General features: G+C 42.8%; 96 protein-coding genes and 1 riboswitch (2 of these 97 cut by a window edge). Of the genes, 69 read left to right on the top strand and 27 right to left on the bottom strand.

What is annotated here, in order from left to right; translation table 11 throughout:
* The 6 genes from carB to L1271_RS08500 all read left to right on the top strand — a co-directional run.
* Positions 1-1,016, top strand: the end of a protein-coding gene (carB, locus tag L1271_RS08525) for a carbamoyl-phosphate synthase large subunit (RefSeq protein ID WP_039495519.1). It extends 2,203 nt beyond the left edge of the window; the window shows 1,016 of its 3,219 coding nt (coding positions 2,204-3,219); the start codon falls outside the window, past its left edge; it ends in the stop codon at positions 1,014-1,016.
* Between the two features lie 46 nt (positions 1,017-1,062).
* Positions 1,063-1,539 carry a transcription elongation factor GreA gene (gene greA / locus L1271_RS08520; protein WP_010377973.1) on the top strand — a complete coding sequence of 159 codons (477 nt, stop codon included), beginning with the start codon at positions 1,063-1,065 and terminating at the stop codon, positions 1,537-1,539.
* 156 nt (positions 1,540-1,695) lie between these two features.
* On the top strand, positions 1,696-2,292 hold the full coding sequence (locus tag L1271_RS08515) for a hypothetical protein (RefSeq protein ID WP_235367568.1): 597 nt from the start codon (positions 1,696-1,698) through the stop codon (positions 2,290-2,292).
* 358 nt (positions 2,293-2,650) lie between these two features.
* Positions 2,651-2,926, top strand: a complete 276-nt coding sequence (locus L1271_RS08510; RefSeq protein ID WP_010604031.1) for a hypothetical protein — start codon at positions 2,651-2,653, stop codon at positions 2,924-2,926.
* A gap of 251 nt (positions 2,927-3,177) precedes the next feature.
* On the top strand, positions 3,178-5,976 hold the full coding sequence (locus tag L1271_RS08505; RefSeq protein WP_235367567.1) for a collagenase: 2,799 nt from the start codon (positions 3,178-3,180) through the stop codon (positions 5,974-5,976).
* A gap of 225 nt (positions 5,977-6,201) precedes the next feature.
* A complete protein-coding gene (locus L1271_RS08500) occupies positions 6,202-6,954 on the top strand; it encodes a substrate-binding periplasmic protein (protein WP_235367566.1) in 753 nt (250 codons plus the stop codon).
* Between the two features lie 80 nt (positions 6,955-7,034).
* Here the strand turns inward: L1271_RS08500 and L1271_RS08495 are convergent, their stop codons facing one another.
* Positions 7,035-7,475: a VOC family protein gene (locus L1271_RS08495; RefSeq protein ID WP_010604034.1), complete on the bottom strand. Its 441-nt coding sequence runs from the start codon at positions 7,473-7,475 to the stop codon at positions 7,035-7,037.
* A 182-nt stretch (positions 7,476-7,657) separates the two neighbouring features.
* On the opposite strand from L1271_RS08495, the gene L1271_RS08490 reads away from it, so the two are divergent.
* The 7 genes from L1271_RS08490 (at position 7,658) to L1271_RS08460 (ending at position 16,206) form a co-directional block, all read left to right on the top strand.
* Positions 7,658-8,827, top strand: coding sequence for a sensor domain-containing diguanylate cyclase (locus L1271_RS08490; protein ID WP_227387206.1), 1,170 nt, complete (start codon positions 7,658-7,660; stop codon positions 8,825-8,827).
* 123 nt (positions 8,828-8,950) lie between these two features.
* Positions 8,951-10,012, top strand: a complete 1,062-nt coding sequence (locus tag L1271_RS08485) for a DUF2066 domain-containing protein (RefSeq protein ID WP_102056595.1) — start codon at positions 8,951-8,953, stop codon at positions 10,010-10,012.
* 1 nt (position 10,013) lies between these two features.
* Positions 10,014-10,718: a DnaA inactivator Hda gene (hda, locus tag L1271_RS08480; RefSeq protein ID WP_010604037.1), complete on the top strand. Its 705-nt coding sequence runs from the start codon at positions 10,014-10,016 to the stop codon at positions 10,716-10,718.
* A gap of 83 nt (positions 10,719-10,801) precedes the next feature.
* Positions 10,802-11,782 carry a phenylalanine--tRNA ligase subunit alpha gene (gene pheS, locus L1271_RS08475; RefSeq protein ID WP_010604038.1) on the top strand — a complete coding sequence of 327 codons (981 nt, stop codon included), beginning with the start codon at positions 10,802-10,804 and terminating at the stop codon, positions 11,780-11,782.
* Positions 11,783-11,795: 13 nt separating this feature from the next.
* Positions 11,796-14,183, top strand: coding sequence for a phenylalanine--tRNA ligase subunit beta (gene pheT / locus L1271_RS08470; protein WP_102056596.1), 2,388 nt, complete (start codon positions 11,796-11,798; stop codon positions 14,181-14,183).
* A gap of 2 nt (positions 14,184-14,185) precedes the next feature.
* Positions 14,186-14,485 (top strand): integration host factor subunit alpha, encoded by a 300-nt coding sequence (gene ihfA, locus L1271_RS08465; protein ID WP_010377997.1) that lies wholly within the window; start codon positions 14,186-14,188, stop codon positions 14,483-14,485.
* 110 nt (positions 14,486-14,595) lie between these two features.
* Positions 14,596-16,206, top strand: coding sequence for an EAL domain-containing protein (locus L1271_RS08460; RefSeq protein ID WP_010604040.1), 1,611 nt, complete (start codon positions 14,596-14,598; stop codon positions 16,204-16,206).
* A 40-nt stretch (positions 16,207-16,246) separates the two neighbouring features.
* Here L1271_RS08460 and L1271_RS08455 read toward each other — a convergent pair whose 3' ends face one another.
* Entirely contained in the window at positions 16,247-17,866 is a 1,620-nt protein-coding gene (locus L1271_RS08455) for an alpha-glucosidase family protein (RefSeq protein ID WP_235367565.1), read from the bottom strand.
* A gap of 635 nt (positions 17,867-18,501) precedes the next feature.
* Between L1271_RS08455 and L1271_RS08450 the strand changes: the two genes are divergently transcribed.
* The 5 genes from L1271_RS08450 (at position 18,502) to L1271_RS08430 (ending at position 28,937) form a co-directional block, all read left to right on the top strand.
* Positions 18,502-21,360 carry a TonB-dependent receptor gene (locus L1271_RS08450; protein ID WP_010604042.1) on the top strand — a complete coding sequence of 953 codons (2,859 nt, stop codon included), beginning with the start codon at positions 18,502-18,504 and terminating at the stop codon, positions 21,358-21,360.
* A gap of 158 nt (positions 21,361-21,518) precedes the next feature.
* Positions 21,519-23,033, top strand: a complete 1,515-nt coding sequence (locus L1271_RS08445; RefSeq protein ID WP_235367564.1) for a tryptophan halogenase family protein — start codon at positions 21,519-21,521, stop codon at positions 23,031-23,033.
* A gap of 119 nt (positions 23,034-23,152) precedes the next feature.
* A complete protein-coding gene (locus L1271_RS08440; RefSeq protein WP_235367563.1) occupies positions 23,153-25,027 on the top strand; it encodes an alpha-amylase family glycosyl hydrolase in 1,875 nt (624 codons plus the stop codon).
* A gap of 3 nt (positions 25,028-25,030) precedes the next feature.
* Positions 25,031-26,530, top strand: a complete 1,500-nt coding sequence (locus tag L1271_RS08435) for an MFS transporter (RefSeq protein ID WP_102056600.1) — start codon at positions 25,031-25,033, stop codon at positions 26,528-26,530.
* A 10-nt stretch (positions 26,531-26,540) separates the two neighbouring features.
* Entirely contained in the window at positions 26,541-28,937 is a 2,397-nt protein-coding gene (locus L1271_RS08430) for a glycoside hydrolase family 15 protein (RefSeq protein ID WP_235367562.1), read from the top strand.
* A 61-nt stretch (positions 28,938-28,998) separates the two neighbouring features.
* Here the strand turns inward: L1271_RS08430 and L1271_RS08425 are convergent, their stop codons facing one another.
* Complete coding sequence (locus L1271_RS08425) at positions 28,999-30,018, bottom strand: LacI family DNA-binding transcriptional regulator (protein ID WP_039495539.1); 1,020 nt, start codon at positions 30,016-30,018, stop codon at positions 28,999-29,001.
* Between the two features lie 317 nt (positions 30,019-30,335).
* Here L1271_RS08425 and glk point away from each other — a divergent pair, with 317 nt between their 5' ends.
* The 7 genes from glk (at position 30,336) to L1271_RS08390 (ending at position 37,655) form a co-directional block, all read left to right on the top strand.
* Complete coding sequence (gene glk / locus L1271_RS08420; protein WP_235367561.1) at positions 30,336-31,337, top strand: glucokinase; 1,002 nt, start codon at positions 30,336-30,338, stop codon at positions 31,335-31,337.
* 10 nt (positions 31,338-31,347) lie between these two features.
* Positions 31,348-32,367: a LacI family DNA-binding transcriptional regulator gene (locus tag L1271_RS08415; protein WP_010604049.1), complete on the top strand. Its 1,020-nt coding sequence runs from the start codon at positions 31,348-31,350 to the stop codon at positions 32,365-32,367.
* A 523-nt stretch (positions 32,368-32,890) separates the two neighbouring features.
* A complete protein-coding gene (gene edd, locus L1271_RS08410) occupies positions 32,891-34,744 on the top strand; it encodes a phosphogluconate dehydratase (RefSeq protein WP_010604050.1) in 1,854 nt (617 codons plus the stop codon).
* A gap of 23 nt (positions 34,745-34,767) precedes the next feature.
* Positions 34,768-35,388, top strand: coding sequence for a bifunctional 4-hydroxy-2-oxoglutarate aldolase/2-dehydro-3-deoxy-phosphogluconate aldolase (locus L1271_RS08405; protein ID WP_010378022.1), 621 nt, complete (start codon positions 34,768-34,770; stop codon positions 35,386-35,388).
* A gap of 17 nt (positions 35,389-35,405) precedes the next feature.
* Positions 35,406-36,410 (top strand): type I glyceraldehyde-3-phosphate dehydrogenase, encoded by a 1,005-nt coding sequence (gene gap / locus L1271_RS08400; RefSeq protein WP_010604051.1) that lies wholly within the window; start codon positions 35,406-35,408, stop codon positions 36,408-36,410.
* A 168-nt stretch (positions 36,411-36,578) separates the two neighbouring features.
* A complete protein-coding gene (gene adk / locus L1271_RS08395; RefSeq protein ID WP_010378026.1) occupies positions 36,579-37,223 on the top strand; it encodes an adenylate kinase in 645 nt (214 codons plus the stop codon).
* A 240-nt stretch (positions 37,224-37,463) separates the two neighbouring features.
* Entirely contained in the window at positions 37,464-37,655 is a 192-nt protein-coding gene (locus tag L1271_RS08390) for a hypothetical protein (protein WP_102056604.1), read from the top strand.
* Positions 37,656-37,719: 64 nt separating this feature from the next.
* Here L1271_RS08390 and cmoB read toward each other — a convergent pair whose 3' ends face one another.
* Together cmoB and cmoA are read right to left on the bottom strand one after the other, a co-directional pair.
* Positions 37,720-38,688, bottom strand: coding sequence for a tRNA 5-methoxyuridine(34)/uridine 5-oxyacetic acid(34) synthase CmoB (gene cmoB, locus L1271_RS08385; RefSeq protein WP_102056605.1), 969 nt, complete (start codon positions 38,686-38,688; stop codon positions 37,720-37,722).
* Positions 38,689-38,696: 8 nt separating this feature from the next.
* Positions 38,697-39,422 carry a carboxy-S-adenosyl-L-methionine synthase CmoA gene (cmoA, locus tag L1271_RS08380; protein ID WP_102056606.1) on the bottom strand — a complete coding sequence of 242 codons (726 nt, stop codon included), beginning with the start codon at positions 39,420-39,422 and terminating at the stop codon, positions 38,697-38,699.
* 115 nt (positions 39,423-39,537) lie between these two features.
* On the opposite strand from cmoA, the gene L1271_RS08375 reads away from it, so the two are divergent.
* Positions 39,538-40,212, top strand: coding sequence for a DUF3334 family protein (locus L1271_RS08375; protein WP_010378035.1), 675 nt, complete (start codon positions 39,538-39,540; stop codon positions 40,210-40,212).
* Between the two features lie 99 nt (positions 40,213-40,311).
* Here the strand turns inward: L1271_RS08375 and L1271_RS08370 are convergent, their stop codons facing one another.
* Complete coding sequence (locus tag L1271_RS08370) at positions 40,312-44,043, bottom strand: response regulator (protein WP_235367560.1); 3,732 nt, start codon at positions 44,041-44,043, stop codon at positions 40,312-40,314.
* Positions 44,044-44,148: 105 nt separating this feature from the next.
* Here L1271_RS08370 and L1271_RS08365 point away from each other — a divergent pair, with 105 nt between their 5' ends.
* The 12 genes from L1271_RS08365 to tnpC all read left to right on the top strand — a co-directional run bounded on the left by L1271_RS08365 (position 44,149) and on the right by tnpC (position 56,424).
* On the top strand, positions 44,149-45,270 hold the full coding sequence (locus L1271_RS08365) for a hybrid sensor histidine kinase/response regulator (RefSeq protein ID WP_102056608.1): 1,122 nt from the start codon (positions 44,149-44,151) through the stop codon (positions 45,268-45,270).
* A 386-nt stretch (positions 45,271-45,656) separates the two neighbouring features.
* Positions 45,657-46,499, top strand: a complete 843-nt coding sequence (locus L1271_RS08360; RefSeq protein WP_010604058.1) for an isopenicillin N synthase family dioxygenase — start codon at positions 45,657-45,659, stop codon at positions 46,497-46,499.
* Positions 46,500-46,809: 310 nt separating this feature from the next.
* Entirely contained in the window at positions 46,810-47,721 is a 912-nt protein-coding gene (gene nagK, locus L1271_RS08355; RefSeq protein WP_010604059.1) for an N-acetylglucosamine kinase, read from the top strand.
* On the top strand, positions 47,721-48,845 hold the full coding sequence (gene nagA, locus L1271_RS08350) for an N-acetylglucosamine-6-phosphate deacetylase (protein ID WP_235367559.1): 1,125 nt from the start codon (positions 47,721-47,723) through the stop codon (positions 48,843-48,845). The genes nagK and nagA overlap by 1 nt, the downstream gene beginning before the upstream one ends.
* Before the next feature lie 259 nt (positions 48,846-49,104).
* Positions 49,105-50,238, top strand: a complete 1,134-nt coding sequence (gene nagX / locus L1271_RS08345; RefSeq protein ID WP_235367558.1) for a transmembrane glucosamine N-acetyltransferase NagX — start codon at positions 49,105-49,107, stop codon at positions 50,236-50,238.
* Positions 50,239-50,500: 262 nt separating this feature from the next.
* Positions 50,501-51,295: a glucosamine-6-phosphate deaminase gene (gene nagB / locus L1271_RS08340; protein ID WP_010604062.1), complete on the top strand. Its 795-nt coding sequence runs from the start codon at positions 50,501-50,503 to the stop codon at positions 51,293-51,295.
* A 147-nt stretch (positions 51,296-51,442) separates the two neighbouring features.
* Positions 51,443-52,345 carry an NAD(+) diphosphatase gene (gene nudC, locus L1271_RS08335; RefSeq protein ID WP_010604063.1) on the top strand — a complete coding sequence of 301 codons (903 nt, stop codon included), beginning with the start codon at positions 51,443-51,445 and terminating at the stop codon, positions 52,343-52,345.
* Between the two features lie 2 nt (positions 52,346-52,347).
* Positions 52,348-53,526, top strand: coding sequence for a cystathionine beta-lyase (locus L1271_RS08330; protein ID WP_235367557.1), 1,179 nt, complete (start codon positions 52,348-52,350; stop codon positions 53,524-53,526).
* 206 nt (positions 53,527-53,732) lie between these two features.
* Positions 53,733-54,020: a hypothetical protein gene (locus L1271_RS08325; RefSeq protein ID WP_095727881.1), complete on the top strand. Its 288-nt coding sequence runs from the start codon at positions 53,733-53,735 to the stop codon at positions 54,018-54,020.
* 195 nt (positions 54,021-54,215) lie between these two features.
* The gene (gene tnpA / locus L1271_RS08320) at positions 54,216-54,518 is read left to right on the top strand and encodes an IS66 family insertion sequence element accessory protein TnpA (RefSeq protein WP_235367556.1); all 303 of its coding nucleotides are present in this window, start codon (positions 54,216-54,218) and stop codon (positions 54,516-54,518) included.
* Entirely contained in the window at positions 54,515-54,859 is a 345-nt protein-coding gene (gene tnpB, locus L1271_RS08315; protein WP_235367555.1) for an IS66 family insertion sequence element accessory protein TnpB, read from the top strand. Before tnpA ends, tnpB begins: the two co-directional genes overlap by 4 nt.
* An 89-nt stretch (positions 54,860-54,948) precedes the next feature.
* Positions 54,949-56,424, top strand: a complete 1,476-nt coding sequence (gene tnpC / locus L1271_RS08310; protein ID WP_235367577.1) for an IS66 family transposase — start codon at positions 54,949-54,951, stop codon at positions 56,422-56,424.
* Between the two features lie 307 nt (positions 56,425-56,731).
* Here tnpC and L1271_RS08305 read toward each other — a convergent pair whose 3' ends face one another.
* The 12 genes from L1271_RS08305 to L1271_RS08250 all read right to left on the bottom strand — a co-directional run bounded on the left by L1271_RS08305 (position 56,732) and on the right by L1271_RS08250 (position 72,459).
* The gene (locus L1271_RS08305) at positions 56,732-58,243 is read right to left on the bottom strand and encodes an NAD(P)-binding domain-containing protein (protein ID WP_235367554.1); all 1,512 of its coding nucleotides are present in this window, start codon (positions 58,241-58,243) and stop codon (positions 56,732-56,734) included.
* A gap of 2 nt (positions 58,244-58,245) precedes the next feature.
* A complete protein-coding gene (locus L1271_RS08300; protein ID WP_010604502.1) occupies positions 58,246-59,982 on the bottom strand; it encodes an ABC transporter ATP-binding protein in 1,737 nt (578 codons plus the stop codon).
* Positions 59,983-59,985: 3 nt separating this feature from the next.
* Positions 59,986-61,278, bottom strand: a complete 1,293-nt coding sequence (darE, locus tag L1271_RS08295; RefSeq protein WP_010604503.1) for a darobactin maturation radical SAM/SPASM protein DarE — start codon at positions 61,276-61,278, stop codon at positions 59,986-59,988.
* 12 nt (positions 61,279-61,290) lie between these two features.
* Positions 61,291-61,965 carry an ABC transporter ATP-binding protein gene (locus L1271_RS08290; protein WP_102056618.1) on the bottom strand — a complete coding sequence of 225 codons (675 nt, stop codon included), beginning with the start codon at positions 61,963-61,965 and terminating at the stop codon, positions 61,291-61,293.
* Positions 61,958-63,196 (bottom strand): HlyD family efflux transporter periplasmic adaptor subunit, encoded by a 1,239-nt coding sequence (locus L1271_RS08285; RefSeq protein WP_010604505.1) that lies wholly within the window; start codon positions 63,194-63,196, stop codon positions 61,958-61,960. Before L1271_RS08285 ends, L1271_RS08290 begins: the two co-directional genes overlap by 8 nt.
* Before the next feature lie 8 nt (positions 63,197-63,204).
* Positions 63,205-65,508, bottom strand: coding sequence for a darobactin export ABC transporter permease subunit (darB, locus tag L1271_RS08280; protein WP_235367553.1), 2,304 nt, complete (start codon positions 65,506-65,508; stop codon positions 63,205-63,207).
* A gap of 1 nt (position 65,509) precedes the next feature.
* The gene (locus L1271_RS08275; RefSeq protein ID WP_235367552.1) at positions 65,510-66,586 is read right to left on the bottom strand and encodes a hypothetical protein; all 1,077 of its coding nucleotides are present in this window, start codon (positions 66,584-66,586) and stop codon (positions 65,510-65,512) included.
* 65 nt (positions 66,587-66,651) lie between these two features.
* Positions 66,652-66,828 carry a darobactin family peptide antibiotic gene (gene darA / locus L1271_RS08270; protein WP_235367551.1) on the bottom strand — a complete coding sequence of 59 codons (177 nt, stop codon included), beginning with the start codon at positions 66,826-66,828 and terminating at the stop codon, positions 66,652-66,654.
* 400 nt (positions 66,829-67,228) lie between these two features.
* The gene (locus L1271_RS08265) at positions 67,229-67,780 is read right to left on the bottom strand and encodes a DUF4136 domain-containing protein (RefSeq protein WP_235367550.1); all 552 of its coding nucleotides are present in this window, start codon (positions 67,778-67,780) and stop codon (positions 67,229-67,231) included.
* Positions 67,781-67,887: 107 nt separating this feature from the next.
* The gene (locus L1271_RS08260) at positions 67,888-70,665 is read right to left on the bottom strand and encodes an ATPase (RefSeq protein WP_235367549.1); all 2,778 of its coding nucleotides are present in this window, start codon (positions 70,663-70,665) and stop codon (positions 67,888-67,890) included.
* On the bottom strand, positions 70,662-71,210 hold the full coding sequence (locus L1271_RS08255; RefSeq protein ID WP_235367548.1) for a condensin complex protein MksE: 549 nt from the start codon (positions 71,208-71,210) through the stop codon (positions 70,662-70,664). Before L1271_RS08255 ends, L1271_RS08260 begins: the two co-directional genes overlap by 4 nt.
* A 4-nt stretch (positions 71,211-71,214) precedes the next feature.
* The gene (locus L1271_RS08250; protein WP_010604512.1) at positions 71,215-72,459 is read right to left on the bottom strand and encodes a hypothetical protein; all 1,245 of its coding nucleotides are present in this window, start codon (positions 72,457-72,459) and stop codon (positions 71,215-71,217) included.
* A 156-nt stretch (positions 72,460-72,615) separates the two neighbouring features.
* On the opposite strand from L1271_RS08250, the gene nhaD reads away from it, so the two are divergent.
* The 4 genes from nhaD (at position 72,616) to L1271_RS08230 (ending at position 77,672) form a co-directional block, all read left to right on the top strand.
* The gene (nhaD, locus tag L1271_RS08245; protein ID WP_235367547.1) at positions 72,616-73,863 is read left to right on the top strand and encodes a sodium:proton antiporter NhaD; all 1,248 of its coding nucleotides are present in this window, start codon (positions 72,616-72,618) and stop codon (positions 73,861-73,863) included.
* A gap of 145 nt (positions 73,864-74,008) precedes the next feature.
* Positions 74,009-74,179: riboswitch (Lysine riboswitch) on the top strand.
* An 88-nt stretch (positions 74,180-74,267) separates the two neighbouring features.
* On the top strand, positions 74,268-75,614 hold the full coding sequence (gene lysC, locus L1271_RS08240; protein ID WP_102056625.1) for a lysine-sensitive aspartokinase 3: 1,347 nt from the start codon (positions 74,268-74,270) through the stop codon (positions 75,612-75,614).
* Between the two features lie 122 nt (positions 75,615-75,736).
* The gene (locus L1271_RS08235; protein ID WP_206472745.1) at positions 75,737-76,267 is read left to right on the top strand and encodes a DUF924 family protein; all 531 of its coding nucleotides are present in this window, start codon (positions 75,737-75,739) and stop codon (positions 76,265-76,267) included.
* Positions 76,268-76,346: 79 nt separating this feature from the next.
* The gene (locus L1271_RS08230; RefSeq protein ID WP_193521803.1) at positions 76,347-77,672 is read left to right on the top strand and encodes a sodium-dependent transporter; all 1,326 of its coding nucleotides are present in this window, start codon (positions 76,347-76,349) and stop codon (positions 77,670-77,672) included.
* 61 nt (positions 77,673-77,733) lie between these two features.
* Here the strand turns inward: L1271_RS08230 and L1271_RS08225 are convergent, their stop codons facing one another.
* A complete protein-coding gene (locus L1271_RS08225) occupies positions 77,734-78,534 on the bottom strand; it encodes a DUF2989 domain-containing protein (RefSeq protein WP_095727874.1) in 801 nt (266 codons plus the stop codon).
* Positions 78,535-78,722: 188 nt separating this feature from the next.
* On the opposite strand from L1271_RS08225, the gene L1271_RS08220 reads away from it, so the two are divergent.
* The 7 genes from L1271_RS08220 to L1271_RS08190 all read left to right on the top strand — a co-directional run bounded on the left by L1271_RS08220 (position 78,723) and on the right by L1271_RS08190 (position 87,531).
* A complete protein-coding gene (locus L1271_RS08220) occupies positions 78,723-80,168 on the top strand; it encodes a glyceraldehyde-3-phosphate dehydrogenase (RefSeq protein WP_010604517.1) in 1,446 nt (481 codons plus the stop codon).
* Between the two features lie 245 nt (positions 80,169-80,413).
* Positions 80,414-81,541, top strand: coding sequence for a M14 family metallopeptidase (locus tag L1271_RS08215; protein WP_010604518.1), 1,128 nt, complete (start codon positions 80,414-80,416; stop codon positions 81,539-81,541).
* A gap of 135 nt (positions 81,542-81,676) precedes the next feature.
* Positions 81,677-83,347, top strand: a complete 1,671-nt coding sequence (locus L1271_RS08210; RefSeq protein ID WP_102056628.1) for an alanine/glycine:cation symporter family protein — start codon at positions 81,677-81,679, stop codon at positions 83,345-83,347.
* 108 nt (positions 83,348-83,455) lie between these two features.
* Positions 83,456-83,782 carry a hypothetical protein gene (locus L1271_RS08205; protein ID WP_010604520.1) on the top strand — a complete coding sequence of 109 codons (327 nt, stop codon included), beginning with the start codon at positions 83,456-83,458 and terminating at the stop codon, positions 83,780-83,782.
* A gap of 2 nt (positions 83,783-83,784) precedes the next feature.
* Positions 83,785-84,066 (top strand): YeaC family protein, encoded by a 282-nt coding sequence (locus L1271_RS08200; protein ID WP_010604521.1) that lies wholly within the window; start codon positions 83,785-83,787, stop codon positions 84,064-84,066.
* Positions 84,056-86,740: a DUF349 domain-containing protein gene (locus L1271_RS08195; RefSeq protein ID WP_235367546.1), complete on the top strand. Its 2,685-nt coding sequence runs from the start codon at positions 84,056-84,058 to the stop codon at positions 86,738-86,740. Before L1271_RS08200 ends, L1271_RS08195 begins: the two co-directional genes overlap by 11 nt.
* A 191-nt stretch (positions 86,741-86,931) precedes the next feature.
* Positions 86,932-87,531, top strand: coding sequence for a polymer-forming cytoskeletal protein (locus tag L1271_RS08190; RefSeq protein ID WP_102056630.1), 600 nt, complete (start codon positions 86,932-86,934; stop codon positions 87,529-87,531).
* A gap of 43 nt (positions 87,532-87,574) precedes the next feature.
* Here the strand turns inward: L1271_RS08190 and L1271_RS08185 are convergent, their stop codons facing one another.
* Positions 87,575-88,237: an FMN-dependent NADH-azoreductase gene (locus L1271_RS08185; protein ID WP_235367545.1), complete on the bottom strand. Its 663-nt coding sequence runs from the start codon at positions 88,235-88,237 to the stop codon at positions 87,575-87,577.
* Between the two features lie 107 nt (positions 88,238-88,344).
* Here L1271_RS08185 and L1271_RS08180 point away from each other — a divergent pair, with 107 nt between their 5' ends.
* The 5 genes from L1271_RS08180 to L1271_RS08160 all read left to right on the top strand — a co-directional run bounded on the left by L1271_RS08180 (position 88,345) and on the right by L1271_RS08160 (position 95,127).
* Positions 88,345-89,232, top strand: a complete 888-nt coding sequence (locus tag L1271_RS08180) for a LysR family transcriptional regulator (RefSeq protein ID WP_235367544.1) — start codon at positions 88,345-88,347, stop codon at positions 89,230-89,232.
* A 111-nt stretch (positions 89,233-89,343) separates the two neighbouring features.
* Positions 89,344-90,147, top strand: coding sequence for a phosphate/phosphite/phosphonate ABC transporter substrate-binding protein (locus tag L1271_RS08175; RefSeq protein WP_102056633.1), 804 nt, complete (start codon positions 89,344-89,346; stop codon positions 90,145-90,147).
* Between the two features lie 31 nt (positions 90,148-90,178).
* Positions 90,179-91,792 carry a sensor histidine kinase gene (locus L1271_RS08170; RefSeq protein ID WP_010604527.1) on the top strand — a complete coding sequence of 538 codons (1,614 nt, stop codon included), beginning with the start codon at positions 90,179-90,181 and terminating at the stop codon, positions 91,790-91,792.
* A gap of 243 nt (positions 91,793-92,035) precedes the next feature.
* Positions 92,036-92,533 (top strand): RNA polymerase sigma factor, encoded by a 498-nt coding sequence (locus L1271_RS08165; RefSeq protein WP_235367543.1) that lies wholly within the window; start codon positions 92,036-92,038, stop codon positions 92,531-92,533.
* A gap of 272 nt (positions 92,534-92,805) precedes the next feature.
* Complete coding sequence (locus tag L1271_RS08160; protein WP_235367542.1) at positions 92,806-95,127, top strand: TonB-dependent siderophore receptor; 2,322 nt, start codon at positions 92,806-92,808, stop codon at positions 95,125-95,127.
* A gap of 49 nt (positions 95,128-95,176) precedes the next feature.
* Here L1271_RS08160 and L1271_RS08155 read toward each other — a convergent pair whose 3' ends face one another.
* Complete coding sequence (locus tag L1271_RS08155; RefSeq protein WP_227387189.1) at positions 95,177-95,551, bottom strand: VOC family protein; 375 nt, start codon at positions 95,549-95,551, stop codon at positions 95,177-95,179.
* A 227-nt stretch (positions 95,552-95,778) separates the two neighbouring features.
* On the opposite strand from L1271_RS08155, the gene L1271_RS08150 reads away from it, so the two are divergent.
* Together L1271_RS08150 and L1271_RS08145 are read left to right on the top strand one after the other, a co-directional pair.
* Positions 95,779-96,084, top strand: a complete 306-nt coding sequence (locus L1271_RS08150) for an NIPSNAP family protein (RefSeq protein WP_010604531.1) — start codon at positions 95,779-95,781, stop codon at positions 96,082-96,084.
* Between the two features lie 27 nt (positions 96,085-96,111).
* A complete protein-coding gene (locus L1271_RS08145) occupies positions 96,112-96,627 on the top strand; it encodes a GNAT family N-acetyltransferase (protein ID WP_102056636.1) in 516 nt (171 codons plus the stop codon).
* 49 nt (positions 96,628-96,676) lie between these two features.
* Here L1271_RS08145 and L1271_RS08140 read toward each other — a convergent pair whose 3' ends face one another.
* The gene (locus L1271_RS08140; RefSeq protein WP_235367541.1) at positions 96,677-97,576 is read right to left on the bottom strand and encodes a DMT family transporter; all 900 of its coding nucleotides are present in this window, start codon (positions 97,574-97,576) and stop codon (positions 96,677-96,679) included.
* Positions 97,577-97,692: 116 nt separating this feature from the next.
* Here L1271_RS08140 and L1271_RS08135 point away from each other — a divergent pair, with 116 nt between their 5' ends.
* On the top strand, positions 97,693-98,175 hold the full coding sequence (locus L1271_RS08135) for a MarR family winged helix-turn-helix transcriptional regulator (protein WP_235367540.1): 483 nt from the start codon (positions 97,693-97,695) through the stop codon (positions 98,173-98,175).
* Positions 98,176-98,839: 664 nt separating this feature from the next.
* On the opposite strand, the gene speB is transcribed toward L1271_RS08135, so the two are convergent.
* Together speB and speA are read right to left on the bottom strand one after the other, a co-directional pair.
* On the bottom strand, positions 98,840-99,760 hold the full coding sequence (gene speB, locus L1271_RS08130; RefSeq protein ID WP_010604538.1) for an agmatinase: 921 nt from the start codon (positions 99,758-99,760) through the stop codon (positions 98,840-98,842).
* Positions 99,761-99,763: 3 nt separating this feature from the next.
* Positions 99,764-101,677 carry a biosynthetic arginine decarboxylase gene (speA, locus tag L1271_RS08125; RefSeq protein ID WP_235367539.1) on the bottom strand — a complete coding sequence of 638 codons (1,914 nt, stop codon included), beginning with the start codon at positions 101,675-101,677 and terminating at the stop codon, positions 99,764-99,766.
* Between the two features lie 269 nt (positions 101,678-101,946).
* Here speA and L1271_RS24720 point away from each other — a divergent pair, with 269 nt between their 5' ends.
* From L1271_RS24720 to L1271_RS08090, 8 genes are all read left to right on the top strand, one after another.
* The gene (locus L1271_RS24720; protein WP_266068412.1) at positions 101,947-102,078 is read left to right on the top strand and encodes a hypothetical protein; all 132 of its coding nucleotides are present in this window, start codon (positions 101,947-101,949) and stop codon (positions 102,076-102,078) included.
* A 90-nt stretch (positions 102,079-102,168) separates the two neighbouring features.
* Positions 102,169-103,011, top strand: a complete 843-nt coding sequence (locus L1271_RS08120) for an alpha/beta fold hydrolase (protein WP_235367538.1) — start codon at positions 102,169-102,171, stop codon at positions 103,009-103,011.
* Positions 103,012-103,073: 62 nt separating this feature from the next.
* Positions 103,074-103,463, top strand: coding sequence for a hypothetical protein (locus L1271_RS08115; protein ID WP_235367537.1), 390 nt, complete (start codon positions 103,074-103,076; stop codon positions 103,461-103,463).
* Positions 103,464-103,466: 3 nt separating this feature from the next.
* Positions 103,467-104,111: a DUF6058 family natural product biosynthesis protein gene (locus L1271_RS08110; protein ID WP_235367536.1), complete on the top strand. Its 645-nt coding sequence runs from the start codon at positions 103,467-103,469 to the stop codon at positions 104,109-104,111.
* A 157-nt stretch (positions 104,112-104,268) separates the two neighbouring features.
* A complete protein-coding gene (locus L1271_RS08105; RefSeq protein ID WP_235367535.1) occupies positions 104,269-105,399 on the top strand; it encodes a type 1 glutamine amidotransferase domain-containing protein in 1,131 nt (376 codons plus the stop codon).
* A gap of 19 nt (positions 105,400-105,418) precedes the next feature.
* Positions 105,419-106,303, top strand: coding sequence for a dienelactone hydrolase family protein (locus L1271_RS08100; protein WP_235367534.1), 885 nt, complete (start codon positions 105,419-105,421; stop codon positions 106,301-106,303).
* Complete coding sequence (locus tag L1271_RS08095) at positions 106,303-107,004, top strand: response regulator transcription factor (RefSeq protein WP_235367533.1); 702 nt, start codon at positions 106,303-106,305, stop codon at positions 107,002-107,004. Before L1271_RS08100 ends, L1271_RS08095 begins: the two co-directional genes overlap by 1 nt.
* Before the next feature lie 21 nt (positions 107,005-107,025).
* The gene (locus tag L1271_RS08090) at positions 107,026-108,288 is read left to right on the top strand and encodes a sensor histidine kinase (protein ID WP_235367532.1); all 1,263 of its coding nucleotides are present in this window, start codon (positions 107,026-107,028) and stop codon (positions 108,286-108,288) included.
* 81 nt (positions 108,289-108,369) lie between these two features.
* On the opposite strand, the gene L1271_RS08085 is transcribed toward L1271_RS08090, so the two are convergent.
* Positions 108,370-109,065, bottom strand: coding sequence for a hypothetical protein (locus L1271_RS08085; protein ID WP_102056649.1), 696 nt, complete (start codon positions 109,063-109,065; stop codon positions 108,370-108,372).
* 241 nt (positions 109,066-109,306) lie between these two features.
* On the opposite strand from L1271_RS08085, the gene L1271_RS08080 reads away from it, so the two are divergent.
* Positions 109,307-110,158 carry a GNAT family N-acetyltransferase gene (locus L1271_RS08080; RefSeq protein WP_235367531.1) on the top strand — a complete coding sequence of 284 codons (852 nt, stop codon included), beginning with the start codon at positions 109,307-109,309 and terminating at the stop codon, positions 110,156-110,158.
* Positions 110,159-110,164: 6 nt separating this feature from the next.
* Here the strand turns inward: L1271_RS08080 and L1271_RS08075 are convergent, their stop codons facing one another.
* Entirely contained in the window at positions 110,165-111,061 is an 897-nt protein-coding gene (locus L1271_RS08075) for a LysR family transcriptional regulator (RefSeq protein ID WP_102056651.1), read from the bottom strand.
* Positions 111,062-111,170: 109 nt separating this feature from the next.
* On the opposite strand from L1271_RS08075, the gene L1271_RS08070 reads away from it, so the two are divergent.
* Positions 111,171-111,926 (top strand): SDR family oxidoreductase, encoded by a 756-nt coding sequence (locus tag L1271_RS08070; protein WP_102056652.1) that lies wholly within the window; start codon positions 111,171-111,173, stop codon positions 111,924-111,926.
* Between the two features lie 24 nt (positions 111,927-111,950).
* Here L1271_RS08070 and L1271_RS24840 read toward each other — a convergent pair whose 3' ends face one another.
* Positions 111,951-113,510 (bottom strand): sensor histidine kinase, encoded by a 1,560-nt coding sequence (locus L1271_RS24840; RefSeq protein ID WP_102056653.1) that lies wholly within the window; start codon positions 113,508-113,510, stop codon positions 111,951-111,953.
* A gap of 158 nt (positions 113,511-113,668) precedes the next feature.
* On the opposite strand from L1271_RS24840, the gene L1271_RS08060 reads away from it, so the two are divergent.
* Both L1271_RS08060 and L1271_RS08055 read left to right on the top strand, forming a co-directional pair.
* Entirely contained in the window at positions 113,669-114,049 is a 381-nt protein-coding gene (locus L1271_RS08060; protein ID WP_010371797.1) for a BlaI/MecI/CopY family transcriptional regulator, read from the top strand.
* 3 nt (positions 114,050-114,052) lie between these two features.
* A protein-coding gene (locus tag L1271_RS08055) for a M23/M56 family metallopeptidase (RefSeq protein WP_211868743.1) crosses the window boundary here: on the top strand, positions 114,053-115,343 show its 5' portion. Its footprint extends 38 nt past the window's final position; the window shows 1,291 of its 1,329 coding nt (coding positions 1-1,291); it begins with the start codon at positions 114,053-114,055; its stop codon lies beyond the right edge, outside the window.

Raw genomic sequence — 115,343 nt, 5'->3', positions numbered from 1 at the left:
GTTACATGACAGAAGCGGTGTCTGTTTCTAATGAAGCACCAGTACTACTTGACCGTTTCTTAGATGATGCAATTGAAGTAGATGTTGATGCTATCTGTGACGGTGAGAACGTTATCATCGGCGGTATTATGGAGCACATTGAGCAAGCAGGTGTTCACTCGGGTGACTCGGCTTGTTCATTGCCTGCACACACGCTGCCGCAAGATATTCAAGATGTGATGCGTAAGCAAGTCCGTGACATGGCGCTGGAGCTAGGTGTTGTTGGTCTGATGAATACCCAGTTCGCGGTGAAAGACGGTCAAGTTTACCTGATTGAAGTTAACCCGCGCGCTGCTCGTACAGTACCATTTGTTTCAAAAGCAACAGGCGTTGCACTTGCAAAGGTTGCTGCACGTTGTATGGTTGGCCAGTCTCTTGAAAGCCAAGGTGTAACGAAGGAAGTTATCCCTCCATATTACAGTGTAAAAGAAGTGGTATTGCCATTCGCTAAGTTCCCAGGTGTTGACCCAATGCGTGGTCCAGAGATGCGCTCGACGGGTGAAGTGATGGGGGTTGGTGAAAACTTCGCCGAAGCATTCGCAAAAGCCCAATTAGGTGCATCAAACACTTTACCACGTGGCGGCCGCGCGCTACTATCTGTGCGCAATGGTGATAAGGCACGCGTAGTTGAACTAGCTAAGACAATGAAAGCAATTGGTTTTGAGTTAGATGCAACGAATGGTACGGCGAAAGCGCTTGAAGAAGCGGGTATTGAAGTACGTCGTGTAAACAAAGTATTCGAAGGCCGTCCTCATATTCTTGACCGTATCAAGAATGGTGAGTACAGCTATATCGTTAATACTACCGAAGGTCGCCAAGCTATTGAGGACTCGAAGGTGTTACGTCGTGGTGCACTTCAGCATAAGACTAACTACACCACTACGCTAAATGCAGCGTTTGCAAACTGTACAGCGAATGAAGCTGACGACAGAAGTTCTGTAAACTCTGTTCAAGAACTACACCAGCGTTTGAACTAAAAAGAACAAGGCCAGAGCGTCAGCTCTGGCAATGAGTGAGATACTTATGCAATCAATTCCGATGACAGTACGAGGCGAAGAATTGCTTCGTGATGAACTGAATCATTTAAAAAAAGTTGTTCGCCCGAAAATCGTTGCAGATATTGCAGAAGCGCGTGAACACGGTGATTTGAAAGAAAATGCTGAATACCATGCTGCACGTGAGCAGCAAGGTTTTTGTGAAGGCCGAATTCAAGAAATTGAAGCTAAGCTTTCGACAGCACAAATCATCGACGTGACTAAAATGCAGAACAACGGCAAGGTTATTTTTGGTAGTACTGTGACTATTGTGAATGTAGATACAGACAAAGAAGTAACTTATCGTATCGTTGGTGACGACGAGGCCGATCTTAAGAACAACTTGATTTCTGTTAATTCACCGATTGCGCGTGGGTTAATCGGTAAAGAACTAGATGATACAGTGAATATTCAAACGCCGAATGGCGCTGTTGAATATGAAATCATTGAAGTTGAATACAAGTAATCCTTTCTTTTAAAGCCTGCATCCGCGGGCTTTTTACTATAACAATCATTTCTACTTTTGCTGCTGTAATGCCGTGTAATTGCCATTTCTCTATATTCTTATAGCTTTGTTTGATGCCTGTATATTTTTTGGTACAAACAATTTTAGGAGAAAAGGATGTCATTTGAAGTCGATCAATTCAAAACAGAAGGGTTTGAATTGTTTATATCGAGTTGGAAATCTAAGTTGGCAGGCGCTGGCGCGCGGGACCTCTTCCTGAATCAACATTGTTTTTGGCGTACCATGCGTAGTCGCTGTGCGATTGACCTTAGTAAGCAGAGTGAGCTTTTGCAAGGGGTGAGCTTAGCGAGATACGATACCTACCTTATTCTTACTGCTTTGTTGTATACCAACAGCTTATACGCAAGCTCTGATTTAATCATTGGTTATAACCTGCCAGGCCACTTTTTTACCAGTGAAAGCTCAGAAGCTCGACACAGTTTTTCTCGTGAGTTACTTGATTCGCTCAAGCTCACTCAGCCCTTGTTTTTGGTTGATGAATATTTTGAAAATTTTGAGTTCAATACGATTGCTTATGACAAGCTTAATGAGGCTAATCCCGTTTGGCATGATATAAGCAGCGAATTAGGCACTTTACCCAGTTTAGTAAATACCACCCGCTCAGAGCACCAGCTGTCCTTGAACCTATTACACTTTGTACCGAAGCTTTTCTCTGGTAAGCAAATTGCCGAGCAACTAAATTATTTAATCTGAGCTTCGAATAATTAATGCCTTTCTAGCAGCTAGTTTTAGCGCTAGCTGCGTTGAATTCACTGCCAATAGCTAGCTATTGGTGCGTAAATTCGTCTGGTTATCCCTAAAACTCTCTGGCTAGATTAGGAAATAATTTGATGTAGTTAAAAAACAATGAGTTGGCTCATTCCTTATCCAAACCTCAGGTTATTTAGCTGAGATAGCGTAGGGGTCATACACATCTGACATAGTTTGAAACGAATTTGATTTAGACTTTTAGTGCGAGCTTGTTACACTCGGATTGTTCCCAAAACCAATCAGGCACCGGTTCATAAATGATATGTGCGTATGAGCCGGTATCTTTATCAGGAGAATAACCATGAGTTTATTAAAAAGCGCATTGTTTAAGACGTTGAAAAATAAGTCTACTCAGCAAGTCGCTTCAGTGGTATTGGATAAGGCCATGAAGCAGGGAAAAGAATACCTAGATTCAAGAAACACCAGCTGTGGTAACGATACAGATGAGTTGCTGTTAGGGTTACAGCATTTATTAGCACAAAAACCAAATGACGGTGTTTATTCAATCACGCTATCCACTTATCGAGTGAGAGTAAAAATCACTTCTGGCGCTATTTCCCATATTGATAAGATCTAATTTATTCCACTCACTATAAATTTTTATTCCTTCTTTTCGTCAATTGGTTGGACTTTTAATCATAAAGATCAACCAATTGGGTGTATGTATAAGCTACGACCTTCCCTTTGGATATCCGTTTTTAAGATTATGATGGCTTTTCCGTCGAGCCACTATTCCATAAAGTTATATAAAATATATTGTATACATTGTAATTTTAGTGTTAAAAACCTATAACCCAATCGGGTTTGGATACACAACAGGAAAGGTAAATGATGAAAATTACAAAACTCACTTTGGCGTTATCAGCGCTTACAGCGATAAATTCAGCCAACGCACACCAAGAATCACAGCGACTCTTTAAGCCGCTCGATGCATCGGTTCAAGTGGAAACGAACATTTCCCATGGCCATGAGCACAAAGATTTGCATGATAGAGCACCCGTTGCACAAACACCAACAAGGAGTATGCCGCTATTATCTGCTAAACACACGCCATTATTGCAAGCGCTGGCAGTGGGCCAAAGTGAAGCGATTGCTGCATGTGATTTAAATAGCTTAGCAAGTGCGAGCAGTAGCCAAATTGTTACTGAAATAAAGCAACAGGGTACGAGCTGTATCAATGCTTTGTTCTCCGCTGACAGCAGCATCCAAACACAAGTATTCACTTCAGATAAAATGTACGCTGCGGCGCAAAATGCCAAGTCGCTTTCGCAAAGCTATTCAGGCAACGGCAGTGCCGACCTCGAAGCGCTTTATTTATTTATTCGCGCTGGCTTTTATGTTGAGTTTTACAATGATCAGGTGACTTTCGCTACTTGGGTTAAGCCTGCGGTGAAAGATGCATTGGATGCTTTTGTTAGTAATAGCCATTTCTACGACGACAATGATGCTCATGGTAAAGTACTCGGTGAGGCTATTACTACAATGGATTCATCGGAACTACAAGGGCACTATCTGCCAGTTGTAAAAGCATGGCTATCTAAATGGAATGAAAGCTACGCTCAAAAGTGGAATATGCGCAGTGCGGTAAATGGCATTTTCACTATCTTATATCGTGGTCAGTGGAATGATAACTTTGTCGCTTTGATTAAAAACGATCAACAATTGGTGAGTTTACTAGGGAGTTTCACCGCACAAACTTGGATGGTAAATTCAGACTCTGAATATCTAATCATCAATGCTGCTAGCGAATTGGCTCGACTTAAATTATACAGTGGTGCAGCTATTCAAGAGTCAGTCGACACGCAATTAACCGCTTTATTCTCGCGTTATAACAGTTATGGTTTTGGCGATGGTGTCTGGTTAGCTGCGGCTGATGTCGCGACCTATTATGCTGATTGTGGCCAGTTTGGTATTTGTAATTTTGATAAAGAACTTGAGACCAAAGTACTTTCTCAACAACATAGTTGTAGCGATACAATAAAGATTAGAGCACAAGCGCTCACCGCTCAGCAATTGACTTCAGCGTGTCAAACCATGGAAGCGGAAGAAGGACGATTCCACACCATGCTGGAAACTGGCCGCTTACCGGTTGCCGATGATAACAATGATTTTCTACAAGTGAATATCTTTAATAGCAGTGCAGACTATAAAAAATATGCCAAAGCCATTTTTAAAATCAGCACCGACAACGGTGGTATGTATTTAGAGGGTAATCCTAGCGATGTGAATAACGTTGCTAATTTTGTTGCATACGAGGCCAGTTATGCAAAGCCGGATCATTACATCTGGAACTTAGAGCATGAATACGTACATTATCTTGATGGGCGTTTTGATCTTTATGGTGACTTTAATGCTCCGACTAAGCCTATCGTCTGGTGGAGTGAAGGGGTGGCTGAGTACATTGCAAACCTCAATGATAATCAAGCCGCAATAGATACAATCAAAGATGGCTCAGTATATACGCTAGCCGAAATATTCAGCACGACGTATGACGGTTTTGATCAAGATAGAATTTACCGTTGGGGTTATTTAGGGGTGAGATTCCTGTATGAAAAACACTTTGATGAAGTGCTCGCAATGCGACAGGAAACGCGACAAGCAAATTGGAATGCGTACCAAGCCCGTATGGACCGCCTCGCATCACAGTATCAATCAGAGTTTGTTCAATGGTGCAACGAGCTTGCCGCTGGTGGTCAGAATAACGCACCAACTTCAGTGATTAATGGCCCATACTCTGGTGACGTTAATCAAGCGATACTATTTTCAAGCCAAGGTAGTATCGATCCTGATGGTGATGCACTCACTTACCTGTGGCGTTTTGGTGATGGCAGTCAAAGTAATGAAGCCAACCCTACGCACAGTTATGTGCAAGCAGGCGAGTATCAAATTAGCTTAACGGTGAGCGATTCTAGCGGTTTGAATCACACTAGTAATACAGTGGCTACTGTAAGCTCAACGACTTCAAACAAACTACAGTCTGGCGTACCTGTCACGGTTGCGGGCGAGCAAGATGAACAAGTTGCATTTTCAATCGATGTCGCTGCTGGCACTGATAAATTAGTCATCAGCACGTCTGGAGGTACAGGTGATGCCGATCTTTACGTTAAGTTAGGCTCGGCGCCAACGTTCAGCGAGTATGATTGCAGGCCATACCAATCCGGTAACGAAGAGGTATGTGAAATCACTACACCTACCGCTGGCACCTATTACATTATGCTACATGGTTATAATCGCTTTGAAAGTGTGCAGTTGTTAGGGGAAATCGTAACAAATTCAACAATAGAGGACGTATGTCAGTCGCAGGGTAGTGTCTCTAATGGTAGATTAGCAGCGGATGAAACAATTTGCCTTGGAAGCCAAGAGCCGATGTGGTTTAGCCTTGAGAATGTAAGTGGTCAACAATCGGTGGTGATCAAAACAGCCCATGGTAGTGGTGATCTTGGGCTTGAATACAGCAATGCAGGATGGCCAAACGGCACTAATGTGGACGCAAGCTCGTTCAATCAAGGTAACCAAGAGTGCATTGAGATAAGTGCGCAATCTGAATATTGGGGATACTTGAAAGTGTCAGGCGCACCAACGGGGGCAGCGCTGAAGGTGTCTTATAATAAAGATGGTTGTCAGTAATTGCCTAATACTAAGGCAGAAATAATGGAAAGTAATTAAACGGGTGATACAGATCACAGTTATTACTTGTTCATAATTTTTTTTGTTATATTTTTGTAAAATAAGGGGCCTTTGGTCCCTTTGCTCATTTAAAAACATGCAAAAGGAATTAACTGATGTGCCGAGAAGGAGCTAGGCTGTAGTTTTAGACTGTATTAAAAGTTTAGGTTAGACACGAGGCACTCAGTGTTAAAAAAGTACTTTATTGCCATTTCCACTTGGTTAATGGTAGCCTTTTCAGTGACAGCCGCTGAAACCCAAATTCTTTACGTATATCATCATAAGCCGCCCTATATTATTGATCTAGAAGCGCAAAAAGGTCTTTATTTTGATTTAGCCAAACTGATTAATGCCGTGCAAAAAGAGCTGCAGGTAGAAGTACGTTTTGTACCACGTAAACGCTTAGATAAGCAGCTCGAACAGCAAACGCTCAAAGGTTTTATTTTAGGGGTAAACCCAGCTTGGTTTGATGACCGCAAAAAACAAAAGTATTTGTGGAGCGGCCCGTTAATGTATGACACGGACGAATTTGTCTCGCATGTAGAGCAGCCGTTTGAATATTATCACCCTAGCTCATTGTCCGGTAATCAAGTTGGCGCCATTGCTGGGTACTACTACCGCCACTTAGATCAAGGAGTGGAGCAAGCCAATATCCAGCGGGTGAACGTAAATTCCGAAGAAGCTCTATTGGAGATGATCCTCAAAAGGCGGGTGAGTATTGCGATCGTCAGTCGCTCTACGACAGAATATCTTGTTGCTAAAAATGGTTGGAAGCGAGTGTTTCACTTTTCTCAAAATCCTCATGAAACCTATTTTAGAGCAATATTGGCGCCTAAAAATTCAGCATCGGATTTTGAGGCGCTACAACAGGTGTTAGATTCCAAGCCTTTCAAAAAGCAACTGGTGAAATTGCTTAAAAGCTACCATCTTGCTTATTGAAGTAAGGGGGAAGGAGCGGTAGTTATTCTGATTTCAGGTTAGATACATCGCTCCGGTGCTTTAGCGATTACCAGCAATTATTACCAACTACCCGTGTTTTCCATTGACTGCCAAGGCTCGGCTGGAGGCAATGCATCACCTTGTTGGAGTAACTCGATAGAAATGCCATCTGGAGATTTAACAAATGCCATGTGACCACAGCGCGGTGGTCGGTTGATCACCACACCGGCATCTTGCAGCTTTTGGCAAAGTGCATAAATGTTTTCTACGGCAAAGGCCAAGTGGCCAAAATTACGACCACCAGTGTATTCTTCCGGATCCCAGTTATAGGTAAGTTCGATAGTAGGAGAAAAGCTTTGCTGCGCCTGCTCAACTTGATCAGGGGCGGCGAGATAAATTAAACTAAAACGGCCTTGTTCACTGTCATAACGTTTCACTTCAACGAGACCCAAGAGGTCGCAATAAAACTTCATGGATTCATCAAGATCGCGTACACGTACCATAGTATGTAAGTATTTCATTATGTATTCCGTTTAGACTCTAGTCAGCAAATTTTAAAGTGTTACACATCAGATTGAAAGGTCAACAGACCTCAGGCATCCCGATAAGCGGATAAAAAAGTAATTGATTTCTGGTAATTTTTAGCACTGCTAGTTAAGCTTTTGTGAGATTGAGAATTAACGATTCAAAAGGGCGCTCAACGATGGCAGAACTTCCTGAAGTAATAGATAGCATGACAGATATCGTTTCGTGCTTAAACACCAGCGAATCTTTGGAGCACTTCTTGTTGAATGTGCACTGTATTGTGCAAAAAATTACTTACGCGGACAATTTCTATGTGGTTTTGCAAAGACAAGATGGCGAGTTTGAGTTTCCCTATTTCCATGATGTCAAAGACAGTATTTCGCTCGAGGAATTAAATAGCCTAACTAGCACAGAAATAGACAAAACGCTTACTAGTTATGCGCTGCGCTCTGACAGTGTAAAGAACTATTCTGAGCATGCTTTGATGGCACTGACCGAGAAAGGGGTTATTGAAATGTTAGGCAGTTTCCCCAAGCAATGGCTGTGCTTTCCGCTAATCAATCGCGACAAGCATTTAGGCGCGTTTGTGATCCAATCCTACCGTCGTAGCGATGAATATTCAGAAGCCATGGTGGATTTGTTGTATACCGTCAGTCATGTTATTGCCTCTGCGATGGATGCATTTGCAAACCAGCAAGCACTCATTGAAGCGAATACAGCGCTTAAAACACATGAGCTTGAATTGGAAGCAATGGTAGAAAAACGCACCCATGAACTTAGTGTGAGTTTAGAAGAATTAAGAACAGAGGTCGAAAAGCGCAAATCACTTCAAGAAAAGCTAGAGTTTGACGCCTACCACGATAACCTTACGCAATTGGCGAATCGAAAATACCTATTTAACGAGCTGAATAAAATGTCTGCTCGCTCGATGCGACAGCCAGTAAATGTGTATTTAGGGTATCTCGATTTAGATAACTTCAAGCCGATTAATGATAATCACGGCCATCATAGTGGTGACGAGGTTTTGGTACATGTAGCAAGACGTCTACAAGAAGCGTTACGAGAGTATGATTTTGTTTGTCGTATTGGTGGAGATGAGTTTGTCTTTGTGATTAATGAAAAAATTGCCAGAGACTTGCTTGAAAGCTTAGCAAATCGCCTTTTGAGTGTGATAAATGAAGATATCTTGCTTACCAATGGTGAGTTGGTAAATGTCGGATGCAGCATCGGTATGGCGGTTTCTGAGGGCGTGGAATTCAGTGCGGAATCGTTATTAAAAGTTGCTGATCAAGCGCTTTATGAGTCGAAAGGAAAGGGTAAGAATCAGGTCTCATTTAGCTTCAAATAACACTGAATATAAGATTAATATTTTGTTATTTATCATGTTTTTATAAAATTTCATGATATTGTTCGTTGTCCTTTGCTTTAAGCAGATGATTGATTTAGGATCAGGCTTTATAGTCAGAAAAACATGGACATTATGATCATCAGGCTGATCCTTATTGCACTGTTTTGTTTTGCTATGACGGCAAAAGCAGTAGAAGTTCAAAATTTATATGAAGCCTCGCTGAGTGTTAGCGACAAATCTCGCGCAACGCGAGCGCAAGCGAGCCAACAGGCATTATTAAAAGTGTTGCAAAAGCTCACAGGTAAAGCCGATGATTTTTCTCACCCTTCTATCCAAGCGAGCCTTAAGCGCATCTCAGATTACATGCTGAGATATGAATATTATGATCGACAAGGCGTAACCAAAATAAAGGTGGAGTTTGAGCCTGGTAAGGTCGAAGATCTAGTCAGAGAAGCTGGCTTACCGCTTTGGGGCAACCGCCGTCCTATGGTCGCGATTTGGATGGTGATCGAAGATAACTTCCGCCGAGAGTTTGTTACGCAAGAAAGCTACCCTCAACTCGAACGCTTGATTTATGACACTGCGGACGAGTGGGGCGTGCCGGTCGTTGTTCCTCTGATGGATCTTGAAGATCGCAGTAATGTGAGTATCGCAGAGGTGTGGGGAAACTTTTCTAACGAAGTAGAAGATGCGTCATTGCGTTATGAGGCGGAGCGCGTTATCACCGCCCGTTTGTTCCAGCCGCCCCATACAAATTCTTGGCAGCTAGACTGGCGCTACACTGACGCTGAATATTTTGAGCCTGAGCAATATGTCGGTGACAAACAGCAAGTTATTATTGATATGGTGAATCAGCTATCTAGCACTTTAGCTCAGAAATATGTTATTGACCCTAATCTCACTTTTGAAGCCCATCGAACTGAAATTGTGGTTGAGCAATTACAGTCATTTAGGGATGTAGAAATGGCGAAGCGTCGTTTGCTATCTATGAGTACCGTGGTGGATGTTGATGTGATCTACCGTGCGAAAACAGCAGTGAAGTTTGCGATTGAACATACCTCAAGCGTATCAGACTTGCGTAAAACGATCGCATTGGAGCAAAGCTTTAAGGCGTACGAAGACCCAAGAGCCTATTATCAAATCGCAGACGAAAACAACCTTAAATACAATTGGGTGGATAAATAGGATGGAATCGCCACGTCAAATGGCGTTGCCAGTGACGCTGCCTGATGACGAAACCTTTGCCTCTTATTTTGGCGGTGAAGCGTCATTGGAAGTAAGCCACTTAAAAAATGGCCTTGCCCGTCGTTTAATCGGTTTTCAGTACACTTACCTGTGTGGGTTGGCAGATTCTGGCAAGTCGCACTTGCTTTATGCCACGTGCATTGAAGCGCAAGAACTTGGACTCTCGACTATTTTATTGTCAATGCGAGAAGTGTTGGATTTTGGCCCGTTAGTGTTAGATGGGCTCGATGCACTGGATGTAGTTTGTATAGACGATGTGCATTTGGTTGCAGGAGATGAAGCGTGGGAAAAAGCCTTATTTAACTTTTTCAATCGTTTTAATGAAAAAGGCAAATGCCTAGTGGTCACTGCCGATCTGTTACCCAACATGTTGAATTTGTCACTACCAGACTTAGAATCGCGCCTAACCTGGGGGACGACTTTTCAGATCCGCTCGATGAGTGACGATGATAAAGCCGAAGCTCTAGTAAAAAGAGCGCATATGCGAGGCCTTGAGCTCTCTGATGAATGTGCACGATTTTTGCTCACGAGATTGAGTCGTGATATGCGTGCGTTACTTGATGTATTGGATAAACTCGATCACGCATCCATGGCTGCGCAAAGAAAGTTAACAATTCCTTTTATAAAAGCCACTTTAAAGCTGTAACAGGGCTAGAATATCGCCTTGCAATTCAGTTATCATAAGAGATTAAATAACAGCAAATTACCTCAGCAAAGATCAGGTAGACAATGAATTTAGAAAATATTTTAGCGCAAGCGCTTGAAGCCGTTGAGCAGGCAAGCGAAATTGCGCACCTTGAGGAAGTTAGAGTTAACTACCTTGGTAAAAAAGGTGAGATCACAGGTCTTCTTAAAACGCTAGGCAAACTAGCACCAGAAGAGCGTAAAGACGCAGGTCAGGTGATTAACCAAGCGAAGACCCAAGTACAAGATGCGATTACGGTAAAACGTGAAGCGTTAGCCAATGCAGCACTTGAGCAGAAGCTAGCAGCTGAGACGATTGATGTGACGTTGCCGGGTCGTACAATGCCAGCCGGTGGCCTTCACCCAGTTACTCGCACCATTGAGCGTATTGAGCAGTTTTTTGGTGAGCTAGGATTTGCTGTTAAATCTGGCCCAGAGGTTGAAGATGACTTTCATAACTTTGACGCGCTAAATATTCCAGAGCACCACCCAGCGCGTGCCGATCATGATACTTTCTATTTCAATCCTAAATTGGTACTACGTACACAAACCAGTGGCGTTCAGATCCGTACTATGGAAGCTGAGCAGCCGCCTTTGCGAATTATCTCGCCAGGTCGTGTATACCGTAACGATTACGATCAAACACATACGCCAATGTTCCACCAAGTTGAAGGCTTGATGGTCGACACTAACGTGAGCTTTACAGAACTTAAAGGAATTTTGCACGATTTCCTACGCAACTTCTTTGAAGAAGATATGGAAATTCGCTTCCGTCCTTCATACTTCCCGTTTACAGAACCTTCAGCTGAGGTGGACGTAAAAGGTAAAAATGGTAAATGGCTTGAAGTACTAGGCTGCGGCATGGTGCACCCGAACGTACTGCGCTCGGTAGGCATTGACCCTGAAAAATACACTGGTTTCGCCTTTGGTATGGGGGTTGAGCGTTTGACGATGTTACGTTATGGCGTAACTGACTTAAGAGCTTTCTTCGAAAACGACTTAAAATTCCTAAACCAATTCAGATAAGAGCGACAAAAGTATGAAATTCAGTGAAAAGTGGTTACGCGAGTGGGTCAATCCAGCAATTGATACTGATGCGCTATCTGAGCAATTATCAATGGCGGGTTTAGAAGTTGATGGTGTAGACCCAGTTGCCGGTGACTTCCAAGGTGTGGTTATCGGTGAAGTGGTTGAATGTGGTCAACACCCAGATGCTGACAAACTTAGAGTAACAAAAGTAAATGTAGGCGAAGACGAACTACTAGATATTGTCTGTGGTGCCGCTAACTGCCGTGCCGGTTTAAAAGTGGCGGTTGCTAAAGTGGGCGCAACGCTTCCAGGCGATTTCAAAATTAAGAAAGCTAAACTTCGCGGTCAACCGTCTCATGGTATGCTGTGTGCGTTTGAAGAGCTTGGCATGGCGGAAAGTTCAGACGGTATTTTAGAACTCCCTATGGATGCGCCAATCGGTCAAGATATTCGTGAATACTTCGGCTTGAACGATGTAACTATTGATGTCGATTTAACGGCTAACCGTAGCGATTGTTTAGGGATCAAAGGTCTTGCTCGTGAAGTTGGGGTACTAAACAGCATCGACGTAACAGAAGTTGATATCACGCCAGTTACGCCAACGATTGATGATAAAATCTCTATTGAATTGGTAAACAGTGAAGCATGTCCACGCTACTTAGGTCGTGTGATCAAGGGTGTTAATGTTAAAGCAGAAACCCCGTTTTGGATGGTAGAGAAACTACGCCGCTGCGGTGTACGCTCAATTGACCCAGTTGTTGATGTTACGAACTACGTATTACTTGAGCTAGGTCACCCTATGCACGCGTTCGATTTAAGCCAAATCGAAGGTGGAATTAAAGTACGTAATGCCTTTGAGAATGAAGAGCTAGTATTGTTAGACGGCAACACGGCGAAGCTTAATCCATCAACACTTCTGATTGCTGATGATAATAAAGCACTTGCGATGGCAGGTATCTTCGGTGGTGAACAGTCAGGTGTTAGTGACGAGACAAAAGACATCTTGTTAGAAAGCGCGTTCTTTGCACCGCTTGCGATTGCAGGTCAGGCACGTAGCTACGGTTTGCATACCGATGCATCGCACCGTTATGAGCGTGGTGTAGACCCGGTACTGCAGCGTGATGCGATGGAAAGAGCAACAGGCTTGCTACTTGAAATCGTTGGCGGTGAAGCCGGACCGATTGTTGAAGCTGTGTCAGAAGCGGATTTACCAAAAGAGCGTCAAGTGACTTTACGCCGTGAGCGTTTAGACCGCGTGATCGGTTATCATATCGAAGATGCTAAAGTATCAGACATCTTGGCGCGTCTGGGCTTAGCAGTAACATTTGCAGGCGGCCAGTGGCAAGCTCAAGTACCAAGCTATCGCTTCGACATTAGTATCGAAGAAGACTTAATTGAAGAAGTTGCGCGCGTATTCGGTTACAACAATATTCCAAATGTGGCACCAACTGCTGCGTTAAAGATGACAGATCATCAAGAAGCACGTTTGCCTGTAGCGCGCTTTAGAGATGAGTTAGTAAGCCGTGGTTATCAAGAAGCCATCACATATAGCTTCGTTGATCCAAAAGCACAACAGCAGCTACACCCAGAAGCAGATGCATTAATTCTTCCGCACCCAATTTCGGTTGAAATGTCTGCAATGCGTGTAAGCCTGATGACAGGCTTGATCAATGCGGTTTCTTATAATCAAAATCGTCAACAATCGCGTATTCGCTTATTCGAAACGGGCCTTAAGTTCATCAAAGACGACAACGCGGAAAACGGCGTACGTCAAACCGCTGTGATCGGTGGTATCGCGTATGGTAATACGCATAACGAACATTGGTCAGTGCCTTCACGTAAAGTGGATTTCTTTGATGTGAAAGGCGATGTAGAAGCATTACTAGCGCTTTGTAACGATAAAGCACGCTTTAGCTTTAAAGCGGAAGTGAGCGATGGTTTGCACCCTGGTCAATCTGCTGCAATTTATGCAGACGGTAAAAAGGTTGGTTTCATCGGTGCAGTACACCCTCAGTTATTAAAGCCGTTAGAGCTTAAAGATACGCCATATGTATTTGAAATCGACATGGCTGCTTTAGAAAATCGCCTGCTTCCAGAAGCGGTTAGTATCTCGAAATTCCCATCAAATAGAAGAGATATTGCTATTTTAGTTGCAGATGACGTAAAAATAGGCGATATTTTAGAGTGCATTGAGAAAGTTGGCGGAAATCAATTAGTTGACCTAAACTTATTCGATGTGTACAAAGGGCAAGGGGTTGAACCTGATCATAAGAGTTTAGCCATTGCTCTAACATTACAAGCGGTTGATAGAACGCTCGAAGAGAAAGACATCAACGCGGTTGTAGAAAACGTGGTGGCCGAACTGGCCAAACAATTCAATGCATCGTTGAGGGACTAGATATGGCGCTTACTAAAGCCGACATAGCTGAACACCTATTTGAAAAACTGGGGATCAATAAGAAAGATGCCAAAGACTTAGTTGAAGCGTTTTTTGAAGAAATCCGCTCAGCGCTAGAAAACGGCGAGCAAGTAAAGCTCTCTGGGTTTGGTAACTTTGACCTTCGCGACAAGAAGGAACGCCCAGGTAGGAACCCAAAAACTGGGGAAGATATTCCTATCTCTGCGCGACGCGTGGTAACTTTTAGGCCTGGCCAAAAGTTAAAAACTCGTGTTGAGGTCGGCACAAGCAAAAACTTGTAATATAAGAAAGCCTTGGTGGTGATACCAAGGCTTTTTTTATATTGAAATAGTTTTGTCACATATTCAAGCTACACTCTGCGCCTGTTTGCGTTCCGTGGAGTGAGGAGCTTATGCGAGGAGCACACTCCTTAAGCAAGTTGTTTAAGAATATCTTTATTGCTTGGTTGTCTTGCACCTTTGTATTTTCAATTGTGGCCGCTTTCACTTATGTGCATCAGAAAGAGACCGCTAAATCCAATCTTGTCACCGTAGCGAGTCGAATCGTATCTGACATCAACAAAGAGTTTGTCGTTGTAGACGATACCTTAAAACATGCTATCCATCTTTCTCCAAATTGCGACCCTGAGGGTCTACACTACATGCGTAGATTGGTTTTTGAAAACCCAGGCATGAGCGAGATAGGGATCGTAGATAGTAAAGGGAAATTGGTCTGCAATTCTTTTGGGCAACTCACTCCACCTGTGAATACCAGCGCCCCAATAAAAAAGCCCGGGCTTAGATACTATGGCCCAATCATTACCGACTATTTAGAACTTCCTGCTTTTGTTTTAGCGCGCACGAGAGACGATGGTTATGAGGTAAATGTGTTGATGCCGGATCATTGGCTAAAGAGTATGCTTGATATCTCAGCTCATCATAATACCGATTTTGCTGCTTTGGTCGACAATAGCACTGGTGTGCCGGTTTTTTTAAATGGTAAATACGCTTTGCCAATCCGCCAAAAACTATTTCCAGTGGCTAATAGCCGCGCAGTAGAGGGGCTCTTTGATGATGCAAAGGTAAAGTTTGCGTATGTTGCAGCTATTCCAAGTTTGCCGCAGATGAGCTTAATTATTGCAAAAAATGATGAGCAACTAGTGAGTCTAGGGTGGTTGTGGCTAGTACTTTGGAGTGTGTTGTATTGTGCCTCTTGGGTTGGCCTCACGTTGTTATTAATCAGTTATGACAAGCGCCAGCTAAGCAGTAAAACACAAATATTAAGAGCATTGGCAAATGATGAGTTATTTAATGTGTATCAACCTCTCGTTAATGCACAGATACCATCGATAGTGGGCGTGGAAGTACTCATTCGTTGGCGTCACCCACTTGAAGGAGTGCTCGGCCCCGCTTACTTTGTGCCTGAAGCTGAGCGTGATGGTACTATTTTAGATATCTCGATAGCACAAGTCGAAAACGCTGTGCGTGATTTGACGGACATCTTAGTCGCTCAGCCAGACTTTAAGGTGTCTTTTAACGTTAATGGTTTACTTTTGGGTTCTAAACGCTATATCGATGCCTTACTTGCTGCAAAAAACCAAATATCTTCATTAACTATTGAATTAACTGAACGTGATGTGCTGACGCAGGCTCAAACGAAAACGGTACTAACCGAGCTCAAACGTGCTGGAATAGAAATCGCGATTGATGATTTTGGTACGGGGTATAGTGGCTTACAGTACTTGCAAAGTTTTCCGATCGACCTGTTGAAAATAGATCAGAGCTTTGTAGCATCAATTGGCCTAGATACTTTGCAATCCCCGGTTTTATCGGCAGTGATTGATATGGCGGAAAAGCTGGATAAGAAACTGATTGCTGAAGGGGTAGAGACTCAAGCTCAAGCTAGTTATCTCAAAAGTAGAGGGGTGAATATTCATCAAGGTTGGCTTTATTTCAAAGCACTAGAGCTGCCGCAATTACAGCGTGAGATAGATAAAGTGTTAGATAACAAAAGAGCGGCTTAACCGCTCTTATTTAACCAAAGCTCAGAAAAAGACCTAACTATTATAAAACCTCAGCGAAGTAGCAACCAAATGCATCAAGTATTAGTGCATTTGCGCTCGCCGTTCCGCTTAGGTGCTTCAGGTCGCACTGCGTTAATGCAACTTCAGGAAGTGTCACGCTTTGTTGAGTAGCTGCTAAGTTGAATGCGCACAGCAATGTTTGGGTTTGGGTTCTACGGTAAAAAGCTAATACTGGCTCTGGAGTGTCAATAAACTCAATGTCACCTGTTTTTAGTGCAGGTTGCGCATTTCGCCACTGTAAAAATGCTTGATAGTAGCTGAGCGTTGAATTGCTATCTACTGCTTGTTTGTCTACAGCTCGTAGGGCATGCGCTTCAGAAACTGGTAACCAAGGCTTAGACTCTGAGAAGCCAGCATTAGTTTTTGCCTGTGTCCACGGGATCGGCGTTCTACAGCCATCACGGCCTTTAAAGTTTGGCCAAAAGGTAATGCCATATGGGTCCTGCAGCTCTTCGAAGGCAACGGCGGCTTCGCCAAGCCCTAGTTCTTCGCCTTGGTACATACAGACGCTACCCCGCAATGAACCGAGAAGGGCTGTGAGCATTTTGACCTGTGCATCGTTTACCTTGCCATCTATACTCCAGCGACTTGCTACCCGTTCTACATCGTGATTTGCAAACGCCCAACACGGCCAACCTTCGGTCATGATTGACTCTAGGCGAGAAACCGTTTCTCTGATGTACTTTGCACTATAGTCGTTAGTAAGGAGCTCAAAGCTATAACCCATATGAAGTTTATTACCATCGGCTGTGTACTCTGCCATTGTTTGCAAAGAGTCTTCTGAACTGATCTCACCTAAGCTAACGGTACCTGGATATCTATTTAATAAGGCACGGATCTCTTCCATAAACGCTAAGTTTTCTGGTTGCGTATTATTATAATAATGGTATTGGAAAGCGTAAGGGTTGTCTTCGCTAAAGCCACGACCTTGACGAAGTTCAATGGGTTTAGCTGGATTATCCCTAAGCTGCTTATCGTGAAAACAGAAGTTGATGGCATCTAGTCTAAAGCCATCAACGCCTTTTTTAAGCCAAAATTCGACGTTATCTAGTACGGCTTTACGTACTTCAGGGTGATGAAAGTTGAGATCCGGCTGTTCAGTTAGAAAGTTGTGCAGGTAATATTGGCAACGTCTAGGCTCCCACTGCCAGGCAACACCACCAAAAATGGATAGCCAATTGTTTGGTGGACTGCCGTCTGGATTGGCATCGGCCCATACATACCAATCTGCTTTATCATTTGTGTTGTCTTCACGACTTTCGACAAACCACGGGTGTTGATTTGAGGTATGACTAAGTACCTGATCAATAATGATCTTAATATCACGTTTATGTGCTTCACTAATAAGCGTATCAAAATCGTCGAGTGTACCAAACATAGGATCGATATCGCGATAGTCGCTAATATCATAGCCAAAGTCTTTCATTGGCGATTTAAAAAATGGTGAAATCCATACTGCATCAACACCAAGCGATTTAATGTAGTCTAGTCGCTGAATAATACCCTGTAAGTCGCCAATACCGTCTGCATTACTGTCTTGAAAGCTACGCGGATATATTTGATAGATAACCGCGCCTTTCCACCATTCATTATTTGCCATGCACTTTCTCCAGGCTATGTGCGTGTTTATTCTGTGGCAGTGCTGAGTATCAAGTAAATACTATGCTGGGCACTTTCACCACTAATTTTGCCAAAGAATACGTCATGCTCGGTGGGGTGTAAAAAACCTGCATACGTATGCAGGTTTTGTGAGGTGAATTTATGATAACTCATTCACATAATTTTATTTTATAAAATAAATTTACCAATATTGACCTTTAACAGGGAATAACTAGACAAATAAAGCTTTGTAAGAGTGAATTTTTGGTAAGACCAATTTAACTTAAGTATAGCTATAGATTACATGTTGAGGATATTTTGGTGTTCAGTCGACAATAATAGCCCGTGAAAGTTAAGATTTAGTGAAATTAAAGCTGGTAAATAAATGTGGTCGGCCTTTTGACCTTACCCAATAAAACTATATATATATCATTGAGTTGAGTTTTATTCCTGTAAAAAACCTGTAAATTTCGTTGAAATGCACTAGCTTTGAATACGTATGCATAAAGTTGTTTACAAATTTAATCAGCCGCTAGTATTTGACTGACAACAACTGTGCTCGTTTGTTTTTTCATTAGTTTGCACGCCAGATGAACAAATCGCACAATATAATATGGTTAATTGGGATAAAACATTATGTCTAAGTTCAAACCGAGTATGCTAACGCTTGCGCTGATTGCTGCAGGTGTGAGCCATGCTGCTCCTGTTGAAGATAACACTGCTAATAATGAAGAAAAAAACGTTGAGGTGATCGAAGTTCGAGGTATCTCGCGCAGTATCATCGCCTCAATCGATAAAAAAAGATTTAGCGACACCATTGCAGAAGTAGTTGATGCTGGAGACTTAGCTTCCTTACCTGACGTATCAATCGCTGACTCGTTGAGCCGTCTACCTGGGATCACCGCGGTAAGAGCAAGTGGGCAATCTTCGCAACTTAATATTCGCGGGATGAACGGCGACTTTATTCAAACCACATTAAACGGACGTGAGCAGGCGAGTACCAGTGGATATACTGCAGGTAGTCGCTGGATTTCATTCGACCAATATCCGTCAGAATTAATTAATCAAGCCGCAGTGTATAAATCACCAAAAGCGTCGCTGATTGAAGGCGGTGTTGCGGCTACGGTTGAACTTAAAACGGCAAACCCTCTCGATGCTGAAAAAGAGCATAATTTTAATTCTTCGGTAAGATATTCCTACAATGATGCTGCATCAGATGTGGGCGCGGATTCAACAGGCGAACGTATTAGTTTTTCATACCGAGGTAAATTCCTAAATGAGACACTTGGTTTTGCTATTGGTGGGGCGTATCTAAACCAACCAAATAACGCAATTGATATCTCAGCGCATGCTCCTACACGCTCTCAAGATTTTGATGGTGATGGTACAGAAGAGCGTTCGGTCAATGGCTTTCAATATCGTTCAGCCAAAGGCAGCGATGAAAGACTTGGCCTGTTAAGCACTTTGGTGTATCAGCCAACAGACGCATTCAAAGTCCAATTTGATTATTTCCATTCTAAGTTTGAATCGGAAGATAAAAAGAGCGGCTTAAATATTGAAGGATTCTCAAAAGATATTAACTCGTTGTATTCGGTTGATAATGCAGTTGTTAAAGACGGTTTTCTAGTTGCTGGGGATGTGACTATTACTGATCCCAATGGCCCATGGGTTGAGATGCGCTCTGAAGACCAATCAACGGATTCAACCACCGACAGCTTTGGCTTAAACTTGCAATACACGACAGATTCGTGGGAATTAAAGTTCGACTGGGCTCATAGTGAAGGGGAAAAAACGCGTAGAGATATGATTGCTTCAATGCATGCATATGAATACGGTACTTCTACACTGGAAGATGGAACGTTAGTTAACACTTGGCAAGAATTAAGAAATCAAACCTTTTCTTTCGAACAAAGAGAGAAAGACTCACCACTGTTAACACTTGGCAATGGGTATACCGACCTATCTAATATGCGACTGGGTGATTGGGAACAATTTCCTCACAAGTACACAGACGAGTTAGATAGCGTTAAGGTTGATTTTAAGTATTTTATTGAGAACAGCTTTATTTCTTCGATTGAAGTTGGTGCGCGTTGGTCTGACCGTGAATTTACGGATCAACGCTCGACATTTAGATGGGGCGCACGCGAAGGCCAAAATGGTTACCAGTTACCGGATGGCACCATCGTCACGAACAAAGGCTGTGAATTTAATGATCAGAACCACCCGTGTATTCCTCACGATTTGACGGGATATGTTTCGGTTAGAGATACTCGAGGTTTCCAATACTTGGAACTAGACCTTGAAGGTATCGCTAACGAAGTATTTGGTCCGGGCAATTATGAGGCACAGCAAACTTGGGGTCACAATTGGACGCTCATTGAAAGTGGCGCTGTTCGAGAAGAAGTATTAGCCGGTTATATTATGGCAAATATAGATACCGAAATTGCCGACATACCAGTGACGGGTAATTTTGGCGTTCGAGTAGTAAAAACTGATACGAAATCAATAGGCATTCAACAGATCCAAGGCGATGAAGTTGGTGACTCAATCATCGATGATAATGGCGTTGAAAGAACCGATTATCGCCATGTTAATTACGGCCCTGAGTATACGGACACATTGCCTTCACTAAACCTCAATTTCAGAGTGAGTGACACGGACCAAATTAGGTTTGCAGCTGCAGAAGTTATTGGCCGTCCACCTGTCTACCAGCTTAGAGGTGGTGCAGGGTCTTGGGCTGACACCGCAAATGATGGTACTAGTCCTCGTTATAATGTGTGGTCAAAAGGTAACCCAAATTTAGACCCGTTTAGAGCGACTCAAATTGATTTATCTTATGAGCGTTACTTTGAAGATGGTGGTGCTTTTGTTGCCGCGATATTCTGGAAAGATATTGAATCTTTGATTGAAAGTATTACTTATCAAGAAGGTGAGGTTGACTGGGCTGATATTGGCCTAGAGGTACCAGATGGGTTTGTTGCAGGTCAATACCAAACGACTCAGAACAATGATCAAGGTGGATACATAAGAGGTATTGAGCTGGCTTATACCACGATGTTTGATAATTTACCGGGTGTCTTTTCGGGCTTAGGTTTTAACGCTAACTATTCATATACCGAGAGCGAAACAACGGTAGATGGCGGTGGTAACTTCCCTGATCAGCAACTGCCACTCCCTGGTCTATCAAAAAATGTATGGAGTGCTACGGTATTTTGGAACATAGATTCGTTCACAACGCACCTGAATATCCGTTACCGTGATGAGTATGTATATGAAGGGGCTTCACCAGGAGGCTCTTCTCTAGCTTGGGCTGATGAATATACTGTTGTTGATTGGCAGGCATCGTACAACTTTGAGAATGGTTTGGAAGCCGTCTTACAGGTTAATAACCTAACTGATGAGCCAAATACTACTAATTATGGTACTGCACTTGCCACTGGTGAGTACAAAGAGTTTGGTCGCCAGTATTATTTAGGGTTCAACTATAGCTTCTAATTATTAGCAAGCATTCATGGCCACCAAAGTAACACCTGCTTTGGTGGCTTTTTTATAGTCGCTCACTGTGTAATGAGTGGTTATCATCAATTATCTAAATTGATATGTTTGTTTCACTTTCAATACGTGGTTTTTAATAGGTTTAAGGTGCGAAGGCGATGAAAAATCAGAAAATAGTGATTTTAGGTGGTGGAACTGCAGGTTGGATGGCCGCGAATATGATGGCAAAAAGCTGGGCAGATAAAGCGATAGAAATCACTGTGGTTGAATCTTCTAGCATCGGAACTATTGGTGTTGGTGAAGGGTCTACTCCGCAGTTCAAAGGATTTATGGACTATTTAGGTATCTCGGAAGCCGAGTGGATGCCGGCTTGTAATGCGACCTATAAAAATGGCATTCGGTTTATAGATTGGTCGACAAAACCTGGGTTTTCTAGCTATTTTCACCCATTTCCTGCACAACCTGATGACTACAGTGCACCGGCTTTTTTTCATAACAGCTTTGTTCGGCGTAAGGCGATTGACGTAGAGGGCCACCCAGACCACTTTTTTTTAGCAACTCACTTGGCTGATTTAAATAAATCCCCAATTGCTGCAGAAAGCTTCCCATTCGAAATTAATTATGGTTATCACTTTGACTCAGCTTTGCTTGGCCAGTTGTTGGCTCGCAAAGCGGCTGAGTTTAATGTAAAACACATTGATGCCACAATTACCGACGTTCGAAAACACGTTGATGGTGATATTGCGGCACTGATAAGGTCTGATGGTACGGAAATCGCTGGTGATATTTTTATTGACTGCTCGGGCTTCAAAAGTTTACTGCTACAACACACTTTAGGCGTGGGGTTCGAGTCATTCGAGTCCAATTTATTTAACGACGCTGCGGTCGTTATACCTACCAAGCAACTTGACACTATCCGCTCCGAAACACAATCTGTTGCGCGTCAATTTGGGTGGTCTTGGCACATTCCATTAACGAATCGTATCGGTAACGGTTATGTTTATAGTCAGCGTTACTGTAATGCGGATCAAGCCGAAACCGAGCTAAGGGCTGCTTTGGGTTTGTTGGACTCTGATGTAGAAGCTCGGCATATAAAAATGAAAGTCGGGCAAGTTAAAGCGCACTGGAGCAAAAACTGTATAGCGATTGGTTTATCTCAAGGATTCATAGAGCCTTTAGAAGCAACCGCTTTGCATATAGTCCAAGAAACCGTTCAGAGCTTTATTGAATGCTACCAAGATGCGGGCTTTACCGATGGTAACAGAGATAAACACAACCGCGCTTTGAGCGAACGGTATCAGGCTATTCGAGACTATATCGTCGCTCATTATCGTGTGAATAGTCGTACTGACACCAACTACTGGCTTGATAATGCCAACAATAACCACTTATCGCGGTCACTCTATCAAATTTTACAGACTTGGGTTTCTGGTAACAACTTATCGGATGAATTAGTTCGCCAAAACGTTGATCAATATTACCCTTCAGTCAGCTGGCATTGTTTATTGGCAGGTTATGGTATCTACCCAGAACAAGCTCAGCTTAAGTCAGGCAATGCCCTAGCAAACCAACATAGCATCGAAAAAGTGAATGACTTCATCAGACGATGTGGATTGAATTTTAAAGATCACCGAATGGAGCTAGAAAGCTTTGCGGCAAATGTTCACAAGTAACTTGGTATTAATCGTTATAAATAAAATCTAATTAAGGGTCTCTCTGAATACATATGTGATGGGTTCAGTACGTTCGTTTACGCAAGTAGACTCTTTTAAAACAGCATTATGACAACACTATGAAAAATAAATCTCTACTATTGGCTGTGTCAGCGCTTTTGGGTGGTGCAGTGAGTTTAAGCGGCTGTGGCCCCAAGCCAGTTGATAAAAAAACCGAACAAATGACATTGCAATCGGAAGTGGCGCCAGTGAGCAAACCTGTTGTTTATCAAGTATTCACAAGGCTCTTTGGCAACACCAAAGCGGTGAACAAACCTTGGGGAACAATAGAGGAAAACGGCGTAGGCAAGTTTTCTGATTTTACTCCTACCGCATTACAACAAATTAAGGCTATGGGTGTGACCCATGTTTGGTATACCGGCGTGCTCCATCACGCAGTAGTGACGGATTATAGTAAGTATGGGATCAGCCAAGATGATCCTGATGTTGTAAAAGGCAGAGCGGGTTCACCTTATGCAATAAAAGATTACTATAACGTTAACCCTGATCTTGCGAACGATCCTTCTGCGCGACTGGCTGAATTTGAAGCCTTAATTGAACGTACACATGACGCCGGCTTGAAAGTGATCATCGATATTGTGCCAAACCATGTCGCTCGTAACTATGAGTCACTCGGTGCGCCTAAAGGAACTGTCGATTTTGGCGCGAATGACGACACGCAAGTTGCATATGCTAGGGACAATAACTTTTATTACGTGGTTGGTGAGGAATTTACAGTACCAACGAGTGAAGGCTATCAGGTGTTAGGTGGTGGATCTCATCCATTGGCGGATGGCAAATTTGCAGAAAATCCAGCAAAGTGGACCGGTAACGGTGCTCGTGCGGCAAAGCCTGATATTAATGATTGGTATGAAACCGTCAAAGTGAATTACGGGGTGAAGCCTGACGGTAGCTACGATTTCGAACGCCTGCCTGACGATTATGCTCAGCAGGATTACCGTGCACATTTTGAATTTTGGCAACACAAGCAATTGCCAGATAGTTGGTACAAATTTCAAGCCATTACGCACTTTTGGTTAGAAAAGGGCGTAGACGGTTTCCGTTACGATATGGCGGAAATGGTGCCAGTAGAGTTTTGGAGCTTCCTAAACTCTTCGATTAAAACAAAAAATCCTGAAGCTTTCTTGCTCGCAGAAGTCTATAACCCCACTTTATATCGCCCGTATATCAAGCAAGGGAAGATGGATTACCTCTACGACAAAGTGGGTTTCTACGACACGTTAAAGGTGTTAATGCAAGGCAAAGGTAGTGCCCAAGCCGTATTGGATAGTCATCTATCGGTAGCCGATATTGCCCCACATATGTTGCACTTTTTAGAAAACCATGATGAGCAGCGTATCGCAAGCCCTGAATTTGTAGGCGATCCGCTAAAAGGTAAACCCGCTATGGTGGTTAGTCACCTGATAAGCACAGCGCCATCGATGATCTATTTTGGACAAACATTAGGGGAGGATGGCTCTGAGCAGGCGGGGTTCGGCAGCCCAAGCAGAACCAGTATCTTTGACTATATTGGTGTACCCGAACATCAGAAATGGATGAATGACGGGAAGTTTGATGGCGCGCTTCTTTCAAATGAGCAGAAGGCGCTTCGTAATTACTACGTCAAATTACTCAATCTTGCAAAACAGCCGGCGATTGCGGCTGGTGAATACCAGCAAGTCACCCTGAGTGCTGAGATGCCAAGCAATGCTGAAACAGTTATGGCATTTGGCCGTAAATTAGGTCAACAAAAGTTGTTGGTCGTGAGCAACTTTAATGCGGAACAAGAACAAATAGTCACCGTAAATCTGCCTAAAGACTGGCATGGTGCTTATAACGATATTTTAGAGTCACACCCGACTTTACAATTACAACCAACGACTGATGGCGAGCGCGTCAACGCAACGATTGCGCTAGCGCCGCTTGCCAGCGCGGTTTATCAAGTAGAGAAGTAAGCTATGCAACAAGAACAACAAAAACCACAACTCAGTTTTTGGCAGATATGGAATATGTGCTTTGGGTTTCTTGGGATCCAATTTGGTTTTGCACTGCAAAACGGCAATGTGAGTCGTATTTTTCAAACCCTCGGTGCCAAGGTCGATGACATCCCTATATTGTGGGTTGCAGCGCCCTTAACGGGTTTAATCGTGCAGCCAATTATCGGCTACTGGAGTGATAGAACATGGGGAAAACTTGGGCGTAGAAGGCCATTTTTCTTGTGGGGGGCTATTCTCACCACGCTATCGCTTTTCATTATGCCCAATTCTCCAACGCTTTGGATTGCGGCGGGTATGCTGTGGATCATGGATGCGTCGATCAACGTCACGATGGAGCCGTTTAGAGCATTAGTAGGTGATAATCTGAATGAAAAGCAACGTGCTACAGGTTATGCGATGCAGAGCTTTTTCATTGGTGTCGGTGCCGTGGTCGCGTCTGCGCTGCCTTGGATGATGACTAATTGGTTTGAGGTGAGTAACACAGCTCCTGCAGGACAAATCCCTGACTCGGTAAAATACGCATTTTACTGGGGGGGAGCTATCTTGTTCATCTCCGTATTGTGGACGATTCTAAAAACGAAAGAATATAGCCCTGAGCAACTCGCAGCCTTTGAACAAGCGCAAACGAATACGCAGAGCGCAACTCAATCAGACTTACCTGTGAACTTTTTAAAAGGCAGTGCGGTGAGCGGTTTCATTGGCGTTATTGTACTGCTTGCCGTTGCACTTCTTGGCCTTGAAAAAGAGCTTTATTTGCTTAGCGGGCTGCTCATCGCTTTTGCAATTGTATTTGTCATTGCGCATGTGATGCAGCAAAAGCAGCGCGTAAGTAATGGTTTTTATCATGTTATTTTTGACTTATTTACGATGCCAAAGACCATGCAGCAGCTTGCTGTGGTGCAGTTTTTTAGCTGGTTTTCGCTATTTGCCATGTGGATCTACACCACCTCAGCGGTGACGAGCCATCACTATGGTACGTCAGATGTAACGAGCAAGCTTTATAACGACGGTGCTGATTGGGTCGGGGTGTTATTTGCAGCCTACAATGGTTTTGCTGCTATTGCTGCGATGGTGATCCCATTCATGGTTAAGCGCATCGGTCTCAAAGGGGCACATGCAGCTAACTTGTTTTTTGGCGCAGTGTCTTTAATTAGCTTCAAATTTATCGGTGACCCCACATTACTTTGGTTGCCAATGGTGGGCATTGGCTTTGCTTGGGCATCTATTTTGTCATTACCTTACGCGATGTTAAGTAACGCTTTGCCAAGCAACAAAATGGGTGTATTTATGGGGATCTTTAACTTTTTTATCGTGATCCCACAATTACTCGCCGCCAGTATTCTAGGTCTAATTCTGCGTCATGGTTTTGATAACCAACCGATATTCGCACTCGTCATCGGAGGCGTGTCATTTTTACTCGCTGCATTAGCTGTTTCAAGAGTCACGATAAAGGCTCAATAAGGAGAACGAGATGATTAAACTATCAACAATCGCACTTGCCTTGGTAAGTGCTGGCCTCATGGGTTGCGGATCACAGCAATCTGGCAATGAAACCCTGACGGCACCAGGTGCACCTGGCGTTAAACCTTATTGGTCATACTCTGGAAAAACGGGGATTGGTACGTCGTACGAAGCGTACCAAGACGGCAAGTACAGCGATTCTACGGCTACTAAAGCAGTTTCAAAGGTATGGTTTTCTGTTGCAAAAGGGATGATCACAGAGACCATGTTTGGACTTATTCACCAAGCGCAGATCAAAGACATGCAATTTATCATCGTGGGTGACGGCTTTGCAGTGAAAGAATCTGATACTGACGCTCTAGATGTCACGATTGACTACCTTTATAAAGATGCCAGTGGGCGCCCGTTATCGCTGGCTTACAAAATATTAAGCAAGGATAAGCAAGGCCGTTTTACTCTTGAAAAGCATATTTTTACCGACCCTGATGGACAAACCTTGTTTGTTCGAGCAAAAGTAGATACTGAATTCAAAAATGTACAGGCTTTTGTGAACGTTAATCCATACGTGAATAACAATGGCTTAAACGATTTTGCAAAAGTGACAGAGCAAGGTTTGTTAGCATGGGAAGGTAAGAACTATCTCTCATTGCAGAGCAAAACCGGCTTTGTTGAAGCATCTGTCGGTTTTACTGGCACCAGCGATAATTTAGCGGCACTTGAGACTACAGGACATATAGCTCTGGCTTATGCATCTACAGGCAAAGAGAGTGGCAACGTTAACTGGTTGGCAAACTTAGGAGAAGTAAAGGGCAGCAGCACCTTTGACCTTACCTTGAGTTTTGGTCATTCTCAGCAGCAAAGCTTTGCTGAGGGGGCAGCCACATTAGCCAAAGGTTACGATAAAGTACTGGCTGATTATAATGGTCAAGGCACAGCGGTGGGCTGGCAAGATTATCTCGAAAGTTTAGCGCCACTAGAGTCCATGACGGCAAATACCGCAGACAACGGCAAGTTACTTTACACCAGTGCGCTAGTGCTTAAGGCGCAAGAAGATAAAACCCATGCCGGTGCGCTGATAGCATCGTTGTCGAATCCGTGGGGTGACACAGTACCAGCAGAGCAAGGCCATACCGGTTATAAAGCAGTATGGGTGCGTGATTTTTATCAAGTAGCGATGGCATTTTTGGCGATGGGAGATACACAAACAGCACTCACTGCTTTTGAGTATCTAGAAAAAGTGCAAGTTACGGATAAAACACCGGGTAACCATGGTGATACCGGCTGGTTCTTACAAAAAACGCATGTAGATGGCGAGCTTGAGTGGGTTGGAGTACAGCTTGACCAAACAGCAATGCCGATTATGCTGGCATGGAAATTGTGGCAAGCGGGTGTGCTAAGCGATGATAGACTGGTTTATTGGTACAATAAGATGTTAAAGCCCGCGGCTAACTTTTTAGTTGAAGGAGGGCTGGCTAAAATATTGTGGAATGACACGCAAATCATACCGCCTGCGACGCAACAAGAGCGTTGGGAAGAGCAAAATGGTTATTCACCATCGACTACCGCGGCAATCATTGCAGGCCTTGTGACGGCGAGCGACATTGCTAAATTGGCCGGTGATAAAGCGGGACAAGAGAAATTCCTTGCGACGGCGCAGCAGTACAATCGTGATGTTGAGTCATTCATGTTCACAACCAAAGGTAATCTGCAAAGCAAACACAGTGACGGTCAATATTTCTTCCGTATTGGACAAGACGAAAACCCTAATTCCAGTACGACCTTAAATGCCAATAATGGCCGCAGCGGAATGGATAAGAAGCAAATCATCGACGGTGGCTTTTTAGAACTTGTGCGTTACGGGGTTAGAGGGGCTGATGCCCCAAGCATCGTGGCTACCATGCCTGAATATGATGATGAGTCGATAGCTGAAAACTTAAGAGTAAAATATAGCTTTAAATTTGATGGCGATGTTAATAGTTATCCGGGGTATCGCCGTTACGGTAACGACGGTTATGGTGAAGACGAGAAGCGCGGTATTAATTATGCCGAAAATGGTCAGAATACCGATGGCCAACGCGGTCGAGTGTGGCCTTTCTTTACCGGAGAGCGTGGTCACTATGATATTGCGCTGGCGCTGCTCGATGGTGAGTTAAGTGCGGATGAACAGAGCAAAATACAAAATACCTACGTGAAGGGGATGGAGCACTTTGCTAATGAAGGCATGATGTTACCTGAGCAAGTATGGGATGGTGTGGGTAAAAATACCTTTGGCTATCAACTTGGCGAAGGAACCAACTCAGCGACGCCTTTGGCTTGGACACATGCTGAATACGTAAAGTTAGTGCGCTCTCTTAATGAAAAACAAGTGTGGGATCACTACCCAATCGTAGAAAGTAAACTGAAATAACAAACAGTAAGTAAACCCATAAAAAATGCCGAAGATGAGTTCGGCATTTTTATCGCTATTGCTACCGTGAAGACTGCCTAACAATCAATTTCGGTGGCAAGAGAGTAGAGGCTACCGCTTCACCTCGGATAAGTGTAAGTAAGTTATCGACCAGCATTTGTCCTGCCAATGTGGTGTTTTGCTGCACAGTAGTTAAAGAGGGAGAAACATAACCCGCAGCGGCAATGTTATCAAAGCCAACGACATGTACATCATGAGGGACGCGAACGCCTGCTTCTTGAAGCGCCTTAATCGCGCCAATAGCAATGAGATCGCTAGCAGCGAAAAGCGCGTTAAATTTAACATTGTTGGCGATTAAGGAGCGAGTTGCATGATACCCAGAGTCTTCTGTGGAAATCGCATTTGCCATCTTACGGTCGCTCACCTCAATACCTTTTGCTTTAAGGGTGTCTCTAAAGCCTTTAAAGCGCGCAAAAAATTCTGGGCTGTGATCCGAAGCATCGCCAATAAATGCACAATCTGTTCTGACCATGTCGATTAAATGCTTTGCAGCTAATACACCACCACCGTAATTATCGCAGCTCACCGTTAAGTCTGGACGGTTATCAACCGTTGCCCCCCAACAAACAAACTTTGTGTGGTTGTCGAGTAGAGTTTGTAGCTTTGACTGGTAATCGATGTAATCACCATAGCCTAGTAAAATTAACCCGTCAGCACGGTGACTATCCTCGTAATCGGCATGCCAATCACTGCTCGTCGATTGGAACGATACTAAAAGGTCATAGCCTTCTTTTGCACACGCTCGGGTAATACTGCCAAGCATACTCAAAAAGAAAGGATTAATTTGCGACTCGTCTTCTGTGGGATCTTCAAATAGCAGCAAAGCCAATGTACTGCTTTGCTGCGTGCGCAGATTACTCGCGTTTTTATCGACCTTATAGTTAAGCTTTTTAGCAATCTCATGAACGCGACGACGAGTTTCTTCGTTAACCAAAGGGCTATTTCTTAGGGCACGCGACACCGTAGATTGCGAAACGCCAGCATAATGGGCGATATCAAATGAAGTTGCTTTACCTTTCATGTTCTTCTCAACGCTTAAGACAGTGACATTGTCAGCCATTCAATTTTTTTTTCAACCAATTTCACCGAATTTGCAAATTTTTATTGATACAGTCTGACACCGGTGTCATAATGTCGATGTTTTATCATTTTGTTGTCAAAACGTATTTGGCTGCCCTATGCCAAGGGCAGCATTTTTTACCAAATTAACAGAATAACAGGTAAGAACAAAAGCCAAGGCGTGCAAATTTTGGCGAGTTGAGACAATAAATTGCAGGACGTGTGCTGGCAGCCCTGATGTTAGCCCAAGCATAATCGCAGTGATAAAGAGATAATAATATGAGCCAGACAACAAGCCATTCATCCGTGCCGTTTGAGCCGATTGTCGTTGCCGACATCGGGGGAACAAACGCCAGATTTGCAATCGTGTCAGATTTTGATACACGAACTAACCATTTTGTAATTACGCATCAAGCCACTTTTCCTAGTGCTGAATTCCAGTCTTTTGAATCCGCTATCCAAAAATATTTAACTGAGCTACCTGTAGCGCAGCCAAGCCGAGCCTGTCTCGCGGTTGCCGGTCCTATCAAATCTCAGCAAGTTCATTTAACTAATTTAGGTTGGCATTTTAATTCCGAAGACATCAAAGCCCAGTTCGATTTTACCGAACTTGCCGTGATCAACGACTTTGCCGCTTTTGCCTATGCGGCGCCCTACTTAGCACTAGAAAAAAACCTAGTGATTAAGCAAGGCCAGCCTGAGCTAGGTGCAAATATCGGTGTAATGGGTCCTGGCACTGGATTTGGTGCGGCTTGTCTTGCTAGAGATATTAATGGCAGCGCGGTGATGAGCTGTGAAGCGGGACATATCTCACTTGCACCGGTTACCGCCTTAGATAAAGAGCTGTTAACGGTACTGCGCGCAAGTATTCAACATGTTTCAGTCGAGACGGTGTTTTCAGGCCCGGGTATTGCGAGACTCTACAAAGCCATGGCAGAAGTACGTGGTGAGCAAGCTAAAGATCTGAATGCAGCGCAGATCAGTGCGCTTGCGAAAGAGTGCAAAGTGTGCGATGCGACATTGAGTCATTTCTGTGACTGGGTGGGGAGTGTGGCCGGCGATTTAGCGCTGACTTTTGGTGCCTTAGGTGGTGTTTATATAGGTGGTGGGATCTTGCCGCGGATGAAAGCGCGATTACAAGCAAGTAGCTTTGTTGAACGCTTTACCGAAAAAGGCATGATGTCACAGTACACGAGCCAAATTCCAGTTACTTTGGTGGTACAAGATAATATCCCACTGATTGGCGCAGCAGCATGTATTCATGAGCGACGCCGGGCTTAAGGGAAAATCGATGAAAAAAGTAACTATTAATAGCGTTGCCGAATATGCCGGAGTGTCTAAAAAGACAGTATCTCGGGTATTAAATAACGAGCCAAATGTTAGTCCAGCAACGCGGGAAAAAGTCCTGAAGGTCTTTGAAGAGCTGAATTATAAGCCTAATCCTATTGCACGCGGTTTGGCACAAAATCGTAGCTTTATCATCGGTTGTTTATACGACAACCCATCAAAAAGCTATATCACGCGAGTGCAAAGTGGTGCGCTGGAAGCGTGTCAGAAGCATAGTTACAATTTATTGATACACCCTTGTGAGCTGCGCGGCCAAGACCTTATCGACAATGTTGATCAGCTGCTTACCACATCGAGGCTTGATGGTATTGTGCTTACTCCGCCGTTTTCAGACTCCAACGAGCTTATTGCTTTTTTAAAGCAGCGTAATATTCCCTATGCACGCGTTGCTTCAGCCATTGAAGGCGATGATTCGATTTCAATTCGCAGTAACGACGAGCAGGGCGCTTTTGAGTTAACTGAGCATCTGATCAATTTAGGTCATATCGAAATTGCCTTTATTAAAGGTCACCCTGATCACAGTGCCACGGAAAATCGTTTCTCTGGTTACCAAAAAGCACTAGCGAAGCATGGTATTGAATATCGAGAGCGGTTAGTTGCAGAAGGTAACTTTAGTTATCATTCAGGTGCAGACAGTGCAAAAGCCATATTGGACTTAGAGCCAAGGCCAACGGCTGTATTTGCATCAAACGACTATATGGCTGCGGCCGTGTTAAAACTTGCTACGCAGCGAGAAATCAAAGTGCCCGAGCAGTTATCTATTGCTGGGTTTGATAACGCACCTATCGCAAGGCATATTTGGCCGGGTCTGACGACGATAGCACAACCTGTGGAGGAAATGACTCGGATAGCGGTAGAAGAGCTGATTAAGCATATATCTCAGCCGCAAGAAGCACCGTTTCAGCAAGTTTTAGAAGCTAAACTCATCACTCGAGAGTCGACGAAAGCGCGCTCGAATTCATAACTTTTTCAATTTTTATACTTGCCCCAAAGCCCAACGCTTAGCCGTTGGGCTTTTTATTTTCGCAGCTACTAGGGAAAATGTTGCGGACTAAATAAATGCGCAGATTTATGTCACGATAATCAGGCTCGCTGACCCTTAGATTAAAGGTCATGTTGCCAAGTTAAGGCTCATTGATAACTTCGCTATCAAATAATGATTTCGCTCAATCATTAATATTATTCTTTTTGTCATAATAATTACTAATAAAATCAGCTAGGTAATGATTTTAAGACTACAGATATCGGCAAAGTTTTAAGTGGTTATAATTTGGTCATTTTAAAAAGTTAGACTAAATTTATAAGAAGGGTTGACACCGGTGTCAGCTTTATGCGTAAATATAGTGACACCGGTGTCAGGTTGGGGTGAGAGACAACCTGATAGCGTACCTTTGAACGGGTAAATCAAAGCAGCTCTGTACAAGGATTACCACGAATGCTGGTAATCGTGCAGAGCCTTTTTCCTCTAACACTAGAGAGTCAGTAATATGTTGCATCCACGAATTCAGGAAGTCACCGAACGCGTCATTGAGCGAAGCAAAGCAACACGTCAAGCCTATTTAGCTCGAATCCAACAAGCAAAAAAACAAACGCGCGTACGAGCAGGACTGGGCTGTGGAAACCTAGCACACGTAATGGCTGCTTGCTCAAGCAGTGATAAGACTCGTCTAAAAGAAGACGAGCAACCGAATCTAGCAATTATCAATTCGTACAATGACATGTTGTCTGCGCACGAACCTTATAAAGAATATCCAGATTTAATTAAAGCAGTGGCAAACAAGTTTGACGCGACTGCACAAGTAGCGGGTGGTGTACCTGCTATGTGTGACGGGGTTACCCAAGGTCGCGATGGCATGGAACTGTCTTTGTTCTCTCGTGACGTAATTGCCATGTCAACAGCGGTGGCGTTATCACACGATGTCTTCGATGGGGTTTTCTGTCTTGGTGTATGTGACAAAATCGTCCCAGGACTATTAATCGGTGCTTTGTCTTTTGGTCATTTGCCCATTTTCTTTTTACCAGCAGGCCCAATGCAATCTGGGATCCCGAACAAAGAAAAGGCGCGCATTCGTCAAAAGTTTGCACAGGGCTTAGTCAGCCGCGAAGAGTTACTTGAAGCTGAGAGTGCTTCATATCACAGTGCAGGTACTTGTACTTTCTACGGTACGGCAAACTCGAATCAGATGCTAATGGAGATCATGGGTCTTCATTTACCTGGTAGCTCGTTTATCAATCCATACACAGAATTAAGAGATGGCTTAACGGCGAGTGCGGTTGAGACCATGCTAACTCAGCTACTTGACGGTAAAAGCGGCAATGCACTTGCGGATATCGTGAGTGAAAAAACCGTGATTAATGGCTTGGTCGGGCTGTTGTCTACTGGTGGCTCTACCAACCATGCCATTCACTTAGTCGCAATGGCAAAAGCGGCTGGTGTTCAAATCACTTGGAAAGACATGGCGGATTTGTCTGAAGTAGTGCCTTTGTTAACACGTATCTATCCAAATGGTCATGCCGACGTAAATCACTTCCAAGCGGCTGGTGGCATGGGTTTCTTAATGCGTGAATTAAGAGATGGCGGCTTCTTACACAATGACGTAAAGACGATTGTGGGTGAAGGACTTGATGCTTACACGATGGAGCCACTACTGGATATCAACAGCAATGTGATTATCAGCGACAATCAAGGCCCTGCCAAAGTGAAGTGGGTACCAGTACCTGAGAATTCACTGGATGAAGAAGTACTTCGCCCAGTAGCAAATCCATTTAACAAGCAAGGCGGCTTGCAACTACTTAATGGTAATTTGGGTAAAGCGGTGATTAAAGTGTCTGCGGTACAAGAGCAGCACCAAACGGTGACTGCACCGGCGAAAGTATTCAGCTCTCAAAGCGAATTACAAGAAGCCTTTAGTGCTGGCAAGCTTAACCAAGACTTTATTGCCGTGATCAAAGAGCAAGGCCCTAAAGCGAAAGGTATGCCTGAGTTACATAAACTGACACCTGTCATGGCTACATTACAAGACCAAGGTTTTAAAGTGGCGATTGTGACAGATGGTCGTATGTCTGGTGCTTCGGGTAAAGTACCTGCGGCGATCCACCTTGCGCCGGAAGCGGTTGAAGGTGGTGCAATTGCAAAAGTACACGAAGGTGATTTGATCACCTTAAATGCACCAAAAGGCGAATTAGTGCTACATGTTTCTGATGAAGAAATGGCACAGCGCGAATTACAGCTCTCACCGCAATCTCAAACATTTGGTACGGGTCGAGAGCTATTCTCAGGATTTAGACACGTAGTGAGCAGTGCAGATCAAGGTGCATGCTCATTTGGCATCGAAGAATAATAACAGTGGGAATGAGGGTGAGCATGAGTATTAAAGAGATATTGTCAGCAGCACCAGTGGTTCCGGTTATCGTTATTGATAACCTAGAAGACGCGGTGCCGCTTGCTACGGCATTGTTTAATGGTGGCTTAAAAGCACTTGAAGTGACACTTCGTACACCGGTGGCAGCGCAAGCGGTAAAAGACATTAAAGCGGCTTTACCAGACGCCTATGTTGGTACTGGTACGGTAGTGGATAAGGCAACCTTTAATGCCTCTGTAGAAGCCGGCGCTGACTTCATGGTAAGTCCTGGTGTTAATGACGAATTATTAGAACTGGCTAAGTCGTCAAGTATTCCATTTCTTCCAGGTGCTGCAACGCCAAGCGAAGTGATGAAGCTTGCAAGTCACGGTTTTGAATTCTTAAAGTTTTTCCCAGCAGAAGCAGCAGGTGGTGCACCAATGCTTAAATCCATTGGCGGACCAATTCCACAAGTAAAATTCTGTCCAACGGGTGGTATTTCGTTGGCAACTGCACCTAAGTATCTTGCACTCGACAATGTGGTATGTGTGGGCGGTACTTGGATGCTTGATAAAGCACTTATCGCAAACAAAGACTGGCAAGCCATTGAAGCGCTTGCGAAACAAGCAAGTGAAGTAAAATAGATTAGGGGACAGTTATCATGATTAATATCGCAATTAATGGCTATGGACGTATCGGTCGTAACGTACTTCGTGCACTGTACGAGTCAGGTCAGAATAAAGACATCAAAGTCGTTGCCATCAACGATCTCGCACCTGCAAACGTAAACGCGCATTTGACTCAATTTGACTCTGTACATGGTCGCTTTCAAGAGCAGGTTGTTCTTAACGACAACACACTCGTTATTGGCGGTGACGAAATCACGCTAACGCAAGAGCGTGATCCTGCAAATCTTCCTTGGAAAGCGTTAAACGTTGATATCGTGCTTGAATGTACTGGGTTGTTCACTTCTCGTGAAGCTGCGGCTAAACACATTGAAGCTGGTGCGAAAAAAGTGATTGTATCTGCGCCGGGCACAGATATGGATGCAACGGTTGTTCATGGCGTTAACAGCGAAGTACTAAATGCTGAATCAACCATTATCTCTAACGCATCTTGTACCACAAACTGTCTTGCGCCTATTGCAAAAGTATTGAATGATACTATTGGTATTGAGCAAGGTAGCATGACAACCATTCATGCCTACACCAACGATCAGAATCTATCAGACGTTTACCACCCGGATTTATATCGTGCGCGTAGTGCTACTCAGTCAATGATCCCGACGAAAACGGGCGCGGCAAAGGCGGTTGGCTTAGTGCTTCCTGAACTTGCTGGCAAACTAGACGGTATGGCGGTTCGTGTGCCAACCATCAACGTATCACTGGTTGATTTAACGTTTGTTGCTAAGCGTGACACTTCAAAAGAAGAAGTGAATGCAGCAATCAAAGCGGCTGCTGAGGGCGCGATGAGTGCAATCCTTGAGTACAATGAATTACCTTTGGTTTCTATCGATTTCAACCACAACCCAGCTTCTTCAGTGTTTGACTCTACACAAACCAAAGTAGATGGAAAGCTGGTAAAAGTGATGGCTTGGTATGATAACGAATGGGGCTTCTCTTGCCGCATGCTAGACCAAGTTAAAGCACTAGGTGCATTTTTATAATCAGGATTAATTTCTGACCAAAAGCTCTGCAGATCGCGGAGCTTTTTTGTTTTTGACGGAAAAATTGCCATTCTTCCTTATCAATTAGTATAAGTTCCTTGAGGATCGGCACCGTATATGGAAAAATTCACCACACAAACACCAATAACTCCAAACGAGGATTCAATTATGCGCATCATCTTGCTAGGCGCGCCGGGTGCAGGTAAAGGTACTCAAGCTCAATTTCTAATGGACAAATATGGGATCCCTCAGATCTCGACAGGCGACATGTTACGTGCTGCTATCAAAGAAGGGACTCCGTTGGGTCTTGAAGCGAAAAAAGTCATGGATGCAGGTCAACTAGTATCTGATGAAATCATTATCGGTTTGGTAAAAGAGCGCATCGCAAAAGAAGATTGTGCAAATGGCTTCTTGCTTGATGGCTTCCCACGTACAATTCCACAAGCAGATGCAATGAAAGAAAATGGCATCAAAGTTGACCATGTTATCGAATTTGACGTGGCAGATGAGATCATCGTTGAGCGTATGAGCGGTCGTCGTGTACACCCAGGTTCTGGTCGTGTTTACCACATCGTTTACAACCCGCCTAAAGTAGAAGGCAAAGATGACGTAACGGGTGAAGACCTAATCATTCGTGATGACGACACTGAAGAGACAGTACGTAAACGTCTAGCGATTTACCATGAGCAAACTAAACCTCTAGTAGACTACTACAGTGCGGAAGCGGATGCTGGTAACACGCAATATCACAAACTAGATGGTACACAAGCTGTTGATGCGGTAAGCAAGCAGTTAGGTGAACTATTGGGTTAATGCCCATTAGCTGTACATACGAAAAAAGGAGCTTATTTAGCTCCTTTTTTAGCGGGATTTATAGCGAACTTTTGACTTAAGTATGAGCAAGGGGTTACTACACATTTACTTTATATAGTAAACAAATCATATTGCCGGACTTATAGAGGAATGTGAATTAAGTGTAACTAAACTGTGCTTTTTGTTGTTTTTTTTGTGTTATTGTAGAGGTGTACAAATGTCTAACTAAAGGAGCTGACAATGCACTTAAAACTCAACAAAAAGAAAATTAAAACGTTATCTAAAGATAAACAGGCAATTCCACATGCTCAAACCCCCGCTATTGCTGGTGGGTTATCAAATGGGCCTGAGTGCTTCACATATAGCCATGGCGGGTGTTGCGGTACAGTTGCCCCTACAAATATTGACTGTAGTGCTGCTTGTCAACATTAGCAGTGTTACTAGGCTTGGATTAACAGTCCAAGCCTTCATTAAGCATGATTTATTTAACAAAATATTACGCTTTCGCGATAAATATAGCACGGAGCGGAGCGGGGTAGCCTTCAATGGTTTTGCTGGTGTCATTTGGATCTAAGAAATCAGCAAGCGACTCTGTTTCCATCCAAGGAGTTTGGCGCTGTTCGTCTAACGACGTGACGTCTTTGTTTACTACCTTGATATCTTTGAAGCCCACGCGCTCAAGCCATAATGTTAATGCGTCGCAGCTTGGAATAAACCAGACATTGCGCATCTTGGCGTAGCGATCGGTCGGCACCAATACTGTATTTACATCGCCCTCAATGACAAGTGTTTCTAGCACTAATTCGCCATCTTTTCTTAGCTGAGACTTTAGCTGCGCTAAAAAGTCGATTGGTGAACGACGGTGATATAGCACGCCCATTGAAAACACAGTATCAAATGCTTTTAACTCAGGCAGTTGCTCTACACCTAGTGGTAGTAAATGCACGTTTGGATCGGGGTTAAAGTGTTTAATCGTTTGGAATTGGCATAAAAATAGATCGGAGGGGTCAATGCCAACAACAAGCTCTGCGCCTTCACCGCGCATACGCCACAAGTGATAACCAGAGCCACAGCCGATATCCAATACATTACGGCCGTGAAGGTCGCTGATATGGGGGAGCAGTCGGTCCCATTTCCAGTCGCTGCGCCACTCAGTATCAATATGGACGCCATGTAAATGAAATGGTCCCTTACGCCATGGCATCATGCGTTTTAGTAAATGCGTTAACTGCTTTTGATGACCTTCATTGACGTCTTCGCCAGTACCTATCTCAACCTTGGTTTTTATATCAACATGGGTGGTTGAGATCTCTGGTAGATTTTTAATGACTTTTTCCCATTTCGGCCAGTCGCCATGTTGGGCTTCTTTTTGCCAATGGCTAAGCTGCGCAGGCAACGTTTCTAGCCAATGGCTCAAAGGGGTTTTCGCAATGGTTGCATAAAAGTCGGTAAACCAATGATTCATAATTGCCTCTATTTTATTGCTACCATTGAGCAGAAGTTAAAGCACTGATACCACACTTGAGTTTGATTAAAGCCAATAGCTTCTAATCTTGTCATATGGGTACTTAACAAGTCCGTGCGCATCACGTTTTCAATCGCGTTGCGTTTTTGGCTGATCTCTAATTCTGAGTAGCCATTGTGGCGTTTAAAGTCGTGGTGAAGGTCGATAAGTAAGTTGTCTTTAGTATCGTTTTCACCGCGGATTTTTTCACTTAATAGCAGTACACCACCAGGTTTCAAACCCTGATATATTTTTTCTAGAACCGCTTTGCGGTTTTCTGGTGGAATAAACTGTAGGGTGAAGTTCATCGCAACGACAGATGCATTGCTAATCTCTATTTCATTGATATCACCTAAAGTGACCGAGACTGGGACGTCGGATTTAAAGCCTTTTAGATGCAGTTGGCAGCGCTCTACCATAGGCTGTGAATTGTCCACGGCAATGATATGACAGTTTTCTTTATCTATATTTCTACGCATGCTTAGCGTGACTGCGCCTAAAGAGCAGCCTAAGTCATATAAGTTTGAGTTACTTTGCGCGTAAGTACCCGCAAGTTTGCCCATTGTGCTTACTATTGTCGCGTAGCCCGGCACTGAGCGCTGGATCATATCTGGAAACACTTCGACGACATTGGCGTCGAAAGTGAAATCTTTTACTGCTTGCTCAGTGGCATAAATACTGTCTTTGCCCGTCACATTTAATCTCTCTTTGAAAATAATCTCGCTATTTTAGCATTTTATGCTGGATAGTCAGTGATAAATTCAGTAGCTTGGCTACTATTAATAATAAGAAGTAACTATGAGACCAAAAATGGCGAAAAGCAAAGTGATTAGCACAGAAGACATCCTCTCAACGCTATGCCACTCAGTAACAGAAGTTCTGTCGTCGGCAAGCGGCAACCAAATTAACTATTCCGCGATGGTACAAAAGATAACTCGTACCTGTATGAGGCCTGACATCGGCTGTTTCGTATTGTTTGATGGCGGCTTTACCGGTTTAGTCGTAACTAATTTTACCGCGCAAGCCGCGATGGAGGTGTATACCGACTACATGCGTAACATGGGCATGCCTGAAGAAGAAATTGCGCATAGTCATTTATCTGATGACGTTGCCAATGTATTGGGTGAGTTGATGAATCAGATTGTTGGTGATTTCACCAACAAAGTACGTGAGCAGCTACATACCTCTATCACGCAAAACCAGCCTAAGATGATGGCTATCAACAAACAGGTGCAGATCTCGGTAGACACAACGATGGATCGCCCGCAGGCGAGACGCGTTACCTTTACCACGCAAGGCCAGAATATTTTCTATCTTGAATTGGCAATGGATAAAACTGAATTCATTAAGCTACATGACTTTGATATTGCAGAGTCGGTAGACCCAGATGATATTATTGCAAGTCAGGCTGAGAAGAAAAAGCCAGCGAAGCCGCAGGAAGAAGATGTTGTAGATGACGACTTTATGGATCAGTTAGGACTGTAAAACCGTATTTAGAGCACCTAACAGAAAGGCCACATCTGTGGCCTTTCTGTTAGGTAAAAATCTTCATTTCGTCCTCGGATAAAATATATAGTAATGGCACTAATGCAGCGCGCCTTTTCCTGCATTAAGCTCCGGTGCTTCTTCTACATGCTTTATGGATGTTAGCATCATAAAGGCTTCATTGAACTCAAAGCGGGCGATGGCGGTTTTTAATTTCTGTAGTTCTGGTTCAGTCAAATAGCTACTTACTGAAATTGAGTCTACTAGCTCTGTGGCTTGAGTATCATAATCTCTTAATGCACATGCGAGCTGGATGAGTTCCTCTAATTGACTATTGCCACCTTTTTCTTCGTTGTTTTTCGTTACACTTTTTACCTGATGAGACGCTTCTTTTTTACGACGCTTTTGGCATTGTTCCAGTGCATATTTAACGTATTTAATCAGCTCGTCAATTTCGCTTGCATTAGGTGGGCGGACATTGAGAGAAGCCTCAATGTGCTTAAGTTCCTCGGTCAGCCTAACAATCGAAAGGTTAGCACTAGCACCTTTTAATGCATGTAACATGCTATGTGCCAGTTCAAAATTTTCAATGGCTAAAGCCTGTTTTAAATTGATCAGCTCTTCAATCTGCTGAGACAGGAACTTTTCTAAGATATCGAAGTAAACCTTTTGGTTGCCAGCTGCTCGAGCAATACCCTCGGCAATATCAATACCTTCAAACTCAATGATCTCATCAATTTCCTCAATCTCTGCAACGACTTTTGGTGGGTTAACTTCTGGCGTTGTTAAAAGGCCATCGGCTTCGGTGCATGCGTATTTCAAAATACTTTTAACGAGTTGTTCAACGTCGATGGGTTTGGTTACGTGGTCATTCATACCAGCATCGATGCAAGTCTGTATGTCTTCTTCCATGGCATTGGCGGTCATCGCTAGAATAGGGAGTGTATTTTTATCGAACTCTATGCGAAGGTTTTGCGTCGCGGTAATGCCGTCCATCACTGGCATTTGCATATCCATTAAAACAATATCTATGTGTTTGCTATGAACTTGATCAATGGCTTCTTGTCCATTGTCTGCGACCGCTACTTGCGCTCCGAAGCTAGATAAGATCTCCGCTGCTATCTCCTGATTGACTGGCTGATCCTCCGCGACCAAAATTGATATGCCATTTAGTGCTTGTTTACTAATCGTTTGTTCTTTTTTGGTGATAGTGGTTCTTACTTCCGGTGAGTCAAACACGGCATTTTGAATAACGTCCACAAGGTTTGACGGATTAATCGGCTTTAAAAGTACACCATCAACTAAACTGGCTTGGCTGTCGTTCAGGTTTAGCTCCCGACCATAAGCGGTGACTAAAATAAACTTACTTTGCGACACATCGACCTGCGATTGCAGCTTAGTGATTAGCTCAATGCCATCTAATTTTGGCATATGCCAATCGACGAAAATAAGATCGGGTAACTCTTGTGTCAGGACGAATTGATTTAACGCTTTATGAGGGTCTAAATAAGAACAAACCTGCATACTAAAGTTTGTTAGCATACCGCTTAACACGTCCAATGCGTGTTGGTTATCGTCAATAATTGTTGCTGATAGCTCTGATAAGTGGGTAGAGGCCATTTTCGCTTGACTCAGCTCGTCACTGACTTCCATTTCTAATGTGAAATAAAACTCCGAACCGACGTTTTCCTCGCTCTCAACATATATTTCTCCCCCCATAAGCTTGACCAATTGTTGCGAAATCGTGAGGCCAAGCCCTGTACCGCCATATTTTCTGGTGATCGAATTATCTGCTTGCGAGAAAGATTGAAATAGGTTTTTTTGCTGGCGTTTATTCATGCCAATACCAGAGTCTTTTACGCTAAACTTAATTTTTGCTAACCCTTTTTCGACATTGACAAGGGCGACACGAATAACAACCTCACCGGTTTCTGTGAATTTAACTGCGTTACCCGCTAAATTGATGAGTACTTGGCTTATTCTAAATTGATCGCCAATCACGCAGTAGGGCACTTGTGAGTCGATATCAAAGACTAACTCTAGTTGTTTTTCTTGGGCTTTTACACTGACGATGGTGGCGACATTGTCGAGTAGTTTTTCTGTTGAAAAGGCCTGATATTCTAACTCGATTTTGCCAGCTTCGATTTTTGAAAAATCGAGTATATCGTTGATCAATCTCAGTAATTGCTTTGCGGCTGTATCTATTTTTGATACGTAGTCGTGCTGTTTTGCATTCAATTCTGTCGCGAGCGCGAGATGAGACATACCAATAATCGCGTTCATTGGGGTTCTAATTTCATGGCTCATGTTGGCGAGGAATTCGCTTTTCGCTTTTGCCGAGTTTTGGGCCAAGTTTTTTGCTTCTATGAGTTCACGTTGTAGTTGGTTCCTCTCCGAAACGTCAAGGTACATGCCAACAATACCAGCTACATCGCCATTTTCATTAAAAAATGGCGCTTCGTATACAATCAGTTCCCGCGGCTGTTCTTGGCCATCGAGCAATAATACTTCATAGGTTTGCTCCTGGGTTGTGGTGGTAATTTCGTGGGCTTTGGATTCAAATAGACTGGCTATTCCTAGATCAAAAACCTCGTCTAACTTGGCGCCAATCACATCTACTTCAAATTGATCTAACAGTGTTAAAAAGGACTTGTTTACGCCCATAAATACACCGTCAGTCGAACGATAATACGTGGGGTTTGGGATAGCATTGATAATATGGTGAGTAAGTTCGAGTTGTTCGCTTAAGGCCGATTCTGCCTTTTGCTGCTTTTCGATATTTTCATTGATGGCAAGCGCGAGGCTTAAGTCCTTACACAAATACTCGAGCGCTTCAAATTGGCTGTCTATCAACACCTGAGCACTACCTACTAGCAGCACATAGACAACATGATTACCGATGGCTAGTGGAAAGCAATAACGGCCTTGTAACTTCACTTCAACTTCTTGTTCTTTGAGCCACAACGGTTCTTGTTGTACTTGTGGTTCATTATTTGCTGCGCAATGCGCTAGAGTGGACGCAATAATTGAATGGCTTGGTGTCACCCCATGGCTTTTCACTAACGACAAGGCGTCGTCTTCTAAATTGGCATAGAGGCAAACACTCGGTGCATTGAACTCATTGGCAATAAACTCTAGTGCATGGCGCACGATAGGCTCGGAGCCGGTGATGGATTTTAGTTCGCGATTATAGTTTTCGATAATTGCGGCTGACGCCAACTTTTGGCTTTGAGAGGTGGTGGCAACATGGATCGCTTGCGTGAGCCGTTTTACATCGACGTCACTGTTTGTAGGCACCACAGAAAGAGGGGCGCCATTTAACGCTTGTGCACGTAGCGTATTGACGATGCGATATAGCGGGGAGAAATGTTTGGTGCGCATAAACCAAACATAAAAGCTTAAAAATAGTGTTAATACCGCGAAGGCAAGGCCGGTAATCAACAGTATTAGGAGTTGTTGATTTGTGCTTGTTTCAAGTTCAGCGTTTGCAATGAGAGGCAATTGTGAGATGGCGTTTTGATAACTTTGAGGCAAATCGGCCTGCTCAACCGTATCTGCTAAAAATTGAGACTTTAGTCTTGCTTGGGTTTCATAGATTTGTTGTAACGGAAGTGGTAATGGATGACTTGGTGCAGATTTGATTTCACCTAGCCATTGGACGTTTTTATCTTTGCTATACATCTCTAGTGATAGGTGGTTGTGGTAAGCGGTATTAACGTCGGTCGCGAGAGTGCTGTGAGTAGTTGTTGAGTAGTAGATAAGCGTTGCGCTTCCTAGGGCAGCCATCAAGGCGAAAAGTGCGATCCAACTTAGTAATGCTTTTGAGGACATAAGTTATTATTTACGCGTGAATTTATATATAAACATAGTCGCGATATACAATATCTCAAGCTATGCTGTAAAAAGTGTCTATCTTAAGGACTTGAGTAACGTTACATGTCAGACATTTTAATTGTTGACGATATGCCGGAAAACCTCCAAGTATTGCAGCTCATACTAAGAAAGGAAGGGTATAAAGTATTGGCAGCACGGGGTGGGGATATTGCCTTAGGTATTGTTAAAAAGCACCAGCCTGAGTTAATTATTACCGATATAAAAATGCCAAATATGTCGGGGATTGAACTATGTAAAGTGCTTAAGTCCGACAATTCGGCGGCGGCCATTCCGGTTATTTTTGTGAGTGCTTATGAAGACAGCGAGAGCTTGGTACAAGCATTCGAAGTCGGTGGTGTTGATTACATCACCAAACCTTATAAACCCGCTGAAATCATAGCCAGAGTAAACACCCAATTTAAGTTAATTGAAGCGCAAAAGTTAGCGGTAAAACAGCAGCTATCTAAGGCTATAAACCAAATGGTGATGGGGATTGCACACGAAATTAATACCCCGCTTGGTACCAGTATTACGTCCAACACCTTTTTAGAAGGCGTCATGCAGGAGCTACAAAGTGCACTCACCGTAGGTACGCTTACGCAGGATGAGCTGGTAACGGGGTTTGAGCAGATCAAAGACAGTAGTGCGCTGTGCAGCCGTAATCTAGAAAAAGTGGCTAAGTTTGTCAGCTTATTAAAATCGGTCTCTCAGTCTGAGCGAGATAGCAGCTGTGCTGACGTTAAATTACAAGAAATAGAAACAAGACTGAAAAAAGATTTTTCAAAGCAAGACGTACAAATTCAGTTTGTTGGTAACACAACAACTGAAGTTTACGTGGATGGTCAAGCACTGGTTGAGGTATTGAGCAACTTAGTTGAAAACTCTATTGCGCATGCCTGGATTGACCATGATCACCTTGCCACCATCACCTTTACGCGCTCAGGTAACAATTTACATGTTAATTATACTGACAATGGAATAGGGCTTAGAGGAATTAGTACACAAGAGTTATTAAAACCATTTGTGACGACAAAAAGAGGTAATGCAGGCCATGTTGGGTTAAGCGCAAATTTAACTGCCAACTTGGTTTCAGGGGCACTCAATGGAGAGTTTAGCGTGAAAAATACACCGCAAGGATTGGAGTGGGATATCCAAATACCGATAGATACCCCCGATAATGCTTGATCTGCATCAAAAGTCTCAGGCCCTATACATAAAAGCGGACATAAGTCCTTATATCATTTGTCCTAATTCAATAAGCTCGCTCGCTGTTAAAACGTAATCTTTAAAAAGTACTCTGCTGACCATGTAATTAGCTACACTTTTTGAAGAATTATCGACAACACGATCGTATAAGGGCTTTTTAGCCTTTGCTGTTGCTGTTTTGAGTGAGGCTTGTTAAATACAAGTTTACTGCTTAAAAACAACCCCCTAGGTTAACAGACCCGATAACATACGCCTTACCTTCTACTAGGTACGCAGTGTTGAGATGACACGGGAAGTGCGTTATTTACCCCGATGTGCAATTGAGTAAATAACCATGAATTACTAATAATTTTGGTGGAACCATTATGCAACAGTTACCTACCGTAGACTATCAATCGCCAAATGCTGCGAAAGAATTTGTAGAATCTTTAAGAAACACGGGTTTCGGTGTACTAAAAAATCACCCAATCCCACAAGAGTTGGTTGAATCAATCTACAAACATTGGCAAGAATTTTTTAATTCAGAAGAAAAACACGAATTCCTTTTCAATAAAGAAACCCAAGATGGTTACTTCCCACCAGAAGTCTCTGAAGTTGCGAAAGGTTTTACAGTCAAAGACATCAAAGAGTACTTTCACGTTTATCCAAAAGGTCGCGTACCGGCTCAATTAGAAGCAGAGATTCGTGAATATTACCGTTTAGCGAGCGAGTTTGCTCAAGAATTGCTAAGCTGGGTACAAGCTGAAGCGCCTGCAGATGTGAGAGCGAGATTCTCTATTGACCTTAAAGATATGATCAAAGAATCAGAGCAGACATTACTGCGTATTCTTCATTATCCACCAATGACAGGCGATGAAGAACCTGGTGCAATTCGCGCCGCAGCTCATGGTGATATCAATCTACTTACTGTATTGCCTGCGGCAAATGAGCCTGGCCTACAAGTGCAAAGACAAGATGGCAGCTGGTTAGACGTACCATGCGACTTTGGTTCGTTGATTATTAATATTGGTGACATGCTACAAGAGGCGTCGGGTGATTACTTCCCATCGACAATTCACCGTGTGATTAACCCTACTGGCAAAGCGTCGACGAAATCTCGTATTTCATTGCCGCTATTCTTACATCCAAAACCGGATGTTGTGTTGTCAGAGCGTTACACTGCAGATAGCTATTTGCAAGAGCGTTTGAGAGAGCTTGGGGTTAAGTAATCTGCGAATAACCTGAACGACAAGGTTAAATCGATAAAGCGACTTGATGTAATATTGAGTCGCTTTTTTATTATGTGTTTAACAATCCCTAATCTCTGTTAGTCCTTGTAATTTGACGATTATTGCAATTTTTCACTGACAATCCTCACAATCTGTGCAATATTAGTTTTTTTCAAAATGAAGAAATTTCTTGAAAAATTTAATGACAACGCTGTCATTTGTTGTGTAACATCAATTCAACATGAATGAAAAACCGTGTCTAACGAAAATAATAACGCGGTCTAATCCAGAACAAGGTAGGGGTCTTTACATGATGGCTAAACAGGTTAACCAAGACCAACTATACATCGGCGTCGATGGTGGTGGAACAAAATGCCGCGCTACAATTTATTCTCTTCAACATGGCGTTTTGGGTACGGGTCTAGGCGGTCCTGCGAATCCCTTACATGGTTTAGAGCGCACGCTTGAATCTATCATGGTGTCGACACAAATGGCGTTACAAGACGCGGGTCTTCGTGTTGAACAAGTACATGAGCTAAATGCAGGCCTTGGCCTTGCAGGTGTTAACTTACCCGCGCTCTATGACAAAATCATGCAATGGGAGCATCCCTTTAAACAAATGTTCCTTACCACAGATTTACACACCGCGTGTATTGGTGCTCATGAGGGTAGCGATGGTGCAGTGATTATTACGGGCACCGGCTCCTGTGGTTTTGCCTTAGTTGATGGTAAAACAGTGAACTATGGTGGCCATGGTTTTGCGCAAGGCGACATGGGCAGCGGCGCTTGGATGGGGTTAGAGGCGGTCAAAGCTGCGTTACTCGATCTTGATGGCCTTGGCGAAAAAACATCATTGAGCCAAGTATTACTAGAGCACTTCAGTGCGAAAGGGGCGATGGGTATTGCTGAACAAATGGCTGGGCAGCCGTCTAGTGGTTATGCAAAGCTGGCTCGTTATGTATTAGAACAAGCTAAGCAAAATGATGAAATTGCCCTTTCTATCGTAAAGTCTGGTGCGGAATATATTAGTCGTTTAGCGAAGCGTTTACTTGAACTAAACCCACCTAGACTCTCTATGATCGGCGGATTATCAGAGCCGCTACAACCATGGCTCGACCCAGAAGTTGCAAAGCAAGTCCAATTACCGAAACAACCTCCTGAAATGGGGGCAATTTACTTTGCAATTCAAAGTGCAGGTCAAGAATTAAAAAAGGCGAACTAATGACGACTCAATGTTATTTTGCTCCAGAATTTTTTGATGGTGAAAGTGTTAGAAAAGACGTTTACTTCGAAATAAACAACGGCCAAATTCGTTATCTAACTGAGTCGCTAGTAACCAATGTATCTAAGCTATCAGGGCTAGTTGCACCAGGTTTTATTGATGTACAAGTTAATGGTGGTGGCGGTGCATTTTTTAATGCTGAGCAATCCACGACATGCTTGGCGACTATGGTTAAAGCACATGGCCAGTTTGGTTCCACGGGATTAATGCCAACCCTTATCACTGACAAGATTGAAGTGATGCAACAAGCGGCAGATGCAACAGCAGAAGCTATTGCTACTAATCAGCCTGGAGTGCTTGGGATCCATTTTGAAGGTCCACACTTATCTCATCCTAAAAAGGGTACGCATAGCGAAAAGTTCATTAGACCAATTTCAGAGCAAGAGTTTGCGGTATACGCGCGTCAAGATTTAGGCATCAAAATGGTGACTTTAGCACCTGAAACTGTGCCACTTAGCGATATCGAACGCTTGATTTCATTGGGTGTGAAAGTGTGTATCGGTCATTCAAATGCGGACTATGACACCGCTAACGCCGCACTTAATGTTGGCGTTGATGGCTTTACGCACCTATTTAATGCAATGTCTGCGTTTACTTCCCGTGAGCCGGGCGTTGTCGGCGCCGCGCTTTGGAATGACAATAGCTGGTGTGGTTTGATTGTTGATGGCCATCACGTTCATCCATTGTCGGCGCAGCTTGCGATTCGTACTAAGCAGCGCGGCAAAATGATGCTAGTGACGGATGCCATGCCTCCGGTTGGTACAGATGATACGGAGTTTGACTTTTTTGATGGTAGAAAAGTTATTCGTACTGGCGATCGGTTAAATTCAACAACCGGTGAGCTTGCTGGTAGTGTATTGGATATGGCAAGTGCGGTGCGAAATACCGTCAATACGCTTAACGTGAGCCTAGCGGAGAGTTTGCGCATGGCCTCTCTTTACCCTGCGCAATATCTTGGCCTGTCTCAAAAGGGGCATCTAAGATCGGGTGCTGATGCTGATTTCGTGGTGCTCGACAGCGATTTGATTGTGAAGCAAACCTATATTGGTGGTCAGTTGCTGTAACTGATTTGCAATTGAATAGTGGACGGAAACGGCCGCTTAAGTTTCCCTGATAAAACCCCGCAGCAGTACCGCGGGGCTTTGTTTTTTTAAGCTTAGCCGGTATTTGGTTAAGCATGGGTGGATCGACAACTCAGGAAGTTAATGTCGTGTGCGTAATGATAGAGTCATGATTGCAACGCGCATCAAAACTAACCTTGAGGCAAATGGATTTGCTTGATTGAGCGATCCATAGTTAATGTTTTCACGCGGATAAATAACAATGACAACGAATAATAAGCCAAAGCGACTTGCGTCTTTAGATGCCTTACGCGGCATGGATATGTTCTGGATCTTAGGTGGCCAGTCTATTTTTGCGGCACTGTTTGTATTGACCGGATGGCAAGGGTGGAAGGCGTTCGAAGCGCACACGCTACACAGCCCTTGGCATGGCTTCACTTTTTATGATCTTATCTTTCCACTGTTTATCTTTTTATCGGGTGTGGCGATGGGCTTGTCACCTAAACGTATCGACCATCTGCCCTTTAATGAACGTAAACCGTTTTATCTCAAAGCACTGAAGCGCCTTTTGTTACTGTGTGCTTTTGGCGTGTTATACAACCATGGTTGGGGAACTGGGATCCCAATGGATCCTGACGGTGTTCGCTACGCTAGTGTATTAGGTCGCATTGCGTTTGCTTGGTTCTTTTGTGCTTTACTGGTTTGGCATACGAGCTTGCGAACCTTGGCTTATGTGGGTGTAGGCATATTGACATTTTATTGGTTACTGCTTTGCTTTATCCCGGTTCCTGGTGGGCAAGCGGGGGACTTAAGTGCAAATGGTGTTGGTAGTTGGAATGCGTTCATTGATACGTATTTACTACCAGGGACCAGTTATCAAAATCGTCCGGTTGACCCAGAAGGTGTGCTGTCAAGCTTACCTGCCATTGTAAATGCTATCGCAGGTGTATTTGCTGGTCGTGCGATCGCCAATGCACAAACGCAGGGAGAGTGGAAAATTGTTGGTATTTTGGCAGGCTCTGGTGTACTCGCCTTAGCACTAGGTTGGCTTTGGGACATGCAATTTCCAGTTAATAAAGAATTGTGGACAAGCTCATTTGTGCTAGTAACCGTCGGCTGGAGTGCAATTCTACTAGCGGTATTTTACGCGATAGTAGATGTACTGAGCTTTCAACGTTGGGCGTATCCATTTGTTATTATAGGAGCCAACTCCATTATTATTTATTTGGCGTCAAGCTTAGTGAATTGGACCTTTATTAGTAAAAGCGTATTCGGTGGCGTGATTGCCGCCGTGCCGGCTGCGTGGCAACCATTAATTGCTGTTTTTGCGCTACTGGCGGTACAGCTTTTAGTGCTGCACTGGATGTATAAACGCCGTATTTTTGTAAGTGTATAATATTCACAAGCCTCCTTTCAAAAAGCCCACCGTTGTGGGCTTTTTAACACCTTTAGATTGCATAGAGTAAAAAATATCCATATTTTTTTTCACTTTTGCTTTACAAGCGAATTATTTCTGATGATAATGACAGCGTTGTCATAATGGTAATAACCTAATGTTGTGTATCCCAATTAGGTTCGATCTGACCTTGCTTTGATTGCACGCGAGGCAAGGCTCAGATCCCATTTTATTCTAATCATCTCAACATTTGGTTAATCGTATGCAAGTAGTCATTTTAAAAGACGCTGCCGAAGTGGCAGCATATGGTGCAGACATTTTTACAACGCAATTAAAGCGTAAAGCTAACTCTGTGTTGGGATTAGCGACGGGTTCAACACCGGTTGCTTTGTATCAAGAATTAATTAAGCGTAACCAAGCAAACGAAATCAGCTTTGCGGAAGTTACCAGCTTTAATCTAGATGAATATTTAGGCTTAGATGGCTCGCACCCACAAAGTTATCGTTACTTTATGCAGCAGCAGCTATTTGACCATATCAACATTGATAGAAGTAACACGCACGTACCGCCGGGTGATGCAAAAAATCCAATTACGGCGTGCGGCGAATATGAAGCGCGTATTAAATCTGCTGGTGGTATTGATGTACAACTGTTAGGTATTGGCAGAAATGGCCATATTGGCTTTAACGAGCCATCTTCTGGATTGACGTCACGCACTCGGGTTAAAACCCTAACGAAAGCGACGATTGATGATAATGCTCGTTTTTTTAAAGCTGATGAGTACCAACCTCATTTGTCAATCACAATGGGTATTGGCACGATTTTAGATGCTAAAAAAGTCGTGTTATTAGCGACTGGTGAAAACAAAGCTGATGCCGTTGTTGCTATGGTGGAAGGCCCGTTAACTGCAGCGTGTCCGGCTTCGGCACTACAAATGCATCGTGATGCTGTAATCGTCATCGATGAAGCTGCGGCATCTAAGCTAAAAGATATTGAATTCTATAAGCATATTGAAAACGAAAATCAAAAGCTGTTGGACTATCTTGCCTCTCTGTAGTGTGAAATCACACTGTAGTTTTCAAAAGCCCATTTATGGGCTTTTTTTTTGCCTGCACCTTTGTGCTATGGTAGCTTTAAGGTCTCGCCGAGGTGGATAAAATGTTCCAGAACACGAAGGAATAGGGGCTTGCTGTATTACACTCAAATGACGTTAGACAGAGCGTCTAACGAAAGAAAAGATCAAAACTGGTTATTATCTCAAATGGGTGACAATAGTCGCTGGTTATTAATTCAAGACGACGCTAATTTAGTGCGTGTCGGAGATAATGAATTACATTATCTTTCTCGCACAGAAGTCGCTGATTTAGCACTTCAAGACGCGATATTCTTAGGTCGTGACGAAGCGCACAGCTATTTTGCGCTTGACGTCTCTAAACAACGAGATAAGCTTTCTTTTATTGACTCCGAGTCAGAATTCATCGATATGCGCCAAGTGGGTCGTAACTTACCAAAGCAACAAGGCTCAATTGGTGTGCTTGCACGAGGCTTATGCTACTGGCATAAAACCCATTGTTTTTGCGGACGTTGTGGGCAACCCAATAAAATGGTTGAAGCAGGTCATGCAAGACGTTGTGTTAACCCTGAATGCCGCCATATGACGTTTCCACGTACAGATCCAGCCGTTATCATGCTTGTCACTCATGTTTTCCCTGATGGCGTTGAACGCTGCTTGTTGGGCCGTCAGGCTGTTTGGCCAGAAGGGGTATTTTCGACGCTGGCTGGGTTTGTTGATCCCGGCGAATCGTTAGAGCAAGCCGTGATAAGGGAAGTGATGGAAGAGGCGGGTGTTGAAGCATACGACGCCACTTATATTGCCTCACAGCCTTGGCCGTTCCCGTCATCACTTATGCTGGGGTTTATCGCGAAGGCAAAAACCACAGAGATTTTTGTCGAGCAAGATGAGCTTGAGCAAGCTAAATGGTTTTCACGGGCGGAGCTTAATACATTTTCAGAGTGGGGCGATACAAAGCCCGGCTATAAACTCACCAGAGAAGACTCGATCTCCAGATATTTAGTTGAATACTGGCGTGCACAATCAGAAGAGTAATTATGAAAAAGCATACTAAAATCGTTGCTGCTGGAAGAAAAGCAGAATATACCAAAGGGGTAGTAAACCCAGTTGTTCAGCGCGCCTCTACCGTAGTTTTTGAGAGCGTTGCCGAAATGCAAGAAGCGATAAAAGGACGTGGACATCGCACTTTGTTTTACGGCCGCCGTGGCACCAATACCCATTTCGCCTTGCAAGATGCCATTACTGAGCTTGAAAATGGTGCGGGTTGCGCCTTATATCCGTCTGGTGCTGCTGCTATCGCACAGTCACTACTGTCATTTTTAAAAGCAGGCGATCACTTACTGATGGTGGATACTGCGTATGAACCAACCAGAGATTTGTGCGATAAGCTGTTAAAAGGCTATGGTATCGAAACCACTTATTATGACCCTATGGTTGGCGCTGGTATTGACGCGTTAATTCAAGACAATACCAAAGTGTTGTTCTTAGAGTCTCCAGGTTCAATCACCATGGAAGTTCAAGATGTGCCAGCGATGGTTGAAGTTGCAAAGCGCCGTGGCGTTATCACTATGCTTGATAATACGTGGGGTAATGGCTGGCAGTTTCGTCCGCTCGATCATGGTGTTGATATCAGCATTCAAGCCGCAACCAAGTATATTGTTGGGCATTCGGATGTCATGATGGGGGTTGCCGTTGCAAATGAGCGCTATTGGCCTGAGCTTAGAGAGCACTCGTATTTACTTGGTCAATGTACCTCTGCAGATGATGCTTATTTAGCACTACGTGGGTTACGTACTATGCCTGCGAGGTTAAAACAACATGAGCAGTCGGCAATGACAGTGGCGAAATGGCTCGAAGCGCATCCGCTCGTGGATCACGTTAGACATCCCGCTTTTGAGACTTGCCCTGGCCATGAATTCTTCAAGCGAGACTTTGATGGCAGTAATGGTTTATTTTCAATCGTAATGAAAGAAGGTAGCCAAAAGGCGATTAACCGCTTCTTAGATGCTTTATCCCATTTTAAAATGGGTTTCTCATGGGGCGGCTATGAAAGTTTAGTTACAGCCAATAAAACCATGGAGCATTTGCGATCAACCACTGGTTGGACATTGGGCCCCGTGATCCGCCTTCACATAGGTCTTGAAGACGTAGAAGACTTGTTAGAAGATTTAGAACACGCACTTAAGGTCTATGAACAAAACCTCGGTAAATCTTAAAACCTCGATCAGTATTGGGTGCTTCACTTTTAACGAGGCACCTCGGATTTATTGAGCCACAATAGCTGTTGGATCAAGACTGAAAACTGTAGAGAACAATACCAGTTTGGCGCAGTTTAAGCGTAAGGCACAGGGAACCTTTATAGGGAGGTTATGTCTAAGAGCGATGTCATGAAAGTATTGCAAACTGAATTCAAGGAAAGGTGATGAAGTTAAACAGATTGATTATGTTACCGATAATCTCACTCAGCGCTTGTGTAGTAATGCCTGTGCAAGATACTGCTCACACCAACAAGTGCGAGATTTCATCGGATAGAAAAACCCTAAAGATAGTCGATGTTGCAGATGAAACCAATACGTATTATTCCGTGAGTGGAATTATATTAACGCCGATACTCGTTCCTACTACTGCTATTATTTCGGGAACTTATGTGCTGGCAAATAATGCCTATCGTCTTGGGGAAGAGACGATAAAATGCGAGAACAAATCTTAAAACTAACTACAAACTTATTTAATTGTTGCGTTGTGCTCTGTATTTGAGCGCAGCGGGTCAAAACCACTTGTGCGACATGCTTGGTTTGCTATGTTTTACTTTTATAATGTATCGTAAGCGTCGCCAGAACCACACCTAGCTACTGAATACGCTCAGCCTATAAAGTACAGCTCTGACCTCAATTCGGAGCTGACCATGCCTAAACACAAAACCGCAGAGCAATGGCTGAAACTTATCGAACAACAGGAACTCAGTGGTTTGTCTGTCACTGACTTCTGCACGCAGCACAACCTTAGTACCAAGTCTTTTTATAATCGCCGAAGTAAACTTCGCACTAAAAAACCACCTAAGTCATCTTTTATTGCCGCTAAGCCTGCTGCATCTGAGTCCGTTTCTCTGCCTGAGTTGTTACAGCTCAAGCATGGTCAGAATACGGTGTTGTTGCCATCAAACACAGATGCCCTGTGGTTGGCTGCACTGCTCAGGGCGCTGTCTTGATCTGCTGGCACAATGAGTCTGTTTACTTGCACCGCCAGCCAGTAGACTTTCGTAAATCCATCAATGGCCTCTCGGCGATTGTTGAGCAAGAAATGGCAGCACACGCGATGAGCGGTCAGGTGTTTGCGTTTTGCAATAAAAACAAGGACAAGCTGAAGGTGTTATATTGGAATAAAACCGGCTTTGCCTTGTGGTACAAGCGCCTTGAAAAAGACAAGTTTAAATGGCCCGACAAAGAAGACGATGACGTCATTACACTCAGCGCCGAACAATGGCAGTGGTTATTGTCTGGCTTATCGGCCATTGCTCACAAGCCGCTCAGCTATGGTTATAACGTATGATCATAACAGGGGTTTTTAGATCACGAATTAATCTAAGCTATTAATTTAAAAACAGTTACTCTGTTGATACAGTAGACTGCATGAAAGAAATGAATAAACTGCCTGATGATCCTCAGCAGTTGAAGCAGATCATTGCTCAGCTTCAGGCGCGTAATAACTACCTCGAAGAACAATTCAGACTGGCCCAGCAAAAACGTTTTGGGGCCAGCAGTGAGTCGCACCCTGCACAAGCTGACTTGTTCAATGAAGCCGAAACGCTGGTTGAAGAAGCACCTGAGCAAGACGTGGAAACCATCGAATATCAGCGCAAAAAGCCGACACGTCAGCCACTGCCAAAAGATCTGCCCCGCGAACGTGTTGTGCATGACATCGACAACAAACAATGTGATTGCTGTGGCGGTGAGCTGCACAAAATGGTCGAGGATGCGAGCGAAAAGCTGGAGTTTATCCCGGCCCAGGTCAAAGTCATCGAACACGTCAGGCCAAAATACAGCTGCCGGCACTGTGAAAAAACACAAACCCAGGTTGAGATCAAACAAGCGCCTGTCCCACCGAGCCCGGTTCCTAAAGGCATAGCAACGGCCAGTTTGCTCAGCCAGATCATCACCAGTAAATATCAGTATGGCTTACCGCTGTATCGGCAAGAAAGCCTGTTCAAACAATATGGTATTGCACTGAGCAGGCAAACCATGGCGGATTGGGTGATCCGCTGCGCCAGTTTATTCAAGCCGCTCTATGACAGGCTGCACGAAGTGTTGCTACAGCAACCGGTGGTGCACGGCGATGAAACCACGGTTAAGGTGGTGAAAGAAGACAAACAGACCAGTTACATGTGGCTGTATTGCAGCGGCACGGACTCGCCTGTGGCAGAGGCAAACATCCCCAATATTGCCCTGTTCGACTATCAGAATAGTCGTGCGAGTCGCTGTCCTGTGGCATTTTTACAGGGCTACAACGGCTATCTGCAAGTTGACGGTTATGCGGGCTATGAGCAAACGCAGGCGACACTGGTTGGTTGCTGGGCGCACGCAAGACGCAAGTTCAAAGAAGCCGCAGATGCGCAGGCCAAGGGTAAAACAGGTAAAGCGAACTGGGCGCTCAACCATATTCAAAAGTTATATCGAGTTGAGACTGCAAACAAAACAGCAAGCGCAGAGGAGCGGCAGGCTGCACGGGTACAACAAAGCGCACCGCTGCTGGCCCAGTTTAAAACCTGGTTAGATAAATCAGCACAAACGGTGGTACCAAAATCGAAGCTGGGCGAGGCCGTCCACTATACGCTAAGGCAGTGGCCGAAACTCATTCACTACCTCGATGACGGACATCTAAAGATAGACAACAACCGGGCAGAGCGCGCTATCAAACCGTTCGTCATAGGGCGAAAGAACTGGCTGTTTAGCTTCACCACAAGTGGCGCTGAGAGTAGCGCAATCCTCTACAGCGTGATCGAAACAGCCAGAGCAAACGGCCACACCCCATTTGATTATGTGATGCATTGCTTAAACGAATTAGCCCAGCCACAGTACGATATCAACAGTTTACTGCCCTGGCATGTTAGCCTCTAGGTGTAGTTAGCCGTACGCTTACGTTACTTCGGATGGTAAATACATATTGTTTAATCGAGGGATGGATAACGAGAATTCCAATGTCGACATCTACTGGATGGATGCAAAGATAATTAATGAGTTAAAAACCAAAAATCTAAGTAAGGAAGCATTATGAGTCGACGTTATATTTTGTCTCTATTATTTATGCTAAGTGGCGCTCGCAAAAGTCATGATACTAATGCAGTTGCAACAAGTAGCTAGATTGGCAATCCTATCAACGCAAGTAAACTAACGGGAACTCCTAGCTTACTTGCGTTGTTAATACTTACGCGAAATTAGATACAATTAGTTCCTTTATACCATTGTCCAACTTGCTTAAATCTTCCCATTCACCATAGATATCTTCTAACATATGAACCTCATCGACTAGCTCACCATTTTTATACTTGCTGACTACAGGATGTAAAAAACCATGTTGAGAAAACTTGAGTTGCTCATCTTTATCACTTGGTATGCGGTAGCTAAATTCCAATCTAAAACCTGAAAATTGCTTAAACTGTTCCTCATTTTCGTAAACAAGTTTTGGGACGCTTTCAAAAAATTCAAAGCCACCATTTGGTTTCTTTGAATACAAATCATAAGCGTTCCCAAACAAAAACCAAATTGTGGTTGCTGATTTTATACGCTCGCTGATCTCATTGTATAATTCTGAAGAAGAATCAAGTTGCTTTCTACTTTGCTGGGCTACAAGATTCAATTTCTTGATAATTATTTCAGATAATGACTCCGCGTTATGCCTAATTCCGTGTATAAAAGGAGTTGAGGAATCTTTGTAGTCATTGCATTGCATATTCGCTCCGCAAAAAAACAGATTCGGAATATTACTACTTTCCCATTTATGATTAAGCTTAGGAAACATGTTTTTCAAGCACAACTCAGGAAAAGTACTTGGTGCGTAGTGATCGAAGTTACACTTAAACCCTGTACAGTTTATGACGTAATCATAAGTGTTTTTTTCTGATTCTCCATCCTCTGAAAAAATCATATCTACCAAATACTGCCCAGAATTTAACTGTTCAATTGATGCAATTTTTCCGTTTAAGATCGCGTTTTGCTGTTTCAAGAAAAAAGTATCTAGAAACGCCTGATTCACTGAGCGTAAATGCCCGGGGTAGTGGCTGACCCAAGCAAAATTGAAATCATCTGGGCTTATTAAATGGGTGTTTGATGAGACTTCTAATAAGCTATCAGCTGTTTCAAATGCCGAGTTACCTTTCCCTAATATGAGTACTTTCTTATTTGTGAATTGAGCTACGTCGTTATTCATTTCTGTATAGGCTATAGAGTGCTCAATGCCTTTTATATTAGGAATGTTGAGTTCGCCGATCCCTGTGGCATCAACTAAGATCTCACTTACATATTCTTTACCGTTACCATCGACGACTGTAAATTGGTGGTCGTCTTTTGTAACCTTTGCAACGTGGGTTTCGTAATGAATAGGTAACTCGTATTTTGTCGCGAATTCACCAAGGTATTTCACAAGGTTGTCCGCACTCGGATAGTAAGATTTATCAAAGTCTTTAAAAGAAAACTTATCGTCGCCATTTAGTAGTGAATTCCAGTCCCATCTAAGGTTCTTCTCTTTATTATTAAAGCCCGTGTTTACCTTATTTATCGATATCAATTTACGATGGACTGGATAAGTTTCAAAGAAGCTTCCTGCAACTTTTGCACGTTCCAAAACAATATGGGACACATTTACTTTGTTAAGATAATAGCTTAATTGTAAGCCCGCAGGTCCAGCACCAATGATGATGACTTTATAATTTAACTCCATTCTCAACACTCCTTTTGTAAGGTTTCGGGGTTTTTGCTTATTTTTCTAAAGTGTTCATTCTTTATTATATTTTGTGGCGTATCAGTAGCCACGATCTGCCCGCTATCAACTACGATAACCTGATCTGAAAGGTAGATGCTATTTAGGTTATGTGTGATTATTAGTACAGTTTTATTTTTTGCTATTTCTTTTAAGTGACTATGAAGACCGGATTCAGTGGCGAGATCGAGAGAGTTTGTAGCTTCATCTAAAATGAGTATATCACTGTCTGAATATAGCGCTCTTGCTATCGCAAGTCTCTGTTTTTCTCCACCAGATAAATTTGCGGCATTCAAGGTGACTTCGCTATTAAAGGTAAAGCCATTGCTTTGCATGACGACATCAAAGTTTGAGAGCTGAGACACTCGCTTGAGCTTTAACTCGTCGACATTATCAAAACTGAGTTGTAGAGTGATATTTTGCCAAAGTGGTCCACTGAAAAAGAAAGGATCTTGTTCGACCATCGTGACCTTTTGGTGAGTCGATTGTGAGTTTTTTTGATTCTGATGAATGAGAATTTCACCTAGATAGCTTTGATATAAACCCGCAATTAGCTTTATTAAAGTGCTTTTCCCGGAGCCTGATCGGCCGATAATAGAGTAAACTTTATGCTCTTTAAATTTATGCGTTATAGCACATAATGATTCAGAATCTGCCTTTTGATATTTAAACGACAGGTCGGTTAATTCAATTTTATTGTGTGTTGACGTATCTTTGGTGGCGGAAGCTAGTCGTTCAGCGGGCTCTTGATTTAGTAAACTATCTAAGCTGCTAACTGCGTTTCGAGCCTTCGTTGTAACGGAGTTTATGTCACTTATTGAGGCGAAGGAGTACGACATCAGTAATAATACCATAATGAACGCGACTAATTCTCCCGACGCCATTGAACCTTCTATGACATTTAACCCGCCTACCCACAAAACAAAGATCACGCTAGAGAAACTGCCCAAAATGATTAATCCAGATACAATAGATTCTAAAGAATGAAGTCTTTTAGTTGCATTGTAGACTTGACTCGCTCCCGATTCTATTTGTTCTCCAAGTAAGGCTTCCATTCTATGGATTTTTATTGATTGTATACCTGATAATGATTCAATGATTGTCGAGTTTAGATTAGCAACGGTTTCCCGTTTATGGGCGTTGGCCTCGGAAACTCGCTGGCTTACTTTAAAAATGATAAGAATAACCAGCGGAACGGTGACTATTGAAAGCAAAGTCATATACAAACTGGTGGCTAATAAATAAATTAGGCCACACAATAAAGTGCCGGAAGCTTGAAAGAAAATGCTTAAAATAAAGTGGACGTAGGTATTTATAGCTTTAACATCATAGTCGATATTAGAATAAAGCTTGGAAGGGGAAGTAACATCAAATAACTCTTGTTGCTTATATAGCATTCTCCCCATCGCAAAGCTAAGTAGTTTATTGCTTAGCATCTCCTTAATATCAAATACGAGTTTTTGCCTCAAGCCATTCGAAAGCACGAATGTAATTAATAAAAGCAAGATAAATGAGACAAAATAGTTTAAACGTTCTCTCGTGACTGACTCTTGAAACAGTAGCTCAACAGTATAGGCAATGCCAAATGAACTGATGACGACTAAAACATTAAGTACAGCCACAATGAATAGCGTAAAGTGCTGTTTCGCACATAGAGTTTTAAGTTTTTGAAAAACAATACCTTCTGGGATAAATATCATTCTTTATATTGACTCTTCGATAACTCTAAGTAATTTACCAGTTCCACAACATTTATCATTATAGTCTTCGACATGGCGAGCATTTATCACTCTGTCATGCGGACAACCACCATTACAAATTGAGAACCATTCACACTCTCGCATACGATCCGTCGCGTCAATTTCTTCTTTTACAGATGCTTGATTATGATTTGACTTTTCGAGCAGGGTGGCTAGATCTGAATTTAGAAGTGAGCCGTAAATACTGCCAATATCTCCAACATACTTATCACAAGGTGAAACATCACCGTTTGGTTCGACAGTGATTATTTCTTGAGAGCAATTTCCTGCCCAATAACAAGCGGAAAGTTGCTTAGTTTTATCCGATAAAACATCGATAAAATTTTCAAACATTCTGATTCTAACTTTGTCTTTGTAGTGCCCGTACCAAACACGATAAACGCAGCTTAAAAATTCAATGTATTCTTTGTAGCTAATGTAGGCATTACCGATATCATCACCAGGCTTTGCTCGGTTATCTGGGACGATGTTCAGAAATTCTATGTCATTTAATTCAATCGAGTGTAAATAGCTTAAAAGTCGTTCAGGATCTAAGTTGTATACATCTTTGTCGACGACTATTAAAGCACCGTAGGCAATACCATGATGCTTAAGCCGTCGAATTCCTTCAGCAACTTTAATGCTGGTTGGTCTTCCTCGGACGTCAAGTCTCCGAGTATCATTGATTTCAGGTACACCATCAAAGCTAATTCCCACGGACATGCCAATGCCTTTTAAGAAAGTGAGCCACTCATCCGATATATTAACTGCGTTTGATTGCATAGTATTGGTGATGAAGTGATCTGGGCGTCTAAATTGTTCTTGTAACCAAATCAACTTTTTGAAGAACAATGGTCTAAGAAGTGTTACTTCACCACCGTGCCAAACAAACTCCACTCGAGATACATTTGGGATTGCTAATATTCGTTTAACAATTGAAACGAGGTTTTCGAATTTTATAGATTGATTCGGTCCTTCTGCCCACGAATGGCAATATGTACAGCGTAAGTTGCATAGACGTGTAGCCTTGAGTACAACTACAACTTTACTTGCTTTTAGTGGCTTTGCTTTGAAATCGCTTGCTTTTTCTTCTCTGAAAAGAGCTAATTCTTCATCGTCTAAAATATCATAGTCTTTGATCTCACCAATAAGTTGAGATGCTAAGCGAGAGTACTGATAATCACTCACTTCTATGTCTACGGTTTCTTTACTGTTTTCTGCAGCATCAATAACTTTAATAGAAATATCACCGAGCATAATTTATTTTCCTTAATTAACTAATTCACCATCAACCATACTTACTCGCCTACCTGCAACACTTGCTGCAGCAGCGCTGTGCGTTACCATTATGATTGTAGAAGCGCTTGTGTCATTTACTTCCAGCAGTATATCTAAGACCCGCTGGCCAGTTTTTTCATCCAGATTTCCCGTCGGTTCATCCGCAAGAATAATACTTGGTTTGCACGCCATTGTTCGGGCAATCGCAACCCGCTGTTGTTGACCGCCAGATAATTGACTAGGGTAATGATCTTTCCTCGCAATTAATTCCATACGCTCTAATTCTTGCTCTGCCAGTCCTAGTCTATCTTTGTGTGGCACACCCCTAAATTTGAGTGGCAACATAATATTATCCAACACTGATAGATCAGGGATTAAATTGAAAGACTGGAACACATACCCCAAATGTTCTCTTCTGTACTTTAATTTCTTTTTTTGAGATATCGCTGAAACATCAAAACCATTTAAATGTAAACTACCGGAGTCAATATTCGAGAATAATCCAATTGCGTTGAGTAATGTTGATTTTCCTGAACCTGACTTTCCTGTAATGGCAATAAATTCACCTTTATCAACTTGTAGAGATACTTTATTTAAGGCAGTAGTTTTAATTTTATTTGTATAGAAGTGCTTACACACGCACTCAAGTTGAATGACGCTATTCAATGTATAATTCCTCCTTATATTTTTTGTTCCAATCTAAAATTACGACGCTTTTACCTAACACCATAGGAGCATCAATCACTACTCGATCCCCAATCCTTTCCTTAATAAGGATAGGAGTCCTAATAGCCTTACTCTGTTTATCCGAGTGAAGATATACGAATGTGGTATCACCTTTTTGAAACGTTGCTTCGGCTGGAAGTGTAGGTAGGATATTCTTATCGCTATTGGCAAGTTCTATTTCGACAGATTGGCCGACTTTAATGTTACCTTGCCATTCATCGGTATTTGGCATCTCAAGGTTCATTTTGAACTTTCCCTGCTTAATTAATGGGAATATTTTTAATATCTTTAAGTTAATATTTTTATTGTCTATCTTGGCTGTAGCTCTTGTTTCTTTATTGATTCGCTCTAGATAAAATTCATTTAACTCTACTTCAATTAAGTATTCACCCACCATATCTAGGGAAGCAAATTCTTCTTTAGGCAATATCTGTTGTCCTGACTCGACATCAAAGCCAACAAGGTTGCCTGTGATAGGGGCCCTAATAAGAAGCTGCTGCTCGCTCTCCTGAAGCTTGAGTAGCAAACTATTTAGTATTTCCACCGTTTCACCAATCTGCTTTAGCTGATGTGTAATTTGATTATGTTGTGATTGGTAGTAATTAGTCAGAACACCTTGTTTCTCTTTCCATCGAGTCAGGTTACTTTTTATGTCTTCTACATCTGATTTTTGAGAAAGATTCTTTTCTAATAACCTGAGTTTTTGATCTAGTTCTCTTTCAAGTACATCTACGTTATAAAGGGCATCTTCTAATGACAGCTTTGAAGAGGTAAGCTCACGCCTCAAATTTAATCTCATATTTTCCAAATTACTAATCTGTTCTGATATTTGAGCCATTTTTTCTGTCAACTTTAATGTGTAGTCATAGTTTTCTAGCTCTAAAATAACATCTCCCTTTTCTACAAGTGTATGTTGCCGATTGATAAAGCTTTTTACTCTGCCGCCAATGTCAGAGGACAGCTTGATAGATTTCATCGGACGTATCGTACCTATAGATGTAATTGCTGAATGAGAGTTTGTTACGGCAATAATTTTTGCTTTTTCATATGGTATACTTGATATCGACTTGTTGCTGTGGAATAAAAGAAAGAAAAAGATAAATGTCATTAATAAGAAGAACGCTACTATCTTTTTACGCTTACCTTTAGGGTTTTCTATTATAGTGTCCATTTAAATCTTTACTGCCTCTCTAGATACTTTTTGCTAACAACAAAAAAGCTAAGAATTATCACGCTGATGAAGATGGCTGCGATGGCCATAGAAGAAAATATATAGCTCGTAAAACCAAAGGAGAAGTTATCAGATATCAAAAGGTTTTCTTTAAGAATATAATAACCAATGCAAGTTCCAACTAAAGAAGAAAAAGTATATAAATAAATATTGTTTTTTAGGGTGTAAGAAAAGATATCTTTCAATCCAGCTCCTAGTTGCTTCATTATATCTAGAGTGTAACTATTACGCTCTACATCAACTAAGCTGTTGGCAATTGTATTTAGGGAAATCAAAACTATGTTCAGAGCGACAACCCAAAGTAAATAATTGGCGATTTTTGATAAGTCTGAATACTCTGACTCAAGTGCTGCATAGCTTGAGCTAAAATCTAATTTATTATTTATGCTTATACGATCGACAATTCGGTTAGAAGTGTTAAGTAATACCGATGTTGCTTTCTCTTCATTAAGGACAATCATAATAGGATCATGAAATGGTTTTACCTTACTTAAAAAAAAGTCACTAACTACTTTAACTATTTCAATTTCTTCTACGCCATTCCCTAAGTCAGCATAAAATTTATGCATTGATAACTTTTCGATAGGAATATTGTCATATAAATTTGCGAATGCTTGAGTTACTACAACCCTTGTCTTTCCATTTATATGGCGGTCATAATTTGAGTGAATGATACTGTCTAAGTCTAGCGGATTTAGACCAAATACTTTTATAAATTCTTCACCTGCATAAAAGTAGTTAATTGGTGTGATATTCTGATCTATTTTTTGTTGTGCTGTGGAAACCGTGACAAAGTGTGATGATTTATCAAATGGGTGCCAGCTAGCTACAGCAGAAACTTCTCCATATTCGGCATTGATTTTATTTCTCAGTGTAATAGGACTTACATCATTAACACCATCTAGCTTTATAAAGTGGCTTTTTGCGATATCGTAGCCGTAGTCGGCCTTTTTTTCGGTAAACAGTTCATAAGTTAAGCTAACTGCGATAAAAATTACAATAGAAGTGATTAACATCTGAAGAAACACAGTGACTTTTGTAAGCCACATTGTTTTTAGTCCTGTCGATTTGGTGATGGACTCATTGCTTTGATACGATAGAACTCTCTTAATAACAAACACATTAGATAGAGTGTATAGGGATATAATTGTTATTATTATCAAGGATAATGTAAATAACTTTTCCTCTGTGTTGACCGTAGATAAAATATCAAACTCACCGGAAAGAGGTGGAAGGATAAGGTAAAGTAATATAGCTGATGTGATATTGGCTATGATAAGAGAATTTTTGTTTTCTAGTAGAGAAATAAAGATAATCTGTATTTCGCTACCGCCAATGCTTGTTAATGTTTTTATACGATCTAATTGAGAGATTTTTATTGAGATTATCGAGCTTAAAAATCCAACGGTTCCAAGAATGAAAGAAAATATGCAGATTCCAAAGATTAGATATAAGCTTGATTTTGAAAATGTAATTCCAAGCGCGTCAGGGTGATTCCTATCATAATGAAGATCTGAAACTGCTCTTTTTGAAAGGTTAATAAATGAACTTGGGGTGAAAGGTGCCCCAGGGATCTGCGGTGCGTTACTACTAACGATTTTTTCTAGATCTAGGTCATTTCTGTTTACCAGTTCGACAAATAGATGAAGATGAGTGTCATACCAATCAGTATAACTTTCTTTTATTTTTCCATTATATAAATGATCGAAGTTAACAATCACATCTGGTTGGATTGATAAGGTGTCATCTATTTTTATTACTTTCTCTATTCTATATAAACCAGTATTGTTTATTTTTATTGTTTTTCCAATTATTTTACTATTATCTTCCGCTATCTTTTCAGCGAGCGTGGACGAGATGAAAGCTCCACTTATACCCAGCTCTTCAGAGCCTAGATTTAGCATGAGTTGTGCAGTTTTATCTAATGCATAGACTTCAGTGCCTTTTAATTCTATATCATTATATAATATAGTTATATTCTCACGATAAACTTTGCCTACCCTTTTTACAGCTTGATCTTTTTCTAATACAGGTATAAGTGCAGCAGGAGCTTTAGAGCTTACCACGGTTTCACCGGATGGTAGGTTAAATTGGGTTTCAATTTTATATATGTCGCTGGAAAGTCCAGAATTTATAGAGCTGTCTGCTAGAAAAAAAATAAACATCAATCCAAGTAAGACAGCGCCCAGTGATAAAGATAAAACCCCAGTGACAGCGGAAAGTGCTTTTCCATCGCTCAATAGTTTAGACATCTTAACTACCTAAACTCTGCAAATTTTTGAGCGTGTCGAATAGTCTTTGTTCTATTTCAAACTTTGAATCAGTGATAGCATCTAAAAAGCTTGATGATGAAAAGCCTCTAGATGCTTGTTGTAGATAATAATATGCATTATCTGAAGGCTCATAAGCATACGCCTTTCGCCAGAAATTCTTCAAACCATACCAAGTGTAACAGGCTTGAATATAGGTATTTGGATCTAACATTCTACCTGTCCAAGGCGATTTGATGATACGAGAGTGAAATTTTGTTGGTAGACACGGCTCATACAATTCAGCTAGGTCAAATAGATTATGTGTCATCTCATGAACGATAGCATCGGCAATTGTTTCAACACTCACCTCACTAAGATTAGGATTAATCAAGACAATTAAGCCATTGCTAATATTAGTTGAAGCACAGTTAAAGCGATTTTTTGTCTTATCAAACCGGATTGCTATTGAGCAAATGCTCTCTTTTAAAATTGTGTAGCACGGATCTGAAACCGCTTTTATGTAATCTAGCGCATTGTAAATTTTTGGAGTCGAGCATTGAATAAGCTCTGGAGTAATGCCCGTATCGTCCCAAGGAATATCTTTTTGGACACCTCTTGCTAGGTCACTAAAGTAGTCTAGAAGAATGTTTGAGTCGGGATGAAAATTTTGATTTTTAAACAGTTTATCTGAGGATGCTTGATAACCAAGATTACCGCGTAAGTTCCAAGTGACTGAGGTTTCATCAATGAAATCACTTTGGATAATATAGTCAGGGTTAAATTCCAAGAAAGAAAGTTCTGTAATTAGTAATCTCTCTATCGTTGATTGATATTTTTCATCACCACGGCATGCGATCAATGTATTCCAAAATCTTGGTAATTTTAAAAGCTGGTACAGATCATTAGTTGACAGTCTTTCAGAGAGCTTATCAAACAATTCTGAGAGCGGTTTGTTTGATAATACCTCTTTCTCAATGATATCTATCATTAATGTTAATTTACATCGCGTAAATATCTCAACAAAGGAGTCGTTCTCAAACTTCAGACAACTGGGTAATTCGCTCGTTAAAATATTCATAACATTCGTCCTAAATAAAGCTGTTAACACTGCACATCTTTAACAGCTAATCAACCAAAAGGTGGTTACTTCTCGAACGACTTAGACCAGTTCCAAGCGGTAATTGGTGGAGCAATCGCAATGCTATCAACACGAGATTGGTCAACGTTTGCAATATTTAGTGTTTGATCTGAAAAGCTAGCTTTTAACGCATCTAGTTTTTCTGCAACAGAAATTTTTTTTTTTGGTGCTTCAACGATCATTTTTAATTCCTTCTTAAAAGTTAAATTATACCTTGAGGACACATCCTCGAAATATTTGTACATTAAATGATAATGCAGTGTCAAATTTTTTATTTTAACTTGTTAGAGTGTGACGTTGGTTTGCACTTATTTTCTTCAACTTAATTTTTTGTAAGTCATTGGATTGTAATTGTTTATTGGTTTTTTATTTGATGAGCCTAGCTTGGGGTATGGCGAAGCTTACGCTGAGAATGAAGTTGTGTTGAATTTATGTTAACTTTATGGGTTTGTTGGTGGGCTGTTTGGCTATTTTTAGAGTTTGCATTATGGTGATAGATTTTTGGAAGATGTAGATGTAGATGTAGATGTAGATGTAGATGTAGATGTAGAAGTGGAGTAATACATACTCCACTTATAAAACTTAATGCTGTGCTTTGGGAGGGAAGTTAGCCAATAGTTCTGAGATGGTTTTGTTTATTGACTCTGTTCTTTGATCCGGTGATTGATTGCTACGTAAGCGACCTTCTTTTGCTCCACGCCAAACTAGCTGGTTAGACGCTTTGTCTATCATATCGAGTACTAGCGTGCCCACTTCATATTCACGTGTTGTGGTCTGTGTTTGCCAGCCAATACCCCAGTAATTCCAACGCGCGCCATACGTGGTGTGAAGTGAGTCAGATTCAATTTTTGTATCAACTGATGCGTGATAGTTAACCAGTAAGTCAGCCGATTGCGGATCGGTGAGGGTGAAACCTTGTTTGCTCATTTCGTTTTGAATTGCACTGCGGATCCGCTTTTCCATTAAGTCATTGACTTGGTATTCACGACCATTATTTTTTAGGTCCGCTTCAGGTGACCAAGCATAGGTTTTGTAGTTAGCGAATTGTACAGACTTATCATAATCCCAATCAGGGGTTTTGGCGCAGGCCGCTAACATCAGCACCAAAGTGGCGATAACAATATTCTTAAACATGTGTCTTTACTCCTTAGTCGGATATTTGCTCTACCTTAACGTGTTAAGGCGTTAAATGGTAGAGACAAGCACCCTTTAATAATTGTATCTAAGACATTAACTTGGGATTAATGTTCCACTTCTATCCAGTCTTTTTCATCCACCCAGTTTTGGCTACCTTGTGCAACACTGCGGATTGGCACCAAGTAGTCACAGCTGATCTGTGGTTTCACCGATGCAAAAATTGGCACAAACCCAAAGCTTAGTGCGGTTTCGATAATGGCCTTTTGGTTTTGTGGGTCGATATCCGCAGCTTCATCGATATAAATTGGGATACGATACATCGCTTGTTCTTGATCAGATAACAGATAGCGAATAAATAGCATGCCACATAAAAGCTTGATGGTGATCCGTGTACCGTTTGAGCCGGCCGAGTCAATTTTATCGAAGTGTTCAATGTCACCCGCGCGGTTGACCACTTCAAAGCGAATGTCAAAGAGGTCGGTTAACGTCAATCCCGCTTTATCACTTGCAAGTTTGATGATGTGATCTTTCGCCTCATTAACGGACTTTTCTGAGCTAGGCTGCTCGCTCAGTAAGTCTAAGCTTTCGCCTTTTTCGTATAAATCTGAAGTGCTGATAATGGTGTCTATGCTATCGATAAGCATTTTACGAGGGATCACATTAATCTTAAACGCTTGCAAGTTAGAGATCCGATGCTGGCTTATGCCTTTGTTAAAGCTGTTCATCTCTCGGCGTAAGCGGTCTAAGTCTTGACGCAGTCCTTTAATGGTTGCGGCCACTTCAGTGAGCGCCACTCGTGCTTGTTTATCGACGGCATCTCGTTCGTTATAGAGATTGTGATACGCGCTGATCAGCTTTTGATACTTAATAGTAACGTCTGACTCGTTTTCAAACTTAGTGATCCCAGCATTGTAGATATGCAAGTAGGTATTACGCACATTAACGTCTAAGTTTCTAAGCTCATTACAGTCTTTATTAAACTGGTGGGTCACTTCAGACAGGTTATCAAAATCAAGATTAATTTCGATTTCGTACGGTGCCAGTTTACCCGAGTATAGGTCTAGTGTGTGATCGATACGTTCTGACTTTACTTGTTTTAAGCGGTCGGCTTGGCGTACCAATAAGTCTTGCTTGCTTTTAATGATAGAGCGGCGATCTGAAATCGAACCGGCATTACGCTGAATATCATGTAAATATTCATCAACTTGCTCACGTTCCATCTCTAGCTGCTCTTTTAGTGCTTGCTGAGCATCGACGGATTGCAACATGGTTTGATATTGCTCAAAGCGTTTCATGGCCGCTTCGGTAGCCATTAGTTCATCATATAGAGCATCACGTTCTTTTTGTTTTTCAGCGACGTTTGCGGCGACTTCACGCTGCTGCTTTAAGTCGTTAAGCGACTGTTGTAGTGACTCCAGCTGTGCTTGCAGTTGGGCTTTGTTCTCACCGCTTTGCATTTGTACTGGACTCAGTTTTTTCAACTTAACGTTAGCACCAGGTACTTTAAGCTCACCACCTTGAACTGACTTAGATAGCGACTCCAAAAATGCGCCAAAGGCATCTTCGTCGGTGATATCAATTTCACCTTGAGAGGTGGTTGAAAACGATAACAAATCCGGATTCAAGATCCGTGAGATCTCTTCCACTTCTTTTAAAGAAAGATCTTCACGCATACGAGTAAACAGGTTGAACTCAAGGTTCTTGAGTTGCAGTTTTAAACTCTTAATCTGCTTTTGCGTTTCGTTGATGCGGAAATCAAGGGTATGGAGACTTTGCCCCTGTGCACTATTAATAGAGAAGGAAAGCTGCTCATATTCCTTTTTCAACAGAGTTAAATTGGTTTTAAGCGTTGCATGATTCGTTAGTTCAAATTCACGTTTTAACGCGTGGAAATCAGTAAACCATTGTTCTATTTGGGTTTGTTTACGCTCGATATCTCGAGACTGTTGGACGTACAGCTGCTGCTTAGACTCAAATTCGCGCTTTTCAGCTTCTATGTCTTCTAGCTGTGTTGCCAGCTCTGCAATTTGCTCGTTGTGATAGTTATCATATTCAACCAAAGCTAAATCGAGTTTCGGTGCGTAAGCCGCCAGTTTACCTTTTAATACCGCCTCATTTTCAAGCATTTTCTCAAGGGCTGAAATTGGCTCTTGCATTGACTCCAGCGCATTTAGTTCACGACGCGCACGGTTAACCTTATCAAAAGCGCGACGCCAGACTTCATAAAAATCGACTTTCGAGTTCGACATATGGCGTTCGAACACCTTGAGCATAAAGCGCTTTACGTCTTGTGCACCGAGTTTGTGCAGATTCAAAATACGACGGAATATTTCTTTATATACAGGCGCATCTTGGACATTATTCAGTGGGATCATCTTCAGGTTGATATCGCCATCAAATGGTGTAGCGCCACCTGTGAGCAGGGCATTAAGTTCTTGTGCTTTTAGCTCTACAGGCTTAAGTTGTTTTTCCTGTAAGTGATTAAATAGCTTGGTGTACTTGATGATACTTTTACCCTGGGTGTAATCATCAAGATTCAGTTTGCCTTGATAGCAAAAAAACTGATGCGCGTAACCGGCGATTTTACCCAGTCCCGCAACACCAATGACCACATCGCCGTGGGGGAGGTTGGCTTCAAGCAAAATATAGGATTGATCAGAAGAGAAGTAGAACTTACGCGTTTCTTCTAAATCGTGGCCATCCCATTCAGTCAGTCTTAAATCGTTGATAAGTGGAAACTGTAGCGCATTGATCACCGAGCTTTTACCGGTGTTATTCGGGGCGCAGATAGACGCACTTTTATCCAGAGGAATGACACACTTAGCGTATCCGGCGGTATTTAATAATGCGAGTTTACTTAGGCCGTACAACTGCTCGCTCATAGCTCGTCCTCAATATCATATTGTTCTTCGTTTACTTCCATTAGCGCGTCAATGTAGCGATAAATCGGTGCAAGTAGCATAAAGCCTTGCTCAACCTCACGGGCTAGACCCAATCTCACCATACGTAAAAACACGTCTTTTCTGAGATCTGAGCCCGAAAAAATCCCCAACTGGTCAAAAAGATGCTTATTGAGCTGTACTATGGTTTGCATTAGCTCTAAATCGCAGCTTTCATCAAATAGTACGCGAAGCGGATCTTTACCTTGGTTGGCATAGTGCTCAATCAAAATATAAATGGTTAGGGCAATCGCACGGGAAATTTTCCCCATATTTGGCGTGCTTTCATCGCTTGCCAAATAATAAAAACCACGGGCATCGTGCTGTAAATCATGGCCTAAGGCTGAAAATAGCGCTTGATAGCTATCAATTTGCTGATCTAACTCTTGCCAAAGGGTTGTGTCTTGCTCACTGATATGATACCCGCTCACCAGTTTTTTATTAATGGCTTGGAGTTCATTGAGCATGTCTAAGTTAATTGTCGTCATAATGCTAATCTTGTTTTGCTTTGGCACTAAATGGATATAAAGAGAAGGTATGCGATGCGATAGTGATCTTACTCTTTTGTTGCTCTTGGCTAAGTGCCAAGTCAGATTCGTTGATCAGTTTTTGATAAAGGAACAGCATTTCGTCTGCTTCAAGATCAGGGTAGCTATCGCTTAAAAAGCCCAATAGTGCCTGGCGCTTTTTACCGGTTTGTTGAAATCTCGTTTTTACCGAGTTGTAATCTGGAATGTTAGGGCTTTGATAAGCTGGCACATCGTCGTGATCGGGCAGCTGATATTCTTCATGCTCAAATTCAACTAGACTTGCCATATATGCGACCATGTGACGCTTTTGCCCAAGGTTAAAACGTTGAATGTCTGACACAAATTCTGGTTGAACTGGTGAGAGTAAACGGTCAACACCGCGCTTTCTAATTTGTCCAAGGACTTTAGAGGCTTGCCGCGTAATGAGTGTATTGCGGCGTAGCTCTTCACGTAACGGCATGAGGAGATCGGCACTGCGGCTTAAACTTTCTCTACCAATGAGGTGCATATCTAAAATGCGTGTTCTGAGCTGCTCCAGCATGCGTTTGTCTGCAGCACCACGGCCTAATTGTTCAATCTCGTCAATTTGCTCACTGACCTGAAGCTCTATCTGATCGAAGCAGCGTTGGAAAGGGCCATGAATATCGACCATTTCCAACATAGGTTCGATATATTCGTCAAACGCTTCTAATACGGCTTTATACCTCATGCCAAGAGACAGCGTTGAGGTGTCAGACTTTGCTTGTTCAACCAAGTTCATGATAGCGCTTTCGTTATGCTCGAACAGCTTAACAATTTTACGAACGCGTTCGTCCATAATGCGGCTAAAGCGGCGTAGCTCAGAGTAGTCAGCCTCTTCACCGGCTTGTGCGATGCGATTACCTAATCTTTCTAAGTCTTTTACCAGCACCGTGATCTCTTCCGCTAAACCGAGGCTTTCTTCTTGTAAGAGAAAGCTGGCGAAGTCAGCGATTGCACGGTTGATTTCTAACTGTGAAGATTTAGCTAAAGGAATAATAATTTCTTGTTGGAGTAATCGATTGGTTTCTTTATATATCCGTTCACTCGACCAGCTAGGATTTTTCTGCTTTAGGATGTTTTGTACATCTTTTAGACTGAAATCTGCGAGCTTAAATCGTTTAAAAAGTAGCTCGAGTACGCTCCAGTGTTCATTTATCGTATTTAATAATTTTTTTGCTGGGATCATAACTTTCCAGTGTGTAGTAGAGAAGTTTCATCACCACTTCATCAATTTGTCACAAAATGTTTATTGTACGTGGCATGGGGCCTGCGATGGTGCTAGAATCCGCCCCGAAATCGAACCCACCCCTTGTTACATTTAATTACAGGTTGTTTACGCATTATGGTCACGCCCATTATTCTAACCCTGATCGCCATCGCTTTTATACTCATCGTTATAGAAGATATTATTCACGTAAACAAGGCCAAAACAACGCTTTTTTTTGGTACTTTATGTTGGATTATCGCCTTTATCTCTCCAATTCATGGTCAAAGCCCAGAAATTGTACAAATTGAGCTAGACCATAACATTTTGGAAATCGCGACGCTTTGGCTGTTTTTAATGGCTGCCATGACGTTTGTCGCCTACTTGAACTCAAAAGGGTTTATCCAAAATATTGTTCACCGGATCATGCCAACCCATATTAGCGAACGCAAGCTAATGTTTTTGGTCGGTGCTTTTGCATTCATATTTTCATCCATCTCGGATAATATTACTGCGACGCTTATTTCATTAGCTGTGGTCATGTCTTTGAAACTTGACCCGAAAAAGTTAATAAAATATGCGACGTTAATTATCTTCAGTGTTAACTCCGGTGGGGTATCATTGATCACCGGTGATGTAACCACCTTGATGATATTTTTGGCCGATAAAGTCACGATCCCAGACCTTTTATTGCTGATCATTCCGTCGATGTTGAGTGTATTTGTGTTAGCAGCCATGCTTTCTATTGGTATGAATGAAAAAATTACCTTTGAAAAGGTAGAATTACGCAGAATTGAAAAGACCGATATCACCATTGCGCTCATCTTCTTATCAACCATTTTTGCTACGTTATTCTTAAGCGTGCAATACCATGTACCGCCGATGCTAACTTTCTTATTTGGCTTGTCTTTGATGTTCTTAATGGCGCAATTCTTGATGCGCAAGAAAGACGTTAATAAGAAAATCATCGACTATATCCGTGAAATTGAATACGACACCTTGTTGTTCTTTGTGGGTGTGCTGTTATTAGTTGGCGCGTTGAAAGAGGTCGGTGTACTGTCTAAGTTTACCGATTTATATCTGCATCTTGCACCGGAATACGCAAACTACTTGGTCGGTTTAATGAGTGCGGCGGTAGATAACGTGCCATTGACGGCGGCGTTATTAAAAGCAGATATTACGATGACTCCAGCGCAATGGCTAACCTTTACTTATGCGACTGGGGTTGGTGGCTCTATGCTTATCATTGGTTCTGCAGCGGGGATCATTGCAATGAGTAAGGTTAAAGCGTTAACCTTCTCAAGCTATCTTAAAATGAGTATCTACCTGCTTATCGCATATACCATTGGATATAGTGGCGCGTATTTCGCGGGTCAGCTTATTTAAGACCAATGGATTTAATTTTTTAGCGCTTTGGGATAAGTTTTTCATAAATAACTTGACACCTAGACGGCTAAAAGATAATTTTCTCACATCGCCCGCATTTATTGCGGGCTTTTATTTTGCTTTTATTCAGATTAACAAAGGCAAAATAAACAGAAGAGGCGCGATGCTTAGGTAGTTAGTGTGAGGTGACGAGACCAATGACCACTAGTGAGGGAAGTATTCGCCGAGGAGAAAAGTTGCTCGTCGCAACGATTCTTCGGTTTACGAGGCTGAATCCTCGGAACTGTCACCGTATTGGTGGAGAGCTTCTGGCAAAGGTCATTTCAAGCGTTCGTCTTTTTAGAAATCCCATGCCGAGTTCTCCTTATAAAATTTGACTGTGCCAACAGTCGAGAGGAGAGAAAATGAATTCGCAGTATGTTGTAGCCAAATTTGGCGGTACCAGTGTCGCTGACTTTGAGGCTATGTCTCGTTGTGCTCACATTGTTCGTGACAACCCAAATGTTCGAGTGGTCGTTGTGAGTGCGTGTGCTGGCGTAACCAATCACCTTGTAACGCTAACCCAACAAAAGGAAGATGAGGCCGGGCGCAAAGCGGTTGTTGCAGCGGTTGAAAACATACAGCAAGCGATTATCGACCAAGTGTCTTTGGATGCTGATCTTGCTGAGGGTTACAAGCAAACTTTCAGTGAATTTGAAAGCCTTGCGAGTTTACCTGCACTTAGCAGACAGCAATGCGATGAAATGTTGAGCTTTGGCGAACGTTTTTCTTCTTATTTGTTTACCCAAATACTACGTAATAACCAGGTTCAGGCGTCGCGCTTTGATGTGCGTAAAGTGCTTAAAACAGATAATCAATTTGGTAAAGCGAATCCGAATATTGCAGCTACGCGTGAAGCTGCGCAAACCAATTTGGTCGCGCTACTTGGCGACACAGTGCAGGTGACGCAAGGGTTTATTGGTAGTGACCAATACGGCCAGACGACTACGCTTGGTCGTGGCGGTTCTGACTATAGTGCTGCATTGTTAGCAGAGGCAATTGACGCGTCAAGTGTGCATATTTGGACCGATGTCGTTGGTATTTTCAGTACCGATCCGCGTTTGTGTGTAAAGGCTAGACCTATTCCTCGTTTGAGTTTTGATGAAGCGGCAGAAATGGCGACATTTGGTGCTAAGGTGTTACATCCCGCAACGATATTGCCAGCGAGTCGTAAAGGTATTTCAGTATTTGTTGGTTCAAGCCGTGATCCGCAAGCGGGTGGCACTTGGATTGAAAAAGAGAAAACGGCGCAAGCAGGCATTCGCGCAGTGACACAACGCAAAAACCAAATACTATTGACGTTAAAGAGCCCTGAAATGCTTCTTGCTAGCGGCTTTTTGGCTCGTATCTTCACCATTTTAAGCAATTACAATATATCAGTTGACTTGGTAACGACTTCGGAAATTAGTGTTGCGCTTACGCTGGATAATGCGCCGAATGCTTCTCGACCAGAGCTAGAACAAGCTTGTTTGGATGAACTTAGCGAGTTTTGTCATGTGACCGTTGAAAATAATCTTACTTTGGTGGCCATGATAGGTTCTGAGATCCAGTTGAAGAAGTGCCAACTTAACCTGATGGATGTGTTGTCAGAGTTTAATATTCGATTGATATGCCATGGTGCGAGCAAGCACAATCTGTGCTTTTTAGTTGAGCAGCAGGAGTCAGATCAGGTCGTGCAGTCAATTCATGCTAAATTACTAGAGGTTGCGTAAGTGAATTTATTGTTTTTTAGGAACTAATAAAAAAGTTGCATTATTGAGTAATGGATGGCACTTTGTTTATAACGGTTAGGGTCTGCTGACCATCAAGTTTGTTTTTCCCTAGGAGTGCCATCATGAATTATAAAGACGTCTACGAATTCTGGTTTGTTGAATGCACTGAATCAGATTGGTGGAAGAAGTCTGCGGACTTTGATCGCATCATAAAAAATCGCTTCGGTATTTTGCACCAAATGGCGCACCAAGGTGAGCTTTCGAGCTGGAGAGCAACGCCACTTGGCGCGCTGTGCGAAATCATTATCTTAGATCAGTTTTCACGCAATATATTCAGAGACACTCCAGAGGCGTTTGCCAGTGACGCATTGGCGCTAAGCCTCACCCAACACGCCATCGAAAAGGGCTACCACCGCCAGCTCAACGATACTGAATTGATGTTTTTATATCTACCTATGATGCATAGCGAAAGTCGCATCATCCATCGTGCCGCAGATCATTATTTTCGCGACCTGCCCAATTATGATTTTGAAGTCGCGCATAAAAAAATTATCGATAGATTTGGCCGTTATCCCCATCGAAATGAAATACTCAATCGCGATTCAACAGAAGAAGAAATGGACTTTCTAGAGACGCCCAACTCGAGTTTCTGAGGCACGGCTCGAACCTCTCGCATTTTTAGCGGAAGTACGTATAATCGGCCGTCTACAAAAATAATGATTGATTACAGACATGGCTCATACGCGCGATGGATTTCAAAGCCGACTTGGCTTTGTGTTAGCAGCAGCTGGTGCGGCTGTTGGACTTGGTAATATTTGGGGATTTCCCACACAAGCCGCAAACCACGGTGGCGGTGCATTTTTACTGGTTTATTTTGCGGTAATTTTCTTACTCGCATTACCTGCACTTTACACAGAATTGTACTTAGGCCATCAGGCACAAGCAAACCCAGTTAAAGCACTTAAGACAGCCTGGCGTGAAGGTAATCCGAAAATAGGAGCCGCGGCGGGGTATATCGGCCTTGCTGGTGCTATTGTGATGCTCAGCTTTTACTCCATCGTGGCTGGGTGGATGCTGTCTCATGCACTTGATCCTCTTGCGCAAATGGCTGAACTAGATGCTGCACATCAGTTTCTTAGCGGTGATTCGATGCTGAGAAACTTTATCTTTACGCCACTAATGTTAATTTTGACTGCGAGCATTATTCTTAAAGGCGTAAAATCAGGCATAGAAGCTTGGTCACGCAGACTTATGCCGTTGTTACTGGTATTACTGCTTTGCCTTATTGGCTATATGGCGACATTAGACGGTGCAGCAGAAGGGTTTAGAACGTATTTAGTTCCGGACTTTTCAAAAATTAGCGATCCTGACTTGATCATTGCGGCGATGGGGCAGGCATTCTTTTCGTTGTCGTTGGGTGTGGGCTGCATGATGATTTATGGCTCGTACTTAAAACCGAATGAAAATCTACCTAAGCTGACGTTTAGTGTTGCAATGCTAGACACCAGTGTCGCATTTTTGGCCGGTTTACTTATTATCCCTGCAATATTCGTTGCGCAGCAAAATGGTGTTCAAGTATTTCAAGACGGCAAATTAATCGGTGAAGGCCGGTTGATTTTTGCCATTTTACCCGAGCTATTTGCCAATATGGGTGAAATGGGATTATTAGTTAGCCTGACTTTCTTTGTGCTTATGTCTATTGCGTCGGTAACGTCTACCATTTCTTCAACAGAAATTCCGGTATCTTTCTTGGTTGAAAACCATGGCTTTCAACGTAAACAAGCGACTTGGTTGGTTACGTTAGTTATCTTATTAGCATCGAGCACGATTATTCTAAACTTTGATTGGTTGTTCGAATTGGTGATCAGTCTATTCACGCAATATCAGCTACCATTGATGGGGTTGTTCTACTTTATTACTGTTGGCTGGGTTTGGAAGCGTGGTAATCAGCTTCACTTAGAATCTCGTGGTGCACATTACTGGTTTGCTCAGTATGTTAGATTTGTTTGTCCAGTCTTGATGACCGCAGTGTTTATTAACGTAGCACTGGCAAAATAGTGATCATTTATTCTCAAAAACGGGAAGCATTGGCTTCCCGTTTTGATTTTTATAACTAAGCTCAAAAATCTCGTGGGGAAACAAACTCCCCAGCTTGAATGCTCTCGTAAGTTCGTTGCGCCAATGAATCTAAGTTGGCTAAATCTTTGCCCATTGAAGCCAGTTGGTTTGTTACTGGAATAATATCAATATCTTCAACCCCAGAAAGCTGGGCCACTCGGGCAAAAGTATATGCGTGCTTATACTTTTCGTGTTTGTAGAAAATACTGACTAAAGATGAATAGACTTCTGGGTTAGGGGTATGACCTCTTTTATTCAGCTCTAATACGCGGTAGAGAATATCAACGGTTTTATCGTCATCTACTTTGGCATAAAACTCTGCGAGGAAAAGCTGAATTTCGGGATCGTTTTGGACCCTAGGGTCGTCTTGCATATTCAGTAGCTTGTTCATTGCTGTGCGATCACTGTTACGAGACCAATGATAATAGAGCAGGCCTGGGTGGTTACTGCCTTTTGTTTCATTGTAAATACGCGTCATTTCTTTTAGTGCGGTGAGATGACCTTCCACTCGTGAAGTGGTTTTTTCTTTTAACTTGATGTGCTCAATTTTGGCGGCGCGAGAAACACATTGGTTGTAGCTTTCTAAATTTTGCAACAAGTCATATTTGTTTTCGTCCGTTGGAGACTTGTATTCGTGGTAGCGCGCGTAAATTAGCGACGCACGTTCGTCTTTACAGTGACTGTCTTTATTTAAGTCTTCACAAAAACCAGGCGTTTCGCTACACACTTGGTTCAAAGTTAGGGTGTCGTCGCAACCAGCAAGTAGTAACGCTGCAAAGACTAGCGACTTTTTAAACGCCATAGTTTGACCTCAATGATTTTTTATAATTATAGGGGGTTACGCCCGAATAAACAGGGTAGAGCTAATAGTTTACTAGTTTAACGCAATGAATTGTTCGGTAACAGTGGAGAATCACGGCAGTTTAAATTAGAATAGCCGTGCCCATTCGGGCTATCCGTTCAAAGAAAATTGTTTATTAGGCAGAAAAAATGACCTTATCTCACGAGCAAGAATATCAAAACAGCTGGCAAGAGCGTCAAGATTATGCAGAAAGCATGCAACCCCTAATCGGTCGTCTATACCGTAACAAAGGCGTTGAAATCTCTGTATACGGTCGTCCTCTTGTGAGCGCAAGCACCATTGATGTTATCAAAGCACACAAAACAGTAGCACGCTTTGAAGAGCGTAAACTACGTCTTCGTGAAAGCTTTCCATTCTTAGAAGTGATCAGCAAAATGGAATTAGCACCAGGTCGTGTTGACCTTGGTAAGCTAGCTTATGCCTACATTTATAAAAATGCAGGTGAAGGCCGCTCAATCGAAGAGTTTTTAAATGCAGAACTTGCAGAATTATTAAACCAAGGTGCACGTCCAGAACCTCGTGACGTCGTTCTTTATGGTTTTGGTCGCATTGGCCGTTTATTAGCACGCCTACTTATCGAACGTGGCGGCTCTCACGCTGATTTACGCCTTCGTGCAATTGTTGTTCGCGGTGGCCGCGATGGTGATCTCGAGAAACGTGCAAGCTTATTGCGCCGTGACTCAATTCATGGTCCTTTCAATGGTTCAATCACAGTAGACCATGAAAAAGGTGCGATTAAAGCAAATGGTAACTACATTCAGATTATCTACGCAAACTCACCTGAAGAAGTGGATTACACAAAATACGGTATTGAAAACGCGCTTATCGTAGATAACACAGGTGTGTGGAAAGACGAAGATGGCTTAGGTAAGCACCTTAAGTCAATCGGTGCGTCTAAAGTGTTACTTACAGCGCCAGCTAAAGGTGACATCAAAAACATCGTTTATGGTGTTAACAACTCAGACATTCAGTCTGAAGACAAGATTGTGTCTGCAGCAAGCTGTACAACTAACGCAATCACACCGGTATTAAAAGCACTTAACGACAAGTTTGGTATTAAGAATGGTCACGTTGAAACGGTTCACTCTTACACCAATGACCAAAACTTGATCGACAACTACCACAAAGCTGAGCGTCGTGGTCGTAGTGCAGCATTGAACATGGTTATTACTTCAACTGGTGCTGCGAAAGCGGTTGCTAAAGCACTTCCAGAGCTTGCTGGTAAACTAACTGGTAACGCAATTCGTGTACCAACACCAAACGTATCAATGGCAATTCTTAACCTAAACCTAGGTAAAGAAACAACTGCTGAAGAGCTAAATGAATTCCTTCGTGAGTCCTCACTTTACTCTGAACTACGTGACCAGATTGACTACACTGCATCAACAGAAATCGTGTCTACTGACCTTGTGGGTAGCCGTTATGCAGGTGTGGTTGACTCAAAAGCAACCATCGTTGATGGCGACCGCGTAGTACTTTACGTATGGTACGATAACGAGTTTGGTTACAGCTGTCAGGTTGTACGTGTAATGCAAGACATGGCGGAAGTAAAATTCCCGAGCCTACCTCGCTAACACGAAATTTACGATAAAAAGCCAGCACCAGCTGGCTTTTTTAGTTTTTGAAACAAATTGGTTGTGGTAGGCTTGCAAAGATAGGTCAGCTACAATTAGCTAACAAAAAGTTACACCTTAACTTTGTGCAAAGGCAGGCACAGTATTACCTCTTTTTGAGGCTTAATATTGTTCTAGACTGAAGCAAAGTTGAGTATGGTAACAGTGTATTTACACAACAGTTTTTAACTTATTTAGGGAAACCTATGCGCATTACGAGTAATTTCGATAGTGGTAATATCAAGGTGGTAAAAGCAGAATCACCTGCGGATATTCAACTAGAAATCAATAAAGACAATGAGTCTGACTTTTTTCAATGGTTTCACTTTAGACTTGAGTCTACGCCTTTTTTAGAGCACAAAATTCATATCAACCAACTACTAAACTCAGCGTACCCTGAAGGTTGGGATGACTATCATGCGGTTGCATCTTACGATCGTCAAACTTGGTTCCGTGTGCCAACCCGTTATGAGAATGGCACATTAACTATCGATTTTGAGCCTGAATGTGCTCATACCTACTTTGCTTATTTTGCTCCTTATAGTTATGAGCGCCATTTAGACCTAGTCTACTGGGCTCAAGCCCATGATGCGTGCGTTGTAGAGACGCTAGGTCAAACGCTTGATGGCCGTGATATGAGCTTACTCACTATTGGTGAGCCGTCAGATGAGAAGAAAAAGATTTGGATCACGGCGCGCCAGCACCCAGGTGAAACGATGGCAGAATGGTTTGTTGAAGGTCTACTTCACAAATTATTGGATGACGAAGATCCACATTCCGCTGCACTGTTATCGAAAGCGGTATTTTATGTCGTGCCAAATATGAATCCGGACGGCAGCGTTCGTGGTCATCTGCGTACAAATGCAAAAGGCGTTAACCTTAACCGTGAATGGCAAACGCCAACACTTGAGAACTCACCTGAAGTTTATTATGTATTAAATAAAATGCATGAAACTGGGCTGGATATGTACCTCGATATTCATGGTGACGAAGCATTACCGTATAACTTCGTTGCGGGCAGTGAAGGTATTCCGAGCTATGATGAGCGTCTACAACGTTTGGAAGAATCTTTCAAGGCGGCACTGTTGACTATTACACCTGAGTTCCAAGATGAATTTGGTTACGATAAAGATGCACCGGGTGAAGCAAACCTTACCGTTGCTTCGTGTGCTGTTGGTGAAGCGTTCAAAGCGTTGGCTTATACCGTTGAAATGCCGTTTAAGGATAATGCAAATCTGCCAGATCCATACTTCGGTTGGTCAGACCGACGCTCATATCAGTTTGGTCAAGACACCTTAGCTGCAATCTTAAATGTGGTTGACGACTTAAGATAAGCTTAAAGACGGGTAATCACCATATTGATTACCCGTTTATTTTTGTGCGTTTAAAAGAACAACAAAATAATATTTAAAAATAATAAAGTAGAACACCTCAACAGGGTGTAATAACAACAATAAAGGGGAATATTCGTGGATGCGTTAGGCAGCTTATTAGATAGCTTGGATGGAATGTTAGGTGGTTCACCTTGGTTCCCGTATGTACTGTTAGGGGTAGGTTTGTTTTTTACAATCTACTTGAAATTTCCACAGATCCGATATTTCAAACATGCTTGTAAAGTCGTTACCGGAAAATACGATAAAAAGGGCCTAGAAGGGGATACCACACACTTCCAAGCACTCGCAACGGCACTTTCTGGCACAGTTGGTACTGGGAATATTGGTGGGGTGGCACTGGCAATTTCAATCGGCGGGCCTGCAGCATTATTTTGGATGTGGATGACGGCCTTTTTTGGTATGACAACCAAATTTGTGGAAGTCACGCTATCGCATAAATACCGTGTACAAACAGATGATGGCACCATGGCCGGTGGTCCAATGTACTATATGGATCGCCGCCTAAACATGAAATGGTTAGCGGTATTATTTGCAATTGCGACTGTGATTAGCTCATTTGGTACAGGTAGCTTGCCGCAGATCAACAACATTGCTCAAGGCATGGAAGCGACCTTTGGTTTTGCACCGATGGCAACAGGCGCTGTGCTTTCAGTTTTACTTGCGCTTGTTATACTTGGTGGTATCAAGCGCATTGCTGCTATCACTTCTCGCGTTGTGCCATTAATGGCTGCGATTTATATTCTTGGCTCTTTTGCCGTTATTTTCTACAACATTGAGAATATCGTTCCTTCTTTCCTTTCGGTATTTACAGATGCTTTCACGGGATCTGCGGCAGCGGGTGGTTTCTTAGGGGCTTCTTTTGCGTATGCATTTAACCGTGGGGTTAACCGAGGTCTATTTTCTAATGAAGCGGGTCAAGGTTCAGCACCAATCGCGCACGCTTCGGCAAAAGCCGATGAGCCAGTATCTGAAGGTATGGTTTCCATTCTGGAACCGTTTATTGACACAATCATTATCTGTACCTTGACGGGGTTGGTTATTTTGTCATCGGGGGTGTGGACTGAAAAGTTCGAAACTCATTTTGAGCGCTCGTCTATGGTTATCTTAGACGGTAAATATGACGAATCGAATCAACAAGACCGAGATGCATTGTACGCCTACTTGAATGGTAAAAAAGAGCATACTGTCAAACCTTTCAATGGTGAGATTGAAGTCGTACAGGGTAAGGCGGTAACAGAAAACTTTACCGTGATCCACTCGCGCTCTATTGGTGAGCAAGTACGTTTTGGTATTACAGAGCGTCACAAGTACACAGGTACCGTCGAAGTGAAAGACGGCTTGCCAACAGACAATAGCATCAGCGTGATTGGTTACTCTTTAGTGCATTCGGCAGAGCTGACAACCAAAGCATTTACCCGAGGTTATTTGGGCGAAAATGGTAAATACATCGTTTCGATTGGCTTGTTGTTATTCGCGTTTTCTACGGCAATTGCATGGTCATACTATGGCGACCGCGCGATGATTTATCTTCTGGGTAGCCGCTCGGTCATGCCATATCGCGTATTCTATGTTGCAGGTTTCTTCTGGGCGTCGTTTGCTGATACGACACTAGTGTGGAAGTTGGCTGCAGTGGCCATTGTAGTGATGACCTTACCTAACTTATTTGGTATTTTACTACTCAGAAAAGAAATGAAATCTTCAGTTAAAGAATACTGGGAAGATTTCAACAAAGAACACAAACAGTGAGCGAATTTTAATTAAAATTATCTTGTCATTTAAGGACAAGAGTTCGCAAAGGTAGTAGAATAGGGCGCCTCACAGGTGCCCTTTTTTGTATTATGGAGAAGTAACACGATGGCAATAGCACAGTGCCCAAGCTGCGGTAAATCTATTTCCTCCAAACATAAGTCCTGCCCGCATTGTGAAACCAATTTAGCAGACTTTTCTCAAGAAGACAGAGAGAGAGCGGCCTCTAGAAACCGTGTAAAACGTCAGCAATCAGTAATGAATTACTCGTTTATTGCACTGATCTTAGTGCTAGGCGGATTCTTATATATCTATTGGCAGCAGCCTGAACCTAACTCGTTTGAAATGATCGCAAGCAAAAGCGCTATAGGCATAGGTGCGGTTTGGTACTTAATTAATCGAGTCATCCTCGTTATTTTGAAAAAGAAAAAGTAGTAATGAATGTAGATAGCTTAGTTCAAAATATTACCCCTGAAGTATTCGAGCGTTTGCAATACGGCGCGTCAACTGGAAAGTGGCCTGATGGTACGTCGCTAAGTGATGCGCAAAAAGAGCAAACCGTGCAGTTGGTCATGCTATATCAAGCAAAAGTAGCCAAGTCCAATGAGCAGTTCACCATCAACGAAAAAGGTGAAATGGTGCAAAAATCCAAACGCGAATTACAACAAGAATTCAAAGCCGACAACGAAATAGCTAGGTTCAGTGAAAATGATCTTTAAACACCTTTTTACACCGAAATGGAAACACCCTAAGGTTGACGTTCGCTCACAAGCAGTGGACAAGTTAGACTTAAGCAAAGACGCAACTTTACTACATACGCTAGCACTTGAGGACGAGTCTGCACAGATCAGAAAAAAGGTACTTACTAAGGTAAATGACCTTGGTCTTTGGTGGAAAGTTTATAAGCAAGATAGCGAGCTAAAAGAGCTTGCTGAGCAGAAAATTTCGAGTGCGGTTATTAATCAAGACACCGCACTGCAGAGCAACATTCGTGAAGAATACATTGAACGCTACGCGCCAGCTAAAACACTTGAGAAAGTTGCGTTAATTGAAACCGATTTAACGAACAAAGTTAAACTGCTTAAGCGCCTTGCGAATGCCACGTTAATCGAAAAATCCTTCAAAGAAGGTGATGAAGCACTTCAGATCGCTATGTTGGAACTGATTGCACAGCATTCACTTGAAAAGAGTGTCCTAAAAGCAGCCAAAGGTGAAGCGCTGACTTCTCTTACTGGATCACTGGAGCAGCAGCGATTAGCAAAAGAAATGCCTGCTCAAGTTGCTGAGCAAACGCGGGTTGTACTTGCCAAGTTAAACGCGCTAAGAGATAAGCAAAACTATGAAACTGTGAACGCGCAAGCACAACAGTTATTTGCACAGTGGCAAAGCATTGAGCTTAAGTGGTTAGATGCTGAAACGGTAACTGCACTAGATGCAAAGTATCAACAAGTAGCAGATAAATTAAACCGTCATCTCAATGAGTTACAAGTTAAACATCAAGCGCAGCAAGCTGAGTTAATGCAAAAGCAAAATGAAGCCCTAGAGGTTGCTGAATTAACTGCTGAACTTGAAGCCATTGAAAAATCGGTCGAAATTGCATGTAAAACACTTGACTTAGCCTCGCACGATGCACTGGTTAAGCGTAGTGAAGTATTAAAAGGCAAAGTGTCTGCACCTCAATATGTCACTGTTGAAGCGCTTGGCGAGTTTACCCGAAAACTGCAAAATATTGAGCGTGATCTTGCCGATTTGCCCGCACTTATTGCTGCAAGTGAAACCTTCAATAATGCCTTAGCAGAGTTGAAAGCAGTTGAAGTACCAACTTCATTAGAATCGCTTGATACCCAAGTGCAAGCACAAAAAGACCGCTATGTTGCAGCGCGTAAAGCACTAGATTCACTGCCTAAGGTATTGCATAAATCAGCAAAAGCTGAGCTATCAGATGTAAGCCAAGTGTTTATGACAGCTATCGAGCCGCTGAAAAATGAGCAAGAAAAAGCACTCAAAATCGCGAAGAAGAAAGCACGCGATGTTCAACGATTAATTGATCAGGGCCGATTTAACGTGGCATTTGGCGTTTTTAATGGCTTTATCGAGCAGTTTGAGTTGCTAACACCAAGCTACAAAAAGCAGCTCGAAAACCAGCATGAAAGCTTGTCTCAAGCACTAAAAGACCTTAAAGATTGGCAAAAGTATGCTGCTACACCTAAACGTGAAGAATTGCTTGCGGAGCTTGATAACAAACTCGCTGAGGAGGCGGTTGACCCAGTTAAGCGTGCTGAGGAAGTAAAATTACTTAGAGTACGTTGGAATGAGCTTGGTCATGTTGAAACGGAACAGGAAAAGGCACAAGCCGCTCAATTTGATGAAAAAATTGAATTATTGTTTGTACCGTGTCGCACTTACTTTGCGGAGCAAGAAGTACAGCGTGAGCAGGCAAAAATTGCACGTGAAGCGCTGATCGAGGAAGTGAAAGCGCTGCTTGGTACTTTGGATAACGAAGGTATTGATTGGCGAGAAGTTGAAGCACAATTTAATCGCCTAGCCAAAGCATGGAAAAATGCTGGCAATGTGGATGCCAAAGTCTATCAAAAGCTGAATTCGATTTACCGTGAGCACCATCAAGCGGTTTACGAGAAACTTAAAGCCTTCCATCAAGCCAATGCCGTTGAAAAGACAAAGCTAGTTGAAACTGCACAGCAGCAGCTAGAGGCTGAAGATTTGGCAGCAGCTTGTGACTTACTGAAATCATTGCAAAAACAGTGGCAGCAAATTGGTTTTGCTGGTGCCAAACAAGAGCATACTCTGTGGAAAGCATTTCGTGCCCATAATGATGCCGTGTTTGAGAAGCGCAGCGCACAATATGCAGAGCAAAAAGCACAGGAGAAGTCGCAGGAAGCCGAGCAGCGTCAGTTGTTAGCAGAGTTCGACAACAAGGTCATAGAAGCGGTAACTCAAAATGAACTGGTTGCTATTCGTAACGAACTCAATATGTTTATTGTAGTGCCAGGACTAAAGCAAGAAAAGAATCGTTTATTGTCTCAAGTGAAGTCGAAATTAGATGATCTGTTTTCATCTCAGCGTCGCGAAAAGTTCAATGAATTGGTGGAAGCGGTAGACACTGACGGTGATATTCCAAGCTCGTGGCAAGGTAGCAATAAAACCTCGCTAAATGCTGCTCAGTTGCTATTGAGGCTTGAAATTTTAACGAATCAGTCATCGCCAGAAGCGTTGCAAAGCGAGAGAATGTCTGAGCAAGTTGCGATGCTGGACGCAAAGCTGCAAGGTGAAGAAAGTAGCCTTGAGACTTACCTTATCAGTTATCTAGCTGAAGCTGAAAAAGCCGATATAGTGACGTCAAAAGGCAGGTTACTTGCTGTTTTGAACGCATAGTCATTATATACTTTGAGCCTACTCAGAACACTCTGGGTAGGCTTCTCCGATGTAAACTTTATCCGCCTCTAACACCTCCTGAGCTCGGTTTGAATGCTAAGGTTAAGTGAAATCTGCTTAGTGGCTCTAGGTAGTTACACCACTTTGTCTTAATACTTTGCTCTAGTAACCAATAATAAGAAGAAAAAATAATGACCAACAAACTTTACCAATATCCACTTGCGCTTGCGTTTACCTTCAACTTGGTTGCATGCTCGGTAGGTAATCTTAACGCTACTCATGGTGAAGACTTAAGCCATTTTGCTGGAAATATTAATGTGGCAAGTGGTCAAAGAGCCGGGAACTTATCCCTACAAAATGGCAATATTACGCTAGCTGAAGGGGCCAAAGTTAAATCTGCAGAAGTGACTAACGGTAATGTTCAGCTTGATAAGCATAGTGAAGCGCAGTCGGTTAATATTGATAATGGTAATATTATGCTGATGGAAAAAGCGCACGTATATGGGAGCATTCAAGTTACCAATGGTAATATTGAGATTGGTGAGTCGGTTCTAATTGAAGGAAGCGTCATCAACGCGAGCGGAGATATTACAATTGCCAGCGGCGCTACTATTTTAGGTGATGTGATCTATCGTCATGCAGGATATCTTGCTTCTAAGCTTGAGAAAGACATACCAACGCTTACAATTAGTGATGGTGCAAAGATTGTTGGCACTATCCAGCTTTATCGTCCTATTCATATTGAACCTAAACATCTACAAAGTCAGATCACTTACCACTATAAACAGTAAGCTGCATGAGAGTAAGGTGAGCGCAATACGCTCACTTGTGCTCTTACTTAGCGCTAAGTATTTGCGCTAATTTGTGTACATCATCAATAGCACGTTGTTTTGAGCGCTTATGCCTGTCATCTCCAAACTCTTGATACTCAGATGCGATTTCATAAAACGCCTCAGCACCTAAATATGGAGCCAACTGCTCGATATGGCTACTTAAGTGATTCAAATGATATTGTGACTCACCTTTTTTAAATGCAAATTCTCCCCAAGATGCCAGTAATACGAGAGTTTTACCCGATAAAATTGGCTCAAGTGGTTTATCACCTCGTGCTAAATCAAAGCTGAAGGTTTTATTTACTCGGATCGCCAGATCAAACCAAGCCTTTAGCACGGCAGGCATGCCGTAGTTATACATAGGGCTTGCGATCACGATAATATCGGCATTGGTCACCTCTTTGATAATTTCGTCAGACTCAGCGAGTACTAAGCGTTGTTCTTCGCTCAACACGCCTTTTGCAAATGCAGCCGCTATAAATGCTTCATCTATGAATGCAGGTTGTTTCACGTAGAGGTCGCGATGGGTGATTTCCACTTCATGTGTGAAGCAGCTAAATTTTGTCAAAAATTGCTCACCTAACATCCGGCTAATTGACTGATGTTGCGAACTCGTCTCACTATGCTTTCTTACGCTACTACTTATATATAGAATGTTTTTCATGGCTTTTCTCCAGTTGTGTCTTGTGTTTTATTTTGTGCCTATAAGAGCAATGTGACAACTGAGAAGAATCCATAAATAGATGAGATAAACTAACTTATAGGTTTGCTATGTTCACACATTTACCGTCTTTGAATAACATAAAAACCTTTGCGGTTGCTGCGCACTACTTGAGCTTTAAAGATGCGGCGCGGGTACTCAATGTTACGCCTACGGCAGTGTCACATCAGATAAAGTCACTGGAATCACAGTTAAGGGTTCAGCTTTTTGAGCGAAAAACGCGAGCAGTGCAATTAACATTACAAGGACAGGCACTTGCAAAGGTGTGTATTGATTCACTCAATATGCTTGATAATGCGTTTATTGAGTTTACCGAGCAAAAGAATGATTTGCTTATTTCATGTTGTAATTCATTTGCTGCACTTTGGCTTGCTCCGAATATGGCTGCCATTAATCATGCTTTCCCAAACCAAACCATCACAATATGCGCGAGCGATCAACTCATTGATTTAAATAAAGAGAAGCATATTGATATCGCCCTGCGTTATGGCAAAGCGGATCCGAATTCTAATGAAACTCATCTTATTACCGAGAAAATTGGGCTTTATGCTAGCCCAAATTATCGGGTGCCAGACCAAGGTAAACCTGTACTATTTCTCACCCATTGGCAAGACGAAACGGGGCTTGAAAATATTCCTTGGCGAGCGCACATTGACGAAAGCCATTATGACTTGCGTTATTTTGAGCAAGAACACTTTGTCTTGCAGGCGGCTGTGGCCGGGCAAGGGCTGGCACTATTGAGCGATGTATTAGCAGAGTCAGCAGTAATACAGGGGTGGTTAAGTAAAAGCCCAACAATGGAGGAATTTTCAGGCTATGGCTATTGGCTCAGGCAAACGACTTATCGCAAGAGTTCGGCGACTGTTCACCAGTTTACCATTTGGCTGGCAAGCGCGTTACAAAATATCAAGGCCAACAAAGATAAGGACACAAGATAAAGGACAGGCACTTTTATCAATGAGCAGATAAGCCGTTTTTTAATATTGATCTATACTTTTGTGGAACTTAAGTCCTTATTCGAAAAGTGTTTATCGCTAGGTGGTGATGTGATGATAAAAATCCTGCTGATGAGTCTCATTTTATTTCCCGCTTTATGTTTGAGTGGTGATTATACCTTCGCCTTTGTGCCGCAGCAGTCTGCAAATAAGTTAGCCAAAAATTGGCAGCCTATTCTCGATTATCTCAGTGATAAGACCGGAGATAACTACACGTTTAAAACCGCTAAAGATATACCAACCTTTGAAGCCCGGGTGTTGAAGCAAGAGTATGATGTAGCATACATGAATCCCTATCACTTTGTTGTATTTAATGAGCAGGCGGGTTATCAAGCTATCGCCAAGCAACGAGATAAAATGATCAAAGGGATCATAGTGGTTAAAAAGGGGGCTGGTATCGCTGACTTGTCGCAGTTGCGAGGAGAGACGCTTGCTTTTCCGGCTCCTGCTGCATTCGCTGCAAGCATTTTGCCCCGTGGTGAACTTGTGAAACAAGGTATTGAATTTACACCAAGGTATGTCTCTTCCCATGATTCTGTTTATCTCAACGTGTCGAGAGGATTTGTCAAAGCGGGCGGTGGTGTTATGCGTACTTTCAACAACGCCGATCCCAAAATTAAATCACAACTCGACATTCTCTGGACGACAAAAGGTTATACGCCACATGCATTTGCCGTAAAAAAAACAATGCCAGAAGATGCAAGGCAAAGATTAGTAGAGGCGTTGACCTCTCTTGAACTGAGTGAAGAGGGAATTAGGCTACTCGAAGCGGTGAATTTCAAAGGCATTATGGCGGCGTCGAACGAGGACTGGCAAGACGTAAAAGCATTAGAATTAGAAACCTTAGTTGGCAATTAGTACGCGGACTATTAAGAAGCCCCACAACTGAATGAAAAGGCTATCGTTAAGACTCAAAACCATGATTGGCACCGCTATTATTGAAGCGGTGTTGTTGAGTGCGCTCATATTTGTAGTGATTGATTTTATGATGGAGTCTGCAAATGACGCCATGAATAAACGCGCAACGACAACCGCAAGCCTGTTTGCGAGTGCGACCAAAGATGCGGTGCTGTCATACGATTTGGCCACACTGGATGCTTTTACCAATGAGTTATTAAGTAACCCAGATATCCTTTACGTTAAAGTCATCGATGGTGAAAACCAAACTCTTTCTTTTGCAGGTAACGAGCGCTTAAAAGAACGTACATTTGAAGGTGATACGTTAGTTGAAACAGTTACCGACGGTATTTTTGATATTCATGCTGATATTGTTGAGGGTGGGACCCTGTTTGGCACCATTCAAATAGGCATAGATATTGGCACCATAAATCGAGCTATGTCAGAGGTAAAACGCTGGACGGTTTCCATCGCGCTGTTTGAAATGGCGTTAGTTGCTATTTTCTCTTATTTTCTCGGTATATATCTCACAACCAATCTGTATATACTGAAGAATCAAGCTAAATTTATCGCTCGGAATGTCAAAAACGGCGTGTTTGATTTCAAATGGAAACCAATACAGAGTAAAGATGAGTTACAAGAGCTATCTTTGGCGTTTGATGAGCTATCACAAACCTTAGCCGAAGAGCATGAGCGTCGAGAGCGATATAAGCATGACTTGATTGAGCTAAATAAACATCTAGAAGAATTAGTGGCGCAAAGAACTGAAAAACTGAATCAGAAAAATCAGCAGCTTGAGGCTACCAATAGAGAGCTTGAAGCCGCACAGCAACAGCTTGTTCACTCAGAAAAAATGGCATCGGTGGGTCAATTAGCCGCCGGGGTTGCCCATGAAATAAATAATCCGCTCGGTTTTGTCATGAGTAATCTCGATGTGATGCGTCACTATCATGGCGATTATGCCGAACTTGCAAAGCGTGCGATTCAGCTTGGACTTGAACCCAGTACACTCGTAGCGTTTAATCAGTTTATTCAAGACAAAGACTTTGCTTTTATTAATAGCGATTGTACTGAGCTTATTGACGAGTCGATGACTGGGCTACAAAGAGTGTCTGCAATTGTGAACGACCTCAAACAGTTTTCAAGGGCAGATACTATTCAATTGCAACCTTGTGATATTAACGCCTGTATTAAGACAACGTTAAATCTGGTGGAGAGTAAGCTCAAATATCATGCTAATGTGATCACACAACTGAATGAAGTCCCTCAAGTGCTCGGTAATCAAGGTAAACTAATTCAAGTATTAACGAATTTACTGATCAATGCGGCTCAGGCATTGAAAAGCGAAGGAGAGATCCGCGTCTCAACAAGTCTAGAACAACAGCGTGTATTGATCCGAATTCAAGATGACGGGGTGGGGATCCCCGAAGAAATAAAAGATAAAATATTTGACCCATTTTTTACGACTAAGCCCATTGGCAACGGGACAGGCTTAGGCCTTTCAATAAGTTATGACATTATTAAAGAGCATGGTGGCGAGCTTGTAGTAGAAAGTGAGGTTGGGATTGGAAGCTGTTTTACTATCACCCTGCCTGTTTCTCCTTGAACTCGAAAAGCAGTTTGATCTTGCCCTTGTTATTCAACACTCAAGTATAAATTATCCGCAGTTCAGATCCGCATTCTGGTAATGAATATCAGTTGGTGTGAGCCTGAGACAAAGGTTTCTAAATAAAGGGTGATGGATTACCTTCACCCACTTAGGCTTTATATCTCAGAAGTATTGTAATTTCCATAAATGGTAATTATTATCATTCGCAATTTTTGCAAGGACTTGCGTGTTGACTTATAAATGATGTATTCACAAGAAATATTACAGTCACTCTCCTCAAATGAATGTGCACTAAAACGTTTTCTGACTAGCAAGCTTGGTTGCTCAGATACAGCGTCAGACATTCTACAAATCATTGCTGAAAAGCTGTTAAAGATGAAAACAAAGCGAAATGTAGAAAATCCAACTGCCTATCTGTATCGCTCCGCCCACAATGAAGTCATTAATTACTTCCGTACTGAACAGGCTAGAACCCAGTATGAAAAAGCGTACATGACGGTATGTATCGATAGCCAAATAGCCGATATTTCAAAGTGCCATATCAGCTCGTGTGAGCTTCGTTGCATAAACTTGGCACTGGACGAGCTGCCATTGTTAACCCGGCAGATATTTTTTATGTACACCATCAAGGGTGTTAAACAACGAGATATTGCCACACAGTTAGCAATTAGCCTGTCAAATGTAGAAAAGCGTCTCACCGTAGCAATAAACTTTTGTAAAGAGGTATTGTCTCGTTAAGTTCAGGTGGCACTTTCGCTGCTCGCACATAAAAAGTATGACGAACACCTTTCAGTTACTACTTATCTTAATGCTCGCCGTTACGCTAAAGCGGATTTTTATAAGATTTTTACGGGTTTGCTAATTCGTAGACGTCTTAACGATGAATTATATAAATGGGTACATGAAAATAGAGGATGACCATGAAAAGCCATACTTTTAGAATAAATAAGTTTCAGCATGCGATAAATATATGTAGACGGAGCTTATTTGTTTCTAGCGCAGGACTCATATTGGCAACTGCGAACGTTTATGCTAGCGATACTACGTACCAACTAAATATAGAACCCCAAACGCTTTCTACAGCGATAACCGAACTGTCAGCTGCAACGCAGCAGCACATTACTGCATATGGTGTCGCGTTAGCAGAGCAAAAAACGATACAAGTGAAGGGAAACTATACGACGGAAAAAGCACTTGAAATTCTTTTGAAAGGAAGCGGGCTTGTTGCAACTAAAGTTGACGAAAATCGTTTCTCAATCCATGAAGTAGGCGCAGCTCTCGCGCGTGATAATGAAATTGAACGTATTGCGGTGACGGGCAGTTATGTGGTCAATGAGCCAATAGACACGGCAACAGGTTTGGGTCTGACATTGCAAGAAACTCCGCAAACCGTGAATATTATTACTCGGCAAAGTATTGAAGATCAGGCGTTAACGTCACTAACCGATGTGATTAATAATGCGTCTGGCATTTCGGCCAAAGCTTACGATAGCTCAAGGAATGCGTTTTCGTCTCGAGGCTTCAATGTTGACAACTACCAAATTGATGGGGTGCCAGTACAGTGGAATGGCGCGCAGAGTGCTGGTGAGTCGCTTACCGACACCGCACTCTATGAACGTATTGAAATCGTGCGGGGGGCTACTGGGTTGTTGACCGGCGCAGGAGATCCGTCGGCATCGATTAACTTGGTTCGTAAACACGCAAATTCGAGTGAACTTAGTGGCAAGGTAATTGCGCGCTTAGGGCGCTGGAACAATTATTATGCGAGTGTTGATCTGGGCACCGGGCTAAACGAAAGCGGATCTGTTAGAGGTCGAACGGTTATGGTGCTGCAAGAAGGCGACTCTTTTGTCGACTATGAAAAAAAGAGTAAACAGGTTTTTTATGCCACCGTTGATGCAGATTTGTCGAATGCAACCTTACTGCGATTAGGGTATAGCATTCAAGACAATGAACCCAAAGGCTCTCAATGGGGCGGGCTGCCAATATTCAACTCTGATCTCAGCCGTACAGACTTTGATCGTTCAGCTTCAGTGGCCGCAAAATGGAGTAGTTGGGCCAGTACACACAAAACATTTTTTGCAAACCTACATCACAGCTTTAGTAATGGATGGGAGTTGGTTGCCCATGCGAATAAAAATGTCAGCACTGCAGACATGTATTTACTTTGGGTATCCGGACTTCCTCATCCTGTGACGGGGGCTGGGATGACTGCTTCTGGATCGCGCCTAGAAAATGAAAGAGAGCAGATTGACTTTGGTGTCAGATTACAAGGCATGTACTCTTTATTTGACCACGAACATGAATTTGTAGTTGGGGCTGCAAAGAGCGATCAGGACTTTGTGTATTACGGCTATGAAGGTGGGGGGAGCAAAACTGCCAAACCAGTCACAAACTTTTTTGAGTGGAACGGGGAATTTGACCAGCCAGATTGGGGTCAAAAATATATCAGCCAGGATTACACCACTGAGCAAACAGGTTACTTTGCTGCGACACGAATACATTTGAGCGATAAATTTAAGGCAATTGTTGGTGCACGGTTAGCGAGCTGGAATAGGCAGGGTGTATCCTATGGAACAGACCAAGACTATGGCGATGATGACGTATTTATTCCCTATGCGGGGCTACTGTATAGCTTAAATGACAGTCATACGATTTATACAAGTTATACGGAAATCTTTAAGCCGCAGAATGCGGTTGACGCTGATGACAATTACTTAGACCCCCTCACTGGGATCAATTATGAAATTGGTTTGAAAAGCACTTATTTCAATGATGCGTTACATACCAATATAACTTACTTTCAAACACAGCAGGAAAACTTAGCGGTTGTTGACCCTGATTTTGTTCCACGTCCTGATAAGTTAGCTGCATACAAGGAAGCAGATGGTGTTGAAAGCGACGGTTACGAGCTCGAAGTAGTCGGTCAGATCATGGACGGCTGGAAGATTAATGCCAATTATACTGCATTCGAAGCAACGGCTGAGGATAGTAGTGGCACATCAAATACGGTTAATACGCGATTTCCTCGAAAAATATTTAGATTATTCAATACCTTTGAATATAACCAATTTACATTGGGTGCAGGTATTTCTTGGGAGGGTGAAAACTACACTGACATAAAATCACCATTAGGCAATGTACGAGTTGAACAGCCAGCCTATTCACTTATCAATTTAATGGCTAGATACCAACACAACGAGGCGCTATCAGTACAACTAAATATTGATAATGCCTTTGATAAAGAATATTACAGTCAGATCGGCTTCTACTCGCAGCTAGCATATGGTGAGCCAAGAAATATTAGTTTGAGTCTTCACTACAAACTATAAATTTGAACTCCATATTCGATGGAAAAAAGGTATAGAGCTAGAAATAGCGCTATACCTTATCACTAGTAAACACGCGAATACGATGTCTATCAGGGTCTAATACGACAAAACTAGCGCCATATCCCTCGGCTTGCGGGACCTGAGCAAACTCAATATCTAGTAATTTCCATGTATCGTATAAAGCCAAAAGCGCTTCTTGGCTTGGTTGCATAATAGAGATTTCAGAACCGCCCCCGGTAATGCAACTTGGTGGTGTAAGGGCTGTGTTTTGTTTAAGTGCAATGGAGACGTTGTGTGCACATTTCATAGAAACAAAAGTTGGAGAAAGCTGCGCTGCCTCACATTGGAATAGCTGTCTATAAAACGCTTCGCTCAGCTTGATATCGCTTACATATAACACCAAAGAATCAATGGTGATCATCATGGAATTCCATCATCTTTTAAAAATTGCAGCTAAGATATGCTCTCGGTGTGTCAGTTACTGTCAGTAGTTTTACGTTGAGTTAGAACCTTGGGTGAGCATTTAATCGAGACAGCTAGTCCCATATCACTTTAACTTCATGTTATTAACGCTTAAAGTAATCTCGCACACTGTCTATCGGTGTGTAGAGCAACGTGAAACTGGTATTTTTAACAAAAAGGAAAGGTTGTATGGTTACTTGCTACTTAAAATATGTTGTTGATCCGGCAAAAATTGCTGACTTTGAGGAATATGCCAAAATGTGGATCCCACTCGTCAATCGTTTTGGTGGGCAGCATAATGGCTACTTTTTACCATCGGAAGGTGCAAGTAATATTGCCTTGGCATTATTCACCTTTCCCAGTTTGGCAGCCTATGAAACGTATCGTAATGAGTCGTTTCAAGATGCTCAGTGTCAGGCTGCAATTAAATTTGCAGAAGATACCGGTTGCATAATTAGCTATGAACGCAGCTTCTTTAGACCTGTATTTGAATAGAGGTAAGTAAATGGAGCTGAACATCTCGTGCAACTAGATATTTCTGCCAATCTCAAACTACAAAACCTTGCTTTGACGCATGCAAAACCATTGTTTGATTGCGTACAAAGCAGCCGTGCAAGTTTACAAAATGTGCTGCCGTGGGTTGCGAAACTACATACCGAGGCTGACGCAGAGCGATACATCGACACACGTATAAACAACCAAGTCGGCGGACTTTGGTCTGCTATTGAATTTAATTGCGAGTTTTGTGGTGTGTTTGGGATCAAATATATGGATGCGCAAACGCAAACTGCTGAAATTGGCTATTGGCTTGGCGAAAAGGCAAGAGGTTACGGCTTAATCGGTCTAGTGCTTGAACAGGTTATTGCCAGGCTTCGAGAGGTAAGTGATATTAAAACTGTGGAGTTTCAATGTTTACAGTCAAATATTGCGAGCCAGCGGATCATTGAAAAAATAGGCGGCCAGTTTGTTGAGTCCTGTGTCAATGATCTGGGCGTAGCAGGTGACGAGCCATTATATATTTATCGACTCACACTTTAGCTTCGCCTTTTTAAAGGAACGAGCGCATAATTGCTATGCGCTCAACTGATTAGTTTACCTCACACTTAGCAGGCACAGCTCGGCTTCGTAGGGTAGTGACGATAATTTGCGGTAATAGCGGCATTACAATCATGCCAACCATCAAACTATACTGAAGCGGGGTGAACGTCTCGCCCAGTAGCACCAGCCCCGTCAAAATACCCGCAATCGGATTTGCAATACCACCAAAGGTAAAGTCCACAACAGACATACGTTGTAGTAACCACACGTACAAACTATAACCCAGTGCGGTGTTCAGGAGCACAACCCATAATATGCCGCTGAGATTGGTCATCGAGAAATTGTTAAAAGCTGCAATATACTTAGCTGGTGCGATCACACCGTGAACGCTTGATGCGAGTGTGAGAATAACGCCGCCAATAATGAGTTGCCAAGTTAACACTGTCCACCAATGCATGCGATCACCAAGAGACTTAGTGATTGAGCTGCCGATCACGATACAGGTTATTGCCGCAAGTATTGCCGCTAAACCAAGAGGGTTTAAACTCAGTGAACTCGGATCAAATAGCAACCAGGCCAACACAATAAGCGCCGCGCCGCATAACGCTTGCACCAATCCTGGGCGTTGCTTATTGACCAACCAATGATAAAGCATGGCGAACACAGGCACAGACACCATGCCCACGCTCGATATGGCAGATGGTAGCGTTAACGACATCACGAAGATCATGCTAAAAAAGGCCGCGATATTAATCGCCCCAAGGGCGCATAGTATTTTCCAGTCAGCTTTTTTTGGCAAACTTGGCTTAACTGCTAGCAAAATAAGCCCAGCTGGAAGCGCTCTAATAGCGCCAAGTAAAAGAGGCGGCCAGTCCGCAAGGGTGTATTGTGTCACCGCGTACGTGGTGCCCCATAAAAATGCAGGGATCATCGCAAGGAGTATATTCACATTAACTATCTTTATGTTGAGATACTTTGTGCTAAGGTATTACTAAAAACACTTTTTGTAAAGTATCTTTATGTTAAGATATTTCTTTACAAAGTTTGTTGTCGGGGCAAATATTGATGGATGCGATTGATAGAGTACAAGAGCAGTGGGCTCGCGAAAAACCACAGTTAGAAACAACGCCCATGGCGATAATGGGTCGCTTAGTGCGCATAGCTAAACATATGGAAGCCGAAGTTGAAAAGCTACATAAGCAATACGGATTAAATTTGGGCGAATTTGATGTGTTAGCTACCTTGCGCCGCAGCGGCAAACCATTTCGCTTAACCCCATCAGAGCTATTTAAAACCATGCTACTCACCTCTGGCGCGATGACTAATCGATTAGACAAGTTAGCGGCAAAAGGCCTTATTAAGCGTGAGCATTGTAAAGAAGACCGCCGCAGTGTAACAGTGGAATTAACAACCGAAGGCCTCGCCCTGATTGAAGAGCTGATTGAGCCGCATATCGCCATTCAAGCCCAATTGGTTGAAGGGATGAATAGAGAGCAGCAAACCTTGCTAAATAGTGTGTTAAAAGAGTGGTTAACGCAATTTGAGTGAGGGTGTAAACAGTTTTGTAATATGTCGGTTAGGTTGGAATAAGTGAAGCACCACCACAAGTGTTTCATAGTGTAAATAATCTAGTGGGAGGCGGCTCACCCGCCGAAAAGTTATGTTTTCGAGCTATTGTTGATGATGAGCTTGCAAGCGACCACTTCGAGTTGACTGATCAGTAGAGCCTTCCTTGGCTAATATCAAAGCGCATCCATGCGCTTCTCGTTCATTCTTTTGAAACGACGCAAAAGAACAAACCAAGAAAACGTCGCCCCAACATCACACTTAATCCTCAAATCCTAAGTCGATATAGTGCAACCGTCTTGTAAGGCACGTCCATGATGCCAGACAAGACTTAGCCGACATCCTGTCGGCACATTGCATATCGGCTTACGCTTTTCGGGTGTGATGAAGGGGATAAGTTGCTTGTATGAGCTTCTACGGTTTTAGCGATTAAGCTGCTTGCAGGTATTGCAAAAACTATCAGCGTAGCATCTCTTCTAATCCACAGTGCAAATAGTTTTGTGGGAGGCGGTTCACCCGCCGAGAAGTATGCTTTTCAGGTGTGACGAAGGAGAATAAGTTGCATGTGAGATCTTCTACGACTTTACAGTAAACCCCAAACAAAAAAGCCACCTTGTTAAGGTGGCTTAGTCAAACTTGCATCCGGTTATTTATGCTTTACAGCCCACAGGTGCAGTAGTTCGTGTGCAATGGTGGCGGCGGCGATTGCGGTGAGCTCGCTTTGGTCGTAGGAAGGGGAGACTTCTACTACGTCCATGCCTATCATGTTTAGCCCTTGCAGTGCGCGTAAAATCTTCAGCACTTTGTCGCTGGTTAGGCCGCCGCATACCGGGGTGCCGGTGCCTGGTGCGAATGCTGGGTCTAGACAGTCGATATCAAAGGTTAAGTACACCGGCAAGTCGCCAACGCGTGCTTTGATTTGTGCTGCTATTTCTTCGGCACTTAAGTCGTTTGCTGCCATAGCATCAATCACGCCAAACTCGTGGCCTTGCTCTGTGTACTCGGTTCTAATGCCAATTTGCATTGAATGCTCTGGGCTTATTAGGCCTTCAATCGGAGCATGATAGAACATAGTACCGTGATCATAGCGTGAGCCTTGGCTGTACGTGTCTGTGTGCGCATCAAAATGTACAAGCGCCATTTTACCGTGAATTTGCTGGTGAGCACGCAGCAATGGCAGGGTCACAAAGTGATCGCCGCCTAGGCTTAATAGCGTTTTGCCTTGCTGCAAAATTTGCAGAGCTGCTAGCTCGAGTTGCGCAGTAAAATACTCAGGATCGCCAACTGGGTAAGTGAAATCGCCAGCGTCCTGAAGTTTAATTTTGTCCCACAATGCAAATGACCAAGGGTATTTTTTACTTTCCCAAGCTAAGTGCACGGATGCGCGACGGATTGCATCTGGACCCAAGCGCGCGCCTGGACGTCCAGAGGTTGCCAAGTCAAATGGCAAGCCAAGTACCACAACGTCTGCATCAATATCTGTGATATTGCGTACCATTGGCTGACGTAAAAACGTCATGCCGTTGGAGTACAGAGAATGATCGGTGTGATCGAATAAGTGGCTCATGGGTTAAAAATCTTCCAAATAAGTATAGCCGTCAAGGCCGGTTTCAAGCTCTGCTAGGCAGGTAGCTCGTTCTTCAAGCGGTAGTTTGCTTTCAACTAGGTTGGCAAAGTTACGCTTAAATTGTTCAACATCAAGGTGTACATAACGCATCATATCGGCAACAGTGTCGCCCGCATCCACATTACCAAGCGACAATTCGCCCTGGTCATCTAATGTGGCTACAACGGTGTGGGTGTCGCCAAACAGGTTGTGCATGTCACCTAAAATCTCTTGGTATGCACCTACCAAGAAAAATCCCAATAAATAGGGTTTATCTTTGCAAAACTCAGGCACTGGTAGCGTGGCTTCAATACCTTGGCCATCCACATAATGCTCCACCGTACCGTCAGAATCACAGGTAATATCCAGCAATACCGCGCGGCGCTTTGGTGCCTCTGTTAACCCGCTGAGTGGCAGTACAGGGAATACCTGTTCAATACCCCAAGCGTCTGGCAAAGATTGAAATAGCGAGAAATTCACAAAGAATTTATCCGCGAGCTTAGCACTGAGCTCGTCAATAATTGGGCGATGGAAACGGTTTTTGTTGTCCATACGCTTGTTCAGCTCATAACATACGCGCAAGTTTACTTGCTCCGCCCATGCTCTTTGCTCAAGGCTTAATAGGCCCATCGCAAATTGGCTGTGTACTTCTGCCAAGTCGCCCTGCGTATCATGAAAAATTTCAATCAACGCGCGGTCATCACTCTGCTCGTTGAGTGCCTGCCAAGACGTCCACATATTGTGTAGTAGTCTCGGGGCGTCACTTACCGGTGCAGTTATCTCTTCTACTTGATAGCTTTCGGTGCCAATCACATCGGTGATTAATACCGCGTGATGCGCCGTTAGCGCACGACCCGACTCAGAGATGATCTTTGGCATTGGCTGATTGTACTGTTTACAGGTATCGCCTACGGTGTAAACGATGTTGTTTGCATATTCAGCTAAGCTGTAGTTCATCGAGTTAGACGACTGGCTACGCGTTCCATCGTAATCCACTGCAAGTCCGCCACCTACGTCTAAATTCAACAGGTTTGCACCTAAACGGCGTAATTCGCAGTAGAATCTAGCGGCTTCACCCACACCAACGCGCACGTCACGAATATTGGCCATTTGCGAGCCTAAGTGAAAGTGCACCAGTTGCAGCGCGTCTAGCATGTCAGCTTGCTTTAATTGGTTAACAACCGTAAGCACTTGCGATGCAGACAGGCCAAATTTGGACTTTTCGCCGCCGCTTGCTTGCCATTTTCCTTTACCTTGTGATGCCAAACGTACGCGTAAGCCTAAACGTGGTTTAACGTTGAGTGCTTTGGCTTCTGCCATCACGATGTCGAGCTCAGAACGCTTTTCTAAAACGATATAAACCTGATGGCCTAATTTTTCACCGATAAGCGCAAGACGGACGTATTCTCTGTCTTTGTAGCCATTACACACGATCACTGCGCTGGTTTTCTCACTGAGCGCCAATACGGTAAGTAACTCAGCTTTACTGCCAGCTTCTAAGCCAAGCTGTTTTTTATCGCTGGCCGTTTGGCTTGCGATAAGCCCCTCAATGACTTCTTTTTGTTGGTTTACTTTAATTGGGTAAACCAATAAATAATCTTCTGGGTAGCTGTAATCAGTAATCGCCTGATTAAACGCACCAACAATATTATGTACGCGCTGTTCAAGGATTTGTGGAAAACGCACTAGTGCAGGTAGGGTATAACCCTCAGATTTAATTTGTTGTGCAATGTTTGTCAGAGTTACGGCGTGCTGTGGCTGCTGTTGGTTCGGCATCGCAGTAACCTCTCCCTGATCATTAATACCAAAGAAGCCTTGGCTCCAGTGGCGCACGTTGTAGCATTCACGTGCTTGCTCAGAAGAGGTAAATTTGGTCATTCAAGTTCCTTAACGTAAGTTAGAGTTCAGTCTGCAGTGCGTCATCAATGGCGGCTACTCACTGAGTGAAAGGTCTCATTAATTTTCGCGCATTAGACACAAATAGAAAGTCTCAGTCTAATGAGTTATTTTGCTCGTCAAGAGTGACAAATCTTTCCCTTAGTTTAGTTGCGCTATAACGGGAATTAAGTGAGTGTAAACAAGGAGTAGTAAATTCTACTCTCGGGTTTTTTAAGCTAACATTCCATCAAAACGCAAGGTTTGCATCGATGACAATCAATATTATTTATGTCGCTTTGCTCTGCGTGCCTTTGCTTATTTTAGACCTTAAGCTTAGTCGTCGAGAAGGTGATATCTTGTTCATGGGCTATGTAGCTTATTTCATTTATACGTTGAGTTAATAAAGTTTCAGAAGTTTCTGAAACTTTATTGCGTTTATCGAGTAAACTAATTAGTATGTTATTGGGAAAACTTAAAAATGAGAAAGGACAATGAAAACAATAACATCAGCAGTACTCGGACTCGTCGCTTATAGTTCAGTGGCCAGCGCCAACCAATCAGTTCATGAACACGATTATCAATATGTGGAAATAAACGGCAACAAACTTGCCTATGCTTGCAAAGGAGAGGGTGAGACTACCGCACTTTTACTAGCTGGTATGGGCCTTGATGCTCATGAAACCTATAAAAACACCATTCATAACATAAAGCCAAAAGGCTATCGCTTATGTTTTTATGACAGAGCAGGCACCGGAAAAAGCACTTTTGCAAAGCCTCGAGTACGGACTATGTTGGAGCTTACACAAGAGCTTGAGGCATTCACTCAAGCCACCAAAATGGATAATTTAGTACTTGTACCTCACTCTTTTGGTGGCTTTGTTGCAAGAGCCTATGCCAACCGAAACCCTGAAAAAGTGAAAGGGATGGTACTTATTGATATCGCTCATGAGTCTTGGTATCACGATATGAAAAGTAAGATGTCTAAAGAAGCATGGAAGATAATGGAATGGATCATCAACTGGGAGCGAGATACTCATTCATTAGAAGATTTTGAAGAAGCTTCTGCCCATACAGAGATGTACAAAATCAACCGAAAAATGCCAGTTACGATACTGTCACGTGGGTTCCCTTATGTGACTATCCGCTCTACTGGTATGAGTTATGCCGATGTTGATGTTTATACTCAAACTTCAAAAGACTCCCAAATAAAGCTGCAAGAAATTGGCGATAATGTTACGCCCATTACCATGAAATATGCATCTCACCTGTTTGATGAAACAGATCCATTTATTGCCATCAAATATATTGAAGAAATGGTGAAAAAGGTACAATAATATTTTTTACGCAAAGGGTTAGCGGTTATACTGCTGCTAACCCAACTAATAATAATAAAGCAATGTTCTCTCATCACATAATCAGTTCAAAAATCACGACTTTCTTAGTAGCTGCAGCCGGCTTTGCAGGGGGGGTATTGTCAGTACTGGGCGTAATTAACCATCCGGAATTGACGTTAATCCTCGACTTTACAGCAAGCTTTTTATGCTTGATGGTCGCGTTTAAGTTATATCAAAAGCAACTCAGGGCCTTAAATTGGGCAGCGGTGCTCGGCGCGCTTATGTCCATTGGTGTCGTCGTTGATGATACGCTAATCCAATTTTCATCAGGACTACTATTAACGGTTCAGTTGAACCTAGAATCCATAGCCGTAAACATCAACTTGCTTGGCTTGATTATCATCGCGACTGCGCTCACGGCAAAAATAAAGCTAACTAATTCAAAGGAATAATCAATGGAGCTACTTACCTATCTGCAGACGCATTTTATTACCAAAGAGACTTTGCTACTCGAGTCGCAGTTATCCCATCTTGAATTGGCTATGTTAATTGAAAAGCGTTTGATGCCAAAAGCCGCCTATAAGTTAGCATTAAAGCTTGAATGTGATTCTTTCTTTGGCGAGCACAGTGATGAAAGCTGCCTAGAATTTTATCCGCAAGGCGCTTTAGTGTGGCTTGGTGCTGTATCACAAGTAACGGATGAAGCACAAGCCTTTACACTCTTTAGTAAACGTTATAAAAACCAACTGCATAGATTAAAAGCGCAAGGCTTTAATCCGAGAGGTGCAAAGCTGGATCAAGACATCGACGCGCACTTAGAAAGTGAGTGGCAACACTTCCTTGACGGTATTTACGGACTTTGTACTAAAACGGGTTTACCTGAAGATATTGCAAATAAAGAAGCCGCCATCGTTATCATCAATGAGTATTTGGCAAGAGATGAACACTTGAGTTCAGATGAACTAACCAACCTTCACCAAGTGGTCGATTTATTGGATGAGGCCAGTGCATTATTTGCGCCTCATGAGCGTGAACGTAGCTCACGCAAGCGCTTAATAGATGACGTGAGAGCAAAATTTCCAAAGCCTTTAACATCATAATTGACAACTTTTCGTTTTTGAATAATACCAATTGAATTTATTAGAGAATTAATTCAATTGGTATAATGTGAATTGACTTCACATCCATTTCACACCTGTCCGCATAAAGTGTCTGTAACAAAACAACACAAGGGTCAACAGGCCCGAGGACAGGATGATGAACAAATCACTATTAACCTTATCTCTCGTTGCTGCAATGTCAGCAACTTCAATCAATGCGGTTGCACAAGATAAAAACACACCTCATGTGCTCATGGTGCTCAGTAGTTATGGCGAAATGGGTGCTGATGGCACCTTAAGCAAACCTGGATTTGAATTTGACGAGCTCAGTAAAGCGTATGCCGTATTCAAACAAAATGGCGTAAAAGTCACGTTAGCCTCGCCGAAGGGCGGTGAACCGTTGGCAGATAAGTTCGATAAGAACAAATCCTATAATCAAGCATACAGTAATGATACGACTGCGATGGCGCAGCTTAAAAACACTAAAAGACTGAGTGAGTTAGAGCCCGCGCAATACGATGCTGTGTTTGTGGTTGGGGGTAAAGGCCCAATGTTCGACTTGCATGATTCCAAGCCGTTACAGGCAATTATTCGCGAGATCTACGTTAACAACGGCGTAATTGGTGCAGTTTGCCATGGTCCTGCGGCATTGGTAGGTGTAAAGCTTGAAAATGGCGAGTACTTAATCGCTGGTAAGCGAGTAAATGGCTTTACTAACGAAGAAGAAGCAGCGTTTGGTAAAAAATGGACCGAACAGTTTCCATTCCTACTTGAAGATAAACTCATTGAACGTGGTGCGTCGTTTGTGCAAGACGGGTTAATGTTGAATCAGGTAAGCATTGACGGTCATTTGATCACAGGGCAAAACCCTTTTTCTACGGTAGATACTGCTAAAGCGATGGTTGCGGCACTAGGTCTGACGGTAAACGAGTTACCGCGATTCAAAGACGATGAAAGTATTTTGTTGGTAGAAGAGTTCTTTTCAGATAGCAGCAAAGCGAAGGCGCGTTACTTAGCGGATAAGTCATCGTTTGATCCCATGTTGCTCGGGATCTCTGGTTTATATCAAGCGCAGCATGCGCAAACTGCTCATCAACTTGCCGTGGCCATTGAGTTGATGCAATTAACCCTTGCAGATATCGATCACCCCATGTTGTACGAAGCGCTAGTAAATGCACAGCTCAAACTAAATGATGTATCTGGCGCAAAATCCACAATAAAAGCAGCGCTTAAAAAGCACGGTACGGCGGAGAGTTTGATTGCACTAAAAGAGAAAGTTTATGGTTAAGCAAAACTGGAGAAAAGCAATGTTAGTAGTGACTGGAATTATCGCGGGCGTTGCCGCTGTTTGGTATGCAGTATTTGGATTAAAGCCATACAGCGTTACGCCAGAGGAATTAACGCAAATATATAGCTATGAGCAAAAGGCGGTGGAGGTAAATCTTTCGCCATTAAAAACCAATCACTTTGCGCTTGAGTACACGACGTTTGATGGCGATAAAGTCAATGGTCATATTCTCTACCCAAGTAATTACGACGCGACTAAACCAATGCCCGTTATGGTGGGTGTCCACGGTATGGGCCGAAGTGATGTACGCTGGATACAAGAGAGCTTTAAGGGGCGTGATACGTTTGAGCAAACGGATGAGCTTACCAAAATGGCACTAGCAAATGGGTATGCAGTGGTTGCTATTGATTCGAGGAATCATGGTAAGCGTAAAAATCTTGAGCATAATATTATTGAAGTTATGCATGATTTAGATTGGTGGGGCAAGCGCGATCCATACGAAAAGTTAATTATTGATTCGGTAAAGGATCACAGGGTACTGCTTGATTGGATTGCAACTCAACCGCAATTTGATCAAGACCAAATCAGTGTTGCGGGATATAGCATGGGAGGTCAAATCAGTTTAATTCTAGCAGCGCTGGATAAGCGAGTAGATAATGTATTATCAATTGTGCCGCCTTACCTGACTAACGCGGTGGCACGAGTGGCGATTAAAAACTTTGCGACGGCAGTTGATTCTCCCAAGGTGTGGTTGGTCTCGGCTGATGACGATGAATACACAAGCGAGCGTGAAAATAAAGCACTATTTGAAGCCATTGCGAGTGTGCAAAAACATCATGTAGTCATTGAAGGTGGGCATCTCTTGCCTGAAGGCTACTACAAAAAACTACAAGGCTGGTATTAATGAAAGCAAGCTCACAACTCAATATTTTAGTGATTGAAGACAACCCCGCGATTGCAAGTAATATAGCCGATTACTTTGATATGCAGGGGCATAGTTTGGACTTTGCCTATACGGGAGAGCAGGGTTGTGAGCTTGCATTAACGCAATATTTTGATTGTATTATTTTGGATATTATGCTGCCAGATATTGAAGGACTTGAGGTCTGTCAGCGATTAAGGCTTCAAGCCGACAGACATATTTCCATCATCATGTTAACTGCTCGAGATACTTTGGACGATAAATTAGCAGGATTTGCGCAGGGTGCGGATGATTACCTCACCAAACCTTTTTCGCTAGAGGAGCTAGCAGCCCGAGTCAGCGCATTAACTTGCCGATTAAATCCCACACCTGCTGCAAGAACACTTAGCGTGGGGAACGCAGATAAACAGGTTACGCTCAATTACCAAAATCAAACGGTAACGCGGGGTGAGACTGCACTCGTGTTACCACCAATATTGTTCAATATTCTTAAAATTTTGATGGAAAGTTATCCTCGAGCGGTATCAAAGAGTGAGCTTGTTGATCGTATTTGGGGCGAGGAGGGCACTGACTCGGATTCTTTACGGTCACATATCTACCAATTACGTAAAGCGGTAGATAAGCCATTTCCAACTGCCATTATTAAAACCATTCACAGCGTTGGCTTAGTGCTGGATTTATAGCTGAAATTGCAACTGAGAAAAATGAAAACAAAACAACTAAGAAACCGCATCATCACCTACTTTGTCTCTATTGTAGTACTGCTCAGTGTATTATTTTCACTGATCACTTTGCTTTTTAGCTACATCATAGAAGACAGCTTTTTTTATCAAATTTTAGAAGATGAAAGAAAGCAGATAGCGCTTCAAATCGTCAATAACGAGACACCAGAACCGCATTTTGACTTCGTCACATTTCATCCTACAACCGACACTTTACCCGCGGTGGTAAGAACGCTACTCGCTGAGGAACCAAACCGCAAAGAGTTTAGTGCTGAGGCGGGTAAACATTATCATATCGCCTTTCTAAACAAGGATGACCGTGGACAAGACATATTGCTTGCTGAAGTAAGCGGCCATCTTGTGGTGCGCGAACTGCGAGGCTTGATGCTTGGTTTTTCACTGACCTTATTGGTGATTGGATTAGTAATAGCGCTATTGCTAGCGCTCGGTACGGTAAAGCTGGCAAAAAAATTACTTAAACCTTTGGATGAGCTTATGGTAATTGTAGAGGCAAGTCCCGTTGAAAACCTCCCGACCAATTTTGCATCTCAGTTTTCGCAAAATGAAATTGGTAAATTTGCACAAACGCTAGAATCAGCCCTTGCTCGTATTCGAGCATTCGTTGAGCGTGAACGCCAATTTACCAGAGATATTTCCCATGAATTGAGAACACCTGTCACCATTTCCCAAGGGGCGGTTAGTTTACTCAACCACACCGAGTTAAACAGTAAACAGCAAGAGCTGGTGGCAAGGATAGTGGAGTCTGACCAGCAGATGCAGCTAACACTAGAGGCGCTACTTGCCCTTGCCCGGGAAAAAGCCGATACACCGGAGCAGACTAATTTACAATCCGTGATTGAAGCTTGCATTATTAATAACCAAGTGCTGTTTGAGCATAAAGTCCTAAGTATTGACTTACCCGGCAATGTATTTGTTCCTATGGCCACGCAGGAGCTAAGATTGGTAGTGCAAAACCTGTTACAGAACGCTGTACATCATAGCCAAGGTGAGCAAATCCATATTCGTTATCGAGATAATACACTAACGATTGCAGATAATGGGCAAGGGTTACCACAGACCTTTACGGCAAATGAACAAGCCTTTGAGTCTGGCATGCGGGGTCCTAATAGTTTAGGTACTGGCATTGGCTTATCGCTAGTAAAGCGTCTTTGTGAGAAGTTTTCTGTAAAGGTGATGATTGAAAGTGGCGAAACGGGTGTATCGGTTCACTTAAAGTTTGCTTAGGGTTGTTGTTGACCTGACCCAACAGAGAATGAAAAGGCACGGCGACTTCCGTTATCGTGCCTTGAGAGAATTTAATTGAACTTAAGAAAACTCGGCGATAACCAATACTCTCTTGTGTTTAGCACTATAAAAAACAATCCCTTCACCACCACCCTCAAAATAAGTGGAGAAGCAGAAAGTACCAAGGTAAGTAAAATCTACACCGTGCTCTTCATCAAAAAAGCCAATTTCACGAGTGGAGTAGTGGCTGTAATTCTCGCCACTTTGCTCTTCCATAGCGTCAAAATAGCGCGTTTCGTCATCACCTTCTTCATCCCACAAATAGGCGTCCCAATTGCAACCGAGTATGGGTTGGCCACCGAATTCAAATAGCGGATCGCTTTCTTCGTTTTCGTCAAGAGAGTAGTTAAGTCGTTGATGTTTGGCGTAGAAGCTGGCTGCTTGCTGATGGTATTCGCTATAGTCTTCAAAATCCTCCTTCTCTTCACTTAGGTTGTCAACGTTGTGAGCGTCAACTTGCCACCCATTGTCTGTCAGTGAGTAGGAGATATAAGGAAGGTCGCCATCAAAAATCTCCATAGAAATCGGTAATGCGATAAGCACATTATCATCGCTGTTTACGTCTAACTTTGAATAGGCAAGTAGTCCTATTGGTAATAGCTGAGTGTCATTAAACGCAACATCTTGGCTGCTTGGGAATGGTTTGTAAAAATCAGTCGCTTGTAACACTTTTGTCGCAGAGCATGTGACTGCCGAATCTTTAATGTAGAGGGCCATAAAATAACTCCTTTTTATGGTTTATTTTTTGGTAATTAATACGTTAGGCTTATATTTGGTGCACACCATATAGCGATGTGTGTGGAAAATCAATCCGTGATAATAATTGTTCGGGTGTTAGTGTGCCTGTCCTTTATATTCTCTCCAAATTTGTAGCTTATCATGCCTATGATAGGGCCATTGCAGTGCAGGATTGTCCGCTATAATACAAACTACATCAGGTGAGAAAAGTAGATACGCCATGGAAAATAGAACATTTAAAATAAAAGTAATGGATTTAACTGAATTAGAAATTGTAGCAAAGTGGGCTCTGCAAGAAGGGTGGAACCCTGGGCTTAGCGATGCACGGTGCTACTATCAAGCCGATCCAAATGGCTTTTTAATTGGCTATCTAGGCGATGAACCTATCGCTTCGATTTCGGTGGTTAAGTACGATGATTCATTTGGTTTTTTAGGCTTTTATATTGTTAAACCAGAATATCGAGGTCAGGGTTATGGGATGCAGATTTGGCAGGCTGGACTTCAATATTTAGCTGGTTGTAACGTCGCACTGGATGGAGTGGTGGCGCAGCAAGAGAATTACAAAAAATCGGGTTTTAAGCTCGCCTATCGTAATATTCGCTATGAAGGAGTGGGTGGCGGCGAAACGCCTGATTGCACAAACTTAGTGGCACTTGAAAGATTACCGATAGAAGAGGTCATTGCTTACGACAGTGTGTTTTTCCCAGCCAAAAGAGTAGCCTTTGTTGACGCTTGGATTAACCAGCCAAACTGCCACGCTTTAGGCATTAAACAGGATGACACACTTGTAGCCATAGGTGTGATCCGTCCTTGTCACGTCGGCTATAAAATAGGCCCTCTTTACGCTGATAACGTAGAACTTGCAGAAACACTCTTCTTAGCGCTTAGGTCCAAGGTATCAGCAACTGAGGCCATTTATTTGGATGTGCCAGAAGTAAATGCAGCTGCTGTTGCGCTTGCACAAAAGTACAAGATGTCACTTTCTTTTGAAACCGCAAGAATGTACACCGCTGAACGCCCAGATTTGCCATTAACGCGAGTGTTCGGGGTAACTTCGTTTGAAATAGGTTAGTTTGATTCAATCGAAGCGGTATTGCTGATAGGTTGAAGTCAATAGCTCAACAAACTCCCGTACCTTTGCGGGAGTATATTGCTTCGACAAGTACAGTGCGTGAATAGGATAACTTTCATCGTGTAGTTCAGGTAGTAGCTGTACACAACTGCCCATAGCTAATTCATCTTTAAATGCCCATAGCGGCCCGTAATGCACACCAAGGCCAGCGTTTACCCAATTTTTTAGCACTGCAACACTGTTGGCGATGAGTTTACCACTTACCGCAACGGCTTCACGGTGCAGGCCTTTACCGAGAATGAGCTGATTATCAAGTTTAGGTTTATTGTAAAAGATAAAGTCCAGTTTGCTTAAATCGCTAAAGCGTTGTGGTTGCCCCATGCGTTCAATATACGATTTAGAGGCCACCAAGACCCGTGGTACATGACCTAGTTGTCGGCAGATCAAGGAGGAGTCATCCAGTTTGCCAATCCTAATTGCAATATCGATTTGTTTAGCCTTGAGATCTTCGAAATGACTGCCGAGCAGTAACTCGATATTGAGATCTGGATAGGTGGTTATCATGGTTTGTACCACAGGAGCAATGAAGCGCTCGGCGAAGTCGTGTGGAGCTGCAACCCTCAATGTCCCAGAAGGCAGTGCTGAGGTGCCTGAAATCGACTCTTCTAATTCCCTTTTTTCATCAAGTAATTGTTTTACACCTTTATAGTACTCAAGCCCAACCTCAGTTGCAGCTGTTTGTTTAGTGGAGCGCTGTAAAAGTTTTACTCCTAATCGACTTTCTAAATTTGCGAGCTTTCGGCTTACCGAGGAGGGATCGGTACCTATCACTTCAGCCGCAGATTTGAGGCTGCCAGATTCAACGGTAAGAACAAATAAATCTTCTTCAGTAATCGATTTCATAGCGGATGTAAAAAATGCAATTAGTAAATGACTAAAATCACTATACCTGTATCCCTTTCACCTAGCTACACTAAAAGTCGATTGAATATTTCAAGTAGGAGAAATAGGTATGTCTAAGCAATTAACAGGTAAGGTTGCGTTTATCACTGGGTCAGCCAAAAATATGGGGAAGGATTTTGCTATTGCGCTGGCAAAGCAAGGCGCTAATCTTGTTATTCACTATCATAGTGCCCATTCTAAACTACAAGCATTTGAAACCCAGAAGGAAGTTGAAGCGCTGGGTGTTAGGACGACGCTAGTACACGGAGATGTCAGCAATAAAGCGCAAGTAATGAATATATTTGAGCATATTATTAGTGAGTTTGGCGGCGTAGATATCGTTATCAATAATGCCGGCACTATCAGCAAAAAACCGTTTGTTGAATATAGCGAGGAAGATTTTGACAGGCTATTTGGGATCAACTGTAAAGGGGCATTTTTTGTGATGCAAGAAGCCGCTAAACATATTCGTGATAATGGTCGGATCATTAATATGGGCACTTCGCTGCTGGCAGCATTTACTGGAAATTATGCACTCTATGCTGGCTCAAAAGCACCACTTGAGCATTTCACTCGTGCGCTGGCAAAGGAAATCGGACATCGAGGAGTGACCGTCAATACTATTGCACCAGGTCCAATTGACACTGACTTTTTCCGTGGCGAAGAAAACGAGCAAACCATTAATTATTTGCAGTCTGCAAGTGTAATGAACCGACTAGGGCAAGTAGACGATATTACCCCTGCGGTGCTTTATCTTGCGTCGGAGCAATCACGCTGGACGACTGGGCAAACTTTGTTTGTTAACGGAGGTTTTGTCACTCGTTAAGTATGCTATGAGGGCACAAGTTGGTTAGGCGGTTTGTGCCAACGTTTTGTTCGCCAACAAGATGGTAAAAGTGGTGCCATTTCCGGCTTTGGAATTGACTTTTAAGTCACCTTCTAAATGTTTTTTGACGAGATTATAGGTGACGGAAAGTCCAAGCCCGGCATGACCATGTTGGCGAGCTGTGGTGTAAAAGGGCTCGAAGATCCGGTTTAGGACCTCATTACTCATACCGATGCCTTCGTCTTTGACTCGAATAAATATTTTATTGTCAGTGATCTCTAAACGAACAGCGGCAAACGGCTGGGTGTCGCTATCATTACTAAAACCATGCACTCGGGCATTCTCTAGCAGCTGCAACAAGATTTGCTGTAGCGCCTTAACGTTGATTTTGACCAGTTGTTCCAGTTTTCCTGTTGCGCTAAATTCAACGCGCATCTTTAACTGGAAACGTGCCGTTTGTTCGCAATAATCGCGAATAACTGCTTCTAGGTCGACAAGTTGCTCGACGTCAGTTTCTTGCTCTGCGGAGATATTCTTGAACTCTTGTACTAGCTTTGCCGTTTTGCCGAGATTTCGCTCTGCGATAGACAACCCAGAATCCAATGCTGCCATAATTTCTAAAAACTCAGCGTGCGACAAACGCTGAGTTTTCATGCCGGTTTCCATCACATCCACTTGCTCTTGGCAGGACGACACCGCGGTAATTGAGACGCCAAGTGGGGTATTTACCTCGTGAGCCAATCCTGAAACTAAGCTACCTAGGCTCGATAATTTTTCCGCCTCTACCAGTTGCTGGTGGATCACATGGATGTGGCTAAGGAGCTGGTTGATGGCAAGGCTAACATCAGTCAATTCATTGTGATTATCAATGTCGATACGTTTTTCGAGACTCGAGCTCTCAATAATGTGGTTGATTTGCGAGCGAATATGATTGATTGGATGTTGAATAGAGCGATATAAAGCGAAGCCAACGGCGATTAAGCTCACCAATACAATCACAGAAAAAATAATGAGCAACAACTTTAGTTGGCTAAATTGTTGCTCGGTTTGCTCCACAATACTGAGTGCGACGTCATTTTGTACCTCGGTGAGAGCTTGTAGTGACGAAGTTAACGGATCGAACTTTTCATAGAGTGCAGTAACAAACTGATTTTGTGGAATCGCTAAAAATGTCCCTTGATTTATCGCGCTTTGGAGCGTGGCAATATGCGTAAATACGGCCTGCAGTTGGAACTCAATGAGTTCAACTTTGACTTGCTCCGCCGTCACCAAATATGTGTTTAGATAGCTTTGCCAGGCGTCGTTCATGACCCGAGTAGCATCTGCTATTTGCACCAGCACCTCGTCTTTGGAGACCAGCCCTGCACGATACTTATGAAGTATGTCGACAATCTGAATCGCACCGTGATCTGATACTTTTTTTATTTGAATAAGCGGCACAACACGATCGGCGTATAGAGATTCTACTTCTGACTCAAGGTGAGCGTAACGGTTAAAAGCATATCCAAGCAGTAAGGCAAGCGCAATGATGGGAAACACAATTAGCAGCCATAATTTATGGCGAATATTAATTAGCTCTAGCACTACAGATAACTCATTTTTTATATATCAACTTGAAGTATAAGTGCTGTTGATAATGTCGCCATTTTTCGTGGTGAAAATTAAAAAAGCACAATATGCGACTTGTGTCGCACTTTTTTGTTTGTTAATGTGTGACATGTGTCGCAGTTGTGAGAAAAACAATGAAACCAAACTCAACCGAACTAATCGTTTTAAAGATCCTTTGGCGTGAACAGCCAAGAACGGGTAAAGAAATTCACACAGAAATAGGATCAAAGCTCAGCTGGAGCTATTCATCAACTCGAAAAACCCTAGAGAGAATGTGTGAAAAGGGTTATCTCGCCGAGCAAATGCAAGGCAATAAAAAAATATACTCAGCTGTCCTTGCTAAGGTACCGACTCTCGCACTTTATGCCCAAGAGTTTGCAAAGCAAATTATGGAGTTGGATGAGCCTCTGCCAATCGCTATGTTTTCAGATAGTAAGTTAATTGCAGCGGATGAATTAGATGAATTAGAAGCCATGTTAGATGAGTTAGCTAAGACGCAAGGTGATAAAGAGTAAGGTATGGAACTAATATTACTTTCGGTCTTGCTGTGGGTGGCGCTTAGTGGCTTAACGTACGCGCTTGGAGTGAAATTTTCCGCTCGGTATGTACAGAATAAAGGACTTTGGTGGGGCGTGCTGGCAGTGACTTTTGTGCCTTGGATCCCACTTGAACACATGGGGCAACACAACGCGATTCCAGCCGTATTGTTTAATGCCAATTTACAACAATTTGCAGAGCCGCTGCTGGCGATGACGAAGCGTACTCAAGTTGCGTCTGACTGGCTAAACCTGACGCTTATGGCTGTATTTATGGTCTATTGCGTTGGGCTAATCGCTCATCTTTTGGTACTTGGGCGACAGTATTGGCGAGTAAAACGCCTCTGTAGCACCGCCTCAAAAATAAAGCTCGGCGCACCGAGTTGCTATCAATTGCCAATTACTTGCTCTCCTTTTGTGTTCGGACTGTGGCAACCTAAAGTGTATTTGCCGGTGGAATTTGACACGCTACCAGAGGCAGAACAGCAAGCACTTATTCTGCATGAGTTAACCCACATAGATAAAGGCGATCACATTGCCGTCGTAATTTGGCGAATACTCGCGACGCTTGCTTGGTTTAATCCGTTTATTGCAAAAATGGAACAGGGCTTTATTCGAGCGATGGAATATCGCTGTGATGAGGTGACGATAGCGAAGCACGGCCTTGAGCCTTTGGCTTATAGCAAAGCATTAATGAACTCTTTAAAACGGGCTGCTGCTCCGCCGAAAACGATGAATATGACAGCAAATTTTGCATCTAACTCTTTGACTTTAGATGATTATAAAAAGCGTTTTAGCGTTATTCTTAAATCTAAAAAGAAGCCAAGTAACCTTGTGTTGATAGGGTTTTTTGTGTTGCTTAGTTCAGGTTTAGCCTATGGCAATATTCAATGGACAATGGGAACGGCGATGGTCAGTAAAACATGGACATACCCAGTCGTCACACCTGAAATAACATCAAGGTTTGGGCATATATCGAACTTTCGTCACAATAAAGCACATCAAGGACTGGATTTAGCTGGCGGCGTTGGTGAACCTGCGATGGCGGTTGCCAGCGGTACGGTCACGATTGCCGATGATAAAACCTTGCCTGAGAATTACGGTAAAGTGGTGTTGATCCATCATGACAATGGTTATCAAAGTCTTTACGCACATCTTGATAGCATTGATGTTGAGGTGGGTGAGCAAGTATCGCAAGGAGAAGTGATCGGTACCATAGGTGAAACCGGTCGAGTCACTGGTCCACATCTACATCTAGAAGCTCTACATAACA

Origin of the sequence: Pseudoalteromonas sp. OF5H-5, assembly GCF_021530695.1 — a bacterium.
Taxonomy (GTDB): domain Bacteria; phylum Pseudomonadota; class Gammaproteobacteria; order Enterobacterales; family Alteromonadaceae; genus Pseudoalteromonas.
Note: the sequence above shows the minus strand (reverse complement) of the source record. Positions and strands in the feature narration are given on the sequence as shown.

Coding starts and splice junctions, on each gene's coding strand:
- L1271_RS08180 (WP_235367544.1), top strand. CDS start 88,345: ATGTTCACACATTTACCGTCTTTGAATAACATAAAAACCTTTGCGGTT.
- nagA (WP_235367559.1), top strand. CDS start 47,721: ATGACGACTCAATGTTATTTTGCTCCAGAATTTTTTGATGGTGAAAGT.
- L1271_RS08460 (WP_010604040.1), top strand. CDS start 14,596: ATGCGAGGAGCACACTCCTTAAGCAAGTTGTTTAAGAATATCTTTATT.
- tnpA (WP_235367556.1), top strand. CDS start 54,216: ATGCCTAAACACAAAACCGCAGAGCAATGGCTGAAACTTATCGAACAA.
- L1271_RS08205 (WP_010604520.1), top strand. CDS start 83,456: ATGGCAATAGCACAGTGCCCAAGCTGCGGTAAATCTATTTCCTCCAAA.
- L1271_RS08435 (WP_102056600.1), top strand. CDS start 25,031: ATGCAACAAGAACAACAAAAACCACAACTCAGTTTTTGGCAGATATGG.
- L1271_RS08080 (WP_235367531.1), top strand. CDS start 109,307: ATGGAAAATAGAACATTTAAAATAAAAGTAATGGATTTAACTGAATTA.
- L1271_RS08255 (WP_235367548.1), bottom strand. CDS start 71,210: ATGACGACAATTAACTTAGACATGCTCAATGAACTCCAAGCCATTAAT.
- lysC (WP_102056625.1), top strand. CDS start 74,268: ATGAATTCGCAGTATGTTGTAGCCAAATTTGGCGGTACCAGTGTCGCT.
- L1271_RS08110 (WP_235367536.1), top strand. CDS start 103,467: ATGGAGCTACTTACCTATCTGCAGACGCATTTTATTACCAAAGAGACT.
- L1271_RS08505 (WP_235367567.1), top strand. CDS start 3,178: ATGATGAAAATTACAAAACTCACTTTGGCGTTATCAGCGCTTACAGCG.
- L1271_RS08135 (WP_235367540.1), top strand. CDS start 97,693: ATGGATGCGATTGATAGAGTACAAGAGCAGTGGGCTCGCGAAAAACCA.
- speB (WP_010604538.1), bottom strand. CDS start 99,760: ATGAGCCACTTATTCGATCACACCGATCATTCTCTGTACTCCAACGGC.
- L1271_RS08390 (WP_102056604.1), top strand. CDS start 37,464: ATGCACTTAAAACTCAACAAAAAGAAAATTAAAACGTTATCTAAAGAT.
- edd (WP_010604050.1), top strand. CDS start 32,891: ATGTTGCATCCACGAATTCAGGAAGTCACCGAACGCGTCATTGAGCGA.
- L1271_RS08105 (WP_235367535.1), top strand. CDS start 104,269: ATGAACAAATCACTATTAACCTTATCTCTCGTTGCTGCAATGTCAGCA.
- nagK (WP_010604059.1), top strand. CDS start 46,810: ATGATGGCTAAACAGGTTAACCAAGACCAACTATACATCGGCGTCGAT.
- darB (WP_235367553.1), bottom strand. CDS start 65,508: ATGTCTAAACTATTGAGCGATGGAAAAGCACTTTCCGCTGTCACTGGG.
- L1271_RS08300 (WP_010604502.1), bottom strand. CDS start 59,982: ATGATATTTATCCCAGAAGGTATTGTTTTTCAAAAACTTAAAACTCTA.
- speA (WP_235367539.1), bottom strand. CDS start 101,677: ATGACCAAATTTACCTCTTCTGAGCAAGCACGTGAATGCTACAACGTG.
- L1271_RS08285 (WP_010604505.1), bottom strand. CDS start 63,196: ATGGACACTATAATAGAAAACCCTAAAGGTAAGCGTAAAAAGATAGTA.
- L1271_RS08450 (WP_010604042.1), top strand. CDS start 18,502: ATGTCTAAGTTCAAACCGAGTATGCTAACGCTTGCGCTGATTGCTGCA.
- gap (WP_010604051.1), top strand. CDS start 35,406: ATGATTAATATCGCAATTAATGGCTATGGACGTATCGGTCGTAACGTA.
- pheT (WP_102056596.1), top strand. CDS start 11,796: ATGAAATTCAGTGAAAAGTGGTTACGCGAGTGGGTCAATCCAGCAATT.
- L1271_RS08195 (WP_235367546.1), top strand. CDS start 84,056: ATGATCTTTAAACACCTTTTTACACCGAAATGGAAACACCCTAAGGTT.
- L1271_RS08225 (WP_095727874.1), bottom strand. CDS start 78,534: ATGGCGTTTAAAAAGTCGCTAGTCTTTGCAGCGTTACTACTTGCTGGT.
- L1271_RS08260 (WP_235367549.1), bottom strand. CDS start 70,665: ATGAGCGAGCAGTTGTACGGCCTAAGTAAACTCGCATTATTAAATACC.
- L1271_RS08085 (WP_102056649.1), bottom strand. CDS start 109,065: ATGGCCCTCTACATTAAAGATTCGGCAGTCACATGCTCTGCGACAAAA.
- L1271_RS08175 (WP_102056633.1), top strand. CDS start 89,344: ATGATAAAAATCCTGCTGATGAGTCTCATTTTATTTCCCGCTTTATGT.
- adk (WP_010378026.1), top strand. CDS start 36,579: ATGCGCATCATCTTGCTAGGCGCGCCGGGTGCAGGTAAAGGTACTCAA.
- L1271_RS08170 (WP_010604527.1), top strand. CDS start 90,179: ATGAAAAGGCTATCGTTAAGACTCAAAACCATGATTGGCACCGCTATT.
- L1271_RS08060 (WP_010371797.1), top strand. CDS start 113,669: ATGAAACCAAACTCAACCGAACTAATCGTTTTAAAGATCCTTTGGCGT.
- L1271_RS08330 (WP_235367557.1), top strand. CDS start 52,348: ATGAAAAAGCATACTAAAATCGTTGCTGCTGGAAGAAAAGCAGAATAT.
- L1271_RS08155 (WP_227387189.1), bottom strand. CDS start 95,551: ATGATGATCACCATTGATTCTTTGGTGTTATATGTAAGCGATATCAAG.
- darE (WP_010604503.1), bottom strand. CDS start 61,278: ATGCTCGGTGATATTTCTATTAAAGTTATTGATGCTGCAGAAAACAGT.
- greA (WP_010377973.1), top strand. CDS start 1,063: ATGCAATCAATTCCGATGACAGTACGAGGCGAAGAATTGCTTCGTGAT.
- L1271_RS08100 (WP_235367534.1), top strand. CDS start 105,419: ATGTTAGTAGTGACTGGAATTATCGCGGGCGTTGCCGCTGTTTGGTAT.
- L1271_RS08250 (WP_010604512.1), bottom strand. CDS start 72,459: ATGATCCCAGCAAAAAAATTATTAAATACGATAAATGAACACTGGAGC.
- L1271_RS08365 (WP_102056608.1), top strand. CDS start 44,149: ATGTCAGACATTTTAATTGTTGACGATATGCCGGAAAACCTCCAAGTA.
- L1271_RS08430 (WP_235367562.1), top strand. CDS start 26,541: ATGATTAAACTATCAACAATCGCACTTGCCTTGGTAAGTGCTGGCCTC.
- L1271_RS08185 (WP_235367545.1), bottom strand. CDS start 88,237: ATGAAAAACATTCTATATATAAGTAGTAGCGTAAGAAAGCATAGTGAG.
- L1271_RS08220 (WP_010604517.1), top strand. CDS start 78,723: ATGACCTTATCTCACGAGCAAGAATATCAAAACAGCTGGCAAGAGCGT.
- L1271_RS08510 (WP_010604031.1), top strand. CDS start 2,651: ATGAGTTTATTAAAAAGCGCATTGTTTAAGACGTTGAAAAATAAGTCT.
- glk (WP_235367561.1), top strand. CDS start 30,336: ATGAGCCAGACAACAAGCCATTCATCCGTGCCGTTTGAGCCGATTGTC.
- L1271_RS08190 (WP_102056630.1), top strand. CDS start 86,932: ATGACCAACAAACTTTACCAATATCCACTTGCGCTTGCGTTTACCTTC.
- L1271_RS08445 (WP_235367564.1), top strand. CDS start 21,519: ATGAAAAATCAGAAAATAGTGATTTTAGGTGGTGGAACTGCAGGTTGG.
- nagX (WP_235367558.1), top strand. CDS start 49,105: ATGACAACGAATAATAAGCCAAAGCGACTTGCGTCTTTAGATGCCTTA.
- L1271_RS08375 (WP_010378035.1), top strand. CDS start 39,538: ATGGCGAAAAGCAAAGTGATTAGCACAGAAGACATCCTCTCAACGCTA.
- cmoB (WP_102056605.1), bottom strand. CDS start 38,688: ATGAATCATTGGTTTACCGACTTTTATGCAACCATTGCGAAAACCCCT.
- L1271_RS08455 (WP_235367565.1), bottom strand. CDS start 17,866: ATGGCAAATAATGAATGGTGGAAAGGCGCGGTTATCTATCAAATATAT.
- hda (WP_010604037.1), top strand. CDS start 10,014: ATGGAATCGCCACGTCAAATGGCGTTGCCAGTGACGCTGCCTGATGAC.
- nudC (WP_010604063.1), top strand. CDS start 51,443: ATGACGTTAGACAGAGCGTCTAACGAAAGAAAAGATCAAAACTGGTTA.
- L1271_RS08415 (WP_010604049.1), top strand. CDS start 31,348: ATGAAAAAAGTAACTATTAATAGCGTTGCCGAATATGCCGGAGTGTCT.
- L1271_RS08265 (WP_235367550.1), bottom strand. CDS start 67,780: ATGTTTAAGAATATTGTTATCGCCACTTTGGTGCTGATGTTAGCGGCC.
- L1271_RS08090 (WP_235367532.1), top strand. CDS start 107,026: ATGAAAACAAAACAACTAAGAAACCGCATCATCACCTACTTTGTCTCT.
- L1271_RS08425 (WP_039495539.1), bottom strand. CDS start 30,018: ATGAAAGGTAAAGCAACTTCATTTGATATCGCCCATTATGCTGGCGTT.
- ihfA (WP_010377997.1), top strand. CDS start 14,186: ATGGCGCTTACTAAAGCCGACATAGCTGAACACCTATTTGAAAAACTG.
- nhaD (WP_235367547.1), top strand. CDS start 72,616: ATGGTCACGCCCATTATTCTAACCCTGATCGCCATCGCTTTTATACTC.
- nagB (WP_010604062.1), top strand. CDS start 50,501: ATGCAAGTAGTCATTTTAAAAGACGCTGCCGAAGTGGCAGCATATGGT.
- L1271_RS08230 (WP_193521803.1), top strand. CDS start 76,347: ATGGCTCATACGCGCGATGGATTTCAAAGCCGACTTGGCTTTGTGTTA.
- L1271_RS08325 (WP_095727881.1), top strand. CDS start 53,733: ATGAAGTTAAACAGATTGATTATGTTACCGATAATCTCACTCAGCGCT.
- L1271_RS08405 (WP_010378022.1), top strand. CDS start 34,768: ATGAGTATTAAAGAGATATTGTCAGCAGCACCAGTGGTTCCGGTTATC.
- L1271_RS08165 (WP_235367543.1), top strand. CDS start 92,036: ATGATGTATTCACAAGAAATATTACAGTCACTCTCCTCAAATGAATGT.
- L1271_RS08215 (WP_010604518.1), top strand. CDS start 80,414: ATGCGCATTACGAGTAATTTCGATAGTGGTAATATCAAGGTGGTAAAA.
- L1271_RS08305 (WP_235367554.1), bottom strand. CDS start 58,243: ATGGAGTTAAATTATAAAGTCATCATCATTGGTGCTGGACCTGCGGGC.
- L1271_RS08485 (WP_102056595.1), top strand. CDS start 8,951: ATGGACATTATGATCATCAGGCTGATCCTTATTGCACTGTTTTGTTTT.
- darA (WP_235367551.1), bottom strand. CDS start 66,828: ATGATCGTTGAAGCACCAAAAAAAAAAATTTCTGTTGCAGAAAAACTA.
- L1271_RS08200 (WP_010604521.1), top strand. CDS start 83,785: ATGAATGTAGATAGCTTAGTTCAAAATATTACCCCTGAAGTATTCGAG.
- L1271_RS08360 (WP_010604058.1), top strand. CDS start 45,657: ATGCAACAGTTACCTACCGTAGACTATCAATCGCCAAATGCTGCGAAA.
- L1271_RS08120 (WP_235367538.1), top strand. CDS start 102,169: ATGAAAACAATAACATCAGCAGTACTCGGACTCGTCGCTTATAGTTCA.
- L1271_RS08070 (WP_102056652.1), top strand. CDS start 111,171: ATGTCTAAGCAATTAACAGGTAAGGTTGCGTTTATCACTGGGTCAGCC.
- L1271_RS08490 (WP_227387206.1), top strand. CDS start 7,658: ATGGCAGAACTTCCTGAAGTAATAGATAGCATGACAGATATCGTTTCG.
- L1271_RS08370 (WP_235367560.1), bottom strand. CDS start 44,043: ATGTCCTCAAAAGCATTACTAAGTTGGATCGCACTTTTCGCCTTGATG.
- L1271_RS08095 (WP_235367533.1), top strand. CDS start 106,303: ATGAAAGCAAGCTCACAACTCAATATTTTAGTGATTGAAGACAACCCC.
- L1271_RS08150 (WP_010604531.1), top strand. CDS start 95,779: ATGGTTACTTGCTACTTAAAATATGTTGTTGATCCGGCAAAAATTGCT.
- L1271_RS08235 (WP_206472745.1), top strand. CDS start 75,737: ATGAATTATAAAGACGTCTACGAATTCTGGTTTGTTGAATGCACTGAA.
- pheS (WP_010604038.1), top strand. CDS start 10,802: ATGAATTTAGAAAATATTTTAGCGCAAGCGCTTGAAGCCGTTGAGCAG.
- L1271_RS08495 (WP_010604034.1), bottom strand. CDS start 7,475: ATGAAATACTTACATACTATGGTACGTGTACGCGATCTTGATGAATCC.
- L1271_RS24720 (WP_266068412.1), top strand. CDS start 101,947: ATGACAATCAATATTATTTATGTCGCTTTGCTCTGCGTGCCTTTGCTT.
- L1271_RS08275 (WP_235367552.1), bottom strand. CDS start 66,586: ATGAATATTTTAACGAGCGAATTACCCAGTTGTCTGAAGTTTGAGAAC.
- L1271_RS08440 (WP_235367563.1), top strand. CDS start 23,153: ATGAAAAATAAATCTCTACTATTGGCTGTGTCAGCGCTTTTGGGTGGT.
- L1271_RS08075 (WP_102056651.1), bottom strand. CDS start 111,061: ATGAAATCGATTACTGAAGAAGATTTATTTGTTCTTACCGTTGAATCT.
- tnpC (WP_235367577.1), top strand. CDS start 54,949: ATGAATAAACTGCCTGATGATCCTCAGCAGTTGAAGCAGATCATTGCT.
- L1271_RS08515 (WP_235367568.1), top strand. CDS start 1,696: ATGTCATTTGAAGTCGATCAATTCAAAACAGAAGGGTTTGAATTGTTT.
- L1271_RS08115 (WP_235367537.1), top strand. CDS start 103,074: ATGTTCTCTCATCACATAATCAGTTCAAAAATCACGACTTTCTTAGTA.